General features: G+C 68.1%; 111 protein-coding genes, 2 tRNA genes and 1 pseudogene (2 of these 114 running past the window's edge). 57 read left to right on the forward strand and 57 right to left on the reverse strand.

The features are described from left to right. Positions 1–908, reverse strand: the 5' portion of a protein-coding gene (locus tag ACTIEW_RS03510; protein WP_439476524.1) for an IS1595 family transposase. 4 nt of this gene lie to the left of the window's left edge; the window shows 908 of its 912 coding nt (coding positions 1–908); it begins with the start codon at positions 906–908; its stop codon lies off the left edge, out of view. Positions 909–1,014: 106 nt separating this feature from the next. Between ACTIEW_RS03510 and ACTIEW_RS03515 the strand changes: the two genes are divergently transcribed. Next, positions 1,015–1,245 carry a DUF6471 domain-containing protein gene (locus ACTIEW_RS03515; protein WP_439476525.1) on the forward strand — a complete coding sequence of 77 codons (231 nt, stop codon included), beginning with the start codon at positions 1,015–1,017 and terminating at the stop codon, positions 1,243–1,245. 69 nt (positions 1,246–1,314) lie between these two features. Here ACTIEW_RS03515 and ACTIEW_RS03520 read toward each other — a convergent pair. Next, a tRNA-Pro gene (locus ACTIEW_RS03520) sits at positions 1,315–1,411 on the reverse strand. A 122-nt stretch (positions 1,412–1,533) separates the two neighbouring features. Further along, positions 1,534–2,100, reverse strand: coding sequence for a hypothetical protein (locus ACTIEW_RS03525; protein WP_439476526.1), 567 nt, complete (start codon positions 2,098–2,100; stop codon positions 1,534–1,536). Between the two features lie 160 nt (positions 2,101–2,260). On the opposite strand from ACTIEW_RS03525, the pseudogene ACTIEW_RS03530 reads away from it, so the two are divergent. From ACTIEW_RS03530 to ACTIEW_RS03540, 3 genes and pseudogenes are all read left to right on the forward strand, one after another. Beyond that, positions 2,261–2,941: pseudogene (locus ACTIEW_RS03530) on the forward strand (ATP-binding protein); the annotation flags it as partial. A gap of 77 nt (positions 2,942–3,018) precedes the next feature. Further along, a complete protein-coding gene (locus tag ACTIEW_RS03535) occupies positions 3,019–4,542 on the forward strand; it encodes a response regulator (RefSeq protein ID WP_439476527.1) in 1,524 nt (507 codons plus the stop codon). A 32-nt stretch (positions 4,543–4,574) separates the two neighbouring features. Further along, positions 4,575–5,933 (forward strand): AmpG family muropeptide MFS transporter, encoded by a 1,359-nt coding sequence (locus ACTIEW_RS03540; RefSeq protein WP_439476528.1) that lies wholly within the window; start codon positions 4,575–4,577, stop codon positions 5,931–5,933. Positions 5,934–5,937: 4 nt separating this feature from the next. Here the strand turns inward: ACTIEW_RS03540 and ACTIEW_RS03545 are convergent, their stop codons facing one another. Both ACTIEW_RS03545 and dapF read right to left on the reverse strand, forming a co-directional pair. Then, positions 5,938–8,217, reverse strand: a complete 2,280-nt coding sequence (locus ACTIEW_RS03545) for an NADP-dependent malic enzyme (protein ID WP_439476529.1) — start codon at positions 8,215–8,217, stop codon at positions 5,938–5,940. A 48-nt stretch (positions 8,218–8,265) separates the two neighbouring features. Further along, entirely contained in the window at positions 8,266–9,114 is an 849-nt protein-coding gene (dapF, locus tag ACTIEW_RS03550) for a diaminopimelate epimerase (RefSeq protein ID WP_439476530.1), read from the reverse strand. Positions 9,115–9,174: 60 nt separating this feature from the next. Here dapF and ACTIEW_RS03555 point away from each other — a divergent pair, with 60 nt between their 5' ends. The 4 genes from ACTIEW_RS03555 to ACTIEW_RS03570 all read left to right on the forward strand — a co-directional run bounded on the left by ACTIEW_RS03555 (position 9,175) and on the right by ACTIEW_RS03570 (position 14,748). Next, positions 9,175–9,825 carry an ion channel gene (locus ACTIEW_RS03555; protein ID WP_439476531.1) on the forward strand — a complete coding sequence of 217 codons (651 nt, stop codon included), beginning with the start codon at positions 9,175–9,177 and terminating at the stop codon, positions 9,823–9,825. A 2-nt stretch (positions 9,826–9,827) separates the two neighbouring features. Then, entirely contained in the window at positions 9,828–9,992 is a 165-nt protein-coding gene (locus ACTIEW_RS03560; protein ID WP_439476532.1) for a hypothetical protein, read from the forward strand. A gap of 163 nt (positions 9,993–10,155) precedes the next feature. After that, complete coding sequence (locus ACTIEW_RS03565) at positions 10,156–12,333, forward strand: prolyl oligopeptidase family serine peptidase (protein WP_439476533.1); 2,178 nt, start codon at positions 10,156–10,158, stop codon at positions 12,331–12,333. 144 nt (positions 12,334–12,477) lie between these two features. Then, entirely contained in the window at positions 12,478–14,748 is a 2,271-nt protein-coding gene (locus ACTIEW_RS03570) for a prolyl oligopeptidase family serine peptidase (protein WP_439476534.1), read from the forward strand. Between the two features lie 36 nt (positions 14,749–14,784). Here the strand turns inward: ACTIEW_RS03570 and ACTIEW_RS03575 are convergent, their stop codons facing one another. From ACTIEW_RS03575 to ftsY, 3 genes are all read right to left on the reverse strand, one after another. Continuing rightward, positions 14,785–15,423, reverse strand: a complete 639-nt coding sequence (locus ACTIEW_RS03575; RefSeq protein WP_439476535.1) for a MarR family winged helix-turn-helix transcriptional regulator — start codon at positions 15,421–15,423, stop codon at positions 14,785–14,787. An 80-nt stretch (positions 15,424–15,503) separates the two neighbouring features. After that, a complete protein-coding gene (locus ACTIEW_RS03580; protein ID WP_439476536.1) occupies positions 15,504–16,193 on the reverse strand; it encodes an inner membrane-spanning protein YciB in 690 nt (229 codons plus the stop codon). A gap of 3 nt (positions 16,194–16,196) precedes the next feature. Next, the gene (gene ftsY, locus ACTIEW_RS03585; RefSeq protein WP_439476537.1) at positions 16,197–17,129 is read right to left on the reverse strand and encodes a signal recognition particle-docking protein FtsY; all 933 of its coding nucleotides are present in this window, start codon (positions 17,127–17,129) and stop codon (positions 16,197–16,199) included. A gap of 185 nt (positions 17,130–17,314) precedes the next feature. On the opposite strand from ftsY, the gene ACTIEW_RS03590 reads away from it, so the two are divergent. After that, positions 17,315–19,357, forward strand: coding sequence for an NAD(+) synthase (locus ACTIEW_RS03590; RefSeq protein ID WP_439476538.1), 2,043 nt, complete (start codon positions 17,315–17,317; stop codon positions 19,355–19,357). Positions 19,358–19,361: 4 nt separating this feature from the next. On the opposite strand, the gene ACTIEW_RS03595 is transcribed toward ACTIEW_RS03590, so the two are convergent. Continuing rightward, positions 19,362–20,237 (reverse strand): alpha/beta fold hydrolase, encoded by an 876-nt coding sequence (locus ACTIEW_RS03595; protein ID WP_439476539.1) that lies wholly within the window; start codon positions 20,235–20,237, stop codon positions 19,362–19,364. Between the two features lie 86 nt (positions 20,238–20,323). Further along, positions 20,324–20,836, reverse strand: a complete 513-nt coding sequence (locus ACTIEW_RS03600) for a D-glycero-alpha-D-manno-heptose-1,7-bisphosphate 7-phosphatase (RefSeq protein WP_439476540.1) — start codon at positions 20,834–20,836, stop codon at positions 20,324–20,326. Between the two features lie 157 nt (positions 20,837–20,993). Here ACTIEW_RS03600 and ACTIEW_RS03605 point away from each other — a divergent pair, with 157 nt between their 5' ends. Both ACTIEW_RS03605 and ACTIEW_RS03610 read left to right on the forward strand, forming a co-directional pair. Further along, on the forward strand, positions 20,994–22,157 hold the full coding sequence (locus tag ACTIEW_RS03605) for a DegT/DnrJ/EryC1/StrS family aminotransferase (RefSeq protein ID WP_439476541.1): 1,164 nt from the start codon (positions 20,994–20,996) through the stop codon (positions 22,155–22,157). Positions 22,158–22,161: 4 nt separating this feature from the next. Then, a complete protein-coding gene (locus ACTIEW_RS03610) occupies positions 22,162–23,097 on the forward strand; it encodes a Gfo/Idh/MocA family protein (protein WP_439476542.1) in 936 nt (311 codons plus the stop codon). Here ACTIEW_RS03610 and ACTIEW_RS03615 read toward each other — a convergent pair. Then, a complete protein-coding gene (locus ACTIEW_RS03615; RefSeq protein ID WP_439476543.1) occupies positions 23,094–23,576 on the reverse strand; it encodes a MaoC family dehydratase in 483 nt (160 codons plus the stop codon). The genes ACTIEW_RS03610 and ACTIEW_RS03615 overlap by 4 nt on opposite strands. A gap of 5 nt (positions 23,577–23,581) precedes the next feature. Further along, complete coding sequence (locus tag ACTIEW_RS03620; protein ID WP_439476544.1) at positions 23,582–24,565, reverse strand: threonine ammonia-lyase; 984 nt, start codon at positions 24,563–24,565, stop codon at positions 23,582–23,584. 44 nt (positions 24,566–24,609) lie between these two features. Here ACTIEW_RS03620 and glpK point away from each other — a divergent pair, with 44 nt between their 5' ends. After that, positions 24,610–26,115 carry a glycerol kinase GlpK gene (gene glpK / locus ACTIEW_RS03625; protein WP_439476545.1) on the forward strand — a complete coding sequence of 502 codons (1,506 nt, stop codon included), beginning with the start codon at positions 24,610–24,612 and terminating at the stop codon, positions 26,113–26,115. Beyond that, on the forward strand, positions 26,112–27,188 hold the full coding sequence (locus ACTIEW_RS03630; RefSeq protein ID WP_439476546.1) for a phosphotransferase family protein: 1,077 nt from the start codon (positions 26,112–26,114) through the stop codon (positions 27,186–27,188). The genes glpK and ACTIEW_RS03630 overlap by 4 nt, the downstream gene beginning before the upstream one ends. Positions 27,189–27,354: 166 nt before the next feature. On the opposite strand, the gene ACTIEW_RS03635 is transcribed toward ACTIEW_RS03630, so the two are convergent. From ACTIEW_RS03635 to ccmC, 6 genes are all read right to left on the reverse strand, one after another. After that, positions 27,355–29,094, reverse strand: a complete 1,740-nt coding sequence (locus ACTIEW_RS03635; protein WP_439476547.1) for a CHAT domain-containing protein — start codon at positions 29,092–29,094, stop codon at positions 27,355–27,357. An 11-nt stretch (positions 29,095–29,105) separates the two neighbouring features. Further along, positions 29,106–29,762, reverse strand: a complete 657-nt coding sequence (locus ACTIEW_RS03640; RefSeq protein WP_439476548.1) for a hypothetical protein — start codon at positions 29,760–29,762, stop codon at positions 29,106–29,108. 109 nt (positions 29,763–29,871) lie between these two features. Beyond that, the gene (locus tag ACTIEW_RS03645; protein WP_439476549.1) at positions 29,872–30,666 is read right to left on the reverse strand and encodes a DUF1223 domain-containing protein; all 795 of its coding nucleotides are present in this window, start codon (positions 30,664–30,666) and stop codon (positions 29,872–29,874) included. 292 nt (positions 30,667–30,958) lie between these two features. After that, complete coding sequence (locus ACTIEW_RS03650; RefSeq protein ID WP_439476550.1) at positions 30,959–31,537, reverse strand: DsbE family thiol:disulfide interchange protein; 579 nt, start codon at positions 31,535–31,537, stop codon at positions 30,959–30,961. Further along, positions 31,534–31,695 carry a heme exporter protein CcmD gene (gene ccmD, locus ACTIEW_RS03655; RefSeq protein WP_439476551.1) on the reverse strand — a complete coding sequence of 54 codons (162 nt, stop codon included), beginning with the start codon at positions 31,693–31,695 and terminating at the stop codon, positions 31,534–31,536. The genes ACTIEW_RS03650 and ccmD overlap by 4 nt, the downstream gene beginning before the upstream one ends. After that, complete coding sequence (gene ccmC / locus ACTIEW_RS03660) at positions 31,692–32,414, reverse strand: heme ABC transporter permease CcmC (protein ID WP_439476552.1); 723 nt, start codon at positions 32,412–32,414, stop codon at positions 31,692–31,694. Before ccmC ends, ccmD begins: the two co-directional genes overlap by 4 nt. Before the next feature lie 115 nt (positions 32,415–32,529). Between ccmC and ACTIEW_RS03665 the strand changes: the two genes are divergently transcribed. Beyond that, positions 32,530–32,754, forward strand: coding sequence for an alkylphosphonate utilization protein (locus ACTIEW_RS03665; protein ID WP_439476553.1), 225 nt, complete (start codon positions 32,530–32,532; stop codon positions 32,752–32,754). A gap of 3 nt (positions 32,755–32,757) precedes the next feature. On the opposite strand, the gene ccmB is transcribed toward ACTIEW_RS03665, so the two are convergent. After that, complete coding sequence (gene ccmB, locus ACTIEW_RS03670; protein WP_439476554.1) at positions 32,758–33,423, reverse strand: heme exporter protein CcmB; 666 nt, start codon at positions 33,421–33,423, stop codon at positions 32,758–32,760. Next, positions 33,420–34,058: a heme ABC exporter ATP-binding protein CcmA gene (gene ccmA, locus ACTIEW_RS03675; RefSeq protein ID WP_439476555.1), complete on the reverse strand. Its 639-nt coding sequence runs from the start codon at positions 34,056–34,058 to the stop codon at positions 33,420–33,422. Before ccmA ends, ccmB begins: the two co-directional genes overlap by 4 nt. Positions 34,059–34,220: 162 nt before the next feature. Between ccmA and acnA the strand changes: the two genes are divergently transcribed. Further along, positions 34,221–36,926, forward strand: a complete 2,706-nt coding sequence (acnA, locus tag ACTIEW_RS03680) for an aconitate hydratase AcnA (RefSeq protein ID WP_439476556.1) — start codon at positions 34,221–34,223, stop codon at positions 36,924–36,926. A 203-nt stretch (positions 36,927–37,129) separates the two neighbouring features. Here the strand turns inward: acnA and ACTIEW_RS03685 are convergent, their stop codons facing one another. Both ACTIEW_RS03685 and ACTIEW_RS03690 read right to left on the reverse strand, forming a co-directional pair. After that, a complete protein-coding gene (locus ACTIEW_RS03685) occupies positions 37,130–38,923 on the reverse strand; it encodes a pentapeptide repeat-containing protein (RefSeq protein ID WP_439476557.1) in 1,794 nt (597 codons plus the stop codon). 384 nt (positions 38,924–39,307) lie between these two features. Continuing rightward, positions 39,308–40,189, reverse strand: coding sequence for an isoaspartyl peptidase/L-asparaginase family protein (locus ACTIEW_RS03690; protein ID WP_439476701.1), 882 nt, complete (start codon positions 40,187–40,189; stop codon positions 39,308–39,310). Positions 40,190–40,296: 107 nt separating this feature from the next. On the opposite strand from ACTIEW_RS03690, the gene ACTIEW_RS03695 reads away from it, so the two are divergent. From ACTIEW_RS03695 to ACTIEW_RS03705, 3 genes are read left to right on the forward strand one after another with little or no spacing between them, the layout of a single operon-like run. Next, positions 40,297–41,085, forward strand: coding sequence for a 2OG-Fe(II) oxygenase (locus tag ACTIEW_RS03695; protein WP_439476558.1), 789 nt, complete (start codon positions 40,297–40,299; stop codon positions 41,083–41,085). Then, a complete protein-coding gene (locus tag ACTIEW_RS03700; protein ID WP_439476559.1) occupies positions 41,085–42,086 on the forward strand; it encodes an NADPH:quinone oxidoreductase family protein in 1,002 nt (333 codons plus the stop codon). Before ACTIEW_RS03695 ends, ACTIEW_RS03700 begins: the two co-directional genes overlap by 1 nt. Next, complete coding sequence (locus tag ACTIEW_RS03705; protein WP_439476560.1) at positions 42,083–42,811, forward strand: 2OG-Fe(II) oxygenase; 729 nt, start codon at positions 42,083–42,085, stop codon at positions 42,809–42,811. The genes ACTIEW_RS03700 and ACTIEW_RS03705 overlap by 4 nt, the downstream gene beginning before the upstream one ends. On the opposite strand, the gene ACTIEW_RS03710 is transcribed toward ACTIEW_RS03705, so the two are convergent. After that, positions 42,812–43,210, reverse strand: a complete 399-nt coding sequence (locus tag ACTIEW_RS03710) for a YkvA family protein (RefSeq protein WP_439476561.1) — start codon at positions 43,208–43,210, stop codon at positions 42,812–42,814. Between the two features lie 57 nt (positions 43,211–43,267). Here ACTIEW_RS03710 and ACTIEW_RS03715 point away from each other — a divergent pair, with 57 nt between their 5' ends. After that, positions 43,268–44,050: an SDR family oxidoreductase gene (locus ACTIEW_RS03715; protein WP_439476562.1), complete on the forward strand. Its 783-nt coding sequence runs from the start codon at positions 43,268–43,270 to the stop codon at positions 44,048–44,050. A 119-nt stretch (positions 44,051–44,169) separates the two neighbouring features. Then, a tRNA-Gly gene (locus ACTIEW_RS03720) sits at positions 44,170–44,244 on the forward strand. Between the two features lie 339 nt (positions 44,245–44,583). Here ACTIEW_RS03720 and ACTIEW_RS03725 read toward each other — a convergent pair. Beyond that, positions 44,584–46,014 (reverse strand): UdgX family uracil-DNA binding protein, encoded by a 1,431-nt coding sequence (locus ACTIEW_RS03725; RefSeq protein ID WP_439476563.1) that lies wholly within the window; start codon positions 46,012–46,014, stop codon positions 44,584–44,586. Next, positions 46,015–47,256 (reverse strand): putative DNA modification/repair radical SAM protein, encoded by a 1,242-nt coding sequence (locus ACTIEW_RS03730; RefSeq protein ID WP_439476564.1) that lies wholly within the window; start codon positions 47,254–47,256, stop codon positions 46,015–46,017. A 6-nt stretch (positions 47,257–47,262) separates the two neighbouring features. Here ACTIEW_RS03730 and ACTIEW_RS03735 point away from each other — a divergent pair, with 6 nt between their 5' ends. From ACTIEW_RS03735 to lpdA, 4 genes are all read left to right on the forward strand, one after another. Continuing rightward, positions 47,263–47,472 carry a hypothetical protein gene (locus tag ACTIEW_RS03735; RefSeq protein WP_439476565.1) on the forward strand — a complete coding sequence of 70 codons (210 nt, stop codon included), beginning with the start codon at positions 47,263–47,265 and terminating at the stop codon, positions 47,470–47,472. A gap of 258 nt (positions 47,473–47,730) precedes the next feature. Then, positions 47,731–49,515, forward strand: coding sequence for an ATP-binding protein (locus tag ACTIEW_RS03740; protein WP_439476566.1), 1,785 nt, complete (start codon positions 47,731–47,733; stop codon positions 49,513–49,515). A 65-nt stretch (positions 49,516–49,580) separates the two neighbouring features. Beyond that, entirely contained in the window at positions 49,581–50,072 is a 492-nt protein-coding gene (locus ACTIEW_RS03745) for a hypothetical protein (RefSeq protein WP_439476567.1), read from the forward strand. A 117-nt stretch (positions 50,073–50,189) separates the two neighbouring features. Then, on the forward strand, positions 50,190–51,605 hold the full coding sequence (lpdA, locus tag ACTIEW_RS03750; protein ID WP_439476568.1) for a dihydrolipoyl dehydrogenase: 1,416 nt from the start codon (positions 50,190–50,192) through the stop codon (positions 51,603–51,605). On the opposite strand, the gene ACTIEW_RS03755 is transcribed toward lpdA, so the two are convergent. The 4 genes from ACTIEW_RS03755 to fsa all read right to left on the reverse strand — a co-directional run bounded on the left by ACTIEW_RS03755 (position 51,602) and on the right by fsa (position 54,978). Beyond that, entirely contained in the window at positions 51,602–52,609 is a 1,008-nt protein-coding gene (locus ACTIEW_RS03755) for an aspartyl protease family protein (RefSeq protein ID WP_439476569.1), read from the reverse strand. The two genes, lpdA and ACTIEW_RS03755, sit on opposite strands and share 4 nt — an antisense overlap. A gap of 75 nt (positions 52,610–52,684) precedes the next feature. Beyond that, positions 52,685–53,614, reverse strand: coding sequence for a tyrosine recombinase XerC (locus tag ACTIEW_RS03760; protein WP_439476570.1), 930 nt, complete (start codon positions 53,612–53,614; stop codon positions 52,685–52,687). Continuing rightward, the gene (locus tag ACTIEW_RS03765) at positions 53,596–54,303 is read right to left on the reverse strand and encodes a DUF484 family protein (RefSeq protein WP_439476571.1); all 708 of its coding nucleotides are present in this window, start codon (positions 54,301–54,303) and stop codon (positions 53,596–53,598) included. The genes ACTIEW_RS03760 and ACTIEW_RS03765 overlap by 19 nt, the downstream gene beginning before the upstream one ends. A gap of 21 nt (positions 54,304–54,324) precedes the next feature. Continuing rightward, positions 54,325–54,978: a fructose-6-phosphate aldolase gene (fsa, locus tag ACTIEW_RS03770; RefSeq protein ID WP_439476572.1), complete on the reverse strand. Its 654-nt coding sequence runs from the start codon at positions 54,976–54,978 to the stop codon at positions 54,325–54,327. Between the two features lie 246 nt (positions 54,979–55,224). Here fsa and ACTIEW_RS03775 point away from each other — a divergent pair, with 246 nt between their 5' ends. Further along, positions 55,225–57,387, forward strand: a complete 2,163-nt coding sequence (locus ACTIEW_RS03775; RefSeq protein ID WP_439476573.1) for a primosomal protein N' — start codon at positions 55,225–55,227, stop codon at positions 57,385–57,387. A gap of 138 nt (positions 57,388–57,525) precedes the next feature. Here ACTIEW_RS03775 and ACTIEW_RS03780 read toward each other — a convergent pair whose 3' ends face one another. Both ACTIEW_RS03780 and ACTIEW_RS03785 read right to left on the reverse strand, forming a co-directional pair. Further along, positions 57,526–58,329 carry a glutaminyl-peptide cyclotransferase gene (locus ACTIEW_RS03780; RefSeq protein WP_439476574.1) on the reverse strand — a complete coding sequence of 268 codons (804 nt, stop codon included), beginning with the start codon at positions 58,327–58,329 and terminating at the stop codon, positions 57,526–57,528. Between the two features lie 2 nt (positions 58,330–58,331). Beyond that, entirely contained in the window at positions 58,332–59,138 is an 807-nt protein-coding gene (locus ACTIEW_RS03785) for a TerC family protein (RefSeq protein ID WP_439476575.1), read from the reverse strand. A 149-nt stretch (positions 59,139–59,287) separates the two neighbouring features. Here ACTIEW_RS03785 and ACTIEW_RS03790 point away from each other — a divergent pair, with 149 nt between their 5' ends. The 9 genes from ACTIEW_RS03790 (at position 59,288) to ACTIEW_RS03830 (ending at position 66,887) form a co-directional block, all read left to right on the forward strand. Next, the gene (locus ACTIEW_RS03790; protein WP_439476576.1) at positions 59,288–60,232 is read left to right on the forward strand and encodes a DUF808 domain-containing protein; all 945 of its coding nucleotides are present in this window, start codon (positions 59,288–59,290) and stop codon (positions 60,230–60,232) included. A gap of 202 nt (positions 60,233–60,434) precedes the next feature. Further along, positions 60,435–60,989 carry a F0F1 ATP synthase subunit delta gene (locus ACTIEW_RS03795; RefSeq protein WP_439476577.1) on the forward strand — a complete coding sequence of 185 codons (555 nt, stop codon included), beginning with the start codon at positions 60,435–60,437 and terminating at the stop codon, positions 60,987–60,989. A gap of 59 nt (positions 60,990–61,048) precedes the next feature. Continuing rightward, the gene (gene atpA / locus ACTIEW_RS03800) at positions 61,049–62,584 is read left to right on the forward strand and encodes a F0F1 ATP synthase subunit alpha (protein ID WP_439476578.1); all 1,536 of its coding nucleotides are present in this window, start codon (positions 61,049–61,051) and stop codon (positions 62,582–62,584) included. A gap of 32 nt (positions 62,585–62,616) precedes the next feature. Next, complete coding sequence (locus tag ACTIEW_RS03805) at positions 62,617–63,495, forward strand: F0F1 ATP synthase subunit gamma (protein WP_439476579.1); 879 nt, start codon at positions 62,617–62,619, stop codon at positions 63,493–63,495. A 41-nt stretch (positions 63,496–63,536) separates the two neighbouring features. Then, entirely contained in the window at positions 63,537–65,090 is a 1,554-nt protein-coding gene (gene atpD / locus ACTIEW_RS03810; RefSeq protein WP_439476580.1) for a F0F1 ATP synthase subunit beta, read from the forward strand. A gap of 3 nt (positions 65,091–65,093) precedes the next feature. Then, positions 65,094–65,363 carry an ATP synthase F1 subunit epsilon gene (locus ACTIEW_RS03815; RefSeq protein WP_439476581.1) on the forward strand — a complete coding sequence of 90 codons (270 nt, stop codon included), beginning with the start codon at positions 65,094–65,096 and terminating at the stop codon, positions 65,361–65,363. 8 nt (positions 65,364–65,371) lie between these two features. Next, positions 65,372–66,352 carry a metallophosphoesterase gene (locus ACTIEW_RS03820; protein ID WP_439476582.1) on the forward strand — a complete coding sequence of 327 codons (981 nt, stop codon included), beginning with the start codon at positions 65,372–65,374 and terminating at the stop codon, positions 66,350–66,352. An 8-nt stretch (positions 66,353–66,360) separates the two neighbouring features. Beyond that, positions 66,361–66,615 (forward strand): CBU_0592 family membrane protein, encoded by a 255-nt coding sequence (locus ACTIEW_RS03825; protein WP_439476583.1) that lies wholly within the window; start codon positions 66,361–66,363, stop codon positions 66,613–66,615. Positions 66,616–66,641: 26 nt separating this feature from the next. Then, positions 66,642–66,887 carry a DUF1272 domain-containing protein gene (locus tag ACTIEW_RS03830; RefSeq protein ID WP_439476584.1) on the forward strand — a complete coding sequence of 82 codons (246 nt, stop codon included), beginning with the start codon at positions 66,642–66,644 and terminating at the stop codon, positions 66,885–66,887. Here the strand turns inward: ACTIEW_RS03830 and ACTIEW_RS03835 are convergent. From ACTIEW_RS03835 to ald, 10 genes are all read right to left on the reverse strand, one after another. Continuing rightward, a complete protein-coding gene (locus tag ACTIEW_RS03835) occupies positions 66,884–67,357 on the reverse strand; it encodes an RNA pyrophosphohydrolase (protein WP_439476585.1) in 474 nt (157 codons plus the stop codon). The genes ACTIEW_RS03830 and ACTIEW_RS03835 overlap by 4 nt on opposite strands. Positions 67,358–67,493: 136 nt before the next feature. Beyond that, entirely contained in the window at positions 67,494–68,696 is a 1,203-nt protein-coding gene (locus ACTIEW_RS03840; protein WP_439476586.1) for a divergent polysaccharide deacetylase family protein, read from the reverse strand. A gap of 106 nt (positions 68,697–68,802) precedes the next feature. Beyond that, positions 68,803–70,173, reverse strand: a complete 1,371-nt coding sequence (locus ACTIEW_RS03845) for a S41 family peptidase (protein WP_439476587.1) — start codon at positions 70,171–70,173, stop codon at positions 68,803–68,805. Between the two features lie 191 nt (positions 70,174–70,364). After that, positions 70,365–71,444, reverse strand: coding sequence for a murein hydrolase activator EnvC family protein (locus ACTIEW_RS03850; protein ID WP_439476588.1), 1,080 nt, complete (start codon positions 71,442–71,444; stop codon positions 70,365–70,367). Beyond that, positions 71,444–71,908 (reverse strand): 23S rRNA (pseudouridine(1915)-N(3))-methyltransferase RlmH, encoded by a 465-nt coding sequence (rlmH, locus tag ACTIEW_RS03855; protein ID WP_439476589.1) that lies wholly within the window; start codon positions 71,906–71,908, stop codon positions 71,444–71,446. Before rlmH ends, ACTIEW_RS03850 begins: the two co-directional genes overlap by 1 nt. A gap of 26 nt (positions 71,909–71,934) precedes the next feature. Then, positions 71,935–72,339, reverse strand: coding sequence for a ribosome silencing factor (gene rsfS / locus ACTIEW_RS03860; RefSeq protein ID WP_439476590.1), 405 nt, complete (start codon positions 72,337–72,339; stop codon positions 71,935–71,937). Positions 72,340–72,436: 97 nt separating this feature from the next. Continuing rightward, complete coding sequence (locus tag ACTIEW_RS03865; protein WP_439476591.1) at positions 72,437–73,114, reverse strand: nicotinate-nucleotide adenylyltransferase; 678 nt, start codon at positions 73,112–73,114, stop codon at positions 72,437–72,439. Positions 73,115–73,171: 57 nt separating this feature from the next. Next, positions 73,172–74,230, reverse strand: a complete 1,059-nt coding sequence (gene obgE, locus ACTIEW_RS03870) for a GTPase ObgE (protein ID WP_439476592.1) — start codon at positions 74,228–74,230, stop codon at positions 73,172–73,174. 98 nt (positions 74,231–74,328) lie between these two features. After that, a complete protein-coding gene (locus ACTIEW_RS03875; RefSeq protein ID WP_439476593.1) occupies positions 74,329–74,544 on the reverse strand; it encodes a hypothetical protein in 216 nt (71 codons plus the stop codon). Between the two features lie 74 nt (positions 74,545–74,618). Continuing rightward, the gene (gene ald / locus ACTIEW_RS03880) at positions 74,619–75,737 is read right to left on the reverse strand and encodes an alanine dehydrogenase (RefSeq protein ID WP_439476594.1); all 1,119 of its coding nucleotides are present in this window, start codon (positions 75,735–75,737) and stop codon (positions 74,619–74,621) included. A gap of 99 nt (positions 75,738–75,836) precedes the next feature. On the opposite strand from ald, the gene ACTIEW_RS03885 reads away from it, so the two are divergent. Further along, the gene (locus ACTIEW_RS03885; RefSeq protein WP_439476595.1) at positions 75,837–76,355 is read left to right on the forward strand and encodes an Lrp/AsnC family transcriptional regulator; all 519 of its coding nucleotides are present in this window, start codon (positions 75,837–75,839) and stop codon (positions 76,353–76,355) included. Between the two features lie 31 nt (positions 76,356–76,386). Then, positions 76,387–76,794 carry a hypothetical protein gene (locus ACTIEW_RS03890; protein ID WP_439476596.1) on the forward strand — a complete coding sequence of 136 codons (408 nt, stop codon included), beginning with the start codon at positions 76,387–76,389 and terminating at the stop codon, positions 76,792–76,794. Between the two features lie 2 nt (positions 76,795–76,796). Here the strand turns inward: ACTIEW_RS03890 and ACTIEW_RS03895 are convergent, their stop codons facing one another. From ACTIEW_RS03895 to nepR, 6 genes are all read right to left on the reverse strand, one after another. Beyond that, positions 76,797–77,009, reverse strand: coding sequence for a hypothetical protein (locus ACTIEW_RS03895; RefSeq protein ID WP_439476597.1), 213 nt, complete (start codon positions 77,007–77,009; stop codon positions 76,797–76,799). Between the two features lie 19 nt (positions 77,010–77,028). After that, entirely contained in the window at positions 77,029–78,681 is a 1,653-nt protein-coding gene (locus tag ACTIEW_RS03900) for an MFS transporter (RefSeq protein WP_439476598.1), read from the reverse strand. A 259-nt stretch (positions 78,682–78,940) separates the two neighbouring features. Next, positions 78,941–79,078, reverse strand: a complete 138-nt coding sequence (locus ACTIEW_RS03905) for an entericidin A/B family lipoprotein (RefSeq protein WP_305305035.1) — start codon at positions 79,076–79,078, stop codon at positions 78,941–78,943. 41 nt (positions 79,079–79,119) lie between these two features. Beyond that, positions 79,120–80,904: a sensor histidine kinase PhyK gene (gene phyK, locus ACTIEW_RS03910; protein ID WP_439476599.1), complete on the reverse strand. Its 1,785-nt coding sequence runs from the start codon at positions 80,902–80,904 to the stop codon at positions 79,120–79,122. 4 nt (positions 80,905–80,908) lie between these two features. Then, entirely contained in the window at positions 80,909–81,520 is a 612-nt protein-coding gene (locus ACTIEW_RS03915; RefSeq protein WP_439476600.1) for a sigma-70 family RNA polymerase sigma factor, read from the reverse strand. Beyond that, positions 81,517–81,714, reverse strand: coding sequence for an anti-sigma T factor NepR (gene nepR / locus ACTIEW_RS03920; RefSeq protein ID WP_439476601.1), 198 nt, complete (start codon positions 81,712–81,714; stop codon positions 81,517–81,519). The genes ACTIEW_RS03915 and nepR overlap by 4 nt, the downstream gene beginning before the upstream one ends. A 188-nt stretch (positions 81,715–81,902) precedes the next feature. Here nepR and phyR point away from each other — a divergent pair, with 188 nt between their 5' ends. Next, complete coding sequence (gene phyR / locus ACTIEW_RS03925; RefSeq protein ID WP_439476602.1) at positions 81,903–82,700, forward strand: anti-anti sigma factor/receiver protein PhyR; 798 nt, start codon at positions 81,903–81,905, stop codon at positions 82,698–82,700. Between the two features lie 60 nt (positions 82,701–82,760). Here phyR and ACTIEW_RS03930 read toward each other — a convergent pair whose 3' ends face one another. Further along, positions 82,761–83,036: a hypothetical protein gene (locus tag ACTIEW_RS03930; protein ID WP_439476603.1), complete on the reverse strand. Its 276-nt coding sequence runs from the start codon at positions 83,034–83,036 to the stop codon at positions 82,761–82,763. Between the two features lie 326 nt (positions 83,037–83,362). Here ACTIEW_RS03930 and ACTIEW_RS03935 point away from each other — a divergent pair, with 326 nt between their 5' ends. Continuing rightward, positions 83,363–84,385 (forward strand): NADP-dependent oxidoreductase, encoded by a 1,023-nt coding sequence (locus tag ACTIEW_RS03935; RefSeq protein WP_439476604.1) that lies wholly within the window; start codon positions 83,363–83,365, stop codon positions 84,383–84,385. 13 nt (positions 84,386–84,398) lie between these two features. Continuing rightward, positions 84,399–84,806, forward strand: a complete 408-nt coding sequence (locus tag ACTIEW_RS03940; RefSeq protein ID WP_439476605.1) for an acyl dehydratase — start codon at positions 84,399–84,401, stop codon at positions 84,804–84,806. A gap of 89 nt (positions 84,807–84,895) precedes the next feature. On the opposite strand, the gene ACTIEW_RS03945 is transcribed toward ACTIEW_RS03940, so the two are convergent. Together ACTIEW_RS03945 and ACTIEW_RS03950 are read right to left on the reverse strand one after the other, a co-directional pair. Then, positions 84,896–85,693 (reverse strand): SapC family protein, encoded by a 798-nt coding sequence (locus ACTIEW_RS03945; protein WP_439476606.1) that lies wholly within the window; start codon positions 85,691–85,693, stop codon positions 84,896–84,898. An 87-nt stretch (positions 85,694–85,780) separates the two neighbouring features. Further along, positions 85,781–87,814, reverse strand: coding sequence for a TonB-dependent receptor domain-containing protein (locus ACTIEW_RS03950; protein ID WP_439476607.1), 2,034 nt, complete (start codon positions 87,812–87,814; stop codon positions 85,781–85,783). Between the two features lie 104 nt (positions 87,815–87,918). Between ACTIEW_RS03950 and ACTIEW_RS03955 the strand changes: the two genes are divergently transcribed. The 4 genes from ACTIEW_RS03955 (at position 87,919) to ACTIEW_RS03970 (ending at position 91,900) form a co-directional block, all read left to right on the forward strand. After that, positions 87,919–88,401: a Fur family transcriptional regulator gene (locus ACTIEW_RS03955; RefSeq protein WP_439476608.1), complete on the forward strand. Its 483-nt coding sequence runs from the start codon at positions 87,919–87,921 to the stop codon at positions 88,399–88,401. A gap of 53 nt (positions 88,402–88,454) precedes the next feature. Then, entirely contained in the window at positions 88,455–89,369 is a 915-nt protein-coding gene (locus ACTIEW_RS03960) for an alpha/beta fold hydrolase (protein WP_439476609.1), read from the forward strand. 83 nt (positions 89,370–89,452) lie between these two features. After that, a complete protein-coding gene (locus tag ACTIEW_RS03965) occupies positions 89,453–90,955 on the forward strand; it encodes a CoA-acylating methylmalonate-semialdehyde dehydrogenase (RefSeq protein ID WP_439476610.1) in 1,503 nt (500 codons plus the stop codon). 87 nt (positions 90,956–91,042) lie between these two features. After that, complete coding sequence (locus ACTIEW_RS03970) at positions 91,043–91,900, forward strand: hypothetical protein (protein WP_439476611.1); 858 nt, start codon at positions 91,043–91,045, stop codon at positions 91,898–91,900. 139 nt (positions 91,901–92,039) lie between these two features. Here ACTIEW_RS03970 and ACTIEW_RS03975 read toward each other — a convergent pair whose 3' ends face one another. After that, complete coding sequence (locus ACTIEW_RS03975) at positions 92,040–93,209, reverse strand: aminotransferase class V-fold PLP-dependent enzyme (protein ID WP_439476612.1); 1,170 nt, start codon at positions 93,207–93,209, stop codon at positions 92,040–92,042. 8 nt (positions 93,210–93,217) lie between these two features. Beyond that, on the reverse strand, positions 93,218–96,112 hold the full coding sequence (gene secA / locus ACTIEW_RS03980; protein ID WP_439476613.1) for a preprotein translocase subunit SecA: 2,895 nt from the start codon (positions 96,110–96,112) through the stop codon (positions 93,218–93,220). A 242-nt stretch (positions 96,113–96,354) separates the two neighbouring features. Here secA and ACTIEW_RS03985 point away from each other — a divergent pair, with 242 nt between their 5' ends. From ACTIEW_RS03985 to ACTIEW_RS04010, 6 genes are read left to right on the forward strand one after another with little or no spacing between them, the layout of a single operon-like run. Next, the gene (locus tag ACTIEW_RS03985) at positions 96,355–97,323 is read left to right on the forward strand and encodes a peptidylprolyl isomerase (protein WP_439476614.1); all 969 of its coding nucleotides are present in this window, start codon (positions 96,355–96,357) and stop codon (positions 97,321–97,323) included. After that, positions 97,320–98,696 carry a bifunctional glutamate N-acetyltransferase/amino-acid acetyltransferase ArgJ gene (gene argJ / locus ACTIEW_RS03990; RefSeq protein WP_439476615.1) on the forward strand — a complete coding sequence of 459 codons (1,377 nt, stop codon included), beginning with the start codon at positions 97,320–97,322 and terminating at the stop codon, positions 98,694–98,696. The genes ACTIEW_RS03985 and argJ overlap by 4 nt, the downstream gene beginning before the upstream one ends. A 19-nt stretch (positions 98,697–98,715) precedes the next feature. Then, the gene (locus ACTIEW_RS03995) at positions 98,716–98,949 is read left to right on the forward strand and encodes a hypothetical protein (RefSeq protein WP_439476616.1); all 234 of its coding nucleotides are present in this window, start codon (positions 98,716–98,718) and stop codon (positions 98,947–98,949) included. Further along, complete coding sequence (locus ACTIEW_RS04000; protein ID WP_439476617.1) at positions 98,946–99,218, forward strand: type II toxin-antitoxin system RelE/ParE family toxin; 273 nt, start codon at positions 98,946–98,948, stop codon at positions 99,216–99,218. The genes ACTIEW_RS03995 and ACTIEW_RS04000 overlap by 4 nt, the downstream gene beginning before the upstream one ends. Then, positions 99,218–99,625 carry a (deoxy)nucleoside triphosphate pyrophosphohydrolase gene (locus tag ACTIEW_RS04005; protein ID WP_439476618.1) on the forward strand — a complete coding sequence of 136 codons (408 nt, stop codon included), beginning with the start codon at positions 99,218–99,220 and terminating at the stop codon, positions 99,623–99,625. The genes ACTIEW_RS04000 and ACTIEW_RS04005 overlap by 1 nt, the downstream gene beginning before the upstream one ends. Positions 99,626–99,645: 20 nt before the next feature. Further along, positions 99,646–99,828 (forward strand): Flp family type IVb pilin, encoded by a 183-nt coding sequence (locus tag ACTIEW_RS04010; protein WP_439476619.1) that lies wholly within the window; start codon positions 99,646–99,648, stop codon positions 99,826–99,828. Positions 99,829–99,830: 2 nt separating this feature from the next. On the opposite strand, the gene ACTIEW_RS04015 is transcribed toward ACTIEW_RS04010, so the two are convergent. After that, a complete protein-coding gene (locus tag ACTIEW_RS04015) occupies positions 99,831–100,715 on the reverse strand; it encodes a methyltransferase domain-containing protein (protein WP_439476620.1) in 885 nt (294 codons plus the stop codon). Between ACTIEW_RS04015 and ACTIEW_RS04020 the strand changes: the two genes are divergently transcribed. From ACTIEW_RS04020 to ACTIEW_RS04045, 6 genes are all read left to right on the forward strand, one after another. Further along, a complete protein-coding gene (locus ACTIEW_RS04020; protein WP_439476621.1) occupies positions 100,714–101,520 on the forward strand; it encodes a ComF family protein in 807 nt (268 codons plus the stop codon). The two genes, ACTIEW_RS04015 and ACTIEW_RS04020, sit on opposite strands and share 2 nt — an antisense overlap. A gap of 25 nt (positions 101,521–101,545) precedes the next feature. Beyond that, the gene (gene grxC, locus ACTIEW_RS04025) at positions 101,546–101,806 is read left to right on the forward strand and encodes a glutaredoxin 3 (RefSeq protein WP_439476622.1); all 261 of its coding nucleotides are present in this window, start codon (positions 101,546–101,548) and stop codon (positions 101,804–101,806) included. Then, positions 101,803–102,639 (forward strand): carbon-nitrogen hydrolase family protein, encoded by an 837-nt coding sequence (locus ACTIEW_RS04030; protein ID WP_439476623.1) that lies wholly within the window; start codon positions 101,803–101,805, stop codon positions 102,637–102,639. Before grxC ends, ACTIEW_RS04030 begins: the two co-directional genes overlap by 4 nt. Beyond that, positions 102,636–103,067, forward strand: coding sequence for a DUF1178 family protein (locus ACTIEW_RS04035; RefSeq protein WP_439476624.1), 432 nt, complete (start codon positions 102,636–102,638; stop codon positions 103,065–103,067). The genes ACTIEW_RS04030 and ACTIEW_RS04035 overlap by 4 nt, the downstream gene beginning before the upstream one ends. Before the next feature lie 104 nt (positions 103,068–103,171). Continuing rightward, a complete protein-coding gene (locus ACTIEW_RS04040; RefSeq protein ID WP_439476625.1) occupies positions 103,172–103,627 on the forward strand; it encodes a DUF6265 family protein in 456 nt (151 codons plus the stop codon). After that, positions 103,582–104,121 (forward strand): GNAT family N-acetyltransferase, encoded by a 540-nt coding sequence (locus ACTIEW_RS04045; protein WP_439476626.1) that lies wholly within the window; start codon positions 103,582–103,584, stop codon positions 104,119–104,121. The genes ACTIEW_RS04040 and ACTIEW_RS04045 overlap by 46 nt, the downstream gene beginning before the upstream one ends. Here ACTIEW_RS04045 and ACTIEW_RS04050 read toward each other — a convergent pair. The 4 genes from ACTIEW_RS04050 to ACTIEW_RS04065 form a co-directional block, all read right to left on the reverse strand. After that, on the reverse strand, positions 104,118–104,339 hold the full coding sequence (locus tag ACTIEW_RS04050) for a hypothetical protein (protein ID WP_439476627.1): 222 nt from the start codon (positions 104,337–104,339) through the stop codon (positions 104,118–104,120). The genes ACTIEW_RS04045 and ACTIEW_RS04050 overlap by 4 nt on opposite strands. Before the next feature lie 108 nt (positions 104,340–104,447). Continuing rightward, complete coding sequence (gene ubiG / locus ACTIEW_RS04055) at positions 104,448–105,197, reverse strand: bifunctional 2-polyprenyl-6-hydroxyphenol methylase/3-demethylubiquinol 3-O-methyltransferase UbiG (RefSeq protein ID WP_439476628.1); 750 nt, start codon at positions 105,195–105,197, stop codon at positions 104,448–104,450. A gap of 12 nt (positions 105,198–105,209) precedes the next feature. After that, positions 105,210–105,581, reverse strand: a complete 372-nt coding sequence (locus ACTIEW_RS04060; protein ID WP_439476629.1) for a type II toxin-antitoxin system VapC family toxin — start codon at positions 105,579–105,581, stop codon at positions 105,210–105,212. Continuing rightward, positions 105,574–106,263, reverse strand: coding sequence for a hypothetical protein (locus ACTIEW_RS04065; protein WP_439476630.1), 690 nt, complete (start codon positions 106,261–106,263; stop codon positions 105,574–105,576). The genes ACTIEW_RS04060 and ACTIEW_RS04065 overlap by 8 nt, the downstream gene beginning before the upstream one ends. A 108-nt stretch (positions 106,264–106,371) precedes the next feature. Here ACTIEW_RS04065 and ACTIEW_RS04070 point away from each other — a divergent pair, with 108 nt between their 5' ends. Next, a complete protein-coding gene (locus tag ACTIEW_RS04070; RefSeq protein ID WP_439476631.1) occupies positions 106,372–107,646 on the forward strand; it encodes an aspartate kinase in 1,275 nt (424 codons plus the stop codon). Positions 107,647–107,756: 110 nt separating this feature from the next. Continuing rightward, a protein-coding gene (gene ptsP / locus ACTIEW_RS04075) for a phosphoenolpyruvate--protein phosphotransferase (RefSeq protein WP_439476632.1) crosses the window boundary here: on the forward strand, positions 107,757–108,954 show its 5' portion. 1,007 nt of this gene lie beyond the right edge of the window; only the first 1,198 of its 2,205 coding nucleotides appear in the window; it begins with the start codon at positions 107,757–107,759; its stop codon lies off the right edge, out of view.

Genomic DNA, 108,954 nt, shown 5'->3' on the forward strand with positions numbered 1-108,954 from the left:
GCCGCTCGCTGCCAGTAACCCTTCCACTGGCGCGACACCGGAGCGGCCATCGCAGCGCCGACGACTTGGGCAAACTGGCCACCGTTGGAGACGCGGCGGTTGTCTTCGCGCCAGGCCATCTCTGACGCATAGGCGGCCAGATACTTGCCCGCGATGTGGTGGTGCGTGCCGACCTCAGCCCGGCGCAGGCGGGAGAAGAAGGACTCGACCTGATTGGTGCAGGCGCCGTCCTGCGAATAGGCCTCGCTGTGGTTGATGCGCTTCGTCGCGAATCGGGCGTGAAGGGCATCCCAGTGCGAGGCTTCGTCGGCGTGGACGGTCGCGCTGGCTGCTACCATTGGCGCGACCAGGGAGACGCCCTGAGCCTCGGTCCGCGTGATACCCGTAACTGTGCGGCCTTCGCGTTCCCGCATGGCGATGACGACCTGACGCTTACCGGACTGGTTCTCAGACAGCCGGCGATCGACGCGGTCGGCTTTCTTGTTCTCAGGCTTCACATAGCCGCCGAAATAGGCGCCATCGACCTCAACCACGCCGTCCAGTTTTTCGGCCGACCGCGACAGGGCGATAGCCTCGCGCAGCTTGTGGGCCATCACGAAGGCCGTCTTGTACTGGACGTCCAGATCGCGGCTCAGTTGGAGGGCGCTGTAGCCCTTCGCACCGTTCACGAAGATGGCGATGGCGGCGAGAATGTCGCGGATCGGCAGCTTGCGGCTGGCGAAGATGGTGCCCGAGGTGACGCTGAACTGGGCGAGACAACCCTTGCACTTGAAGATCTGGCGAGTGGCGATCTCGTAGGCTTCAACGCAGCCGCACTTGCTGCAAACCGGCTCGCCCTCGGTCGAGGCCCAACGGACGGCCTTGAACGTCTCGCGCGCGGCGGCTGAGAGGAGAAAGTGCTGAGACATCATCATATCCGGTGTGTTAGTCACTGGATATGATGACATAACGTCATCGTTGTCAACGATATTTACATCGCTTATGATGATTTTCGTCATCTAATGCGAGGAACATATGGAAACCGACTGGCAGGCCCGCACCAAGGGGCTCCTCAAAGGGGAGCTCAAGCGGCGCAATATTGGCTACCGGGAACTTGCAGAGCGCCTGACCGCGATGGGGATACCGGAGAGCGAACGGAACCTGGCGAACAAGATCAGCCGGGGCGGCTTCACCGCCACCTTTCTCATTCAATGTCTGGTCGCCTGCGGAGCTCAATCGCTCCGGCTGGACGACCTAACTAATTGAAATCGACTCACAAAACCGAAGGCGCAGCCAAAATTGACTGCGCCTTCAATCCGTTATAAGCTGCCGTCGTGCAGTAGGCCGGGCTCGAACCGACACGGGGATTGCTTTTGCGGGCGGCCCCACCGGATTCCAAACCCGGCGCGTCTACCTTTTTCGCCACTACTGCCACAGGTGGGAGGACCGGTTTCCCGGCCCTCCCGGTTACGCACGATTGCCCCCCTACGGGGTCTGCACACTGCGCCGGGTCTGATTCACCCAACGCAGTCTGGAAGTTGGGTTATGGCGGTCTCACTGCGCCTCACCTCCTTTCAAAGGACCGAGAAGTTCGGCGAGGTCGGCTGGTAAGGCCGGGCTCGCCGTTTCCTTTTGGGGCTCACCCATCAGGAACCAATTGTACTTACCTTCGCGCCGGTACAGATCATCCTCGAAGTGCCGAAGCTGGTTGCCTATCGACTTGCGCGCGATCTCCGGGTGTAGAGCCACGACCCGCTCTTCGATCTCCGTAATCGACAGGCCCGGTTGCTGGCGCAGGACTTCTGCCACCGCTGCCCTTACGAGGCCGCGTGGCGCCCGCGTCGCTTTCCGCCGCGCATCCGGCGTCACTGGGACTTTGTCCGGCCAGAGGCCAGATGTCCCCGTGTCCAAGTCGAGCGAAGCCCTAGGGGTGACGGTCGTGGCCATCTGGACCGCGCCAGCCTTGATAGAAACTGGGGCGTTCGCGGCCTGTAGAATGTGATCCCGCATGGCGAGGCCGCCCTCACGGAAGCCAGCCTCATAGGCGTCACGGATCAACGCTTCCAGGCCGTCAGAAAGAGAGCGGGTGCGTCCGTACAGGGCGGTGAGGGCGTCGGTCATAAGTGATTCCGGGGAGGGCACCCGATAACCATTACCACAATCACTTCCCCGAACAACCCCCGGAAAGCCCTTACGCCGAACAAGGTGGAACAAAAGGGGATGTTCTGCCTCTGTTCCCCTTAACGAATCACATAGTGCTGTTTGGTGTGTTTGCTACCTAATACCGGAGTACAGCGCGCAGGCCCTGGATTCCCTGCGCGCGCCGCTTGAAACCGGCGAGATCGTGGTGGCCCGGGCCAACGCCCATGTCCGCTATCCGGCCCGGTTCCAGCTGATCGCCGCCATGAATCCATGCCGTTGCGGGATCGGGGGCGGCGGCAAGGGGGCTTGCGGCAAGGCCCCGCGCTGCCAGCGCGACTACCAGAACCGCATCTCGGGTCCGATGTTCGACCGCATCGACCTGACCGTGGAGACGCCGCCGGTCACCCCCGCCGACATGGCCCTGCCGCCGCCCGCCGAGGGCACCGCCGAGGCCTCAGCCCGGGTGCTGGCCGCCCGTGCGATGCAGGAGGATCGGCTGCGCGCCGCCGGCATAGACCCGGACACGGCCCGCGACCAGGCCGTCAACGCCCGCGCCTCGGGTGAGACCCTGGACCGGTTCGCGACGCCCGATGACGCCGGGCGGGCCTTGTTGATGCGAGCCGGGCAGGCCGGCGGCCTGACCGCGCGGGGGTGGACGCGGACGCTGCGGCTGGCCCGCACCATCGCCGATCTGGACGGCTGCGACGGTGTCCTGCGCCGCCACATCGCCGAAGCGCTGGTCTATCGTCGCTCGACCGTCGGGGCCCAGGGCGATTTCGACAGGCAGGCCGACGTGAGACCCGGGACGCGCGCCTTCTGAGTCCAGCCCGCCTTAACCGGGCTGATTGAACCGGTCTTAAGGGATTGCCCGGCAGGATGCCGATCGAGGAGATAGGCATGGCGCGGCGGGCGAAGTCAGGTGCGGAGACGGTGGTTCCGGAACAGCAGTTCCTGCGCCTGATGAGCCACGAGATGCGCACGCCGCTCAACGGCGTCATCGGCATGCTGGGCCTGTTGTCACGCACCCGGCTGGATGGAGCGCAGCGCGCCTATGCCGAAGCGGCCCGGTCGTCGGCCGAGCACCTGCTGGGTCTGGTCAACGACCTGCTCGACTATGCCCGGCTGGAAGCCGGAAAGCTGGAATTCGACCATGCTCCGGTCGACCTGGAGGCGCTGGTGCGCGGGGTCGCCGAACTGCTTAGCCCGCGGGCGCACGAGAAGGGGCTGGAGATCGCATGGTCCGTCGCGCCCCAGGCCGTCGACGTCATGGGCGACGAGGGCCGGCTGCGGCAGGTGCTGTTCAACCTGGCGGGCAATGCCGTCAAATTCACCGAGACCGGCGGCGTCCGCATCGCCGTCGAGCAGACCGGGGGCTCGATCAAATCGCCCCGGCTCGCCTTCATCATCGATGACACAGGCCCCGGCGTTCCGGCCGAGGCGCGCGCGCGGATCTTCGAGGAATTCGGCCATGTCGACGCCTCGGACGCCAGCCGCTTCGGCGGCGCGGGTCTGGGGCTGGCGGTGGTCTCCAGACTGGCCGCCGCCATGCAGGGCTCCGTGTCGGTGGCTGACCGGCCCGACGGTCCCGGCGCGCGCTTCCGGTTTGAAGCCACCTTCGAAGCGGCGACCGACGCAGCCGAGCGTGGCGCCCCCCTGGCCGGTCACGCCGTCGCCGTGGTCAGCCCCGATCCTTTCGTCCGGACGGCGGCAGTCGCCCAGATCGAGGCCTCGGGCGGGACGGTGCGCGCTGACGCCGGGATCGTGCTGATTGACCACGCGGCGCGTGAGCCGGGGCTCGGCCTGGTCCGGCGGCCCGCGGGGGGCCGCGCTATCGTTCTGCTGAAACCTGCCGAGCGCGACCTGATCGCCCGCTATCGCGGGGCCGGCTTCCACGGCTATCTGATCAAGCCCCTGCGCCGCGGCTCCCTGGCCGAGCGGGTTCTGGCGGCGTCGGGCTTGGGCCCCGCCCACCAGCCCGGCCTTCCGCCTCCGCCGCTGCCCGAGGACGACCGGGTCGCGCCGACGCGCTTCTCGGGCACGCGGGTGCTGCTGGTCGAGGACAATCCTGTCGGCGCCCTTCTGGCCGCGACCCTGCTGCGTCGCGAAGGCTGCGCCGTCGAGACCGCCGCCAGCGGCCATGAGGCGGTCGACGCCATGAAGCGCGCCCGCTACGATCTGGTCTTCATGGATATGCGGATGCCGGGCATGGACGGCCCCAGCGCGGCGCGCGCCATCCGCGCTCGCGGCGACCGCACGCCGATCGTCGCCCTGACCGCCAACGCCTTCGCCGAGGACCGCAAGGCCTGTCTCGAAGCCGGCATGAACGATCATCTGGTCAAGCCGTTGGAACTGGAATCCCTGCGCGCCTCACTCGCCCGCTGGACGAACCGCACGGACCGCGCCAAGGTCGCCGCCGGATAGGGACGCGGGGGCGTCGCTCGAGGGCCGCGCCAATGACTGACAGCTCCACAGACGCCGCGCCGCGCAAGGCGAGCACGAAGGACGTCTTCAAGGCGTTGGGTCGGGGCCGCGTCCTGATCACCTTGTTGCTGGGCTTCGGCTCCGGCCTGCCGTTCCTGCTCACCGGCGCGACCCTCAGCCTCTGGCTTGCGGAGGGCGATGTTGCGCTGTCCGCCATTGGCTTCATCTCCTGGGTCGGCCTGGCCTATTCCTTCAAGTTCCTCTGGGCGCCCGTTGTCGACCGGTTCGACGTTCCGATTCTCGGCCGGTTCGGGCGGCGGCGCGGCTGGATGCTGTTGTCCCAGATACTGGTCGGCGCCGCGCTGATCACGATGGCCATGGTCGGCCCGGAAGGCGGGCTGACCGCCTTGGGCTCGGCCGCACTTGTGACGGCCTTCGCCTCGGCGACACAGGACATCGTCGTCGACGCCTGGCGGATCGAGACTGCCGAGAATGAGGAGGACCTGAGCCTGCTCACGTCGGCCTACCAGCTGGGTTACCGGTTCGCGATGCTCGCCGGCAACGCGCTGATCCTCTTCTTCGCGACCTGGTTCGGCTGGAACGGAGCCTACGGCATCTGGGGCGCGGCCATGTCGATCGCGATCATCGCCACCCTGTTCGCGAAGGAGCCGCTGGATCGTTCGGCCATCGCGAAAGCCACCGGCGGAGCGGCGCCATGGACACTCCGCGGCATGTTCGACGCGGTCGTGGGTCCGTTCATCAACTTCCTGACCACCCACAAGACCGCCGCCCTGCTGATGCTGGCGGCGATCAGCCTTTACCGGCTACCGGACTTCGTCATGGGACCTATGGTCGGACCGTTCTACCTCGAACTCGGTCTGACCAAGGAGGCCATCGGCGCCATGCGGCTGAGTGCTGGTCTGGCAGGTTCGATCACCGGAATCGCCGCCGGTGGCCTTTTCGCCCTCCGGTTCGGCTTCGGCCGAACCCTTTTGCTCGGCGCGCTGATCGGTCCGATGTCGAACCTGGGCTACACCCTGATGGCGCTGGCCGGTCTCTCGACCCCGATGTTCGCCGGCGTCCTGTTCGTTGAGAACTTCAGCGAGGGCTTGGCCGGGGCCGCGCTCGTCGCCTACATGTCCAGCCTTACCGGCATCGGCTACACCGCCACCCAGTACGCCCTGCTCAGCTCCTTCTACGCCCTGCTCGGCAAATTCCTGAAGGGCTTCTCGGGCGTCGCCGTCGAAGGCTTGCAGCAGGGACACGAGTTGATGGTCGCCTACGCCCTGTTCTTCGCGGGGACGGCGGCGGTCGGGATTCCCGCCGTCATCCTGTGCTGGCTGCTGGATCGCCGGAACCGCAAGCTGAAGGCGGAGCTGGGGGCGACCTGACCGCCTAGCTCTCCACCGCCGCTCCTTCGTCATAGGCGGCAAACGTGGCGGCGGTGATGATCTCGGAGACCGAGGCGCCGAGGCTGACGATCTGGACGGACTTCTCCAGCCCGACCAGCAGCGGTCCGATCACCGTCGCCCCGCCCAGCGACTGGACCAGACGGGTCGAGATCGCGGCCGAATGGATGGCCGGCATGACCAGCACATTGGCATGGCCCGACAGGCGCATGAACGGATAGGCGGCCCGTGCTTCGGGATCGAGCGCCAGTTCCGGCGGCATCTCGCCCTCATATTCGAAATCGACGCCGCGTTGGTCGAGGATGCGGATGGCCTCGCGCACCTTCTCGCCCCGGTCTCCGGGCGGATTGCCGAAAGTCGAATAGCTGAGGAAGGCGACGCGCGGGGTCTTGCCCAGCTTCTTGACCGTCTCGGCCGCCTGGATGGCGATCTCGGCCAGTTCCTCGGCGTTGGGAAGTTCGTGGATCGAGGTGTCGGCGACGAACAGGGTGCGCCCCTTGGCCAGCAGGATCGACAGGCCGATCATCCGGTTCTTGACGTCGAGGACGCGCCGGACTTCCTTCAGCACCATGTTGAAATTGCGCGTCACGCCCGTGACCATGCAGTCGGCCTGGCCGCGGGCGACCATGGCGGCGCCGAAATAGTTGCGGTCCTGGTTGATCATCCGCTGTACGTCGCGGCGCAGATAGCCGCGGCGCTGCAGCCGGGCGTAGAGCCAGTCGGTGTAGTCGACATTGTGCTCGCTGACACGGGCGTTGACGATCTCCATGCCCATGGCGTCGAAATCGAGTCCGGCCTCGGCGGCGTTCTGACGGATCAGATCCTCGCGGCCCAGCAGGATCGGCGTGCCCAGTTCCGCCTGTTTGAAGCCCCAGGCGGCGCGGATGACGGCGGTCTCCTCGCCCTCGGCGAACACCACCCGCTTGTTAGGGGCGGCGCGCACGGCGCCTGAGATGTTCTGCATCAGGGCGGCGGAGGGATCGAGCCGCGAGCGCAGTTCGGTCCGGTAGGCGTCCATGTCCTCGATCGGCTTGCGGGCGACGCCGGTGTCCATCGCCGCCTGGGCGACGAAGGGGGGGATGTACCAGATCAGGCGCGGGTCGAACGGCGACGGGATGATGTAGTCGGGACCGAAGCGCAGCTTGCGACCGCGATAGGCCATGGCGACCTCGTCCGGCACGTCCTCGCGGGCCAGGGCGGCCAGGGCCTGGGCGCAGGCCACCTTCATCTCGTGATTGACCTGCCGGGCGCGGACGTCCAGCGCGCCGCGGAAAATGTAGGGGAAGCCCAGGACGTTGTTGACCTGGTTGACATAGTCGGACCGGCCCGTGGCCATAATGGCGTCCGACCGCACCGAGGCCACGTCCTCGGGCGTGATCTCCGGGTCCGGATTGGCCATGGCGAAGATGATCGGATTGGGGGCCATGGAGGCCACCATTTCCTTGGTGATCGCACCCTTGGCCGACAGACCCAGGACGACATCGGCTCCGACCATGGCCTCGGCCAGGGTGCGGTGCGGGGTGTCGGTGGCGTGGGCGGCCTTCCACTGGTCGACGTTGTCGCGGCCCTTGTAGACGACGCCGTCGCGGTCGACGATGACGGTGTTCTCGGCGCGGACGCCGACGGCCTTCATCAGGCCGATCGACGACAGGCCCGCCGCGCCGGCGCCGGCCAGCACGACCTTGATGTTCTCCAGTCGCTTACCGGTGATGTGGCAGGCGTTGATCAGGCCGGCGGTCGAGATGATGGCGGTGCCGTGCTGGTCGTCGTGGAAGACGGGGATGTCCAGCAGGTCCTGCAGCTCGCTCTCGATGACGAAACACTCGGGGGATTTGATGTCCTCCAGATTGATGCCGCCCCAGGTGTCGCCGATGTTCTTGACGACGGTGATGAACTCGTCCGGGTCGGTGGTCTTGACCTCGACGTCGAAGCTGTCGACGTCGGCGAAGCGTTTGAACAGGACAGCCTTGCCCTCCATCACCGGCTTGGACGCCATGTGACCGAGGTTGCCGAGGCCGAGGATGGCCGTGCCGTTCGAGATGACGGCGACCAGATTGCCCTTGGACGTATAGTCGTAGGCCTTGTCCGCGTCGGCGGCGATGGCCAGTACCGGAATGGCGACGCCGGGCGAATAGGCCAGCGACAGGTCGCGCTGGGTCGCCATCGGCTTGGTCGGCGCCATGGAGATCTTGCCCGGGGTCGGGCTGCGATGAAACTCGAGCGCGTCTTCGTCGGAGAAGGTCTGTTTGTCGGTGAGATCGGCCATGCCCGTTCCTAAGCCGCAGGACGGGCCGGGACAACCGTTGACGCAGTGTCAGAGCGCCAGCGTCCCCGTCCGTTCGACCTCGATTGGCCCGGTCATGAAGACGTGGTCCGTCGCCTCGTCCCATTCGATCCGCAGTTCGCCGCCATCCACTTCGATGGTCGCCGCCCGTCCGGTCAGGCCCCTGCGGGCGGCGGCGACGAGGGCGGCGCAGGCTCCGGTGCCGCAGGCCCTAGTCAGGCCGGCGCCGCGCTCCCAGACCCGCAGGCGGATACGGTCGGGCGCGATGACATGGGCGAAGCCGACGTTGACGCCCTCCGGAAAGCGCGGGTGATGTTCGATCAGCGATCCCGTGCCGCGCACGAAGCCGTCGTTCGGCGCATGGTCCATGAAGAAGACGACGTGCGGATTGCCCATCGATACCGCGCCGGGCGTGTGCAGCACCGGGTCGTCGATGGGGCCGACCTGAAGCTCGATGCCGCGGGTGTCCATCGCCTCGTCGAGCGGGATCTCGGCCCAGTCCAGCCGGGGGGCGCCCATATCAACGGTGATCTGCCCGTCGGCCGCGCGCCGGGCCGTCGTCGGGCCGCCGAGCGTGTCGATCCGGACATGATCCTTGCCGGTCGATTGCAGCAGCATCCAGCCGACGCAGCGCAGGGCGTTGCCGCAGGTCTCGACCACGCCCCCGTCGGCGTTCCAGACCCGCATGAAGGCGTCGGCGCGGTCGGAGGGTTCGAGGGCGATCAGCTGATCGCAGCCCTCACCCGTCGTGCGGTCAGCGATGGCGCGCGCCTGATCCGCCGTCGGCGAGAACGGCGTCTCCAGCGCATTGACGACGACGAAGTCGTTGCCGGCGCCGTTCATCTTGACGAAGGCCACAGGCTTGGGGGAACGGGTCATGCAGGCCCCATATAGCGTTTGCCGGTTCCTTGCGCGAGCCAGCCGCGTTATCGCTGGGTGATGAGCCGCACGAAGTCCGCGCCCCCGCCCGAGCCTGTCGACCAGAAAAACGACGGCCTGCGCCTGCGCGCCAGATTGCGGGCGCTCTACCACGGCTCATCGCCGGTGGCGGTGCGTTTCCGGCTGGCGGTTCTGGCCATCGACCTGATCATCGTCGGCTTCTTCGTCGCCGCGCCCCTGCTGCGGGGTGAGGGGTTGATCTTCTACATCATCGACTATGTCATCGCCGCCGTGCTGTTCGCCGATCTCGCGGCGCGGGCTTCGGCTCATTCCAACATTCGCGACTGGTTGAAGAAGCCCATCGTCTGGATGGACCTGTTCATCCTGGCGACGCTGCTTTTCCCGTTCTTCTTCAATCTGGGCTTCCTGCGCGTGCTGCGCCTCTGGACCCTGATCCATTCGGACTTTTTCTGGCGCACCGTGGGCCGGCGCTATGATGACACCCGGGTGGAGGACAGCGCCAAGGCGCTCGTGTCCCTGATCACCTTCGTCTTTGTGGCCACGGGTTTCGTCTACACCAGCTTTATGGGCCGCCATGACGGCATCACCGGCTATGTCGACGCCTTGTATTTCACCGTCACCAGCCTGACCACGACCGGCTATGGCGACATCATCCTGCCGGGGACTGGGGGCGGATCGTCTCCATCCTGATCATGCTGGGCGGGGTGACCCTGTTCGTGCGGCTGGGGCAGACCCTGCTGAGGCCGCACAAGGTGCGCTTTCCCTGTGACCGTTGCGGCCTTCAGGTGCACGACCCGGACGCTGTGCATTGCAAGGCCTGCGGCAACATCCTGTGCATTCCGGACGACGGGGGGTGAAACGGTGGGCCACGCCTCCGCCTCTGCAAGATGACAAAGCCGTAACCTCGGGCCGCCCGTCTTGCCGCAACCCGACCCGCCGCTAAGGTGCCGCCCGACCAACCGTCGGGGACTCTTCAGGGACCCCTATCGCGCTTCGCGCTACTTGAAGGGCCTAACGCACATGATCCGCACCGCCGCGCTCGCCGCGCTTCTCGCTTCCACCGCCCTTTCGAGCGCCGCCATGGCCCAGACTGCTCCGTCCGCCCCAGCGACCGCGGAAGCCTCCGGCGGCTTCGCGACCTCGGACGCAACCGATCCCTGGATCTGGCTGGAAGAGGTCGAGGGCGAGCGCGCCATGGCTTGGGTCAATGCGCACAATGAGCACTCGCTGGGCGTGCTGCGCGGCGATCCGCGCTTCGAAGGCCTGCACCAGCAGGCGCTGGAGATCGTCCAGTCCCGGGACCGCATTCCCTCGCCGGGCTTCAACCACGACGGCACGATCGACAACTTCTGGCAGGACGCGGAGCATGTGCGCGGCATCTGGCGCACCACGACCCTGGACAGCTACCGCACCGAGGCGCCGGAATGGGAGACCATTCTGGACTTCGACGCCCTGGCCGCGGCCGAAGGCAAGAACTGGGTCTACAAGGGCGCGACCTGCCTGCCGCCGGACGAGACCCGCTGCCTCGTCTCCCTGTCGGATGGCGGCAAGGACGCCGTGACCATTCGCGAATTCGACCGGACGACCCGAACTTTCGTCGAAGGCGGTTTCGTTCTGGAGGAATCCAAGGGCGGGGCGACCTGGGTGGATGAGAACACCCTGCTGATCTCGCGCGACTTCGGCCCCGGCACCCTGACCAGCTCGGGCTATCCGATGATCGTCAAGGTGCTGATGCGCGGCCAGACCATCGATCAGGCGCGCACCGTCTTCACCGGCCAGCCGACCGACGTCTCGGTCTCGGGCTACACCCTGCGCGACGCCGACGGCGTGGTGCAGGCGACCCTGATCAACCGCGGCGTCAGCTTCTATGAGGGCGAGACCCACCGGCTGAATCCCGACGGCACGACGACGAAGCTGGAGCTGCCGGCCAAGTCCAACATCAATGCGCTCGTCCGTGGACAGATGGTCTTCACCACGGATCAGGACTGGACCGCCCCCTCGGGACAGGCGTTCCGCACCGGCGACGTCATCGCCTATGAACTCGCGGCCTGGCTGGCAGACCCGACCGTGCGGGCCCGGCTGGTTATCCGCCCCGGCCCGCGCGAGGCCATCGAGGGCATTTCCAACACCCGCAACAAGCTGGTCGTTGCCCTGTACGAGAACGTGCGCGGCTCGGTCTATGTCTATGAGCCCAACCCCTCGGGCGAATGGGCGCGCAGCCGTCTCGACCTGCCGCAGAATGTCTCGGTCGGCGTCGGCTCGGCCAGCGAGCAGGACGACCGCGTCTTCGTCAGCGTCACCGGCTATCTGAACCCGTCCAGCCTGTTCCTCGCCGACGCGGCGACTGGCGCCGCCGACCTGACCAAATCCCTGCCGGCCAAGTTCAACGCCGAGGGTATGACGGTCGATCAGTTCGAGGCCCGCAGCGCCGACGGGACGATGATCCCGTATTTCGTCGTCCATCGCGGCGACATGGCCATGGACGGGTCGAACGCCACCCTGCTGTACGGCTACGGCGGCTTCCAGTCGTCGCTGCTGCCCGGCTATTCGGCCACGGTCGGCAAGCTGTGGCTCGAGCGCGGCGGGGTCTATGTCATCGCCAACACGCGCGGCGGCGGCGAGTTCGGCCCCAACTGGCACCAGGCGGCCCTGCAGGCCAACCGTCAGCGGGCGCATGAGGACTATCAGGCCGTGGCGCTCGACCTGATCGCCCGCGGGGTCACCAGCCAGCCGAAGCTCGGCATCATGGGCGGTTCGCAGGGCGGGCTGTTCATGGGGGCGATGCTGACCCAGCGGCCGGACCTGATCAACGCCGCCGTCATCCAGGTGCCCCTGTTCGACATGCTGCGCTTCCACCGCCTGCTGGCCGGGGCCAGCTGGATGGCCGAATACGGCAATCCGGACATCCCGGAGGAACGCGCCTGGGTCCAGGCCTATTCGCCCTATCAGAACCTGCGCGCCAACCAGCCCTATCCCGAGGTCTTCATCCACACCTCGACCAAGGACGACCGCGTCCACCCCGGCCACGCCCGCAAGGCGGCGGCGCGGCTGGAGGAGCTGGGCTATCCGGTGCTGTTCTACGAGAACACCGACGGCGGCCACGCGGCGGGGGCCAACCTGCGCGAGACCGCCCGGCGGCTGGCGCTGGAGTACACCTATCTGACCCGGCGGCTGATGGATGCGCCGACGGCGGAGTAGGATTCACATTCCTCCCCCACCGGGGGAGGGGGACCGCGAAGCGGTGGAGGGGCCTTTCCACCGCGCTCGGTCCAACACCCCTCCACCATCCTTCGGATGGTCCCCCTCCCCCGTTGGGGGAGGAACTGACGAGCGGAGTTTGAAATGAACCGACTGATCCTGTCCGCCGCGATCCCGGCGCTGTTGCTCGCGGCCTGCGCGAGCGGCCCGGGCCAGATGCAGGTCCCGGCCCTGAACGCCGCCGATGTCCCGCGCGTCATGCAGACGCCCCCGCCGCACTTTCCCGCCGACCTGACCCCCGCAGGCGTCCGCGCCGCCGACGACCATCTGGTGCTGGAAGAGGTCAACGGGACCGAGGCCATCGCCTTCGTGGCCGAATCCAACCGCCGCGCCCTCGCCTCCCTGGAGGGCGACCGCCGCTACGAGACCTTCCGACAGCAGACCGAGGCCATCCTGACCGCCACCGACCGCATCCCCTCGCCCAGCTTCCTCGGCGACGGCATCGGAAACTTCTGGCAGGACGCGGCCAATCCCAAGGGTGTGTGGCGGCGCACGACGCTGGAATCCTACCGCTCGGCGAATACGCGATGGGAGACGATGCTCGACATCGACGCCCTGTCCCGCGCCGAGGGCAGGGACTGGGTCTGGAAGGGCGCGGACTGTCTCGCCCCCGATGAGACCCGCTGCCTGATCTCCCTGTCCGACGGCGGCAAGGACGCGGTGGTGGTGCGTGAGTTCGATACGTCGACCGGCCTGTGGGTCGAGGACGGGTTCATCCTGCCCGAGGGCAAGCACCGCCTCGAATGGCTGGAGCGCGACACCCTGCTGGTGGCGACCGATTTCGGTCCGGGGACGCTGACCGAGAGCGGCTACCCCTTCATCGTCAAATCGCTGACGCGCGGCCAGACGCTCGCCCAGGCGACCGAGGTCTATCGCGGCGACATCGGCGACGGGGGGTATGGGGTTAGCCCGAGCGTATTGCGAGATGACTCCGGCGCTATCGCGGCGGTGTTGATCCATCGCCCGCTGGACACCTTCCGGGGTGAAACCTGGCTGTTGGATGGCGGCCGCCCGATGAAGCTGGACCTGCCGGAACGGGTCAACGTGCACGGCGCCATGCGCGACGGGACGATCACCGACCTGATTTTCACGATCGACGAGTCGTGGAGGCGCCACCAAGCGGGCGAGCTTCTTCGGTATCAGGTCGGGGAGCTCCGTCTGGCGGATGGGCCCCGCGAGTTGGGCCAGGTCGTGATCTCGAACGCGTCGAAGACCATCTTTCGACCCACGGACCGGCAGTCGGTCGCCTCGGTCGCGGTATTCGACGACCGCGTCGCCCTCGCGATCAACGACAACGTGCGCGGCCGGCTGTCGATCTTCGCGGACCGGGGGGAATGGGGCTGGGCCGAGCGGCAGGTCGACGTCCCGGACAACAGCGCCGTCGCTCTGGGCGACCGCTCGCGGAGCCGGGGCGCGCTGTTCGTCTCGTCGCAGAACTTCCTGACGCCCACGGCCCTGGGCCTGCTGGACGTCGACTTCGAGGTCGATCGCCGGCAACCGGATGTGGCACCGTCGCCCAATGCGATCGTGCAGGTCCGCTCCGCCCCCGCAAAATTCGACGCCTCCACCCACGTCACCGAACAGTTCGAGGCCCGGTCCTCGGACGGGACCATGATCCCCTATTTCGTTACCCGTCCGCGCGACCTGGTCATGGACGGCTCGGCGCCGACCATCCTGTTCGGCTACGGCGGTTTCCAGGTCAGTTTCCCGCCCGCCTACAAGCCCGAGATGGGCAAGCTGTGGCTCGAGAACGGCGGCGTCTTCGTCCAGGCCAATATCCGCGGCGGCGGCGAGTTCGGGCCGCAGTGGCACCAGAGCGTGCTGAACGAGAACCGCCAGCTGGCCTTCGACGATTTCGCGGCCGTGGCCGCTGACCTGCACCGACGTGGCATCAGTTCGCCGCGCCGCACCGGCATCTATGGCCGTTCCAACGGCGGGGTGCTGACGTCGGTGACGATGACCCAGCATCCGGAGCTGATCCATGCGGCGGTGATCGAGAGCCCTCTGATCGACATGCTGCGCTATCATGAGCTCCCCGCCGGGGCCTCGTGGATCGGCGAGTACGGCGACCCGCGCATTCCGGAAGAGGCCGCCTGGATCGCGCGCTATTCCGCCTATCAGCAGCTTCGTCCGGGTGCGGATTATCCGCGCGCCTACATCACCACCAACACCCGCGACGACCGCGTCCATCCGGGCCATGCGCGCAAATTCGCCGCCCGCCTGACCGACATGGGCTATGACCACCTCTATTATGAAGAGACGTCAGGCGGTCATTCCAACGACGCCGACCCGGTCGCCAACGCCCGTCGCTGGGCCCGGCACTACGTCTACCTGGCCCAGCAGTTGATGGATTGAGCCTTGTGCCTCCCTCTCCCGCCGGGAGAGGGAGGGTTACGCCGGCTCGGCCACCTTGGCCTTCTTCGCTTTCACGACCTTGGCGGGCTTCTCGGCCTTGACCGGTTTGACCGGCTTCTCGGCCTTCACCTTGGCCGGCCTGGCCGCCTTCTTCGCCAGCTTCTTCGCCTCCCGGGCGGCCTTCTTGGCGGCCCGGGCCTCGGCCTTGGCCTTGTCGGGGGCTGCATCGGCCTCGCCGGCCAGTTCGGACAACAGGCCAAGGAAGCCGTCGCGCTTTCCCTTGGGGAGCAGGGCCAGAATGCGTTTGTCGGCGGCCTCGACCTTCGGACGGGCGACGTCCAGCGCGGCCTGACCGGGACCGGACAGGCTGACGGCCTTGGCGCGGGCGTCGATGGCCGACTTCTCCCGATCCAGCAGTCCCTTGGTCGTCATACGCGAAACCAGGTCTGCGAGAGTCGAGCGGTCGATGCCAGTGGCCCTGACGAGGTCGGTTTGTGTGAGGCCCGACTTCTGCGACACGGCCTCCAGAACCGCGAACTGGCGCTGGGTCAGGCCGTCGGGGCCGGTTTCCTCGGAATAGATGTCGAGCGCCAACTGCAGCACACGGTGCATCAGGTGGCTGGGCGAGCCGCCCAGTCCTCCGCTGCGCTTCGACTTGTTCCCGGACTTGACCATGAACCGTATCCCTTCGGCCTCGATGAGGCAGACCTAGCAGTCGCACTTAACGGTTTGACGACGGATGATCCGCCGGCGGTTCATGGCGCGGTGTCCGGCTCCGCGGGAGCCATCGGATCGACCGGCGTATCGGTGGAGGTCAGGTTGCGCATGATCAGCGGGATTTGCGACAGGCCGAAGGCTGAGGAAGCGATCCACAGCACGCCGCGGAAGCTGACCCAGACATCGGCCGGATCGACGTCGCCACGGCCGATCCGGGCAGCGGCCCAGCTGACCAGGGCCTCGCTGCGGACCAGTTCGTTGACGATCGCGACCGCCAGAAAATAGACGCCGTAGCGGAGCGTCAGCGTGCGCCACGCCCGGTCGTTGATCGGAATCACCGTGCCCAGCAGGGCCTTCAGCGGTTGTTTGTTGAGCAGGACGCCGCCGATCAGGGCGACCGCCAGCGACAAGTTGAGCGCCGTCACCTTGACCTTCACCCACAGGCCGTCGCCGGTCAGCAGGGTCAGCAGGCCGAAGACCAGGGCGAAGCCCCCGACCAGCAACGGCATCAGGGCCAGACGCTTCTCGACGATCAGGCCGACGGCGACGCCCACGGCGGACCCGGCGACGAGGAACCAGGTCGCCTGGACCAGGGCCTCGTCGCCGCTCATGCCGCGCAGGCGCATCACCAGAAAGGCGAGACCGAAGGCCAGCAGGCCGCCGAAATCCACGACCTGCCGCAGGCGGGAGTCCGTCTTCACTGTGGAGGGGGTCGCGGCGTCACTCATGCATCAGTCCTCAAGCCCCACCAGCGATCTTGAAAAGGCTCGGGCGTCGAAGGGTTGCAGATCGTCTATGCCTTCGCCGACGCCGATCAGCTTGATCGGGGCGTCCGAGGCCTGGGCGACGGGCACCAGAACCCCGCCGCGCGCCGTGCCGTCCAGCTTGGTCATGACCAGTCCGGAGACATAGGCCGTGCGGCCGAAAATCTGTTCCTGGGCCAGGGCGTTGCGCCCCACGGTGGCGTCCAGCACCAGCAGGGTCTCGTGCGGAGCCTCGGGGTTGATCTTTTTCAGGACCCGGACGATCTTCAACAGTTCATCCATCAGGGCCGTCTTGTTCTGCAGCCGTCCGGCGGTGTCGATCAGGACCACGTCGTAGCCTTCGGCCTTCGCCTTCGTATAGGCGTCGAAGGCCAGGCCGGCGGGATCGGCGCCGTCGCGGCGGCTTTCGAACGAGGCCCCGGCGCGCTCGGCCCAGATCTTCAGCTGTTCGCGAGCGGCGGCGCGGAAAGTGTCACAGGCGACGATCATCACCTTGGCGCCCTGTCCGGTCAGGTCGGCGGCGATCTTGCCCAGGGTCGTGGTCTTGCCTGAACCGTTGACCCCGACAAACAGGGTGACGAACGGTCGCGGCCCGTTCAGGGGCTCATAGGCTGCCTGACGCGGGATCAGTTCGGCGGCCACAGCCTCGGCCAGCGCCTCCTTCACCTCGCGCTCCGACACCTTGCCGAAGCGCAGTTCGCGGAAGCGTTCGACGATCCGGTCGGTCGCGGCGGGGCCGAGATCGCTCTCCAGCAGATGCTCTTCCAGTTGTTCCAGCGCGGACTCGGACAGCGGCTCCTTCACGAAGGTGGCCACGACCTGTTCGGTCATTTGTTTCGAGGAGCGGCTCAGCCCCTCGCTGAGCCGCGAGAACCAGCCCTTTTTCGGCGTGTCGTTCATCGGTTGGCTTTAGCGGGCTGTTGAGGATGCAACCACAAAATACTCCGCTCATCCCGGCGAAAGCCGGGACCCAGTTCTTTGGAGGCGCGGTTTGAGCCTATATGAGCATAACAGTGATCCAAACCGCCGGCGTCACGCTGGAAAGCACTGGGTCCCGGCTTTCGCCGGGATAAGCGGAAAGATTGATGGCTGATATCCACCCGTTCGATTCGCCCCGCACCCACGGCTTCGTCCGCGTGGCCGCCGCGACCCCGGTGGTCCACACCGCCGACCCCGCCGCCAATTCCGAGGAGCACATCGCCCTGATCCGGCAGGCGGGCGCGCGGGGCGTGGACCTGATCGTCTTTCCGGAACTCGGCCTCAGCGGCTACGCCATCGACGACTTGCTGATGCAGGAGGCGCTTCTGGCCGAGGTGGAGCGGCAGATCGCGGTCCTGGCCGACGCCGCCGACGCCGCGGGCGTCGTCGCCGTCATCGGGGCGCCGATCCGCAACGGCGACGCCCTCTACAACTGCGCCGTGGTGCTGGGCTCGGGGGCCGTGCTTGGCGTCGTGCCAAAGACCTACCTGCCCAACTACCGCGAATATTATGAGAAACGCTGGTTCGCCGCGGCCGCCAGCCGGTCGGAGGACACGGTGGTCCTCAATGGCGAGACGGTCGATTTCGCGCCCGGCTTGGTGTTCGAAGCGGTCGACCGGCCCGGCTTCGTCTTCGCCGCCGAGATCTGCGAGGACTTCTGGGCTCCGCAACCGCCCTCAACGCGGGCGGCCCTTGCCGGGGCCCGCATCCTGCTGAACCTGTCGGCCTCCAACATCGTCATCGGCAAGGCCGATGAGCGCGCCCTGCTGTGCGCCAGCCAGTCAGTGCGGACCCTGTCGGCCTATGTCTTCACCGCCTCGGGCTGGGGCGAGAGCACCACCGACCTGGCCTGGGACGGGCAGGCGACGATCCATGAGCTGGGCGCGAGACTGGCCGAGGGCGAGCGGTTCTCGATGGAGAGCCATCTGACCATCGCCGACATCGACGTCGAGCGCATCGGCCAGGACCGGCTGCGCAATGGCACCTTCGCCGACTGCGCCCGCATCGAGGGCGAGCCCGCGACGGTCGTGCCGTTCGAGACATCGGGAAGCGACGGGCCGGGCGACCTGATCCGCCCGCTGGACCGCTTCCCCTTCGTTCCGGACGACGCGGCGCGGCTCGACCAGGACTGCTACGAGGCCTTCAACATCCAGGTTCAGGGGCTGATGCGCCGGATGAGGGCGACCAACGGCGAGCGCATCGTCATCGGCGTCTCGGGCGGGCTGGATTCGACCCAGGCCCTTCTGGTCGCCTGCCGCGCCTTCGACCGGCTGGGCCTGCCGCGGACGGGAATCCTCGGCTACACCCTGCCCGGCTTCGCCACCTCGGAGGGCACGAAGTCGAACGCCTGGGCCCTGATGAAGGCGCTGGGCGTGACCGGGGCCGAGATCGACATCCGGCCGACCGCGACGACCATGCTGGAGGCCATCGGCCACCCGTTCGCCAAGGGCGAGCCGGTCCACGACATCACCTTCGAGAATGTGCAGGCGGGCCTGCGCACCGACTATCTGTTCCGGCTTGCCAACCAGAACGGCGCCTTCGTGCTCGGCACCGGCGACCTGTCCGAACTGGCGCTGGGCTGGGCCACCTATGGCGTCGGCGACCATATGAGCCACTACAACGTCAACGGCGGGGTGGCGAAGACGCTGATCCGGCACCTGATCCGTTGGGTGGCGACGAAGGAATACACGGGCGAGGCCGCCGCCGTGCTGCACGCCGTACTCGACACCGAAATCTCACCGGAACTGGTGCCTGCGGGCGCCGACGGCAAACTGCAGTCGACCGAGGCGACGGTGGGTCCCTATGCGCTGAACGATTTCTTCCTGTTCTACATCACCCGCTTCGGCCTGAAGCCCTCGAAGGTGGCCTATCTGGCGCACCAGGCGTGGAAGGATGCAGCGACGGGCCACTGGCCGACCGCCACGCCGGACGACGAGAAGGTCGAATACGATCTGGCGACGGTCAAACACTGGCTGCGGAAATTCCTGTTCCGCTTCTTCCAGACCAGCCAGTTCAAGCGGTCGGCCCTGCCGAACGGGCCGAAGGTGGTCACCGGCGGGTCGCTGTCGCCCCGCGGCGACTGGCGGGCGCCCTCGGACGCCACCGCGCGGGTCTGGCTGGATGAATTAGACGCCAACGTCCCGGACTGACGCCTCAGGGCAACTCGCTCAGGAACGGGAAGATCGCCGCCTTGGCCTCGGGCTCGTCCAGCATGGGTGCGTGACCGACGCCGGGAACCTCGACGAAATCCATCTTCGGCGCGCGTTTGCGCATCCTGGCCGCGATCTCGGGGCTCAGCAGGTCCGAGGTCCCGCCGCGCACCAGCAGGGTTGGCCGACCCTTGGCCAGTCGGGTGAAGAATGGCCATAGATTGGGGACCAGGGCCTTGGACCCCGCCGCCCGGATCGGGGCCATGATGTCGGGGTCATAGTCCGGCACCGGCGTGCCCTCGGTCCCGATGCGGAAGGTCCGGCGGGCGAAGGCGTCCCAGTCGGCGTCGGAATAGTTCGGCAGGGCGACCTCGTTGAGCTTGCGCACATGGGCCGCTGCATCGGCCCAATTGCTGATCTCCACAGGTTGTCCGGCATAGGCGGCGATACGGGCGAGGCCCACGGGCGATACCTGCGGCCCGACATCGTTGATGATGGCGGCGGCGATGACCTTCGACCTGATGGCGGCCAGCGCCATGGTGATCAGTCCGCCCATGGAGGTGCCGAGGAAGACCGCGCGCTCGATGCCGAGGTCGCGCATCAGGGCCAGGACGTCCTGGACATAGGTGACGGGCTGATAGGTCATCGGGTCCGGCGCCCGGTCGGACTGGCCGCGCCCGCGAATGTCCAGCGCCAGCACCCGCCGTCCGCTCTGGGCGATCAGCGGGGCGATGGCGTCGAAATCCGCCGAGTTGCGCGTCAGGCCATGGATGGCGATGACCGGCAGTTTCGCCGTCCCGGACGCCGCGGCATAGTCGCGGGCGAACAGGCTCAGCCCGTCGGAACTGGACCAGCGGCGCTCGGCGAAGATCTGGGTCATGGATGGCTCCGGAGGCTGACGTCTCAGCTTATTTCATGAGTGAAGGAATTCCCACCCGACGCGAACTGACAGTCGCAATCAGGCCTTCAGTGACCCAACAGTTCCCGGACGAATTCCAGCAGGTCCCCGCCCTCGAAGCGGAAGCCCGGCACTCCGGCGCGACGGGCGGCCTCCATGTCCGACGGCTGGTCGCCGATCATGAAACTCTTCGCCGGATCGATATTGTGATCGGCGATGGCCCGCAGGATCATGCCGGGGTTGGGCTTCCGGTCCGGATGGTCGGGATGGATATAGGCTTCGACCCGACCTTCACTGTGGAAGGGACAGGCGTATAGCGCGCCGATCACCGCCCCTTTGGCCGCCAGTTTGCGGACGATCAGGGTGTTGAACGCCTTCATCTGGTCTTCGCTGAACAGGCCGCGGGCGACGCCCGACTGGTTGGTGACGATGACGCAGAGGAAGCCGAGCTGGTTCAGCCGCCGCACGGCCTCGGGCGCGCCGGGCACGAAGCGGAGTTGCTCTTCCAGATGGGGATAGCCCGTATCCTCGATCAGTACGCCGTCGCGATCGAGGAAGACGGCGGGTACGCCAGAATTCATGATTTCCGGGCATACGGCGCCGTACACGGTCGTTGCAACCCGTCACGCGAAGTGACGGGTCCGGATTTGGCGTTAGGGCGACCGATTTGGTAGGAGGCCGCAACCACACGGCGCTGAACGCCCGCCGCCTCGCCGCGCGCCCGGAGATCGTCCCGACATGAGCATTGCCTTCATCGACCTGCAGGCCCAGCGCCTTCGCCTGAACGGCAAGATCGAGACCGCCGTACAGGCGGCCGTCGTCGGCGGCGCCTGGGTCATGGGTCCGCAGGTGCGCCAGTTCGAGGCCGACCTCGCCGCCTTCGGACACGCGAAACACGCGCTGGGCTGCGCCAACGGCACCGACGCCCTGGCCCTGCCGCTGATGGCGTGGAGCATCGGCCGGGGCGACGCGGTCTTCGTGCCCAGTTTCACCTTCGCCGCCACCGCCGAGATCGTGCCGTGGTTCGACGCCGAGCCGGTCTTCGTCGACGTCGACGCGACGACCTACAATATGGACCCCGGCCATCTGGAGGCCGCCATCGAGGCGACGATCAAGGAAGGCCGGCTGAAGCCGCGCGTGGTCATCGCCGTCGACCTGTTCGGCCAGCCCGCCGACTATCCGGCCATCAAGGCGATCTGCGACAAATACGGCCTGAAGCTGATCGCCGATTCGGCCCAGGGCTTCGGCTGCACCATCAACGGCGACCACCCGTTGAAATGGGCCGACATCACCACCACCAGCTTCTTCCCGGCCAAGCCACTGGGCTGCTACGGCGACGGCGGGGCGGTGCTGACCAATGACGAGGATCTGGCCCAGCTGATCGATTCCCTCCGCGTGCACGGCAAGGCGGTGGCGCGCGATCTCGAAGGCAAGACCTTCGATCACGACCCCAAATATCTGAACATGCGTATTGGCCTCAACAGCCGTCTGGACACCATCCAGGCCGCCGTCCTGATCGAGAAGCTGAAGGTGTTCGGCGAAGAGATCGAATGGCGCAACCGCATCGCCGCCCGTTACAATGAGGGCCTGCGCCCCCACGTCGCCGCTGTGCCGGATGTGCCCGCCGGCAACGTCTCCAACTGGGCCCAGTACACGATCGAGCATGAGGACCGGGACGGTCTGATCGCCCACTTGAAAGCGCAGGGCGTGCCCACGGCGGTCTACTATCCGATCCCGCTGCACCTGCAGCCGGCCTACGACCTGTATCCGCGAGGGCCGCAGGGCCTGCCGGTGACCGAGCGGCTGATGCGGCGGGTGGTCAGTCTTCCGATGTACGCCGATCTCAACGAGGCGACGCAGGATACGATTATCGCGGCGGTCGCCAGCTTCCGCCAGGATTGACGCCATGACCCAACATCTCCCCGAACTGAAGGTCGGCGTCGCCGGCGTGGGCGTCATGGGCCGCAACCACGCCCGCGTCCTGTCCACGATCCGCGACTTCGACCTCATCGCCGTCTTTGATCCCGACGCCGCGACGGCCGAGGGCGTCGCCGGCCTGTATGACGCCACGGCCTTCACCACCGCCGCCGACTTCGTCGCCGCCGGCCTCGACGCCGCGGTGGTCGCCACGCCGAACCGGCACCACGCCGAACTCGGCGTCGCCCTGCTCGAGGCCGGGATCCACGTCCTGGTCGAAAAGCCGATCGCCGCCACCGTCGCCGACGCCCGACGGATGATCGACGCCGCCAGTGCCAATGACCGCGTGCTGATGGTTGGTCAGGTCGAGCGCTTCAATCCGGCGGTGGAAGCGGTCAAGCGCGCCATCGACGGCGATGAGGTCATTTCGATCCAGATTACCCGCGTCGGCCCCTTCCCCCCGCGCATGGGCGAGGTCGGGGTGGTCATCGACCTGGCGGTGCACGACATCGATATTATCCGTCACCTGACGGATTCCGAGATCGTGGAGGTCCAGCCGCAGTTGGCCCGCACCCGCGCTGAGCGCGAGGACACGGCCCTGCTCCAGTTCCGGCTGGAGAACGGCACCATCGCCCACATCACCACCAACTGGGTCACGCCTTACAAGGTCCGCACCCTGCAGGTCGCCACGCGCAACAAATTCGTGGTCGCCGATCTGATCACCCGTCAGGTCACGGAGTATTTCGGCCAGCAGGCCGACGGCTCCTACCAGACCCGCGCCGTCAACAGCTGGCCGGCCGAGCCGCTGAAGAAGGAGCTGGAGGCGTTTGCGCATGCCATCCGTACGGGCGAGCCGCCGGCGGTGACAGGGGAGGATGGGCTGCGGAACCTCGAGGTGGCGCTCCGGTGCCTGGGGGAGGGCTAGCCGCCAACCACCTGCATCCCCAGCCATTCCGCGATCAAAGCCGGCTTCTCCGCCCCGTCGATCTCGACCGTGACCTGGTGTTTGAGCAGCCAGCGGCTGCCACCCTTGTCCTCGGCGGACAGCAGCTTGAACCGGCCCCGGACGTTCGAGCCCGCCGGCACCGGGGCGAGGAAGCGCAGTTTGTCGAAGCCGTAGTTGACCCCCATCACCACCCCTTCCAGCGGCGGGACGGCGTCATAGGTCATGGCCGAGAGCAGGCTGAGGGTCAGGAAACCGTGGGCGATGGTTCCGCCAAACGGGGTCCGCGCCGCCGCCACGGGGTCGATGTGGATGAACTGGCGGTCCTCAGTGATCTCGGCGAAGGCATCGATCCGGGCCTGGTCGACGGTGATCCAGCGGCTGACGCCGATTTCCTGGCCGATCAGGCTGGGCAGGTCGGCGACGGGCGTCGGCGTTCCCTTGCGTTCGGTACGGCTCATGGGCGTCAGGCTCCGGGCTGGAATCGATCTTCGATGATGGCGGAATACAGGGACGGATCGACATTGCCGCCCGACAGGATGACGGCGGTGGTCAGGCCCGCCGTCTCGACCTTGCCGGTCAGCACAGCCGCCAGCGACACGGCCCCACCGGGCTCGACCACAAGTTTCAGCACCTTGAAGGCATAGGCCACCGCCGCCGCCACTTCGGCGTCCGAGACGGTCACAACGCCGGCCAGCCGCTGGTTGATCGGGAAGGTCAGCTCGCCGGGCCGGTCGGTCATCAGGGCGTCGCAGATCGAGGGCCGCTCAACCGGCGCATGGGTCAGCCGTTCGCCCGCCGCCAGCGACAGCAGGGTGTCGTTATAGGCCTCGGGCTCGACCCCGATCACCCGCGTCTCGTGCGACAGGGCCTCCATGGTCAGATTGATCCCCGCGATCAGCCCGCCGCCCGAGGCCCCGCACAACAGCAGGTCCAGCGGCGCATCGGCCTGCTCCATGATCTCCAGCCCGATCGTGCCCTGACCCTCGATGACGAAGGGATCGTCGAACGGGCGCACCAGCACCGACCCTTTCGACGCCGCGATTTCCTCGCCGATGGCCTCGCGGCTCTCGGTATAGCGGTCGTACATCCGCACCTCGCCGCCGAAAGCTATGACGCCCTCGACCTTCACCTTGGGACTGTCGGCAGGCATGACGATGATCGCCTCGACACCGAGGATCTGCGCTGCCGCGGCAACGGCCTGGGCGTGGTTGCCGGACGAATAGGCCACGACCCCGCGCGCCTTCTCCGCGTCCGTCAGCCGGCTGATGCGGTTCCACGCCCCGCGGAATTTGAAGGCCCCGGCGCGCTGCAGGTTTTCGGCCTTCAGCAGGATACGGCCCCCGAGCCGCGCATTCAGCGCCGGGCTCTCGATCAGGGGGGTGCGGACGGCATGGCCGGCGATCTGGCGGGCGGCGTCGCGGACGCCCTGGAATGAAGCGGTGTGCATGCGCCCACTTAACCGCACGCGCGGGCTCTGCGTAAGATGCGTTTATGAAGAGCCTGATCCTCGCCATCGACCAGGGCACCACTTCGACCCGGGCCATCGCCTTCGAAGCTGCGCCCGAAGGCGGACTTCAACCCGTGGCCGTCAGCCAGATCGAGCTTGGGCAGCATTTCCCGCACCCGGGCTGGGTCGAGCATGACGCCACCGAGATCTGGACCGCCACCCTGCAGACCTGCCGCGAGGCAGTCCGCAAGGCCGGCGGCGTCGGCCGGTTCGCCGCCATCGGCATCACCAACCAGCGGGAGACCTCCGTCCTGTGGGACGCCGCGACCGGCGAGCCGCTGCATCGCGCCATCGTCTGGCAGGACCGGCGTACCGCCGCCGCCACCGGCAAGCTGGCCGCCGCCGGCCATGAGCCGATGGTGCAGGCGGCGACCGGTCTGATCCTGGACCCCTATTTCTCCGCCTCGAAATTCGCCTGGCTGCTCGACGCCGTCCCCGGCGCGCGGGCTCGGGCTGAGGCCGGCGAGGTCAGGCTGGGCACGATCGAATGCTGGCTGATCTGGAAACTGACCGGCGGCGCGAGCCACGTCACCGACGTCACCAACGCCAGCCGTACCTCGCTGATGGACCTGTCGACGCGCGCATGGCGGTCCGATCTCGCTGAACTGTTCAACGTTCCCATGGCGGCCCTGCCGGAAATCCGCGACTGCGCCGACCATCTCGGCGACTGCGACCCCTCCCTGTTCGGCGCGGCCCTGCCGATCCACGGCGCGGCCGGGGACCAACAGGCGGCGCTGGTCGGGCACGGGGCCCTCAAGGCCGGGGACGCCAAGATCACCTACGGCACCGGCGCCTTCCTCGTCGCCAATGTCGGGAGCGAACCCGTCGGCTCGACCAGCCGGCTGCTGGGCACGCTCGGCTATGCCGCCGGCGGGGAGGTGGCGTACGCGCTCGAAGGCTCCATCTTCTCCGCCGGCTCGGCCATCCAGTGGCTGCGCGACGGGCTCAAGGTCATCACCGAATCGCGCCAGTCCGAGGCGATGGCCCAGGGTCTGAAGGACAACGGCGGCGTCTATCTGGTGCCCGGCTTCACCGGCCTTGGGGCGCCGTGGTGGGAGCCGGAGGCGCGCGGGACGATCGTCGGCCTGACCCGTGACAGCGGGCCGGCCCAGATGGTGCGGGCGGCGCTGGAATCGCTGGCGTATCAGACACGCGACCTGCTTGACGCGCTGGCAGGGGACGGCGCGCCGCCGCTCAAGGTGCTCAGGGTCGACGGCGGGGTCACCGCCAACGCCTTCGCCATGCAGTTCGTCGCCGACATCTGCGACGTCGTGGTCGAACGCCCGGCGTTTCAGGAGATGACGGCGCTGGGCGCGGCCAAGCTGGCGGCCCTGGGCGTCGGCCTGATCAGCGATCTGGAGGATCATCCCGTCGAGGCGCCGGCGCGCTGGACCCCGCGCATGGCCGGGGAAGAACGCGCCCGGCTGCTGAAGGGCTGGCGCGGCGCGGTGCGCGCGGCCATCATCGCCGCCCACCCGGAAGATGCATGACCCAGCTCATCACCGACGACGCCCAGGCGACCTTCTCCGGCACGCGGGAAGTGGATCCTCGCTATGCGCTGGACGAGGCCGCGCTGGACCGCTGGCTGGCGGCGAACGTCGAAGGTTATGCGGGCCCCCTGACTGTGCGCCAGTTCAAGGGCGGCCAGTCGAACCCGACCTATGAGCTGGTCACCCCCGGCCACGCCTATGTCCTGCGCCGCAAGCCGCCCGGGACCCTGCTGCCGAGCGCCCATGCCGTCGACCGTGAGTTCACCGTCATTACGGCCCTGCACAGACAGGGCTATCCGGTCGCCCGGCCTTATGCCCTGTGTACGGACGACGGAGTCCTCGGCTCGATGTTCTACGTCATGGACAAGGTCGAGGGCCGGGTGCTGTGGGACCTGAAACTGCCGGGCATGGCGCCGGCCCAGCGTCGCGCCATCTATGAATCCCAGGTCGATACCCTGGCGGCCCTGCACGCCTTCGACCCCGCCGCCATAGGACTGTCCGACTACGGACGGCCGGGCAATTATTTCGAGCGGCAGGTTGGGCGCTGGACCAAACAGTATCGCGCCTCCGAGATTGATCGGATTCCAGCCATGGATCGTCTGATCGAATTCCTGCCCGCCACCCTTCCGCCAGACGGGCCGACGCGGATCGTCCACGGCGACTTCCGCCTCGACAATCTGATCCTCTCGCCGGACGGACCACAGGTTCGCGCGGTGCTGGACTGGGAGCTGTCGACCCTCGGCGATCCGATGGCGGACTTTTCCTATCTTCTGATCGCCTGGGTCATTCCGGCGACGGCGCGCAACGGTCTGGCCGGGGCCGATATCGAGGCGCTGGGCATTCCCTCGGTAGCCGAGACGGTCGAGCACTACGCCCGGCTGACAGGAGCCACGCCGGCCAATCTCGACTGGCTGTTCGCCTACAATCTGTTCCGTCTCGCGGCCATCTGCCAAGGCATCGCCGGGCGCGTCCGCGACGGAACGGCGGCCTCGAGCCACGCCCGCACCATGGCGGCCCAGGTGCCGATGCTGGCGGCCGGGGCTCTGAGCTTCGCAGAGAAGGCCGGCGCCTGATCCAGGGGACGGAAAAATACAGTGCGAAGCGTCCGCTCCGTCCGCTCCGTCCGCTCCGTCCACGGCGTCCACTGCGTCCGCTTCGATATCACCCGACATCCGGCGATCATGGCCCGCCGCTGCGTCAGTAATGGTCGCAACCGGACCGTTCAGGGCTGATTTTGTCCTAGCCGGGTTCGCCGACGAGGGTGAAGGCGGCCCAATAGGCAGGGTGGGCCCAGCGGCGTTCGGCGCGGACGGCGCGGATGCCGGCCTGCAGCGCCCGGGCGCGGACGCCCGGATCGCCGGCGCGCCGGCCATCGAGGTCGGCGAAGGCCGAGGTGATCAGGGTCGTCGTCGCGACGTCCGACACCTCCCAGTGCGACACCATCACCGACCGGGCCCCGGCGTAGAAGAAGGCCCTCGCCAGCCCGGAAAGGCCCTCGCCGCCGGGCCGCCCGTCGGACGCCGCAGTATTGCAGGCCGACAGCACCACGAACTCGGCGTCCAGCCGCAGCTGGGCCGCCTCGGAGGCGCTCAGATAGCCGTCGTCGGCATCTGTGGCCTGATCGGGCGGGGTCATGACCAGTCCGGGTTCGGCGGCGGCGGAGCCGGCCATCAGGCCATGGGTCGAGAAGACCACGAACCGCGCCCGCGACAGGGCGTCGGCGTCGAGGGCGCGCACCGCGTGTTCGGTCGCCTCCGGACCGATCCGGACAAGGGCGTCCGGATAGCGGGTCTTCAGCGTCTCCAGCTCCAGCTTCGAACCGGGCAGGGAGGGCAGGGCCCGCAGCTTGCGGACATCGGCCAGCCGTCCTTCGCCCATGACATCGTCCGCCGCAGGGGAACCACGCGTGGCGTTCACAGGTTCGCCCGTCAGCAGCGGCGCGCCGAAGGCGGCGAGGTGCAGGCGGGCGCCGGTGGTTTCAGCCCGCCGCGCCACAGCTCCACGCGGCTGCGGACAACCCGCGCTGCGCTGCCCCGGATCAGCGACCAGATGGCACCGCAATGCTTCCAGACTGGATACCGACGGCAGGGTGGCGAGGGCGTAGCGGTCGATCAGCCAGGACGTCGCGGCCAGGGCCTCGGGCGCGGCGTCGGAGCCTGTGGGGGCTCCGGTCGTCAACACCGACAGCGGCAGGGAGGTCAGGGCGCCGGTGACGACCGAAATGAGCGTCGTCTTGCCCTCGAAGGCCGCTTCGACGGGCTGGACGAGCTCCGTATACAGACGATGCGCCGTGGCGCGGTCGAACGGCCTCGCCTGCGGTCCGGCGAACAGGATCGGATCGACGTCCGGACCGCCGCGCACGGCGCCGGCGCTGGTCAGGGAGGCCCGCAGCCGGTTCACCGCGGCGGTCATCGCCGCATCGCCCAGATCCTCCGCCCGGGTCCATTCGACCCGCTCCCGCGATATGCCCCAGACATAAGTCGCCTCGGGATTGACCAGCACCAGCAGCAGACCCTCGTCCGGGCCGAGCAGGGCCTGGGTTTCGGCGACCGACAGGGCGCGCGGGCTGGTCAGTTCCGAATAGGCGGGGAAGCGGGCGTCAATGTCAGCGTCCACGGCCCGCAGCCTTTCGACCGTCGCCTCCCAGGCCGCGCGGGTCCGGGCTCGGTCGGCAAGGGCCGCGGCGTCTTCCGAGGCGTAGAGCCGCTCCAGCTCGCGCTCCAGCCGGTCGCGGCGCTCGATCAGGTCCTCGCGCTCCTCCGCCAGCCGGCCGAGGGCGTCGTCGCCCTGGGCGAAACGGGCAGAGACCCGCGCCAGGGCGTCGGCGGCGTCGGAAGCGATGGCCCACTGCGCCGCCTCATAGGCTTCGGCGCGCAGGGCGGCGGGCGATTCCTGACGTGCGGGAGCCGGGCCGGCGGCGAAGACGGCGACGATCGCGGCGACGGAAGCCAGCTGCCTTGCCGCCCGGGCTGCGATCATCCGTTCGGGCCTCAGTTGCTCAGCACCTGGACCTTGGTCCAGACGTCGCCGCGGTTGACGATATCAACCTGCATCTGGCCGCCGGCGCGCGGAGAGACCGTGCAGACCGGATAGTGGTCGCCGAAGCCGTCGCGACAGACCACGGCGCCGCGGGCGTCGCGCACGACCAGATCGATATTCGTGTCGCCGTCGCCGATGGCGGCGACCCGCAGGACCTCCCCGCCGCGCGCCTCGACGTCGAAGGCCCAGCGCTCGCGGGCCTGGAGAGATTTCACCGTCAGCACCGGTCCGGCGCCGAACATCGACGACCGGACGCCCCGGGTCAGCGGATCGCGTAGGCGGTCGATGGCGTCTACCACCCCGGGATTGTCGCCGGCCATGGCCGCGGCCTCGTCCAGCAGGCTTGCGGCGGTCAGGAAGGGAGTCTCGCCCTCGGTCTGCCGCACTGGCACTTCGGCCAGCAGGCGAGCCGCCATGATCAGGGCGCCCGCGTCGCTGCGATCACGGCCCCAGGCGGCCAGTTCAGCGGCGGTCAGGACCTGGGTCACGCCGCGCGCGGCCGGCGTCAGCACAATGTCTTCCTGCCCGGCGGTCGCCACGGCTCCGGCGCCGAAAAGGAGGCCGATCGCGAGGCTCGCGCCGATCCATGTCCGTCCGCCGATACGCATCACCGTTCCCGCTCGCTGTCCGGCCCACGGACTGCGGGCCGATCATGCACTGTCCGGGCCTTTGGGAGAACAGGGATACTGACGGAAGCTGACAGGGGTGGCCGACGGGTCAGCGCGGGGCCAGGACGGCGCCGTTCAGGATGCGCCGGTCGTCCTTCGCCTGGACCAGAATCGCCACGGCCTGACCTGGTTCGCGGGCGCGGGGCAGGGCGTAGAGGGCGGGTCGTCCGGTCCACTCGCCCAGAGTCCGCACCGAGCGCACGACGTTCATGTGCCGCACTGTGCGCCCGCGATTGTCGCCCCGGGCGATCACGACCTCCTGCGGGCCGGGCGTGAAGGTCACGGCCACCACCTCGGCGCCCCCGACCGGAACGCGGCCGGAGCCGACGCCGACGCGGTCGCCGCCGGCGCGGAACTCGATCTCGGGCGGAAACACACGGCGCGCGGCCTCTTCATCAATGGCGCTCTGCAGGGCCGGCGCCTGGGCGCCCACGACCTGACGGCGGCCGTCAATCACGACCTGGGGCGTCGCCACGTCGCGCAGTCTCAGGGGCTTGCGATAGGCGCGCTGACGCTGGGCGAATTCAGGCCGGGCGAAGGTGTCTTCCCAGCCCAGATAGTCCCAGTAGTCGACGGCGTAGGTCAGGGCGATGACGCCGGGCTCGGCCGCGACGGACTCGAAACGGGCGTTGGCCTCGGGACAGCCGGCGCAGCCCTGGGCGGTGAACAGCTCAATGACCACAGGCTCAGGCGGCGGGGTTTCGCGCGCGGCGCGGGCCGACGACGGCTGGGCCACAGACCCCGCCGCGACAAGGGCGGCCGCCAGGGCCGCCGCAGGGATGATCCAGCCCCTCGCTCGCATGGCGGAGAGGTTAATCACGGCAGGCGAAAACGCGCCGCTCATTTTCGCGTGAAGGCCGAACGCTGCGGGGGATGATCAGACGCGGATGTCCAACAGGGCCCCGGGGCGCGCCGGCCGCTCTTCCTGGATTGTCGGCGCGGACGGGGGCTCGGCAGAGCGTGAGGTCGGTTCAGCTCCGCCCGTCTGCACCGCATCCAGCGCCGCCTTGAAGAAATCCGAGCGTGCGACCCGCACAGGGGCCTGCCCGGCGGGCTGCGGTGGAAACAGGACGGACGGGAGATTGGGTCGAATCGCGCTCATGCCGACAGGGTTAATGAAAACCGTCGGAAAGGGGTTAACGCCCCGGTTCGCGCGATGTCGCTGTCGGCAGGGGCCGGACCGGAGCCTGGATGGCCGCGACCAGCCGTTCGACCTCGGCCGCGTCGATCAGGGGGCCGGACGACTTCGCCACCACCACGCCCATGGCGTTGACCGCAAACGTCTCGGGAGCGCCGGTGATGCCGAGATCGAGGCCCGCACGCCCCTCCCGATCGACCAGCACCATGGAATAGGGATCGCCCAGTTCGTCGAGGAAGGCGCGGGTGGCGACAGGGTCGTCCTTCCAGGCCACCCCGACCACAGCCACGCCGCGGGCCTTGAGCGCCATCAGATTGGGGTGCTCGGCCCGGCACGGCGCGCACCAGCTGGCGAAGACATTGACCAGCATCGGCTTGCCGACGCCCGCGGTCTTGAGGTCGAGATGACCGGGACCGGGCTGGTCGCCCGTCAGCATGGGCAGGACGGTCTCGGGGATGGGCTGGCCGACGATGGCGTCGGGCTTGATCGCCGGATCGCGCTTCAGCGACCAGCCGATGAACAGCGCCGACAGCGCCACAAGGACGATGAGCGGGACGACGGACAGCCACCGGCTCATTTTGGGGTTTCGTCTTCCAGCTGTTTGAGCTCCGCCGACCAGCGGCGGGCCGCGATCATGGCGCGGGCGGCGAGCGCGGCCAGGACGGCGGCGCTCAGCGCCCAGGCGGGCCAGACGAAGGCGGCGTAGCGGCCCATGTCGAGGTCGAACATGCTCATGCCTCCAGAGCCTTGCGGGCGCGGATCGACAGCACCCGGCGGCGCACGATCTCGGTGCGGATCGACGTCAGCCAGATGGCCAGGAACAGGGCGCCATAGGCGGCCATCATCATCAGCAGGGGCGTCAGATAGACCGCCGACATCGACGGGCCGTCCGCCCGCAGCAGCGACGCCGGCTGGTGCAGGGTGTTCCACCAGTCGACCGAGAATTTGACGATCGGCAGGTTGATCAGGCCGACGAGGCCCAGCACGGCCGCGGCGCGGGCGGCCTTGACCTCGTCGTCGATCGAGGCCCGCAGCGCCATATAGCCGAGATAGAACAGGAACAGGATCAGCACCGACATCAGCCGCGCGTCCCCCCAGGCCCACCAGGCCCCCCACATGGGCTTGCCCCACAGGCTGCCGGTGACCAGGGCCAGGGCGGTGAAGGCCGCGCCGGGCAGGGCGGCGGCGCGGGCGGCGGCGTCCGCCAGCGGATGGCGGAACACCAGGGCGAAGAAGCTGGACACGCCCAGCGCCCCATAGGCCATCAGCCCGAGACTGGCCGCCGGCACATGGACGAACATGATCCGCACCGTGTCGCCCTGCTGATAATCCTCGGGCGCGGTGAAGCTGAACCAGGTCGCTACCGCCAGCAGAACGGCGGCCAGACCCCACAGCACCGGGGTCAGCGGGCGGGTGAAGCGCAGAAAGCGGTCTGGGTTGGCGAGGCCGAACATCGTCGACTCCTTAGCGGGCCGGGGCGGCGCGCGCCATATGGGGACATCACGGGGTGGCCCCGCGACGCAGGCGCCGTGCTATGGCAACGACAAATCCGACCCGAAAGACCCCGCCATGACCGATGACGTGACCAAGGACTCCAACGGCAACATCCTCGCCGACGGCGACAGCGTGACCCTGATCAAGGACCTCAAGGTCAAGGGTTCGGGCGGAGTGACGCTGAAGCGCGGAACGCTGGTCAAGAACATCCGGCTGACCGGCGACTCCGATGAGATCGAGGCCAATGTCGACAAGGTGCGCGGCCTCGTGCTGCGCACGGAATTCGTCAAGAAGGCCTGATCGTCAGCCCTGCGCATTCCGGACCGCCGCGGCCCCTGCGAACGGCGTGACCACCGCCGCGAACAGCACCCAGGCGGCGAGGAAGGCAAGCGCCGGCGTCGGGTCGAGGCCGTTGACGGCCCGCTCCAGCGCGCCCGCACCGAACACCACCGGTGGAATGAACAGCGGCAGGACCACGACGGCGATCAGCAGGCCGCCGCGTTTGGATCCCAGCGCCAGCGCCGCACCGAGCGCGCCGGTCAGGGCGAACCCCAGCGATCCGACCAGGGCTGACAGCACGACCAGCGGCGCTTGCGACGGCGGGAGGCCGAGCGTGATCGCGGCGATCGGCGCGGTCAGGGCCAGCGGGACGCCGACCGCCAGCCACTGGGCCTTGGCCTTGGCGAGAACGACCAGTTCCAGCGGGATCGGACCCAGGGCGATCAGGTCCAGCGCCCCGTCCTCGAGATCGCGCTCGAACAGCCGCTCCAGCGACAGGATCGACGACAGGGCGAGGGCCAGCCATGCGATCCCGCCCGCAACCGGCCTGAGGCCCGCCGGATCGCCACCCGCCGCCAGCGGAATGAGGACCGTCAGGCACAGGAAGAAGCCGCAGGCCAGCAACGGTCCGCCGCCGCCGGACCAGGCCAGCGCCAGCTCGCGCCGGAACAGGATCAGCAGCCCTTTCATCGCCCGGCCCCGATGTCGAGCGCGCGCGCCGCGACGGGCAGCGGGTCGTGGACGGCGGCGAGGATGGCGCCGCCCTTGTCGAGGTGCGCCTGCATCAGCAGGCCGAGGGCGGCCCGCCAGCGCGCATCGAGCGGGGCGAAGGGTTCGTCCAGCAGCCACAGCGGACGGGGCGCGGCGACCAGCCGGGCGAAGGCGAGGCGGCGGCGCTGTCCGGCCGAGAGCTGGCGCACCTCGAGGTCCAGCAGGGGCTCCAGCGCCAGCACATCGGCGGCGGCGGCGATCCCGTCGTCATTCGCTCCGGCCCAGCGGGCCTGGAAGTCCAGCTCCTCGCGCGCCCGGCGACCGCCTTTCAATCCGTCCAGATGGCCGAGCCAGTGGATATGATTGGCCCGGGCCGCAGCCGGTTCGACATCGACGAAGACGACCGCCCCGGCGTCCGGACGGATGAAGCCGGCGAGGGCGCGCAGCAGCGAGGTCTTGCCCGCTCCGTTCGCCCCGGTCAGGGCCACGGCCTCGCCCGGGGCGATGTCGAACGACAGGTCGCGGAACAGCACCCGCTCGCCGCGTGAAACCGTCAGGGCTGAAACGGAAATCATCCGCGACCCCCCCAGTTGCGAACCCCTCTCAATGCCCATGCTCCCGACGTGGATACATGGACGGGACCCGGAACCATCGCTATATCCAGCCCCGCCGCAGCAGGCGTTCGCCGCGCGCGTCGGGGACCTGTGCGCCCCGCCGTCGACCGCGCGATCGTGCAACCGGATTGTCGGGCGGCGTGAACCAGAGGAAGCCTCTCCATGCCGTCAGTCGACAGCCTCAAGACCCGCCGGGACATCACCGTCGGGCGCAAGAAATACGCCTATTACAGCCTTCCGGCCGCTGAGGAAGCGGGCCTGACCGGCATTTCGCGCCTGCCGCGCTCGATGAAGGTGCTGCTCGAGAACCTGCTGCGCAATGAGGACGGCGTTTCCGTTAGCGAAGCCGACCTCAAGGCCGTGGCCGCCTGGATCGACAACAAGGGCTCGGTCGAGCACGAGATCGCCTTCCGTCCGGCCCGGGTGCTGATGCAGGACTTCACCGGCGTGCCCGCCGTCGTCGACCTGGCCGCCATGCGCGACGCCATGTCGGCCCTCGGCGCCGACCCGACGAAGATCAACCCGTTGAACCCGGTCGACCTGGTCATCGACCACTCGGTCATGGTCGACCATTTCGGCACGCCCGGCGCCTTCAACCAGAACGTCGAGCGCGAATATGAGCGCAACATCGAGCGCTACAAATTCCTGCGCTGGGGCTCGTCGGCCTTCAACAATTTCCGCGTCGTGCCTCCCGGCACCGGCATCTGCCACCAGGTCAATCTCGAGAGCCTGGCCCAGACCGTATGGACCGTGGCCGAGGGCAAGGCGACCGTGGCCTATCCCGACACCGTGGTCGGCACTGACAGCCACACCACCATGATCAACGGCCTCGCCGTGCTGGGCTGGGGCGTCGGCGGCATCGAGGCAGAGGCGGCCATGCTGGGCCAGCCGATCCCCATGCTGATCCCGGAAGTCGTCGGCTTCCGCCTCATCGGCGCCCTGCCGGAAGGCGCGACCGCCACGGATCTGGTGCTGACCGTCACCCAGATGTTGCGCAAGAGGGGCGTGGTCGGGAAATTCGTCGAGTTCTTCGGCCCCGGCGTCATCAGCCTGACCATCGAGGATCAGGCCACCATCGCCAACATGGCCCCGGAATACGGCGCCACCTGCGGTTTCTTCCCCGTTTCGGCGGCGACCATCGGCTATCTGACCGCCACCGGCCGCGACAAGGCCCGCGTCGCCCTCGTGGAAGCCTACGCCAAGGCGCAAGGCCTGTGGATCGACGAGACCTCGGAAGATCCGGTGTTCAGCGACGTGCTGGAGCTGGACATGGGCACGGTCGTGCCGTCGCTGGCCGGTCCCAAGCGCCCGCAGGACAAGGTCGAGCTGACCGTCGCCGCCCCGGCCTTCGAGACCGCCCTGACCGAGGTGTTCAGCCGCGCCACCGACGCTCCGCGCGTCAAGGTCGACGGTGAGAAATTCGATCTCGGCGACGGCGATGTGGTCATCGCCGCCATCACCTCCTGCACCAACACCTCCAACCCGTCGGTGCTGATCGCCGCCGGTCTGGTGGCGCGCAAGGCCCACAAGCTGGGGATGAAGGTCAAGCCGTGGGTCAAGACCTCGCTGGCCCCCGGCTCGCAGGTGGTCACCGACTATCTGACCGCCGCCGGCCTGCAGGCCGACCTCGACGCCCTGGGCTTCAACCTGGTCGGCTACGGCTGCACCACCTGCATCGGCAACTCGGGCCCGCTGTCGGACAGCATCTCCAAGGCCATCAACGAGAACGAACTGGTCGCCACCTCGGTGCTGTCGGGCAACCGCAATTTCGAGGGCCGGGTGAACCCCGACGTCCAGGCCAACTACCTGGCCTCGCCGCCGCTGGTCGTCGCCTACGCCCTGGCCGGCTCGATGCGGATCGACATCTCGAAGGATCCGATCGGCAAGGACAAGAAGGGCAAGGACGTCTTCCTGAAGGACGTCTGGCCGACCTCGAAAGAGATCGCCGACATCCAGAAGAAATGCGTCACCCCGGCCATGTTCGCCAAACGCTATGCCGACGTCTTCAAGGGCGACAAGCACTGGCAGGGCATCAAGGTCGAGGGCGGCCAGACCTACGCCTGGGACGAGAGCTCCACCTACGTCGCCAACCCGCCCTATTTCGAGGGCTTGTCGATGGAGCCGGCGCCAATCACCGACATCGTTGAGGCCCGGGTGCTGGCCATCTTCGGCGACTCGATCACCACCGACCACATCAGCCCGGCCGGCTCGATCAAGAAGACCTCGCCCGCCGGCGCCTGGCTGACCAACCGCGGCGTGGATGCGCTGGACTTCAACAGCTACGGCGCCCGTCGCGGCCACCACGAAGTCATGATGCGCGGCACCTTCGCCAACATCCGCATCCGCAACAAGATCACCCCGGACATCGAGGGCGGGGTGACCAAACATTTCCCGTCGCAGGACACGATGTCGATCTATGACGCGGCCATGCGCTACCAGTCGGAAGGCCGGCCGCTGGTCGTGTTCGCGGGCAAGGAATACGGCACCGGCTCGTCGCGCGACTGGGCCGCCAAGGGCACCCGCCTGCTGGGCGTCCGCGCGGTTCTGGCCGAGAGCTACGAGCGCATTCACCGCTCCAACCTGGTCGGGATGGGCGTGGTGCCGCTGCAGTTCAAGGCCGAGGGCTGGACCCGTCTGGGTCTGACCGGCGAGGAGATCGTCACCATCCGCGGCCTGTCGGACGTCAATGTCGGCAAGCTGCGTCCGCGTCAGGACCTGTGGGTCGAGCTGTTCCGTCCGTCGGACGGCAAGATGGCCCGCTTCCCGGTCCGCTGCCGCATCGATAACCAGACCGAGCTGGACTACTTCAAGGCCGGCGGGGTCATGCCGTATGTGCTGCGCAATCTGGCGCGCGGTGCGGCGGAGTAGGCTTCAGCCCGGACGAAACGTCGAGGGCCGGCGGAGCGATCCGCCGGCCCTTTTTCTTTGATGCGGGCTCCCGTGCCAACAGCGGGCCCTCCCGGAGGCAGCTGTGGGTGGAAACTGAACGTTTGGGCCGGGTGTCGGCTACGGCCTCTCGCTGTCGTTGCGTCTCGTGAAAACAAGTTTGCGTTGAACTGACAGCATGTTTCCTACCCGATCTGGAAGCGCCGTCGAACGCCCACGGCGAGCAGGAAGATCAGCACCCCGGAAGCCAATGACTGCAGCGTGGTCACGCCCCGCAAACCCCAGGCCACGCTCGCGCTGACATTCATCAAGGCGACAGGCCACCAGTCCCTGACCGCTGGATCGCTCGTGGTCGCGGCCAGAACGGCGAACGGCTTGAAAACGACACTGAGCGCGAAACTCTGCCCTTCCCAGAAACCCTGATCACCGGCCACCCCATAATGGGCCGCCCATGCCCAGTAACCCAAACCACTGGCGAAGGTGAGTACGCCCAGGGACAGGATCGGTCCCCACAGACCAGAGCCGTAGTTGGACGTTCGGCCGTAGAGCCAACCAAAAAACTTTTCGATCCCAGACACGCCAGAACGGTTGTGCCGGGCCCGTAGCTGAAACCTGTAGTAACGCTGCTCGCGCACTTCGTCGCGCGCCGCGCCCATGGCCACCTTCAGCGTTCGACAGCCACTTTCCAGTTCGACGAGGCGTCTTCTTTCGGCATTCTTACGGAACTGGTTCCGTTCTCTACAACCAAACTTCTCCTTGCGCGCCGCCCTGCCTTTCTTCTCCCTGACCAGCTCTGCCCACGCGGCGTCTTCGGCTCCCCCAAGCAGCTCGGGGAAGATCTTGTCGGCCGCCTTGTCAAGGCCGTCGGTCAGAAGCAGACCCTTCTCGAACTGCGCGCCGCCAAATGCAGCGGCTAGCAGCCCGCCTCTCCCTTCGCCGCCGGCCCCCGAAAAATCAGCCAGAGCCGCGAAGCGGGCGCCCAGGAAGGCCCCAGCGAATTGGCGTTGCGGATTGGCGATAGTGGCCGCGAAGCTGACGGGGCCAAGGAACACCGCGCTGTGGAAGTGTGCGTCGCCTGTGAAGGTCGCGCTTGCGAAGAATGCGCCGCCTGTGAAGGTCGCCCTTGCGAAGTATGCGCCGCCTGTGAAGGTCGCGCTTGCGAAGTTTGCGACGTCTGTGAAGGTCGCGCTGTAGAAGTATGCGTCGCCTGTGAAGGTCGCGCTGTAGAAGTATGCGCCGCCTGTGAAGGTCGCGCTGTAGAAGTATGCGCCGCCTATGAAGGTCGCGCCGTAGAAGCGTGCGTCGCCTGTGAAGGTCGCGCTTGCGAAGAATGCGACGCCTGTGAAGGTCGCGCTTGCGAAGAATGCGTCGCCTGTGAAGGTCGCGCTTTCGAAGTTTGCGACGTCTGTGAAGGTCGCGCTTTCGAAGTCTGCGCCGGGCCCGAATCTTGAGTGCTCGAACTCGGCCTGCCCAAACCAGGTGTGTCGGCAGGACAGATGTAGCGGACTCGCACTACCATCAGGGTGGTTCGGGGAGGGCCCAAGCACCGCGCCATCCAGCCGGGCTCGGCCGTCTGGCCCCGAAAACTTATACCCATCGAGATTGCGGAACCCGGACGTCTCGACTCCCGCCGCGACCCGGGTGGCGACCAGAGCGGCCAACCCAGCAAAGTCGGGGTGGTCCGGGTTCGCCTTCGAACTGGTAGCCGACCCCGTTCGGCCACGCGGCGGCAAATGGGCTAGGTGCCAGGTCCGGCCGTCGAAGTCGATCAGTTGGCCGGCGTCCCGCATCGCCGCATCATCACGGCTGACCCCGGTAGCCGGATCGCGCCGCCAGTAGTCCTGTAGAGTCTTCTCACCATGCAGGCCGCCGGTCGGGATGATGTGTCTCGACAGGCCGTCCCAGCTGAAGTCGGCACTGAACCATTCGGCCCACCGGCGCGCCTCGCGGTCAGCGGCGCTGTCAGTTTCCTTGACCATTCGCCCCCCCCACGGGGCCGGCCTGCGTCGCCGCGCCGTTCGCCGGGCGCAGACAGAGCGGACAGCCCGGACCGTCGCAAGAGCATAACTCTCCCGGTGGACTCGGTACATCATTTCGCCGCCCGCGCGAATTTCCGTCAGGCGGAAGATGGACACGAACCGCGGTCCTGAGGGGCGTAGTCGCCAAGGTCAAGACCGCCTCTACCCCCGTGTATCGATCTGGTAGCCGTGGCCGGGTAGGGTCCGACTAGGGTCGAAAGCGGCGCCAGGCTTGGGACCTGAAAGCGGATGTTCAACGACCTCGAACCTTGTCATCCCGGACGCCGCGAAGGGGCGATCCGGGATGACAAGGTTCACCTCATCGATCAGCCGTAAGGCGCGAGCCTAGCGCCTGAACACCTCGACCCCGATCTCGCCGTCGGGGGTCAGCCAGGCCCGCTTCATGCCCTGGCTGTTGAAGGGGGCGGCGATGTTACCATTCCGATCGAGGGCGATCAGCCCGCCGTCGCCGCCCATGTCGCCGATCTCGTCGATGACGGCGCGGCCGGCCTCGGCGAGAGTCTGGCCCGCTGCGACTCGCCAGCTGACCTGCACGCAGGCGGCGACGCGGATGAAATATTCGCCCTGACCAGTGCCCGAGACGGCCACGCGGCCATCGGCCCAGCTGCCTGCGCCGGGGATGGGGGTGTCGCCGACCCGGCCCGGCATCTTGCCGAACACGCCGGCGGTCGAAGTCGCGGCGGCCAGCCGTCCGGCGCGGTCCAGCACGCAACAGCCGACCGTGCCGTGGGCCAGGGCGCCGGGCGGATGGTTGTCCTCACCCTGCCCGGCCCGGGTGAACCAGGCCTCTTCGTCGCCGATGCGTTCCAGCCCCTGGTCGAGGGCGAACAGGGCCGCGCCCTCGCCGGCCAGCATGACGTGCGGGGTGCGGTCCATCACCGCCCGGGCCGCCACGACGGGGTTGCGGAAGCCCTGCAGGGCGGCGACGGCCCCGGCCTTGCGCGTTGCGCCGTCCATCAGGCTGGCGTCCAGCTCATAGGCCCCCGCCAGATTCGGGGAGGCCCCGCGGCCGGCGACATAGAGGCCGGAATCCTCCAGCAGCACCGTCGTCTCGACGGCGACGTCCAGGGCGCTCGCCCCGGCGTCCAGCCGCGCCTTCATGGCCGCGACGACCTCGCCCATATGCGCGATCTCGAGGGTGTAGTCGCGCTCGCGCCGGGCGCCGGCGCCGCCGTGGAGGATGAGGGCGGGTCTGCCGGTCATCAGGGCCTCTTTTATCTCGGGTCGAGGGTCGCTAGCGTCACGTGACGACGGCGGCGCTTTCGCCCGTCATGCGCGCCAAGGGATGATCCGTGCAAGCTTCAGGGCCCTTCGTGGTTTCGAATTCCGCCCGCATCGAGATTGATCCGGGCCTGAAGCCATCGTCCATGATCGCCGCCTTCAAACAATTCGGCCGCATCCACATCCCCGGCTTCCTCAAGCCTGAATCGGCCGGGATGCTGCACCGGGCCCTCGCGACGGAAAAACTGTGGCTGTGCTCGACCATGGGCGGGGGCCAGACCATCGACGTTCCCGTCGAACAGCTGGAGGCCTTCCCGCCCGATCAGGCGATGCGCTTCGTGCAACTGGCCCATGCCGAGGCGCGCGACGGCTTCCACTATATGTTCGACAACATCCGGATCAGCGACCTGGCCGAGCAGCGGCAGCCGCTGGCCGCCGAACTGGCGGCCGCCTACGCGTTCCTGAACAGTCCGGCGTTTCTCGATTTCGTACGCGCCCTGACCGGCGACCCGCGTCCCAATTTCGTCGACGCCCAGGCGACCCGCTACGAACGCGGACACTATCTGACACAGCATGACGACTCGGCCGAGGGCAAGGGACGGCTGTACGCCTATGTCCTGAACCTGACGCCGCATTGGCGGAGCGACTGGGGCGGTCTGCTGAACTTCATCGACGCCGACGGTCACGTAGCCGAGGCCTACAGCCCGGCCTGGAACGCCCTGAACCTGTTCCGCGTGCCCCAGGCCCACGCTGTGTCCTGCGTCGCCCCCTTCGCCGGGGCGCCACGGCTGTCGATCACCGGCTGGGTGCGCCAGATCGACCTCAGCCTCCTCCCCGGCCGGAGCCCCGCCTCCGGCAAGACCCAAGGAACACCCCCCTGATGCGCGCTGTCCTGTCCAAGGCCCCCGGCGGTCCCGAAACCCTCGTCGTCGAGGAGGTGCTGGACCCCCGGCCGATGAAGGGCGAGGTGGTGATCGAGGTGCGGGCCGTAGGCGTCAACTTCCCCGACACCCTGATCATCGAGGACAAGTACCAGTTCAAGCCGACGCGCCCCTTCTCGCCCGGCGGCGAGGTGGCGGGCGTGGTCGAGGCCGTTGGCGAGGGGGTGACCAACGTCCGTAAGGGCGACCGGGTCATCGCCGTGCCCGGCTGGGGCGGGATGGTCGAACGGCTGGCGGTCCCGGCCGCCTCGGTGATGAAGATCCCCGACGCCATGGATTTCGAGACGGCCGCTGCGCTCGTGATGACCTACGGCACGTCATATTACGCGCTGAAGGATCGGGCGCAGTTGAAGGCCGGCGAGAGTCTGCTGGTGCTGGGGGCCGCGGGTGGCGTCGGCGTGGCGGCGGTCGAGCTGGGCAAGGTCATGGGCGCCCATGTCATCGCCGCGGCCTCGACCAACGACAAGGTCCAGTTCGCCCTCGACGCCGGCGCCGACAACGGCCTGATCTATCCCTCCGGCAGGATGGACAAGGCGGCGCAGAAGGAGCTGTCGGGCGAGCTGAAACTGGCCTCGGGCCGCGACGGACCGGACGTGGTCTATGACGCCGTCGGCGGCGACTATTGCGAGCCGGCCTTGCGGGCCATGGACTGGAACGGCCGCTATCTGGTGGTCGGCTTTCCGGGCGGGATTCCGGCCCTGCCGCTGAACCTGACCCTGCTCAAGTCGGTGTCGGTGATCGGGGTGTTCTGGGGCGCGGCCGTCATGCGCGACCCTGCCGCCCACGCGGCCAACATGGCCGACCTGCTCAAGATGTGGAGCGAGGGCAGGATCCGCCCGCGCGTCAGCCGCACCTATCCGCTGGAACGCGCCCATGAGGCCATCAAGGCCCTCGGCGACCGTTCGGTGATGGGCAAGGTCGTGGTCACGGTCGAATCGTGACCCTGCGCCTGTCGCCCTCGCTGGACGCGGCGGCGCTGCACCAGGCGTTTGGGGCGCGGCGGCGGCTGCACATCCCCGGCGTCCTCGATCCCGACAGCGCCGGGGCGGTCGTCGCGGCCATGGAGGCCTTCGACGGCTGGAAGGTCAGCGTTTCCGCCGGGGGTGAGTTCTTCGAGCTGCCCCTCAGCGGCCGCGTCGCCGACGAGCCCGGCAAACAGGGCTGGATCGACCAGGCCCGCGTCGACGGGGCCGAGCCGCGCATGCAGTACATCTTCGACACCCGCCGGCTGGACATGGAGCCGGAGGAGGCGCCGCGTGACGCCGTCAGCGAGGTGCCTGGTTTCCTCAACGGGCCGGATTTCATCGCCTTCGTCCGGACTGTGACCGGCGATGCCCGCATCGACTTCGCCGACGCCCAGGCCACCCGTTACCGGCCCGGCCATGTCCTGACCGGCCATGACGACACGGCGGCCGGCAAGAACCGGCTCTACGCCTATGTGCTCAACCTGACGCGCGACTGGCGCCCCGACTGGGGCGGGGTGCTGGCCTTCGAGGCGGCGGACGGGCATATCGAGGAAGGCTTTGCACCCGCCTTCAACGCCCTCAACATATTCGCCGTGCCGATGCGCCATGCGGTGACCCAGGTGGCCAGCTTCGCGCCCCGGGACCGGTTGTCGATCACCGGCTGGCTGCGCTCGCACCAGGCGATCGGCCCGCAAGACTGATCAAACGTCGCGCAACCGTTCCAGCGCAGCGTCGGCCTGATCCTTGTGCCGGCGCTTGATATTGGCGCCCAGGGTGGCGATCAGGGCCGCGATCACCGCCGCGTCGTCGGTGAAGCCGATGCCGGCGAAAATGTCGGGAATGGCGTCGAACGGCAGGACGAAATAGGCGAGCGCACCCAGCATGATCCCCTTGGCCGCCGTCGGCGTCTCCGGGTCGCGGGCCGCATACCAGACACTGATCACCTGCCGGGCGAAGGGAATGCGGGCCGCCGTGCGCCGGATCTTGGGCCAGAACCCCTTCTGCACCCGCACCTCATTGACCTGCTGTATGGAGGGGACGAGGGCGCGGGACGGGTCCAGCGCGTCTTCAGGCGTGATCGGTTTGGCATTCGTGGTCATGGCGGCTAAATCTCCGCGACTGATCTCTGGTTCAAAATCAACATAGGGGCTCCGGCCATGAAACTCGACGGGTCGATTGCGGCGGTGGTGACGGGCGGAGCCTCCGGCTTGGGCGAAGGCACGGCGCGAGCCATCGCCGCCACGGGCGCCAGGGTCGCCCTGTTCGACATGAACGCCGAACGCGGAGAGGTCATCGCCGAACAGCTGGGCGGCGTTTTCTGCCACGTGGACGTGACGGACGACGCCTCGGTCGCCGCCGGTTTCGAGAAGGCCCGCGCCGCCCATGGCCAGGAGCGCCTCACGGTCAACTGCGCCGGCATCGCCACCGGCCAGAAGACGGTCAGCCGCAAGAAGGACACGGGCGAGATCCGCGCCCATGACATGGCCCAGTTCGAACGCACCGTGCGGGTCAATCTGTTCGGCAGCTTCCGCGTCCTGAGCCAGTCGGCGGCCGGCATGGCGGCGCTGGAGCCCCTGGCCGACGGCGAACGCGGCCTGATCGTCAACACAGCCTCCGTGGCGGCCCAGGACGGCCAGATCGGCCAGGCGGCCTATGCCGCGTCCAAGGGCGGCGTCTACGCCATGACCCTGCCGGTCGCCCGCGACCTCGCCCAGGAAGGCATCCGCTGCAACACCATCCTGCCCGGTATCATGTGGACGCCGATGATGGCCGGGATGGACCAGAAGATTCAGGACGCCCTCGCCGCCGCCATTCCCTTCCCCAGCCGCCTGGGCACGCCTGCGGACTATGCCTCGCTGGTTCTGGAGCTGGCCCGCAACGTCTACATCAACGGCGAATGCATCCGTCTGGACGGCGCCATCAGGTTGGCGCCCCGCTGACGCGGGTAGGGCGCTAACGCTCGCGACGCGGTCGCTCGCTGCTTGAGCGCAAGGAAAAGTGCGGTGGGGGCTTGCGAGGGATCGGGCCTTCCCGCTATACGCCCGCCTCCGACTGAAGTGCGGGCGTAGCTCAGTGGTAGAGCACAACCTTGCCAAGGTTGGGGTCGAGAGTTCGAATCTCTTCGCCCGCTCCAGTCGTGCAGGACGACCCAACTCGTTGGACTCCGTCCTGGAAAAGTGGACTCCCAGCCCGCGATCGCGGGCTGGGACCAGTTTGACAAGGGACTTCCAGCCACCGCCCCGCATGGGCTCTGCGCCAAGAGCACTCATTGGGGTCACCACCCACGCGGCGACGACAACACCTTCGACATCAAGCGCCATCTGATCAGCAGACCCGCTCTTCGCCGCTTCCGCACCGATGCGAGTCTGTCTGGGCCACTGTGGTTGCCTGATTTCGGCCGGGCAGGCCCTTCTCGACTTGGCGCGGTTAACCTGACGACACCCGCCCAGCCGCGATTTCGGGCGCTGTAGATTCAGAGCAAAGCCCGGACGCGCTTCAGGTCTTCGACGAAGCGGCGGCGTTCCGCGCGTCGGGTCGCCTCGTCCGGCAGCCGGAGCAGGTAGGACGGATGCACGGTCGCCAGGACCTGGGAGCCGTCGGGTTGTGGAAGCGGCTCACCGCGCTCCGTCATCACGGCAATCTTCCGGTTCAGCACGCCCAGCGCTGCGGTCGCGCCGAGGGTCACGATAACCTTCGGCTTGACCAGCCGCCGCTCCGCATCCAGCCACCAGCGGCAGGCGCTGATCTCGCTGACGAGCGGCGTCTTGTGGATGCGCCGTTTTCCCCGCGGCTCATGTTTGAAATGCTTCACTGCATTGGTCACAAAGGCGTCGTCCCGGTCGATGCCCGCCTCTGCCAGCGCCTCGTCCAGCACCTGACCCGCCGGACCGACGAAGGGTCGGCCAGCCAGATCCTCCTGATCACCCGGCTGCTCGCCGACGATCATCAGTCGCGCCTGCTTCGCCCCGGCGCCGCAAACACCTTGGGTCGCGTCGCGCCATAGCGGGCATCGGCGGCAGGTTTGAACCGCCTGTCCGAGCTCGTCCAGCGTAGAGGGGATGAAGCCTTCATCGAAGGCATGGTCGCGGTTCATGCGCGACAACGTCTTTGCCAGCCGGAGATTGGGTTCGGTGGCCGGCGCCCCGACCATGGTCTCGGTCCGGGCCGACGCCTGCGCTGTCAGCTCCCGGATCAGGGCCGCCTCTGGGAGGTTCTTCCAGTACCGTTTGGGCATTTCGCCCTGCATCGCCTTCAGCTTGAGCCGGGCCGGGTTGAACGTCGACGCGTAGTAGGTCTTCCAGAAATCCTCGACCTCGTCTTCCGATGGCGCCATGTCGCGGGTCGCGGGCGGCCCGAAGGCCAGCGCATCACCGTCCCAGACCGCCGAACCGTCCGGCGTCAGGATGGCCCAGCGCATGGTCGGGAAACGACGCGCGAAGAACGGCGCCGTCCGCTCGAGCACCCGATGTGCGGGTTCGAACCAGGCCGCCCAGCGTTCGCCATCGGCCGCCTCGATCCGCCGGAAGCGCACGAAGGCCTTCATCTTGTGGCTGGCGCGGCTAACATTCTTGGCCCGCTCGATCGCGTCGGCCACGTCGACGTCGGTGACGACCCGGATCAAGTCAGGTTCGGCCTTCATCCGCCACAGCAATCGGTACAGCAGATCAAACCTGTCCGCCGACCGATGCAGGATCACAGACTGCGCGAGATCGACGAAGGCGCGGGACGTATGAAAGGACGCGTCCGGCCTGGGCGCGGGAAGGCCGTCGTCGAACAGGCCCGCTACGCTTCGCCCGACCCGGAAGACGGCCTCTTCCGGGGGGACGCCGGCCTGCCGCAGAGCCCGGGCCGCCGCCCGCCAGCCGTCGAAATCCGTTTCGCCGGTCAGGGTCGCGAGGCGCATTCAGAACAGGCTCAGCTGGACCGGCCGCACGGCCGGCGTCAACCGCACGCGCAGGTCGGCGGCGTCGGTCAGCCCCCCCGGTGTCCAGTCCAGGGCGGTGATGAACGGCCGCACCTTGTGGATGCCCCGGCAAAGACGACCGATGTCCTCCAGTCGCAAGGTTCGCCAGCGCCGAACCTGCAGGATGCGGTCGACCGACTTGACCCCCAGCCCCGGCACCCGCAGCAGCATTTCCCGCGCGGCCGTGTTCACATCGACCGGAAACTGCGCCCGGCTGTTGAGCGCCCAGGCCAGTTTGGGATCGATGGCGAGGTCCAGCATGCCGTCGTTGGCGGCGTCGCCGATCTCGGCCGGTGAAAAGCCATAGAACCGCATCAGCCAGTCCGCCTGGTACAGCCGGTGCTCCCGCATCAGCGGCGGTTTCGACAGCGGCAGGGCGCTGGACGAATCGGGTATCGGACTGAAGGCCGAATAGTAGACCCTGCGCAGGCCATATCCGGCGTAGAGCGAGGCGCTCCGGTCGACGATCTCTGTATCGGACGCGCCGTCCGCGCCTATGATCAACTGGGTGCTCTGGCCGGCCGGCGCAAACCTCGGCGGTTTCACCCGGTCCTTCTTCGCTGGACGCGCCGCCTCCACCTTGAGGCGCACCCGAGCCATCGCATACTTGATGACGCCCACATCCTTCTGCGGCGCCAGCCGTTTCAGCGCTTCGTCGCGCGGCAGTTCGATGTTGGCCGACAATCGATCGGCGTAGAGGCCTGCCTCCTCGATCAGTAGCGGATCGGCTTCCGGGATCAACTTCAGGTGAATGTAGCCTCGGAAGTCGTGGTCGATTCGAAGCGTCTTCGCGACGAGAACCAACTGTTCCATGGTGTAGTCGCCTGAGCGGATAATGCCCGAGGAAAGGAACAGGCCTTCGATATAGTTGCGCTTGTAGAAATTCAGTGTCAGTTCGACGACCTCATCGACACTGAAGCGAGCTCGCCTCACATTCGAGGACGCCCGGTTGATGCAATAGACGCAATCGTAAATGCAGAAATTGGTCAGCAATATCTTCAGCAAGGACACGCACCGGCCATCCGGCGTGTAGGCGTGGCAGATGCCCAAGCCCTCGGTCGAGCCGACGCCCTTGCCACCGATCGAGTCCCGCTTTGATGTCCCGGAAGATGCGCAGGAGGCGTCGTATTTGGCGGCATCCGCGAGGACGGCGAGCTTGCTGCGCAGATCGAGGACGGTCATCAGTTCATGTTATGTTCCAACGCGTCGCCCGTGTCGAGCGGGGCCGGCAGAAATAGCGGTTTCGCCCCCTACGGCGCCGATCTGGAGGTGTTCCTGGAAAAGCGCATCTTCTCCAACACCGTCATCCGCCTGACTGGCTCCAACCTGCTCGACAGTTCGAGGGATGAGGTGTTCGACAAGTTTGACGACCAGGCGGCCAGAACGCCCGGACTATGACGAGTACGAGCTGGAAACCGAGTCCGCGTGGCCGGTCTATCAACGGGTCATGCGCGTCGCCTTCTGATCCGACGGACCGCAATCCACGGCCGGCCCCGTTGTCATGGGTCCTGTCCCGATCCGGCACCGTGGCGCTGGACGGCGCGCCCCGGCCCGGCTAGGTCGCCTTCGGGGCGAAAGCGGACCGGTTCGGTTCGCCGTTTGCAAGGTGTCTCCCGGACGGGCGCGCGTGGCGCCAGAACGGGACAGTCGGGTCGCATGTTTCTCGAAGGCCAGGTCAACTGGATGTGGGTGCTGGGGGCGGTCGCCGCCGTGGGCTGGATCGTGGGCCTCGTCGCCCTGTGGTTCGCCTTTCGCAACAGCACGCGACACGTCAGCGCCTCGGATCAGCTCGATCTGGTCCAGCGCGTCGCCGACGATTCCCAAAAACGCCTCTTTGAAACCCTGAACGCCATTCCCGTGGCTCTGGTCGAGACCGACCGGCAGGGCAAATTCGTGTTCGCCAACCGCGCCGCCCACCAGCTGCTGGGCCGCAAGGACGCCGAGCTGATCGGCCTGCGCTTCCATTCCGCCACCTGGGGCATCACCTTCCCGGACGGCCGGCCCGTGCCGCCGGACCTGCTGCCGAGCGCTCGCGCCCTGCGCGGCCAGACGGTCCGGGGCTTCCAGCATCTGCTGGCCAACCCCGCCTCGCGCCGCAAGATGCTGGTCTCGGTCACGGCCATGCCGATCGAGAACGAGCTGGGCCAGATCACCGGCTCGACCGCCGCCATCGTCGAGACCGAAGGCCTGCAGACCCCCGAAGTCATCATGCCGGAACCCGTCCCGGCCCCCTCCGACGACCTGACGCGCCGTGTCTTCGACGCCGCCTCCAGCGCCCTGATCGTGGTCGGAGCCGACGGCCAGGTGCGAGAGGCCAACCGCACCGCCCTGCTGGTGCTGGGCCGCCCCGAGGCGGACGGCGACTTCGCCGACCTGTTCCTGGCCGAGGACGAGCGCGTCGAGGGCCGTCAGGCTCTACGCGCCGCCCTGTCCGCCCCCGCCGGCGATGCCGAAGCCTTCGTCTCGCGCCGCGGCGGCGAGGACGACATCCGCTGGTCCATGCTGCCGCTGTCCGATGCCGATGGTCGCGTCGACGCGTTGCTGCTGGCCGGAGAGCGCGCTGAGCCGGCCCCGCACTCCGAACCGGACGTCGTGGAGGCCGATGTGCCCGAGGTTGTCCCGGACGAATCGCTCGCCCTGCGCGAGGCTGCTGATGAAGCCCGACGCCAGGCCGAGGAAGCCCTCGCCGCCGCCGCCGCCGCCCGTGAGGAGGCGCAGTCCGCCTGGGCCGCCGCGCGCAAGGCCGGCGAGGACGCCGAGGCCGAGCTGGCCGGAGGTCGTCGTATGGAGAACGTCGGCCGTCTGACCGGTGGGCTGGCTCATGATTTCAACGCCCTGCTGGGGGTTATGACCGGCGCTCTCGACATGATGCTGCGCCAGGCCGACGACCCCGCCCGGGTGCGCCGCATCGGCCAGGCCGCCCTGGCCGCCGGCCAGAGGGGCGAACTTTTGACCCGCCGCCTGACCGCCTTCTCGCAGGGTGATGACGAGCCGGTGCTGCGCGTCCTCGACGCCGGCGTGCTGCTACGCGGCATGGAAACCCGGCTGCGAGCCCTGGGCGGACCGGGCGTCGACCTGATGATCGAGGGACCGTCCGGGGACGCCCCCGTGCGGCTCGACCCGGTCGCCTTCGAGGGCGCGGTCCGCGGCCTCACCCAGAACGCCATCGACGCCGTCGCCGGCCGGGGATCGGTCGCGGTGCGGCTGGAGACCCTGCTGGAGGGCGGGGCGCGGCTGAGCGTGCGGGACAGCGGTCCGGGCATGGATCGTGACCTGGCCGCCCGCGCGGTTGAACCCTTCTTCACCACCCGCGAGGGGGCGGCGGGCCTCGGCCTGTCGCAGGCCTATGCCTTCGCCCGTCAGTCCGGCGGCGTCCTGTCCATCGACAGCAAGCCCGGTGAAGGCGCCGAGGTCTCGATCACCCTTCCCAACGTGGCCTGAGCCGCCGCCTTTCACCGTTCGCCGGCCCGGCGTATGATAGTGAACGCGGGGGCGGGAGGTTCTTTGTGAAACTGTTGCGATTCATCGTGGTGCTCGCGGTCATCGGCTACGCCGGCTGGCTGGCCTGGCCGTTCATCTCTCCCTTCCTCGAAGGCGCCGGGCCCGACGTGGCCGCATCGCGCATGGGCGCTGAAGCCGAATCCGGGGGCGAACTGTTCGGCTTCCTGCCGGCCTGGACCCTGTGGGCCGGTGCGGTCGTCCTGTATCTGATCGCCGCGCTGATGCTCGGATCCGGAAATCCGAAGGCCGCCGTGGCCTATTTCCTCGGTTTCATCGCCGACGCCGTGCTCCGGCTGGCGCTCGACCAGCAGGGCGGAGGCGACATCGCCGCCCGCTCCGGCGGCCCCACCAGCATGGCGGCGCCCGAGGCGGTCAGCATCCTGCCGGTCGATCCGGTCTGGCTTGTGCTGGGCGCGGTCTTTCTTCTGGGCGTGCTGGTGGTCGTGGCGAGCCGCCGGATGCGGCGCAAGCGTGAAGCGGGCCAGCTGAATTTCTGAATCCCGACTGACGGGCCGTCCCGGCGCACCCTATATGCGGCGCGGCGGTTGACCCTTGCGGGCGGGCCGTTAGGTTCCGCGCGCCTTTCCGTCCCCACGACAGACCCGAGAGATTCCATGGCTGAAGCCGTCGTTCCCAGCGCCTCGTATGACGTCGTCATCATCGGCGGCGGTCCGGGCGGGTACAATGCGGCCATCCGGGCGGGACAGCTGGGCCTGACCGCCGCCTGCATCGAGATGCGCCAAACCCTCGGCGGGACCTGCCTGAACGTCGGCTGCATGCCCTCCAAGGCCCTGCTGCACGCATCGGAACTGTACGAGATGGCGGGCAAGGAGTTCGCCGGCCTCGGCATCGAGGTGACGCCGAAGCTTAATCTGGCGCAGATGATGGCCCAGAAGGCCGAGAGCGTGACGGCCCTGACCAAGGGCATCGAATTCCTGTTCAAGAAGAACAAGGTCGACTGGGTCCGCGGCCGTGGCCGCATCGCCGGCCCGGGCCGGGTGGAGGTAACCGTCGCCGACGGCTCGGTGAGCACCCTCGCCGCGAAGAATATCGTCATCGCCACCGGCTCCGAGCCCACCCCCCTGCCGGGCGTGGCCTTTGAGGACGGCAAGGTGGTGGACTCCACCGGCGCCCTTTCGCTGCCGACCGTGCCGAAACACCTGATCGTCGTCGGCGCCGGCATCATCGGTCTGGAGCTGGGCTCGGTCTGGCGCCGGCTGGGCGCCCAGGTGACGGTGGTGGAATATCTGGACCGCATCACCCCTGGCATGGACGCCGATCTGGCCAAGGCCTTCCAGCGCAGCCTGACCAAACAGGGCATGGCCTTCAAACTGGGGTCGAAGGTCACGGCGGCGAAATCGTCAAAGGACGGCGTCGAACTGACCGTCGAGCCGGCCGCAGGCGGCGCCGCCGAGACGCTGAAGGGCGATGTGGTTCTGGTCGCCATCGGCCGGCGTCCCTACACCGAAGGCCTGGGTCTGGAGACGGTGGGCGTCACGCCCGACAAGCGCGGCTTCGTCGACCACGACCATTTCCGGGTGGCGGACGGCGTCTGGGTCATCGGCGACGTCACCCACGGCCCGATGCTGGCGCACAAGGCCGAGGAGGACTCGGTCGCGGTGATCGAACTGATCGCGGGCAAGGCCGGTCATGTCGACTACAATCTGGTGCCCAGCGTGGTCTATACGGCGCCTGAGGTCGCCTGGGTCGGCAAGACCGAGGACCAGCTGAAAGAGGCCGGCGTGGCCTACAAGGTCGGGAAATTCCCGTTCAGCGCCAACAGCCGCGCAAAGATCAATCACGAGACCGACGGCTTCGTGAAGGTGCTGGCCGACGCCGCGACCGACCGCATCCTCGGCGTCCATATTCTGGGGCCCCAGGCGGGGGAGATGATCGGTGAAGCCTGCGTGGCCATGGCCTTCGGCGGATCGTCTGAAGACATCGCCCGCATCTGCCACCCCCACCCGACCCGGTCGGAAGCCGTCAAACAGGCGGCCATGGGCGTCGAGGGCTGGACCATGCAGGCCTAACTTCCCGGAATCTCCAGCGCCCGCGTCGACTGACGGCGCAATCCGGCGAACGTCACCGTGTCATTGGGGAAGTCCAGGGTGACCTCGCGGAACCGGCCCAGCAGGTCGGCGCCGATCAGCAGGGCCGGCCGTTCGCTCAGGCCCAGGGTCTGGAAACAGTGCAGGTCGGCGAACAACATGGGGGTGGGGCCCAGCCGGGCCGCTCCCAGCCTCAGGTCATCGACGCGCGCCAGATCGGCGCTCAGGCTCTGGCCTGTGACGCCATAGATGGGCACCGCTCGGGACAGCCTGCCGCCGTCCCGCCGCCGCGCCGCGATCGCCCGCCGTAGCGCCAGATTGCCGATGGAATACTGGGCTCCGCTGTCGATGAAGGCGACCGTAGGCTGACCATCAACGGTCACCTGGGTCAGCATCATCTGGCCGAAACGGCCGGTCACCGCCCGCAGACCTTCTCGACGAATGCGCGAACCGGTCTGCATGTCTCCGCCCATGACGATGGCCACGCCGCGCATGGTGAGGCTGGCCGCACGCCGGATGACGTCGAAGCGAAGCTTGAACCGCCCCAGCACGTCCAGACCGATGAGGCCGTCCGCGCCCAGCTGGTCGCGCTCAAACACCGGACAGGTCAGGTTTCGGAAGCCGAGGCCGCTGAGCTGCAACCGACTTACGGCGACGCTGCGGGTGACCCGGGCTTCAGTGATGCCGTGCACCAGCACCGGCTGAAGCGGTGGCAACGCCAACTGGTCCGCGAGACTGTCGGCTATGGAAGTGGCGCCCGCGCCGGTGTCGATCACGAAGGTGAAAGGCCCGCGGTTGTTGATGAAGACCGCTGCCCCGACCCGGGTGAACAGATTGGTCAGCAGCTGAATCGGCTGCGCTTCGACTTCGGGTTCCGCGTCTTGCGGCGTGTCCTGGGCCGCGGCGGGCCAGCCGGCGCCCACGCCTACGGCCGCGGTCAGGCCAGCGATCAGACCGCGACGGTCAAGGCCCTGAAAATCACTCACGCTCAGCGCCGCCTCCCCAGCGGTTTTGAAGCGTCACTGTACCTCGTTCAGAAAACCTGACCAGCCCGTGGTTGATCAGCCGCGCGGGTGGGCGGCGGAATAGGCTTCCAGCAGGCGCTGAGCGTCGACGGCAGTGTATTTCTGGGTCGTCGACAGGCTGGCGTGGCCCAGTAGTTCCTGGATCGAGCGCAGGTCTGCCCCGGCCCCCAGCAGGTGGGTGGCGAAGCTGTGGCGCAGGGCATGGGGCGTGGCCGAGGCGGGCAGACCCAGCCGTCCCCGCAGCCGCTGGACCATGGCCTGGACGTGGCGGGGCGTCAGCGGCCCGCCGCGCCGGGCGCGGAACAGGGCGTCGGCTGGCGCGAGGGAGAAGGGCTGCACGGCCACATAGCCGTCCACCGCCTCGCGCACCGCGGGCAGGACGGGGGCCAGTCGCGTCTTGCCGCCCTTGCCGGTGATGCGCAGGGTCTCGGGCAGGGGAGCGTCGGACCGGGTCAGGGACAGCCCCTCCGATACCCGCAGGCCACAGCCGTAGAGCAGGGTCAGGACCGCCCGGTCCCGCGCGGCCTCCCATGCCTCGGCGTCCGGATCGGCGCCGGTTTCCTGCAGCAGGCCGCGCGCCTGATCCTCGCTGACGGGGCGGGGCAGGGACGGCTTGATCCGGGGTCCCCGCACCAGCGCCAGCTGCGGCGCCGGCGTGGCGCAGCGCCGGTCCAGAAAGCCGTGGAAGGCGCGGATGGCCGACAGCGTCTGGCTGATCGACCGCGCCGCCAGCGGATGGTCGCCGCCCCGCCGTTCGGCCAGATGGGCGCGCACCTCGGCGGCGGTCACCGTCCCGAGGTCGGCCAACCGCTGCGACCCACCCCGGTGCCGTTCCAGAAAGGCGAGGTACAGTCGGCCGATGCGGCCATAGGCTTCCAGCGTGTTCGGAGCCAGCCGCCGTTCGTGGGCGAGATGCTCAAGCCAGGCGGCGAGGGCGTCGCCAGCGGTCAGTTGAGAATCGGCCATCGCTCGGCTGTCCGTTCCACCACCCGGGCGATGAAGGCCACCAGTTCGCAGCCCATGGTGGGGGTGAAGCCGTCCTCCTCGGGCGAGCCGAAGGCGCAGACGGCGTGGCGGGCGGGCGTCTCCGCGCCGGGGAACTGCGGCGCCATCCGGATCAGGGCGACGGACTTCACCTCGGCCTCGTTCGCGCCGAACAGGTTCAGCCCGTCGATATTGGGGCCCAGCCAGGTCAGGCCGTGCTCGCCCAGCAGGGAGTCGACGCCGCCGGCCTCCAGCACACGCCATCCGAAGGGCACACCGCCGGGCTTCTCCAGCGCAATGGCGGCCCCGGCCAGGCCGAACCGCCCTTGCGCCACCGCATCGAGACGACGCGCCAGATCGGACGGATTGCGCGCCTCCATCAGGTCGAGGGCCGCGACATGCGTCTGGGTCTGGGCGGCGAAATTGGCCCGGGCGATGGATTCGATGCGTTTGCGGGCGTCGGCCTCGCGCTCGGCGGCCTCTTCCAGCTTCGTCAGGGCGGCCCGGCCGAACTCCACGACGTTGCGGCCGTGCGGCTTGAGCCCGATCTCCTCCAGCAGGGAGCGGTCGTCCGCCAACGTCTGGGGATTGGCCTGCAGCCAGGCGCGAATCTCCGGCCAGTGGGGTTCGGCCGGCGGCAGCTTCGGGGAGGGGTCAGGCTTGCCGCTCAAAGACCTCTCCTCGAGGTGTCTCTACAAAATCGACTGGCCCGTCTTGCCCCAGTCCGCCAGGAAGGCATCAAGCCCCTTGTCGGTTAACGGGTGCTTGACCAGGGCCTTGAAAACGTCGGCCGGAATGGTGGCGGCGTCGGCGCCGGCCACGGCGGCGGCGCTGACATGGGCCGGATTACGCAGGCTGGCGGCCAGAATCTGCGTGTCGAAGCCATGCACGTCATAGAGCACCCGGATTTCCTCCAGCAGGCCGATGCCGTCGGCGCCGTGGTCTTCCAGCCGGCCCACGAAGGGCGAGATGAAGGTGGCGCCGGCCTTGGCGGCCAGCATCGCCTGGGCGGCCGAGAAGCACAGGGTGACGTTGGTCCTGATCCCCTTGTCGGCGAAGGCGCGGGCGGCGCGCAGGCCGTCCCAGGTCAGGGGCAGTTTGACGACCACATTGGGAGCGATGGCGGCGAGCTTGTCGCCTTCCTTGACCATGGTCTCGAAATCGGTCGCCACGGCCTCGGCGGAGATGGGGCCCTCGACGAGGGCGCAAATCTCGGCGATGACCTCGGCGATGTTGCGACCGGATTTGGCGATCAGCGAGGGATTGGTGGTGACGCCGTCCACCATGCCGGTGGGGACCATGTCCCTGATGACGGCGACGTCGGCTGTGTCGAGGAAGAGTTTCATGGGGACGGGGTTTAGCGGGGAGAGGCGCGGAAGGCGAGATGTCTCCTCGCGTGAGGCGAAGCACTCCGACCGAAGCCCTCCCCCTCGAGGGGGGAGGGTTGGGTGGGGGTGGACGCACCAACCCGCCCGGTTCGCACGGATGGCGTCAGCCTCCTTTCGACCGCGTCTCCCGCGCAAGATCTGGATACAGCCTGCCTCCACCCCCATCCCCGGCCCTTCCCCCCTCGAGGGGGAAGGGAGATTTCCATGAAGGTCGCCAGCGTCCTCATTCCCCTGCCTGTGTCCGAAGCCTTTGACTATGAGGTCCCTGAAGGCATGAAGGTGGCGCGCGGCGATCAGGTCGCCGTGCCGCTGGGGCCGCGGCTGATCCGGGGCGTGGTCTCCGAGGCGCGCGAGACGACCGGCTCGAACCGGCGGCTGAAGGCCATCGACCATGTGCTGGACGATCCGCGCCTGCCCCAACGCACCGTCGATTTCGTCGAATGGGCCGCGCGCTGGACGCTGAGCGCGCCGGGCGAAATGGCGGCGGCGGCGCTGAAGGGGTTGCGCGCGCCCCGTCCCCGGCCCGAGCGGCGCGTCCGGCGGGTCGGCGAACGGCTTCCCGCCCGGCCCACGGCGCCGCGCACCGCGGTGCTCGAGGCGCTCGGTCAGCGCTCCATGCCCGGTCCCGACCTGGCGCGGGCGGCGGGGGTGTCGTCGGGCGTGGTCAAGGGGCTGGTCGACGAGGGGGTGCTGGAAGTCATCGAGATCGAGGCGGTCGCCGCCTTCGACGCGCCGGACCCAGACCATGCCCCGGCCGCGCTCAATCCCGACCAGGCGGCGGCGGCGGCGGCCATGGCGGGGGCGACGGCGGCGGGTGGCTTCGCCCCATTCCTGCTCGACGGCGTCACCGGCTCGGGCAAGACCGAGGCCTATCTGGAGGCGGCGGCGCGGACGTTGAGAGCCGATCCGGCGGCGCAGATCCTGATCCTGCTGCCCGAGATCGCCCTGACCCAGGACCTGATCGCGCGCATCACCGCCCGCTTCGGCGCCGCCCCGGCCGAATGGCACTCCGGCGTCGCCCCGCCGCGCCGGCGACAGGTCTGGGAGGCGGTCGTCGCCGGCCGCTGCAAGATCGTGGTCGGCGCCCGCTCGGCCCTGTTCCTGCCCTTCGTCAATCTCAGGCTGGTGGTCGTGGATGAGGAGCACGACGGCTCGTTCAAACAGGACGAGGGACTGGTTTATCATGGCCGCGACCTCGCCGTGGCCCGGGCGCGGATCGAGGGAGCGACGGTGGTCCTGGCTTCAGCGACGCCCTCGCTGGAGACGCTGTGGAACGCCCATCAGGGCCGTTACGGCTGGCTCAAGCTGGCGGCGCGGCATGGGACCGCCCTGCTGCCGGACGTCACCCTGCTGGACCTGCGCGCCTGCCCGCCCGACCCCCAGACCTGGCTCTCCCAGCCGTTACGCGAGGCGATCGGCGAGACTCTGCTGCGCGGCGAACAGACCCTGCTGTTCCTGAACCGGCGCGGCTATGCGCCCGTCGTCCTGTGCCGGGCCTGCGGCCACCGGCTGACGGCGCCCGACACCGACAGCTGGCTGGTCGAGCATCGCTACACCGGGCGGCTGATCTGCCACCTGACCGGCTTCACCATGGCGCGGCCGAAACACTGTCCGTCCTGCGGCGCGGTCGACAGCCTTGTCTCGGTCGGCCCCGGCGTCGAACGGGTCGAGGAGGAGGTGCGCCAGCTGTTCCCCGAGGCGCGCACGGCGGTGTTCAGCTCCGACACCGCGCCTGACGCCCGATCCGCCCGCGCCCTGATCCAGCGGATGACGGACGGCGAGATCGACATCCTCGTCGCCACCCAGGCGGCGGCCAAGGGACACAACTTTCCCCTGCTGACCCTCGTCGGCGTGGTCGACGCCGACCTCGGCCTGCGCGGCGGCGACCTGCGCGCGGCGGAGCGCACCTTCCAGCTGCTGACCCAGGCTGCCGGCCGGGCGGGCCGCGCCGACCGGCCGGGCCGCGCCATCCTGCAGACCTGGACCCCCGAACATCCTGTGCTGAAGGCGCTGGCGGCCGGCGACCGGGACGCCTTCGTCGCCGCCGAACTGGCCGAACGCGAGGCGGCCTTCCTGCCGCCTTATGGCCGGCTGGCGGCGATCATCCTGTCCAGCGAAAATGCGGTCGCGGTGGAGAAATTGGCGCGCGAATTGGCTGGTTCGATTCCCAACGCCGGGCGCCTCGAAGTCTATGGCCCCGCCGACGCGCCGCTGGCCCTGGTGCGCGGCCGCCGCCGCAAACGTCTGCTGGTCCGCGCCGACCGCGACGTCGACCTCCAGGGCTTCCTGCGGGCCTGGCTGGCGCGGGTGAAGGTCCCGGGATCGGTGCGTCTGACGGTGGACGTGGACCCGTACAGCTTTTTGTAGGCGCTAACGCTCGCGACGCGGTCGCTCGCTGCTTGAGCGCCGGGCTGCGCGAAGCGCCAGGCCGCGTCGGGTCGGGAGGTCCCGAAGGGCCGACGACCGCGGCCCGACAAAAGAGAGCGTTCGCGCCGCGAAGCGGCGCTAACGCGGCCCCGTCAGCCGGATCTCGAACAGCTTGGGCCAGTTCTTGCCCGTCACGAACAGGCGGCGGCCCACCGGGTCCCATGCGATGCCGTTCAGGACGGCGTCTGTCGGGTCCAGTCCGCTGCGGTCCGGCATCAGCTCGGTCAGGTCTATGACGCCGGTGATCGCGCCCGTGATCGGGTTGATACGGACGATATAATCCGTCTGCCACAGGTTGGCGAAGACCTCGCCCTCGACCCACTCCAGCTCGTTGATCCGGCTGACCGGACGGCCTTGAAGCGTGACGGGGACTTGCCCCGTCTCCGCCAGCGTGGCGGGGTCGAGGAAACGCAGCGCCGCCGTACCGTCCGACAGGATCAGGCGCGTGGTGTCATTGGTCAGGCCCCAACCCTCGCCGGCATAGGCGAATTCGCCCTCGGGCTCGAGCGTCACGGGGTTCCAGATGAAGCCCTTGCCGCCCTTCCACGTCAGGGTCAGCACACGGTCGCCGACAGCGGTCAGCCCCTCGCCGAAATAGTCCTCGTCCAGGTCGCGCTGCTGAAGCACGACGCCATCCTCCAGCCGGACACGGCGCACCGTCGATGGATAGCGGCCGGTGCTTTCGAGCAGCTCGCCGTCGCGGAACACCAGTCCCTGGGTGAAGGCCGTCGGGTCATGCGGATAGACGCGCACGATCTCGAAGCCATAGACCGGGACCGGAGTCTGCCCGGGGGCCGATGTGGGAACGGGCGGGGCCGCCGTCTGCGCCGCCGCCGGCAGGGGCGTGAGCAGCGCAGCGAGGAGAAGGACGGCTGCCCGCACGGTTACACCCCCGGCTCGGCCGTCTCGGCCTTGTTCAGCGCCGCCTGCCGGGCCGCGAGGGCGGCCTGCTTCCTCTCCGAGGCCTTGCGGCTCCACATGTTCAACACCTCGACCCCGGCCGAGAAGGCCATGGCGGCGTAGATATAGCCCTTGGGCACATGGGCGCCGAAGCCCTCGGCGATCAGCACCATGCCGATCATCAGCAGGAAGCCGAGCGCCAGCATGACGACGGTCGGGTTTTCGTTGATGAAATTCGCCAGCGGATCGGCCGCCAGCAGCATGACGGTGACGGCGACCAGCACGGCCACGACCATGATCGGCAGATGATCTGTCATGCCGACCGCGGTCAGGATGGAGTCGATCGAGAACACCAGGTCCAGCAGGATGATCTGGAAAATGGCCGAGCCGACATTCGAAATGACCAGGTCGGCCTTGTCCTTCTCCAGCATGTCATCGCTCTTCGAGGGGTCCACGCTGTGGTGGATCTCCTTGGTCGCCTTCCAGAGCAGGAACAGGCCGCCCGCGATCAGGATCATGTCCTTCCACGAAAACGCGTTGTCCATGACGGTGAAGACCGGCGCGGTCAGGCTGACGATCCAGGCGATCATCGACAGCAGCGCCAGCCGCATGACCAGGGCCAGTGAAATGCCGATGCGGCGGACTCGCTGCCGATGCTCAGGCGGAAGCTTGTTCGACAGGATCGAGATGAAGATCAGGTTGTCGATCCCCAGCACCACCTCCATCACGATCAGGGTGACGAGCGCGGCCCAGGCGGCGGGATCGGATAGCAGTGCGGCGATTTCGGTCATGGTGCTGAGATATGCCAGCCGGGGAGGCCGCGCCAGAATTTTTCGCCGCAGCAGGGCGCGTCAGGGCGCCACGCTTGATCGGCCCTCTGGACCCGGCGCGCGGGCTCGCCTAGCCAAGGGCGAGCTGCATTCGTTTTGTCAGGTGAAGCGTGCCCTCAGGTCTTGCCGCCCTTCTCGACGACGTCGCCGCGATCGCCAAAATGGCGGCGGCCTCGGTCGACGACGTTTCCGCCGCCGCCGGCCGCGCCAGCGTAAAGGCAGCCGGCGTGGTGGTCGACGACGCCGCGGTGACGCCGGGTTATGCAATGGGCTTTTCGCCCCGGCGCGAGCTGCCCATCATCGGCAAGATCGCCATCGGTTCGCTGAAGAACAAATTCCTGATCCTCTTGCCCGGGGCCCTGCTGATCAGCGCCTTCGCGCCCTGGGCGTTGACGCCGCTGCTGATGGCCGGCGGCGCCTATCTCTGTTTCGAGGCGTCCGAGAAGATATGGGAGAAGCTGGCGGGTCACGGAGGTGGCGAAACCCCGACAGACGAGTTGGCCCTGTCGTCCCGCGAACAGGAAAAGAAGATGGTTGGTTCGGCGATCCGCACCGACCTGATCCTCTCGGCCGAGATCACCGCCATCGCCCTGGCTGACCTGGCCGAACGCCCACTGGCGACCCAGGCGGCGGCCCTCGCCCTGGTCGGCCTGTTGATCACCGCGGCGGTCTATGGCGCCGTGGCGCTGATCGTGAAGATGGACGACATCGGACTGCATCTGGCTGAGCGCCCCTCGGCTCCGGAGCGCGCGTTGGGCCGAGGCCTGGTTCACGCCATGCCGATGGTGCTGACCGGGCTCGCCATCATCGGCACCCTGGCCATGCTGTGGGTCGGCGGAGGGATTCTGGTCCACGGCCTGCACGAGTACCATCTCAATGTCGTGCCCGGCCTGATCGACAGTCTGGGACACGCCGCCGGGCGTGTCCCGCTCATTGGTCCCGTGACGGAATGGTTGGCGACGGCCACCGCCTCGGCGGTCGTCGGCCTCGTGACGGGCGGGGTCATTGTGGCGATCATGCAGCTTTTCCCGCGCGGCAAGCGCGCCGCCCACTAACCGGGTGCGGCAATCCGGCGGCCTGTGACCCCCGGTCTCGGTTGCGGTCGGGGGGTTACGATGCTATCAGGCGCCCGGCTGAGCCGGAGGGCGCGTTGCGAGACGCGTCCCCCAAGTGCTTTCTCAAAGCATTTCAGACCTTTGACTGGCGCGGACACGCCGCCGGTCTCCAACCCGAACGCCAACCGCGCGGACATGACAAGTGGCTGACGACTACAGGACGACGGAAGTCGGCGAGCGCTACGCACAGGCGCTGTTCGACCTCGCTGACGAGACGGGCGTTCTCGACGCCGTGCGCGCCGATCTAAAGTCGCTGCGCGCCGCGTGGAACGACAGCGCCGACCTGCGCCGGCTGGCCACCTCGCCGGTCATGGCGGCGGAAGATCAGCAGAAGGGTCTGGTCGCCATAGCCGATGCGGCGAAGTTCAACGGCGTGACCCGCAACTTCCTCGGCCTGCTGGGCCAGAACGGCCGCTCGGGCGACCTGCCGGCGGTGATGGCGGGCTTCGACCTGCTGTATGCGAAGAAGACGGGCGTGGTCGCCGCCGAGGTGGTCTCGGCCCAGGCCCTCAGCGCCGCGCAGATGAAATCCATCCAGTCCGCCCTGCGCGCCTCGCTGGGCAAGGACCCGGAAATGACCGCCCGCGTCGATCCGTCGATCCTGGGCGGCCTCAAGGTCAAGGTGGGGTCGAAACTGTTCGACGCCTCGCTGAAGACCAAGCTCGACCAGATGAAGTTCGCCCTCAAACGGGCCTGACCCCAACACTCGCGGTCCCGACGGGGTCGCGCTGACAAGACGATAACAGAGAGCCTGTCATGGACATCCGCGCCGCCGAAATCTCGGCCATCCTCAAGTCGCAGATCGCCAATTTCGGCGTTGAAGCCGACGTGTCCGACGTCGGCCAGGTGCTGTCGGTCGGCGACGGCATCGCCCGCATTCACGGTCTGGACAACGTCCAGGCCGGCGAGATGATCGAGTTCCCGAAAGCCGGCGTGAAGGGCATGGCCCTGAACCTCGAGCGCGACAACGTCGGCGCCGTGATCTTCGGCCAGGACAACCAGATCGCCGAGGGCGACGAGGTCCGCCGTCTGGGCGAGATCGTGGACGTGCCGGTCGGCAAGGGCCTGCTGGGCCGCGTGGTCAACCCGCTGGGCGAGCCGATCGACGGCAAGGGCCCGATCCAGTTCACCGAGCGCCGCCGCGTCGACGTCAAGGCGCCGGGCATCATCCCGCGCAAGTCGGTGCACGAGCCGATGCAGACCGGCCTGAAGGCCATCGACACCCTGATCCCGATCGGCCGCGGCCAGCGCGAGCTGATCATCGGCGACCGTCAGGTCGGCAAGACCGCCGTCGCCATCGACACCATCCTGAACCAGAAGTCGATCAACGTCGAAGGCGCGGCCGAGAGCGACAAGCTGTACTGCATCTATGTCGCCATCGGCCAGAAGCGCTCGACCGTGGCCCAGATCGTCAAGACGCTCGAGGAGCGCGGCGCCCTGGACTATACCATCGTCGTCGCCGCCACGGCGTCGGAGCCGGCCCCGCTGCAGTTCCTGGCCCCGTTCTCGGGCACGGCCATGGGCGAGTTCTTCCGCGACAACGGCATGCACGCCCTGATCGTCTATGACGATCTGTCGAAGCAGGCCGTGGCCTACCGCCAGATGTCCCTGCTGCTGCGCCGTCCGCCGGGCCGCGAAGCCTATCCGGGCGACGTCTTCTATCTGCACAGCCGCCTGCTGGAGCGTTCGGCCAAGTTGAACGCCGACTACGGCTCGGGCTCGATGACCGCCCTGCCGCTGATCGAAACCCAGGCCAACGACGTCTCGGCGTACATTCCCACGAACGTCATCTCCATCACCGACGGCCAGATCTTCCTCGAGTCCGACCTGTTCTACCAGGGCATCCGCCCGGCCGTGAACGTCGGCATCTCGGTGTCGCGGGTGGGCTCCTCGGCCCAGACCAAGGCGATGAAGAAGGTCGCCGGCTCGATCAAGGGCGAACTGGCCCAGTATCGGGAAATGGCCGCCTTCGCGAAATTCGGTTCGGACCTCGACGCCTCGACCCAGAAGTTGCTGGCCCGCGGCGCCCGCCTGACCGAGCTGCTGAAGCAGCCGCAGTACAGCCCGCTGACCATGGAAGAGCAGGTCGTCTCGGTCTACGCCGGCACGCGCGGTTACCTCGATGGCATCGCGGTGGGCGACATCGGCCGCTTCGAGACCGAGCTGCTGGCGCGCATCAAGTCGTCGAACGCCGGCCTGCTGGACGGCATCCGCGCCAAGAAGGACCTCACCGCCGAGCTCGAAGCCGAGCTCAAGTCGGTGCTGGACGCCTTCCTCAAGACCTTCGCCTGAGCCCGGACCGGATAGCGAGAAAGTAACGCCGGATGGCCAGCCTCAAGGAAATGCGCAATCGGATCGGAAGCGTGAAGTCCACGCAGAAGATCACGAAGGCCCTGAACATGGTCGCCGCGGCCAAGCTGAAGCGCGCCCAGGATCAAGCCGAAAGCGCCCGTCCCTATGCGAAGAAGATGGCGGCCGTGATCGCCAATCTGGCGGCGGGCGTGTCGGGCGACGGCGCGCCGAAGTTGCTGGCCGGCACCGGGTCTGACCACAAGCACCTGATCGTCGTCGCCACCGGCGACAAGGGTCTGGCGGGCGGTTTCAACACCAACGTCATCCGGGCCGCGCGCGAGCGGATCAACGGCCTGATCACCGACGGCAAGGACGTCCGCATCATCGCCGTGGGCCGCAAGTCCCGCGACGGCCTGTCCCGCCTTTATGGCTCCCGGCTGGTGAAGACGTTCGAGATGAGCGACCACAAGGTCATCGGCCTGCCGGCGGCGGAGCCGATCGCGGCCCTGATCGCCGAGGAGTTCGAGGCTGGCCACGCCGACGTCGTGACCCTGTTCTACAGCCGCTTCCAGTCGGTCATCGCCCAGGTGCCGACGCCAAAACAGCTGATCCCGGCGGTCGTCGACGGCGACGCTCCGCCGATCGACCTGAACGGCGCGACCTACGAATACGAGCCCTCGGAAGAGGAGATCCTCGAGACGCTCCTGCCGCGCAACATCACCACCCAGGTTCTGGCCGCCCTGTACGAGAACCAGGCCAGCTTCTTCGGGGCCCAGATGGGCGCCATGGACAACGCCACCCGCAATGCGGGCGACCTGATCAACAGCCTGACCCTGCAGTACAACCGCAAGCGCCAAGCCCAGATCACCACCGAACTGATCGAGATCATCGCCGGCGCCGAAGCCCTCTGATCCGACCCCTGCAGACACGACCTTCCGAACGGAACGAACCGATGACCGACACCACCGCCAAGAAACCCGCCGCCAGGAAACCGGCCGCTGCCAAATCTCCTGGGGCCGCCGCCGCAACCGGCAACGTCGCCTATACGGCCGGCACCGGCGTGGGCCGGATCGCCCAGGTCATCGGCGCCGTCGTCGATGTCGAGTTCACCGGCCAGCTGCCGGCGATCCTGAACGCCCTGGAGACGCAGAACGTCGACCAGAAGACCGGCAAGCCGTTCACCCTGGTTCTGGAAGTCGCCCAGCACCTCGGCGAGAACATGGTCCGCACCATCGCCATGGACACTTCGGAAGGCCTGACGCGCGGCCAGCCGGTGACCGACACCGGCACCTCTATCCTGGCTCCGGTCGGACCGGGCACGCTCGGGCGCATCATGAACGTCGTCGGCGCGCCGATCGACGAGCAGGGCCCGATCAAGACCACCATGTACCGTCCGATCCACCGCGAGGCGCCTTCGTTTGAAGAGCAGTCGACGTCGTCGGAAATCCTCGTCACCGGGATCAAGGTCATCGACCTGATGTGCCCCTACACCAAGGGCGGCAAGGTCGGCCTGTTCGGCGGCGCCGGCGTCGGCAAGACCGTGACCATGCAGGAGCTGATCAACAACATCGCCAAGGCCTACGGCGGTTATTCGGTTCTGGCCGGCGTGGGCGAGCGCACCCGCGAGGGCAACGACCTGTATCACGAGATGATCGAGTCCAACGTCAATGTGGACCCGGCCAAGAACGGCGGCTCGACCGAGGGCTCCAAATGCGCCCTCGTCTACGGCCAGATGAACGAGCCTCCCGGCGCCCGCGCCCGCGTCGCCCTGACCGGCCTGGCCCAGGCCGAATATTTCCGCGACGAGGAGGGCAAGGACGTCCTGCTGTTCGTCGACAACATCTTCCGCTTCACCCAGGCCGGTTCGGAAGTGTCCGCCCTGCTGGGCCGCATCCCGTCCGCCGTGGGCTATCAGCCGACCCTGGCCACCGAGATGGGTAACCTGCAGGAGCGGATCACCTCGACCAAGAAGGGCTCGATCACCTCGGTCCAGGCCATCTACGTCCCCGCCGACGACCTGACCGACCCGGCTCCCGCCGCCTCCTTCGCCCACCTTGACGCGACCACGGTTCTGAACCGCGACATCGCCGCCCAGGCCATCTTCCCGGCCGTGGATCCGCTCGACTCGACCTCGCGGATCATGGACCCGCTGGTCATCGGCGAGGAACACTACCGCGTCGCCCGGTCGGTCCAGGAAGTGCTGCAGCAGTACAAGTCGCTGAAGGACATCATCGCTATCCTGGGCATGGACGAGCTGTCGGAAGACGACAAGCTGATCGTCTCGCGCGCCCGCAAGATCAGCCGCTTTCTGTCGCAGCCCTTCTTTGTGGCCGAGCAGTTCACCAACTCGCCCGGCAAATTCGTCTCGCTGGAAGACACGATCCGCTCGTTCAAGGGGATCGTCGCCGGCGAATACGACCACCTGCCGGAAGCGGCCTTCTACATGGTCGGCGCCATCGAGGAAGCCGTCGAGAAGGCCGAGAAGCTCGCCGCCGAGGCGGCCTGATTCATGGCCGGTAAACTCAGCTTCTCGCTGGTGTCGCCTGAACGCGAGGTCTTCAACGGCCTCGTCGACCAGGTCGATGCGCCGGGCGTCGAGGGCGATTTCGGCGTTCTGGCCGACCACGCCCCCTTCATGACCGCGCTGCGCGAAGGCGTGGTCACCGTCATCAACGGCGGCTCGCGGCGCCAGTTCGAGGTCCACGGCGGCTTCGCCGACGTGACGCCAGCCGGCCTGACCATCCTGGCGGAACAGGCTTCGGAAGTGACGGCGGCCTGAGACTGATCATGGCCGGACCGGACGCCGTTCTGGTCATGGCTTGGGTCGGGGCGTTCCTCGGCCCCTTCATCTGCGCCTTGTTGATCCGGCGGCTGCTTCGCGGTCGCCGGATTATTTTTGCCTGGAGTCTCGCGGCGGTCGCCGCAGTCGGCTGGATTCTGGGCGTCTGGGCATTCTTCGTCGAGCCCGCGACCCTGACCGTGCGCCGCGTCACCGTCGAGAGCGCGAAGTGGCGCGGGCCGCCCCTCCGGATCGGGATCATCTCCGACACCCATGTCGCGGCGCCTCACACCGACGTCGCCCGGATCGAGCGGGTGGTCGCGCGGATGAACGCCGAGCGGCCCGACATCGTCATGCTGTTGGGCGATTATGCCGGCGGTCATGAACCGGCGGCCGTTCGGGCAACGCCGGAACGGTCGGAGATCCTGCGGGGCGTGGAAGCGTTCGGGGCGCTCGAAGCGCCTCTGGGCGTGCACGGCGTCCTCGGCAATCACGATTCCTGGTTTGATGACGTAGCCGTATCGACCGCACTCACCCGGGCGAACGTCCGCGTGCTTGAGAACCGTGCGGAACGGATCGCTCGTCCGGGCGGCGCCTTCTGGGTCGCCGGGCTGGCGGATATGCATTCGCCGCGCCAGTCGCCGACGGTGTCCGGTACACTGAGCGACGTGAGCGACGCCGCCTCCGTGATCGTTCTGACCCACTGGCCCGACCCGTTTGTCGATGTGCCCGACCGGGTCGCGCTCACCCTGGCCGGCCACACCCATTGCGGACAGGTGAACCTGCCGTTTCTCGGCCGGTTGGTGCATGCCTCCAGGATGTCGGAGCGATGGGCTTGTGGCCTATACGGCGAGGGCGGGCGCAAGCTCTTCGTCACGGGCGGCGTCGGCGTGTCGATCCTCCCCGTGCGGTTCCGCGCGCCGCCGGAGATCGTCATCCTGACGCTGCGTGCCGCCCCCGCTGTGGCAGCGAGGACCGCGCCGCGCTAAGGACGGACATGACCCTGCCTGACCTTTTCGGCGTCGTCGGCGTCCTGTGCATTCTGATCGCCTATGCCGGGGCCACGGCGAAGAAGCTGGACCCGGCGCGGGCTCCCGCCCTGCTGCTCAATCTGACCGGCGCCCTGCTGATCCTCGTGTCGCTGTATTTCGACTTCAATCTGTCGGCGGTGCTGATGGAAGCCGCCTGGGCGCTGGTGGCGGTCTATGGGCTGGTCCAGCTGACACTTGGCCGCAATCGCGCGCCGGACTAGCTTGTATCCCTGACCGGGAGACTTCCATGCTCGAACTCCGCCCGAACTGCGAATGCTGCGACCGAGACCTGCCCTTCGACAGCGCGGAGGCCCGCATCTGCACCTTTGAATGCACCTTCTGCGGCGATTGCGTGGACGGTGTCCTGAAGGGCGTCTGCCCCAACTGCGGCGGCGGGTTCAGCGCGAGACCGGTCCGGCCGGCGCACCTCCTGGCGAAATATCCCGCTTCGACGAAGCGGGTGCTCAAACCGCAGGGCTGCGCGGCGGCCTAGACGACCAGTGGGGCGAAGACGGCCACGACCTGTTCATAGGACGCCCGTTTGAAGGGCACGATCAGGTCGGGGGCGTCGCTGAGCGGGCTCCAGCGCCAGGCGTCGAACTCGATTTCGCCGTGGGCCTCCAGGTCGATCTCGGACTCCGCACCGGTGAAGCGGAAGGCGAACCACTGCTGCTTCTGACCGACCCAGCCGCGGGCCTGTTTCGACCCGCCGTAGTCGGCGGGGAAATCATAGGCGACCCATTCTTCCGTGCGGGCGATCAGCTCGGCCGAGGTCACGCCGGTTTCCTCGAACAGCTCCCGGCGGGCGGCGGCCTCCAGATCCTCGCCGTCGTCGACCCCACCCTGCGGAAACTGCCAATTGTGGGGGCCTTCGGTCCCCACCCGGCGCCCGTACCAGACGCGGCCGTCCTGATGGAACAGCACGACGCCGACGTTGGGGCGATAGCGGGAGAGGTCGGTCATGGGAGGAGTGATTAGTGATTAGTGATTAGTGATTAGTGGTTGCAGCTTCACTGGCGGCGGAAGGGCGGCGCAGTCCGCGCCACCACTCGGCTGGTTACCAGCCACCAATCACTAACCACCAATCACTCGCCCGGCGCTACCGTCCCGGCCGCTGCGTCATCGCCGAGGCCGGGGCCAGTTGCAGGCCACGGGCGTCCATGTCGGCGGTCCAGCGGGCTACGGCCTCGACCGTGACCGGATAGCTGAAGCCCGTACCCAGGGCCTGGCCGCGGCCCTTGGCGAGGGCCTCCAGCGCATTCAGCTGGGCGACGATCGCGGTGGGGTTCTGTTCCTCGTCGATGATGCGGTTGGCGCTGGCCCGGGCCCAGGCGCCGGGCCGGCGGCTCATCGAACCGTCGTCGAGGAAGGCCACCCCGCGCTGGCGCAGGACGGTCAAGAAGGCGGACATGCCGGTGTCCGAGTTCGCGAACCGGTCGCCCATATAGTTGGTGACGCCGAAATAGCCGGTGGCCCGTCCCAGCAGCCAGTTCATCCGCGCCTGGATGTCGGCCGGCTGCCCCGAGGCCAGCAGGGTATGCGGGCCGGGGTCGTTGTCGGGATAGCCGGTGGGCTCCATCGGCATTTCCAGCATGACCTCGTGGCCCTGGGCGCGGGCCAGGTCGATCCAGCCCTGCAGGCCCTCGGCATAGGGGACGAAGCTGAGGGTAACCTCAGGCGGCAGCCGCTCGATCGCGGCGCGCGTGGTCACGGCGTTCAGGCCCAGGCCGCCGACGATGATGGCCACCCGGGGGCGGCCGTTTGAGCGGAACGGGCGGGCATAGGCCTGGGCCGGTACGCGCCCGTCTGTGGCGATAGTCGGCAGGGGGCCGTTGGGTCCCGGCTGGCTCAGCCCGGCGATCGGGGCGGCGGGCAGGGGGCTGGCGGCGACGCGCGGGGCGGTCACGGGCGTGCCGTTGCCGGACACAGTGGCCCCGTTGGGCAGGGTGATGACAGCCTCGCCGCCCAGGGCGGGATCGATGGCGTCGCCGCCGTCGCCGGACAGGTCCTGCCACGAGCCATAGGCGCCGACCGAGAAGGCCTCCAGACCGGTCGGCGTCGGAGCGGCCGCGACGACCTCACGCTTCAACGCGGCGCGGGCCGAGGGCGCGCCGGCGCGCGGGTCGCCCAGCACGGTGATGAACAGGGCCGCGGCGCCCAGCAGCAGCAGGCCGGCGCCGGCGACGGCGACCGGCGGCTTCTTCAGGATGCGGCCGACGGGCGCGAAGTTTTCGCGCAACGACCGGCGCACCGGGGGCGCTCCGGCGGTGGTGGCGAGGACAGACTGGCGCTTGGCGAACATGGGCAGGACTGGACGCTCGAACGGGGGTCCGCGAAGCGGACTCCTTCAGGGCTCACAGTGGCGGGCGTCGGTTAAGAAAGCCTAACGCGCCGTTAGCCATCCAGCGTCAGTTTTCCGGCGCAGGCTCCGGCTCGGCGGCGGCGAGGGCTGTGCCCGGCGCGGTCACCACAATGCCCTCCGGCGCGGCGGCCAGCTGGGCCAGGTTCCCGCTGGCGCGCAGCACGTCGAAGGCCCGCTCCAGCTGATAGTCCTTGTCCTCGGGCCAGTCCTCGCCCGGGGCTTCGTGCGGGGTGTGCGGTCCCTTGCGCTCGGCCCCGATCGAGGCGTCCAGCGCCGTGGCGTAGGCGGCCTCGGAATAGATGAAGTTCGACCGCGACACGATCCGCGCCTCGGCCAGCGATCGGGACACTTCCAGATCGGGCTCAATGCCGATCTTCTGGATCGAGGCGCCCGACGGCGTGAAATAGCGCGCCGTGGTGATCGACAGCGCCCCGTCGGCGCCGTTGCGCAGAGGGATGACGGTCTGGACCGAACCCTTGCCGAAGCTGGTCAGGCCGACGATCGTCGCCCGCTGGTGATCCTTCAGCGCGCCGGCCACGATTTCCGAGGCCGAGGCCGAGCCGTAGTTGATCAGCACCACCAGCGGCAGGCCGCCGGCCAGGTCGCCGGGCCGGGCGCCGTAGCGCTGGATCTGGTCGGCCTTGCGCCCGCGCTGGCTGACGATCTCGCCGCGTTCGAGGAAGGCGTCCGACACGGCGATGGCCGCATCCAGAAGACCGCCGCCATTGTTGCGCAGATCCAGCACATAGCCCTTGACGCCGGGGTGCTCAGCCTTGAGCCGCGCGATGGTCTCGCCCAGTTCACGGCCCGTGTTTTCATTGAAGGTCGAGACGCGCAGATAGGCGAAGTCGCCCTCGATGCGGCCGGTGACGGATTCGATCTTGATGACCTCGCGCGTCAGGGTGACCTCGCGCGGTTCCTCGCCGTCGCGAAGGAAGGTGACCCGGACCGAGGTGCCGACGGCCCCGCGCAGCTTTTCGGAGACCTGGTTGACGGTGAGGCCCGCGGCGCTCTGGCCCTCGATGGAGGAGATAACATCCCCGGCGTTGACGCCGGCGCGGGCGGCGGGTCCGCCGTCCATCGGCGAGATCACCTTCACCAGCCCGCCCTCTGCCTGGATGGTCAGCCCTACGCCCGAATAGGCTCCCGAAGTCCGCTCCTGAAGGTCGTCAAAACCGGCCGGCGGCAGATAGTTGGAGTGGGGGTCCAGCGCCCCCATCATGCCCTGCAGCGCCGCCTCGATCAGCTTCTTGTCGTCGACCGGCACGACATAGGCCTGCTCGACGATGCCCAGCACGTCCCCGAACAGGGCCAGCATCCGGAACGCCTCGTTACGCGGCGTCTGGCCCGTGGCGGACGCGGCGCCGAGCCCCACCAGGGTCACGGCGGCGGCGCCAACCAGCAACAATTTACGCATCGGGTCTCTTTCAGCGAACGGGGAGGCGGATCTTGGTCAGGGCAGTTACGGACCGACCGGCGACGAAATCGTGGCCGATCAGCGATTCCCGGATAAAATCAGCGTCATCGGCGGATGGGAAGCGGTTTCGCCGGGAAGGAAGGTCCTGGGGAATCGGGACCCCCTGGCCCCCATCCCCTAGAACCTAACCCCTACCTGAGCCACGGCGCCGGATCGATCGGGCGTTCATCGCGGCGCAGCTCGAACGCCGGCTCGCCGTCCGCGCCGGTCCGGCCCAGGGTCTGGCCGTCCGCAACCCGGTCGCCCGCCTCGACCGAGAGCTCGTCCAGTCCGGAGATCACCGCCCGCCAGCCGGGGCCGAGGTCGAGGATGACCAGCTGCCCCCAGCCGCTCAACGGCCCGGCGAAGGCCACTCGCCCGGCGGCCGGGGCGCGGACCTCCGCCCGGTCGGCGCGCCAGCTCCAGCCGCTTGATCCCTGACCGAAGCGGCGCGACGGCGCGCCCTGGACCGGCGCGGTCAGCCGGCTACGCCCCGCAGGCAGGCGCGCCGCGGCCGGCTCGGTCTCGGTCCCGGCGGGCGGAACTTCCGCGCCCAGCGATCTCAGCCGCGCCTCCAGCACCCGGGTGGCCCGTTCGGCGCCCTCGGCCTCGGCCCTCAGCACCGCCTGAAGCGCGGTCTTGCGGGCCGTCAGGGCTTCGATCTCGGCCCGCCGGTCGCCCCGTTCGCTCTCGGTAGTGAACAGCTGTTCGCTGTTCAGCGCGCTGAGCCGGCGCACGCGCACGACCTCGGCCTGACGGTCGGCCAGTCCCTGGGCCCGGGCCTGCAATTCGGGAGCCATGGCCCGCATCAGTATGGCGGCCCGCACCGTGTCCACCGCCTTGTCGGCGGGGACCAGCAGCGGCGGCGGCGGCCGGCGGCTCATCATCTGCAGGGCGGACAGCAGCCGCCCCTGCCGGCCTCGCGCCCGCGACAACTGCGCCACCAGCGCCGCCTCACGCGCGCTCAGCTCGCGTAACCGCGCCCGCTGGCCGGCGATCACGGCGTCATCCTGTCCGACCGCGGCGCGCAGGTCGGTCAGCTGCCGTTCCAGTCCGGCGATCTCGCGGGCGGCTCCGGCGGCTTCTTCCCGCAGGCGACGGGCGCGGGCGCGCTCGTCACGGAACTCGGCCTGCAGCCGTTTGACCTCACCGGCGGGGGGCGACTGGCGCGCGATCGCCGCCACGGGCAGGGCGATCAGGCTCAGACACAGGATCAGGAGCGGGGCGCGCATCAATCGCGATGATAAGGTGATCCGGCCAGAATGGTCACGGCGCGATACAGCTGCTCCGCCAGCATCGCCCGCGCCAGCGCATGCGGCCAGGTCTGGGGCCCGAAGGCGAGGGTCGAGTCCGCCGTCGCGCGCACGCTCTCGTCCAGCCCGTCGGCCCCGCCGATGGCGAACACCAATCGCCGTTCGCCGCGGTCACGCAGCATGGCGATGTGTTCGGCGAGGGCCCGGCTGGAGAAGGTCTTGCCGCGCTCGTCGCAGGCGATCAGGTGCGCGCCCTCGGCGGCCTTCAGGATGAGCTCGGCCTCGGACGTCTTGCCGGCCTTGCGCGGCTCCAGATCGACCAGCTCAAGCGGGCCGAGGCCCAGCGCCCGCCCGGCCAGCGTCGCGCGCTCGGCATAGTCAGCCGCCAGCACGGCCTCGGGTCCCCGCCCCGGCTTGCCGATGGCGATGACGGCCAGCTTCATGGGTTCAGGACTTGGGGTTCAGGAAATCAGGCGCGGGCGTCGACGCGGTGGCCGCTCTCGACCGACCAGATCTTCTCGATGTTGTAGAAGGCGCGCACTTCCGGGCGGAACAGGTGGACGATGACGTCCCCCGCATCCAGCAGCACCCAGTCGCAGTGCGGCAGGCCCGAAACCTTGACCTTGCCGAGACCGCTTTCCTTCAGCGTGCGCTGCAGGTGATCGGCCAGGGCGCCGACGTGACGGTGCGACCGCCCGGAGGCGATGATCATGGTGTCGGCCATCGGGCTTTTGCCCCTCAGGTCGATGAGGACGATGTCCTGGGCCTTGTCGTCGTCGAGACGCGACAAAATGGCCGTTTCCAGAGCGGTGGAGCCGACGGGAAGGGGAGCCTGCGGACCGTCTTCGGAGCGGATGGGTTCGAATTCGTCCATCTCGTGCGCCGTGTTGGAGACGGCGTCGTCTTGCGCATCGTGCGCGGGCGAGGGGGTCAGCGGAGGGCTCCGGGGAGATTACTAAAGCGGCAGTCTATCACAAATGCGCGGCGGCGTCACGCACGGCCCGCAGCGCCGTTGAGGAGCGGGGGTTAAGCGGCGCCGTCAGATACGTCCACGCCGGGGCCTCGAGGTCGGCCAGCAGTCGCGCTCGGGCCGTCGGAACCCGCGCCGCGGCGAAACGGGCGGCGGCCGGCGCGGTGCGGCTGTGGTGCAGCGATCCCGGCCGGGCGATCACCGCCATGGGCATCATCCGCATGATGTCGGTCCAGCCGCGCCATTTGTGAAAACTGGCCAGATTGTCCGATCCCATCAACCAGACGAAGCGTACGCCGGGGTGGCGCGCGGTCAAGGCGCGCAGGGTGTCGACGGTCCATTGGGTGCCGGCGCGGGTCTCGAAGTCCGACACCACCATGGACCGCCCCGCCGCCGCCATCGCCGCCGCGGCTCGCGCTGACGCCATCCGTTCGGCCAGCGGCGCACTGTCGCGGGCGTCCTTCAACGGATTCTGCGGCGACACCAGCCAGACGACGCGATCCAGCCCCAGCCGTCGCATCGCCGTCTCGGCCACATGGGCGTGACCGTCGTGGGCAGGGTTGAAGGACCCCCCGAACAGCCCGACCGCCATGCCAGGCCGCACGTCCAGCCCGTCGCGCAGGGCGCCGGGTCGAGGCCCCTGGGCTTTCGGCGCGGGACCGGCGTGGAAGAAGGGCAAAACGGTCTCGCGGGGGCTTATGCTCAGCAAGGAGCTAACACGCCGCGCGCGGCGCGGCTACGGTGCCCAGCCGCCCGGTGTTTCCATGACCGTCTCGTCTTCCTCGGCCGGGGCGATCTCGCCGCGGTCCTTGCGCACCTCGGTCCAGGCCGCGCGCAGCAGTTCGGTCACGCCCTCGCCCGAGACGCCCGACACCAGCATGGGCCGGCGGCCGGCGGCGGCCTGCAGTTCGGCGGCTTTCTCCTCGCGCGCCTCGGGGGTCAGGGCGTCGATCTTGTTCAGCGCCAGCACCTCGGCCTTGTCGGCCAGCCCGGCGCCATAGGCCTCCAGCTCGTGGCGGATGGTGTGGTAGGCGCCGGCGACATCGTCCTGGGTCCCGTCGATCAGATGGATCAGACAGCCCGACCGCTCGACGTGGCCAAGGAAGCGGGTGCCGAGGCCGGCCCCTTCCGAGGCGCCCTCGATCAGGCCGGGGATGTCAGCGATCACGAACCGCTCGGTCTCCGACAGATCGACCACGCCCAGATTGGGCACCAGGGTGGTGAACGGATAGTCGGCGATCTTGGGCCGCGCGGCCGACGCCGCCGCGAGGAAGGTCGACTTGCCGGCGTTGGGGAGGCCAGCCAGGCCGACGTCAGCGATCAGTTTCAGCCGCAGCCAGATCCAGCGCTCCTGGCCCTCCTGGCCCGGGTTGGCGTAGGCGGGCGCCTGGTTCGACGGCCCCTTGAAATGGACATTGCCCCAGCCACCATTGCCGCCCTTGAGCAGCATCTCGGTCTTGCCGACATGGTCCATGTCCAGCAGCACCGTCTCCTTGTCGTCGTCCAGCACCTGGGTGCCGACCGGGACCTTCAGGATGATGTCCTCGCCCTTGGCGCCGTGCATTTGCCGGCCCATGCCGTGGATGCCGGTCTGGGCCTTGAAATGCTGCTGGTAACGGAAGTCGATCAGGGTGTTGAGGCCGTCGGCCGCCGTGATCCAGACGTTGCCGCCATGGCCGCCGTCGCCGCCGTCCGGTCCGCCGTTCGGGATAAACTTTTCGCGCCGGAACGACACGCAGCCCGCCCCGCCGTTGCCGGAGCGAATGTAGATCTTGGCCTGGTCGAGAAACTTCATTGCGGCATTTCTAAGAGGGGCGCTATCGCTCGCGACGCGGTCGCTCGCTGCTTGAGCGCGGCTTATGGCGCAAGAGAGCGGCGATTTACAGACAGTGGCTAATGGAATGCCGGAACCAGCCAGCCGACCCGCATCCGTGCTTCCGCCTCGGCGGTATCCGCGGAGTCGTAGAGGCCGAGGTCGAGCGCGCCGCTCCAGCCGCCTTCACCATGCCATTCGCGACGATAGGTATAGGCGCCATCCGCCCGACGCACGATCATCACCCGCTCGTCGCCGGTCTCGTTGGTGAGGGTCCTGAGAATGGTCTCTGCCATGAGATCGACCGTGGCCGGATGAGCCGCCTGTGAAAAGGGCGAGGGCCCGACCCTCGCCCTTCCAGTCTTTGGCTTTAACCCTTGGCCCACACTCCGAACGGATCGCTCCACGGCAGGCCTAGCGCTTCGGCCACCGCCGGATAGGTGATCTCGCCCTTCAGCACGTTCAGGCCGCGCGCCAGGTGCGGGTTCTGCTTCAGCGCCTCCAGACCCTTGTCCGCCAGCGCCAGGCCGAAGGGGAGGGTCGCGTTGTTGAGGGCTTCCGAGGAGGTGCGCGGCGCGGCGCCCGGCATGTTGGCCACGCAATAGTGGACCACGCCGTCGATGACATAGGTGGGGTCTTCGTGGGTGGTGGCGTGGCTGGTCTCGAAACAGCCGCCCTGGTCGATGGCGACGTCGACCAGCACCGAGCCGGGCTTCATCTGCTTCAGGTGCTCGCGCTTGATCAGCTTGGGGGCCTCGGCCCCCGGGACCAGCACGGCGCCGATGATGACGTCGGCCTTGACCATTTCCTCCTCGACCGCGCCGATCGAGGAATAGCGGGTGATGACGCGGCCGTTGGTGACTTCGTCGATATAGGCCATGCGCGGGATGGAGCGTTCCAGCACCACCACCTCGGCGCCCAGGCCCATGGCCATGCGCGCTGCGTTCAGGCCGACGACGCCGCCGCCCAGCACCAGCACGCGCGCCGGGGCCACGCCCGGCACGCCGCAGAACAGCAGGCCCATGCCGCCGTTGTGCTTCAGCAGGGTCTCGGCGGCCGAGAAGACGGCGATGCGGCCGGCGACTTCCGACATCGGCGCCAGCAGCGGCAGGCCCTTGCGGTCGTCGGTGACGGTCTCATAGGCGATGGCGGCGCATTTCGAGGCGATCAGGCCCCTGGTCTGTTCGGGATCGGGCGCCAGGTGCAGATAGGTGAACAGGATCTGGTCCTCGCGGAGCATTTCCCACTCGACCTTCTGCGGCTCCTTCACCTTCACGATCATGTCGTTGTCGGCGAAGATGGTTTTCGCGTCGGCGACGATCTTGGCCCCCGCCTTCTTGTAGTCGGCGTCGGTGAAGCCCGCGCCGAGCCCGGCGCCGGTCTCGATGGAGACCATATGGCCGTGGGCCACATATTCGCGCACCGCCGTCGGCGTCAGGCCGATGCGGTGTTCGTTCTTCTTGATTTCCCTGGGGACGCCGACGCGCATGACCGTTTCCTTCTGATCAGGACGGGCCGATCTGCGCGGCTCCGTTTCGGGCGGCAATCTAGCGGCGGTTTCACCGCAGGTTCCTGTTCTTTTCATCGGATGATCGAGGTAAAGTCGCAGAACCTGCGAAGGAGTCCGTCTTTGAAGACCGTTTCTGCTGTCGCCCTCGATGACACCGACCGCAAGATGATCCGCGCGCTGCAGGGCGACGGCCGGATGACCAATGCCGACCTCGCCCGGACGGTGAACCTGTCCGAGAGCGCCTGCCTGCGCCGCCTGCGCGCGCTGGAGGCCGCGGAGGTGATCAGCCGCTACGCCGCCATCATCAACGAACGCGCCGTCGGCCTGCCCATCAGCGTCTTCGTGACCGTCACCCTGTCGTCCCAGGCCGAGGCCTCGCTGACCGCTTTCGAGACCGCCATCGCCACCGTGCCCGAGGTGGTGGAATGCTATCTGATGACCGGCGGCTCGGACTATCTGCTGCGGCTGGTGGTGCGTGACGTCGATGATCTGGAGCGGGTCCATTCCCGCGAACTGACCCGCATCCCCGGCGTCACCCGGGTCTCGTCCAGCGTGGCCATGCGCACCGTGGTCAAGCGTGGAGCCCTGCCGGTTTGACACAACCATTCGTTGCGTGGATATTGATCTGATGGGCTTCTCCGAAAAACCCGCCGTCTGGACCGATCGCGAGCCCACGCTCGATGAGGAGATCAGTGCGCTTGGCGATGAGGACATCTTCGACATGGCCAATCTGGTTGAGGATCAGACGGGCATCGCCGGAATCGTCTTCATCTCGACGGTCATGGGGGCTCACGGACCTCGGGTGAAATATTTTTTGAAGACCGGGGCCGGGCAACCGAGCTTCTCGGTCGCGGTCGCGTCGGAGCCGCGGGTTGTCGCCAGCAGCCTGCCGGACCGGGACCTCGCACGCATGGCGCCGCCCGTACTCGAATGGGTTCGTCTGAATCATGAGGCCTTGGCGCGGTACTGGTGGGAAGGAAAATTCTGGACCGATCATGAGGCCACCGCTTTCAAGGCAGGCTTGAAGAAGGTCTGACCTCAGCCTCGCTGACCGCGCACCATGCTGACCACAGCGACCACCAGCCAGGTCGCGCCGATGATCAGGAGCAGGTCGGCGACCGGCCGGGCCAGGCCGTACAGCTGGTAGTCCTGCCACCGACCGACGGCGAACTCCGCCAGCCAACCGGCCGCCATGCCGACGGTCAGCAGCGAGAGTGGCCAGACGAGCGGCTTGAACCGGGTCCGCTTCATCGCAGTTCCCGGCTCCCCGCTAAATCGCGTCCAGGTCCCGGCCCTTCGTCTCCGGCAACCAGATCAGCGCCACGACGGCGGCGATCGCCGTGAAGACCACCGAATACCAGAGGCCGAAATAGATGTTCCCGGACCAGGCCACGAGGGCGAAGCTGGCGGCGGGCAACAAGCCGCCGACCCAGCCGGTGCCGATATTGTAGGGCAGGCTCATCGCCGTATAGCGCACCCGGGTCGGGAACAGCTCGACCAGCGCCGCCGCCTGAGGGCCGTACAGGGCGGTGGCCGCGACCATGAAGATCATCAATATGCCGAATACCAGGGGCATGTTGATCCGCGCCGGGTCGGCCTTCGCGGGATAGCCCGCTTCGACCAGCGCCGCCTTGATCCGGGTCTCGACTCCGGTGCGCGCGGCCTTCAGGGCGACGACGTCCATGCCGGCCCCCTCGACCGATGCGAGCTCGATTCCGCCGACCCGGACCATGGCGACCGAGCCCGGCTCGGCCTCGGCGTTGCCGTAGGACACGCCGGCGTTGGACAGCACGCTCTTGGCGATGTCGCAGGAACTGGAGAAGGCGGCCTTGCCGATCGGATCGAACTGCAGGGCGCAGGTGGCGGGGTCGGCGACCACCGTCACGGGGGCGGAAACCTGCGCCTCCGCCAGCGCCGGATTGGCGGCCTTTGTCAGGGCGTGGAAGCCGGGGAAGAAGGCGACCAGGGCCAGGATCATGCCGAACAGCATCACCGGCTTGCGCCCCACCCGGTCCGACAGCCAGCCGAAGAAAACGTACAGGGCCGCCGAGGCCACCGTCACCATCAGCACCATCTGGTCGACGGTGTTGACGTCGATCTTCAGCACCCGCTCCATGAAGAAACGGGTGTAGAAATAGCCGCAGTACCAGACCGCCCCCTGGGCGATCATGATGCCGAACAGGGCGATCAGCACGAACCGGCCGTTGCCCCACTGGAAGAAGGCCTCCTTGTACGGCGCGCGCCGCTCGCCGCCCTCGGCCTCCATGCGCTGATAGGCCGGGCTCTCGTTCAGCTTCAGACGGATCCACAGCGAAACCCCCAGCAGCAGGGCCGACAACAGGAAGGGGATGCGCCAGCCCCATTCGTCGAAGGCCTCGACGCCGACGATCTGGCGGGTGATCAGGATCACCGACAGGGCGCCGATCAGGCCGAAGGCGGCGGTGGTCTGAATCCATCCGGTCAGCAGGCCGCGCTTCTTCGGCGGCGAATGTTCGGCGACATAGATGGCGGCGCCGCCGTATTCCCCGCCGAGGGCGAAGCCCTGCAGCACCCGCATGATCAGCAGCAGAATGGGCGCGGCGAGGCCGATCTGGCCGTAGTCGGGCAACAGGCCGATCGCCACGGTCGCCACGCCCATCAGGGTGATGGTGACGAGGAAGGTGGTCTTGCGGCCCGTCCGGTCGCCGAACCAGCCGAACACCAGCGCCCCCAACGGCCGGACGATGAAGCCGAGACCGAATGTCAGCAGGGCCAGGATGTAGGCGACCGTCTCGCCGGCGTCGGCGAAGAAATGCCGCGCGATGACGGTGGCCAGGGAGCCGAAGACGAAGAAATCATACCATTCGAACGCGGTGCCCGCGGCTGACGCCACCACCACCGTTCTCAGGCTCGGGTCCGCCCTGGTCTCAACCGCATCCGTCATCGATCGCCTCCCCGCGTCGTCATGGCGTCTCTGCGGACGCCCGCGCCGCGATGCTAGACGGCGTCGCCGGTCCCGCAAATAGGTGAACCGCGGCGGGGCGGGGGCGGGCTTGGCGCCGACCGCCCGTGAGCAAGAGGGGGCTCCGGAACTACGAAGGCCCGCCAGCGGGGGGATGCCGGCGGGCCTTCTTCAACCGAACCGCGGGTCGGGGGGAATCGCGGTCGGGATCTGCGACGCCGGCGATTGGCCGACGATTGAGTTAGCAGGTCTTGCCGTCAGCGCATCGGGCGACTGCGGTCCCGGCGGCCGAGACATCCTCGCCTGCTCCCGCGACGGTATTGCAAGCGGCGGTGGTCAAAGCAGCGGCGGCGGCGAAAAGAACGAACAGCTTGCGCATGGGGTGTACTCCTTGAAGCCGGGCAGGTGGCGTCTGCCCTATCAACGTCGTGGCCCGGCCCGGGTTCCCAGGTCGGATGGGTCCGTAGGCACGACCGCCTCGGGCGTGGCGAAGGTCATGCGGGCGATCATGCCGCCGCCCTCGGCCGGGACCATTTCGACCGATCCCCGAAGTTGTTTGGCGAAGGCGCCCATCAGGGTGCGCCCCACGCCCGCGCGGAAGGTCTTGCTGACACCCGGCCCGTCGTCCTGGACCTCCAGCACGCTGGTGTCGCCGTGCACGAAGAACCGGACCTTCAGGTCGCCGCCGCGTCCGACGAAGGCGTGTTTCTGGGCGTTGGTCACGGCCTCCACCAGCCACAGCGCGAGTGGCGCCAGCTTGTCAGGGTCGACCACCAGCGAGTCAGCCTCGACCGAGGAGGTGACCAGGTGGCCGCGTCCCGTCTCGCTGGCGACCAGTTGTCCGACCAGTTCGGTCAGGAAGACGCGGGCGTCGGCATAGCGCAGGTCGTCGCTCTGGTAGAGGGTGCGGTAGATCAGGGCGAGGGCCGAGATGCGCTGGCGGGTGTCGCCGACCGCCGCCTTGGACGCCGGATCCGTCAGGGCCCGCTGCTGCATCGACAGCAGCGACGAAATGATCTGCAGGTTGTTCTTCACCCGGTGATGGATCTCGCGCATCAGCGCGTCCTTTTCCTCCAGCGAGGCTTTCAGGGCGGAGTCGCGGGTGACGATGGACTCGGCCAATTCGTCGAGCGTTCGCGCCAGAATCCGGATTTCGACCGGGGCGTTCATGGCCTGGACCGGACGCACCGAGAACCGGCCCTTCGCATAGATGGAAGCCACCCGCTCCAGATAGTTCAGCCAGCGCACCACGACCCGCTCGCTGACCCACATCACCGCTGTGAACGCCAGAAGCCAGGCCAGAAGCGGCATCAACAGGGCGCCGACCGGGTTCAGCCGCGCCCACGATAGCAGCCCCGGCGCGGGGGCCGAGAGCAGGGCGTAGACGTCGCGCCCGGCCAGGGCGGCCCCCGCGTAGACCCGATGGCGGCCGTCGGCGTCGTCAGCCTCGAAGATCCCCGAGGCGCCCGTGCGCGCGCGCTGGACCCAGCCGGTCAGCGACTCGCCGCGTGTCAGGGTGAAGGCGTCGATGTCGGTCGCGGTCAGCAGCCGCCCGTCCGCATCGGTCAGGGCTGCCTGCGAGCCCTCGGGCAGGGATGGGTCGTCCATGTCAGGCTGGAGGCTGGACAGGGGAAGCAAGGCGACCATGGCGCCGTCGAACCGGCCCATCGGGCGTTCCAGCCGGATGGCGACGATCAGCCCAGACGGCTGGCCGGCGACGGCCGGCGCGCGCGCCAGAACGGTGCCCTCGCCCGCGCGAAGACGTTCGAACCAGGGGCTGGACCGGCCCTGGGTCAGCCAGGTCGGGGGCGTCGCGACGAGGCTGTCGGAGGCGCAGGCCGTAGCGCCGGTCGCCGTCAACCGCACAAGCCCGTCCAGCCCTTCGAGACGGGAGACCAGATCGCTCAGCCGCGGTTGGCAAAACATCTCAAGGGCTTCGGGCCTCAAGGCCAGAAGCAATATGCCGGTGCTGTCCAGCCGCGCCTTCGCGTTGGCGGCGCTCCGTTCGGCGGCCAATTGCAGATCGGAGCGGCGTTCGGCGTCCTGGGCCCGGAACGCCGACTGGGCCTGAAATCCGCCGAGTATCAGGAGGGGCAGGAGGGCGATGGCCAGCCAGAGACCCAGCCGGAAGCGAATGCCCTGGAATTTCGCAGGGCCCAGGCCCCGTCCTACTCCCCTGGCGATCGCACGGCCGAATCGGACCACAGCGTCAGCCTTGCCTGACGCTGCTCAGACGGTCCGCGGCCGCGAGTATGGAGCGCATGGCGTCGCCGGCGGCGCGGCCGTCGCGGGCGTAGCCGCCCTTTTCAAGCGTGGCCTGCAGGGCCTTGCGGGCCCGTGAGACCCGGCTCTTCACCGTGCCCACCGCGCACTGGCAGATTTCAGCGGCCTCTTCGTAGGCGAAGCCACCGGCGCCCACCAGGATTAGCGCCTCGCGCTGCTCTTCCGGCAGGGTGGCCAGAGCCAGGCGCAGTTCGTCCAGCGCCACGGGCGATTCCGGATCGTCCACCGCTACCAGCGTGCGCTCGGCAGCCTCCTGGTCCAGTTGCGTCTGGCGCCACGAACGGCGCTTTTCGGAATAGAATTGGTTGCGCAGGATCATGAAGGTCCAGGCCTTCATGTTCGTGCCCATCTGATAGCTGGCGCGGGCATCCCACGCCTTCATCATGGCGTCCTGGGCGAGATCGTCGGCCGCGGTCGGATCGCCGGTCAGGGTGCGGGCGAAGGCCCGCAGATGAGGGATCAGGACAACCAGTTCCCGTTTGAAGCCTTCGTCGTCGGCCGAGGGCGGCTTGGGCGGCGGACTGGAGGCGCCGCTCATTCGCCGCTCGCTCCCGACGAGCGCTCATCGGCCCGGCGCAGAATGTCAAGAAACTCGTCGGGAACCGGCTCGTTCACGACCTCATCGAACATATGCCGAAGCTTCACCCCGATCGCCTGTTGGCGCAGTCGCGCTTCCTCCAGACTTGCGCCGCTCTTGGGAGGCTTGCCGGGGGGATTGGAATTGTCTGTCATTGAAAAAACGGCCGCCACCCTGACGATAGTTGTTGCGAGTGCAGAAACGCCACCCCGCAGGCCCGGTTCCTGTGGAAGGGCCGATTAATGCTCAAGCTTGTGCACCGAAGCGGAACCGTGGCCTATTTGATACGTTGAGGGGTGCTGCGGTCCATGTTGGAACTGCTTCTGTCGGGGATTTTTTATACATGAGTCTGCTGGCCCGCCTTGCGCCGCATCTGCCGTACGTCCGTCGTTATGCGCGCGCGCTGACCGGAGACCAAACCACGGGCGACAACTACGTCCGCGTCGCGCTGGAGGCCCTCGCCGCCGGTGAACGCCAGCTGCCTGCTGAAATGACGCCCCGCGTGGCGCTCTATCACGTCTTTCATGCCATCTGGACCACCACCGGGGCGCAACTTGAGGACAAGAGCGGCATCGAGGGACGCGACGACGACGCCTCGCGCCGGCTGATGCGGATCGCTCCCCGCTCGCGCCAGGCCTTTCTGCTGACCGCGCTCGAAGGTTTCACCCCTTCCGAAGCCGCCCAGATCCTCGACGCCGACGCCCATGACGTCGAACGCCTGATCTCGGAAGCCCAGACCGATATCGACGCCGAGCTGGCCACGGATGTGCTGATCATCGAGGACGAGGCCATCATCTCGGCGGACATCGAAAGCCTGGTCAAGGAGCTGGGACACCGCGTCACCGGCACCGCCACCACCCATGACGAGGCCGTCGATGCTGTCGCCCGTCATCGCCCGGGTCTGGTCCTGGCCGACATCCAGCTGGCCGACGGCTCGTCGGGCATCGACGCGGTCAAGGACATCCTCAAGCGGATCGACGTGCCGGTCATCTTCATCACCGCCTTCCCCGAGCGGCTGCTGACCGGCGAACGGCCCGAGCCGACCTTCCTGATCACCAAGCCGTTCCAGCCGGAAACGGTGAAGGCGGCGATCAGCCAGGCATTGTTCTTCCATCCGTCGCGTCAGAAGGCGGCGGCGTAAACAACTCCCCGGACAAAGGAAAAGCCCCGGTCGCAGGACCGGGGCTTTTTCGTCTCCGGCCTACTGCGGCGCAGGCGTGGGCGCCGGCGCAGCTCCTGTGTCGTCGAAGGCCTGTACATCGACGGCCTGGGCGCCCGTGTTGGCGTTGGTCGCGGCGAAGCCGCCCTGGCTGACGAACCACATGCCCAGCAGCAGCACGGCGACGGCCGACAGCGACACCAGCAGCAGCAAGAGGATGCGCCGACCCTTGCCGCCTCCGCGAACATACCGGGCCTCGACAGGCCGGCCCTCGTGCACAGCGTCGGCGGCCTTGTCGTGCGGCGATTGATGAGTCATGGCGCAGCTCCGTGAGCAAGTTTCCGACCTCCTGAACGCGGGCCGAAGCGCCGCTGTTCCGGGGTCGCCCGACGCGCGAAAAAATATTCAGGGAGCCCGGAACCCGATGCGGGAGTCGCCGTTATTCTCTTGCGGAGGCGGCGACGCCCCCCGACTTGAGGCTGACGCAAGCCAGCCTGTCGCCTCCGCGCCTCATTCTCGATGATGCCACTTCCAGGCGGACCCTTTCGGGTCCGCCTTTTTCTTTACTCCGGCTGGACAGCGGGCCGCGCCTTGCAGACTATGCGGGTTCACAAAGAAAACCCGACAAAGATCCGGAGATGGCCATGGCTCGCGTGAATCGTCAGTGGGTGCTGCGCCAGCGGCCCAGGGGCTTGATCCAGCCGGGCAACCTGGAGCTGGTCGAGGCCCCGGTTCCCGCCCTGAACGAATCCCAGGTGCTGGTTCGCACCGTCTATCTGTCGCTGGACCCCACCAACCGTACCTGGATGAACGACGCCGAGGGCTATCTGCCGCCCGTGCCCATCGGCGGCGTGATGCGCGGCCTTACATTGGGCGTGGTCGAGGAAAGCCGGTCCAGCCGGTTCCGGGCCGGCGATGTGGTCACCCCCATGTCCGGCGGCTGGGCGGACTACGCCGTCGTCAATGAGATGGAGCTGCGACAGGTCCACCGCGCCCCCGGCATGCCGCTGACCGCCAACCTCAGCGTGCTCGGCATGACCGGGATGACCGCCTATTTCGGCGTCACCGACGTGCTCAAGGCCAAGGCCGGCGAGACCCTGGTGATCTCCGCCGCCGCAGGGGCCGTGGGGTCGATCGCAGGCCAGGTCGCCAGGACGCGGGGCTGCCGCGTCATCGGCATCGCGGGCGGCGCCGACAAATGCCGCTGGCTGACCGGGGAACTCGGCTTCGACGCCGCCGTCGACTACAAGAACGAGGACGTCGGCGAGGCGCTGGACCGGCTGGCGCCCGACGGGATCGATCTCAATTTCGAGAACGTGGGCGGCGACATCATGATCGCCGTCTTCAATCGGTTGAAGACGCACGGCCGCATGGCGGTCTGCGGCCTGATCTCGGCCTACAACGCGACGAAGATGCCGCCGTCGCCGAACTTCAGCCGGATCATCACCCACCGCCTCAACATCCAGGGCTTCCTGGTGCTCGACTACGCCCACCGGGCCCGCGAAATGGTCGCCGAGATGGGGCCGTGGCTGCAGAGCGGCGAGGTCAAGTGGAAGGTCCACGTCGACGACGGGCTGGAAGGCGCGCTGGATTCGCTGAACCGCTTGTTCACGGGCGACCACGACGGCAAGCTGCTGGTCCGGGTGTCGGAAGAGCCCGCGGGCTGATAGGACCGAACGGATGACCGAACCGCTGCACGTCCACTTTGAAGATCTGGGCGTGGGCGAGGTCGTGCCCCTCGGCGCCTGCATGGTCGACGCCGGCTCGCTGGATGTCTTCGTCGAGCGGTTTCTGCCGGGCTGGGACGCGTCCTATGGCGCGCCGGACGCCATGGTCTATGCCCTGTGGAGCAGGCTGTTCGCCGACAAGGCCTCGGGCTGGGCCCAGTCCAAGGTGCTGGCGGTCGACGGTCTGCGCTATATGCGCAACCCGCCAGCCGGCGAGCTGATGCGCGGTCGGATGACCGTTATGGGCAAGGACCCCGTCGGCGACGAGAAAGGCATCGTCATCGCCCAGCACGACCTGCTCGACGAGGCCGGCCGTCTGGTCTTCTCTTGTCTGACGCGGTCGCTGCTCGCCCGCCGCTGACGCGGCGGGAGGCAGTAGAGGACGGCGCTCGGGGGGTCTCACCTGCGAGACCGCCCTACTGCCTACTGCCTACTGCCTGTTGCCTGATCTTAGGCGTTACCCGCCGCCGGTTGCGCAGAGGCAGCGCGCTGGAAGGCCATGGCGATCAGACGATCCCAGCCCAGAAGCGACACCAGATGGGCGTAGATCTGGCCCAGGGCGCCGTTGTCGCGCAGTTCGGCCAGCTTCTCGGCCGGCAGGGCCTTCAACTTGTCTTCCGAGACGGCGAAATATTCCGCGATCTTCTGCGGCGCGGCCGAGGTGCCGTCCGGATTGCGCGGCGTGAACACTGCCTCGCGCGTGTCGAACAGGTCCAGATCGGTCAGCAGTTTGACAAAGGCGTCGGTGCGCTGACGCTCCAGCTCGAAATTGTTGCAGAACTCCATCGCCTGTTCGACGTAGGGCGACGGCTTGCCGTCGATGAACAGCGGGGTCGCGCCGCCGTCCTTGATGAACGGCGCCTCGCGGTCGACGCACAGGATCAGACGCTTCTGGACTTCGTCATTGGCGAAGACGAACGGATAGCGGCGCACATAGGCCGGGATATAGGCCTCGGGGCGGAACTCGCCGGCGTCGCTGACGAACAGGTTTTCACCGCCGCGCAGGGCCATGACGGCGACCGGCATCCTGGCGTCGCCGACGAAGATCACCGGATAGGACAGGGCGGCCGGGGCGAACTCGGTCACCGTCAGCGGCACGAGATTGGTCTTGGTCACGAAACCGTAGGGCTTTTCAACGGGATCGACGCCCAGAGCGCCGTGGGCCTCGACCGACAGGGGCTCGGGCTTGCCGTAGAACAGGACGTTGCCGGACAGGGCGGCATTGGCGGTGGCGGTGGTGTCGGTCATGGACGCGAAACGGGCTCTGCTGAGGAAGGAAGGCGCGTGTCTAGCGCAGACACGTCAGGGCGGCAAACCGGCTCGCCCTCGTGGGGTTCAGAACCGGTAGGTCGCCCCAACCCGCAGACTCCGTCCGGGCTGTGGCGCGATGTCCTTCTGGAAGCTGGCGTGTTCGCGCGCCTCCTCGTCGGTCAGGTTGGCGGCCTCGGCGAAGAGGATGACATTGCTATCGGCGAACGGACGCACGGCGCCCTTCAGATTGACGAGGGTGTAGCTGTCGGTCGGCCGTTCGAACGCGGCGGTGCGGTCCTGCTCGCCGACATGACGCACCTCAAGCCCGACGTCGAACAGGCGCGACGTCCAGTCCAGACCCCCCGTAACCGACCACGGCGGAATCCGCGCCACCGGCCCGAGGTCGGTCGAGGCGCGCACCTGATCGGCCGCGCCGGCCAGGCTCAGGCTCCGCTCGCCGGATTCCCAGAGCCGGTAGCTGGCTTCGGCCTCGAATCCGCGGAAGGTCGCATCGGTCTGGACATAGGCGAAGATCGGCAGTCCGGAATCGGCGTCTTCCAGCCCGGTCGGTCTCAGGTCGATGAAGCCGTCATAGTCCGCGTGATAGGCATGCAGATCGAACTCGAACGGCCCCGAGGCGAAATGCGCCGTCGCCTCGATCGAGGTCGCGACCTCACTGTCCAGATCGATATCGCCGACCTCGAAGGCGCCGGTGGCGACGTGCGCGCCCTCGGCGAACAGTTCGACTTCGCTGGGCGCGCGCTCGTTGCGCGCCACGCTCAGACCCAGGAACAGCGCCGCCGACGGCCGGAAGAAGGCCCCTGCCGAGGCCGAAACATTGGTGAAGTCGCGATCGCCCGCGAGGCTCTCCAGCGAACGGCCATCCAGCCGCAGACCGCCCTCGAAGCCGAGACCGCCACGGTCGAACCGCTGGACCGTGTACAGCCCCTGTTCGGCGATTTCGGTGCGCGGCACATAGGCCTCGTCGCCGACCGCGTCGAAGGTGCGGTCCAGCAGCTGCAGACCGAACACGCCCTGCCAGCCGTTCCGTTCGCGCTGGATCAGTTCGAACCGGCCCTCCTGGCCTTCCGAGAAGAACCTGGTGCCGACTTCGGCTCCTTCGAATTCGGTATGCGAATAGTCCGCCCAGCCCCCGGAAAGCCGGGCGGCGCTGATCGGCCCGGTATCGAAGGCCCATTCGCCGCGTACATCGACCCGCGTCTGCCCAAGGCCGATGGAGACGCCTTCCTCTTCGGCGTCGGGGTCCAGCGGATCCGGCTCATGGGCGTGTCCGGGTACGCCATAGGTGGTCTCGATCCGCTTGACCGAGGCTCCGAAGTAGCCCCGCGATCCGATCCAGCTGACGCCCGCGCCATACTGGTCCAGTTCGACGAAGGTGTTTCCGACCGTGCGCTCGTCGCCGGCCGCTTCTCCCTCCTCGTCCAGCAGGCGCTGCGATTCGGGGAAGACCGGAACGTCATAGTCCGAGGCGGACCGGGTGAAGGCGTCCGCCGTGAACACCAGCGGCCCTGCATTGGCCTTCAGCCGGCCGCCGAAGCTGGTTCCGTCGTCGACGGTTGAGGCCTGGGCACTGACGTGGCCGTCCAGCCCGCCCTCCGCCGGTTCGGTCGGAATCCGGTCGTCGATGATGTTGACCACGCCGCCTATGGCCGAGCCGCCAAAGGTCAGCGTCGAGGGACCGCGCACGATCTCGATGCGGCGCGCCTCCGCCGGGTCCACCGCCACCTGGTGGTCGGGCGAGACCGAGCTGGCGTCGATCATGCCCAGGCCGTTGGTCAGCACCTGCACCCGCGGTCCGGACAGGCCGCGGATCACCGGACGGCTGGCCCCGGGGGCGAAATTGGTGCTGCGCACGCCGGGCAGGCCGTTGACGAGATCGCCGAGGCTCGAGGCGGGCGCGACCGCCAGATCCTCTTCATCCAGCACCTCGACCGCCAGCAGGCTGGCCCGATCGGTGACCCCGAACGGCGTGCCGGTGACGATGACCTCGTCCAGTTCGGCCGACCGTGGCGCGCTCTGGGCGGCGGCGGCCCCCGCGAGGGCGGCCCAGCTTGCCGCGGTCAGAAGAGCGGCGCGGGACACAACGAAGAGACTCATGGGGACATCCGGACAAGAACGAAGAGATGGTGTTATGAGATAACATCACAATCCGTCAAGCGCCCGATGTTGCGGGACCGCGTCCGAGGGCCTAGCTCAGGGTCATGAGCGAAACCTGCGGCCACCATCATGCCGACGGTCCCCCGGGGGCTGCCGATGTCGCGCAGGCGATGCTGGCCGCCGATCGCCGCCTGACCGCCGAGGGCGAGCGGATGACGCCGCCACGCCTGCGCGTGCTGGAACTGCTGCTGGCCGCGGGCGAGCCGGTGAAGGCCTATGATCTGATCGCCCGTTTCGGCGAGGACGGCCAACCGGCCAAGCCGCCGACCGTCTATCGGGCCCTGGAGTTCCTCGAGCGGAAGGGTCTGGCCCACCGGATCGCCTCGATCAGCGCCTATGTCGCCTGTACCTCCGGTTCGATCGACCATGCCGCCGCCTTCCTGATCTGCGACTGCTGCGGCGCGACGGCCGAGGTCTCCGCGCCCGTGGCCGGCGATCTGGGCCGCGCCGCCGAGGCCGCCGGCTATGTCATCGCCCGCACCACCATCGAGGCCCACGGCCGCTGCCAGGCCTGTCGCACGGCCTGAGCCTTACGCAGGGTGAACTGGCGCGCGGACCCGCTGTCCCCTATCTCCGTCCCATGGATGCGATCCGGCTCTCCCCGCCCCGTCGCCTGAGCCTGCCGGTGTCGAACCGCTGGGGCGCGGGCCGGATGAGCGTGCTGGATTTCGGCGATCCGAACCGGCCCGTCGATATCGTCTTCGTCCACGCCAACGGCTTCAACGCCCTGACCTACCGCACCCTGCTGGCGCCCCTGTCAGGCAGCCTGCGCATCTGGGCGCCGGACCTCCGCGGCCATGGGGGCACGACCCTGCCGGCCGAGGGCGGCGGACGTCGGGACTGGCACGACCACCGCGACGACCTTGTCGCCCTGCTGGACGCGCTCGACGGACCGCCCGTCGTGCTGGCCGGCCATTCCATGGGCGGCACCTCGGCCCTTCTCGCAGCGGCTGAACGCCCCGGCCGCGTGGGCGGTCTGGTCCTGCTTGACCCGGTGATCTGGAGCCGCTGGGCCGTCGCGGCCTTCCAGCTGCCGCTGCTCGATCGGATCGCCTCGCGCATCCCCTTGGTCAGGAACGCCCTGCGCCGCCGCGCGGTCTTCGAAAGCCGGGAACAGGCCATGGCCGCCTATCTGGGCCGCGGCGCCTTTCGCGGCTGGCCCGAGATGATGCTGGCCGACTATATCGCCGATGGCCTGATCGAGACGCCGGAGGGCTTTACCCTGGCCTGCGAGCCGGCCTGGGAGGCCTCGAACTACGCCGCCCAGAGCCACGACCCCTGGCGCGCCCTGAAACGCCTCGACTGTCCGGTGACGGTGCTCAAGGCCGAAGGAGCCTCGCCCTGCCATCTGTCGGGATCGTCATCCTCGGGCTTGGCCCGAGGACCGCGCGGTCTGCCGCACGTCACGGTCGGGACCGTGCCGAACGGCACGCATTTCTTCCCCATGCTCCAGGCCGACATCGCCCGCGACGCCCTGTTCGACGCCGCCGTCTAGAGATGCTGGCGCAGGGGCGGGCCAGCGGCTAAACCGCTGCCCATCCGTACAGACTGTTTCGTTTTCCAGGACCGTTTCCGATCATGCGCGACATCAACCACTTCATCGACGGCGCCAGCTTCACGGGCGCCTCGGGCCGGTTCTCGGACGTCTTCAATCCCAACACCGGCGAGGTTCAGGCGCGGGTGCAGCTGGCCTCGGTCGCCGAGATGGACCGCGCGGTCCAGGCCGCCCAGAACGCCTTCGACGGCTGGTCCTCGACCAACCCCCAGCGCCGCGCGCGGGTGATGTTCGAGTTCAAACGCCTCGTCGAGGCCCATATGGACGAGCTGGCCGGCATGCTGTCGGCCGAGCATGGCAAGGTCATCGCCGACTCGAAAGGCGACATCCAGCGCGGTCTGGAAGTGATCGAGTTCGCCTGCGGCATCCCGCACGCCCTGAAGGGCGAATACACCTGGGGCGCGGGTCCCGGCATCGACGTCTATTCGATGCGCCAGCCGCTGGGCGTGGTCGCGGGCATCACCCCGTTCAACTTTCCGGCCATGATCCCGATGTGGATGTTCGGCGTCGCCATCGCCGTCGGCAACACCTTCATCCTCAAGCCCTCGGAGCGCGACCCGTCGGTGCCGGTGCGTCTGGCCGAACTGATGATGGAGGCGGGCGCTCCCGCCGGCGTGCTCAACGTCGTGCACGGCGACAAGGTCGCGGTCGACGCCATCCTGACCCATCCCCTGATCCACGCCGTCAGCTTCGTCGGCTCGTCCGACATCGCCAACTATGTCTACCAGACCGGCGCGACCCACGGAAAACGCGTCCAGGCCATGGGCGGCGCCAAGAACCACGGCATCGTCCTGCCCGACGCCGACATGGATCAGGTGATCAAGGACCTTTCCGGCGCCGCCTACGGCTCGGCCGGCGAACGCTGCATGGCCCTGCCGGTGGTCGTGCCGGTGGGCAAGAAGACCGCCGACGAACTGCGCGAGCGGATGGTCGCTGAAATCCCGACCATGCGGGTCGGCGTCTCGACCGACGCCGGCGCCCACTACGGCCCGGTCGTCACCGCCCAGCACAAGGCCCGCGTCGAGGGCTGGATCGAGAAGGGCGTGCAGGAGGGGGCCGAACTGGTCGTCGATGGTCGCGGCTTCAGCCTGCAAGGGCACGAGAAAGGCTATTTCATCGGCCCGTCGCTGTTCGACCACGTCACGCCCGAGATGGAATCCTACAAGGAAGAGATTTTCGGCCCCGTGCTGCAGATCGTCCGCGCCGCCAGCTTCGAGGAAGCGCTGCACCTGCCGTCGAGGCACCAGTACGGCAACGGCGTCGCCATCTTCACCCAGAACGGCCGCGCGGCCCGCGACTTCGCCGCGCGCGTCAACGTCGGCATGGTCGGGATCAACGTCCCGATCCCGGTGCCGGTCGCCTATCACACCTTCGGCGGCTGGAAGCGCTCGGCCTTCGGCGACACCAACCAGCACGGCATGGAGGGTGTGAAATTCTGGACCAAGGTCAAGACCGTCACCGCCCGCTGGCCCGACAGCCAGCTCGAACATGCGGACTCCAGCTTCGTCATCCCGACGATGGGGTGACGGGTTCGCCTCACAGGCGTGCGCGACAACCCAATTCGGTGCTAGGCGTTACCCTCTGCGAACCGTGAAGCTGGAGCGTCCCCCCGCATGCGTCGCTTTTTCATCTGGTCGGCCCTCGCGGCCGTCATCGGCCTGATCCTCGCCGGCGTCGCCTACTGGGCGTACTGGACCTACTATGCGCGGTTCCAGCCCGTGACGGTGACCCGCAACCAGGCCGAAATCCAGCGCCTGCTGGACGAGGCGTCATGGGTCTCGGCGGGCGGCGGCGGCGAGCCGCTCTACATCATCGGATATCGCGACTCCGCGGCCATGGCCCGGTACGAGCGCGAGGAAATTCCCAAGCTGCGCGCCGCGGGCGTCGAGGCCCGCATCATCCTGTTCGCCCGTCCGGACCGTGAGGGTCTGGCCCAGTCCACCGCCGCCGAGCGCGCCACCATCGCTGAACTGTGGCTGACCCGCGACTGGACCCTGTACCAGCGCTGGACCGCCACCCCGGTGCGCAACTGGACCGCCGCGGGCATCCCGGCCGCCGACGGCAATCTGGCGCGTGGGGCCGTGGTCGAGGCCGGGCGCTCGTTCGTCGCCCGCCTGACGACCGATCTCAAGGAGGCCGGTCTGCAATCGCGCTATCCGCTGGTCATCTGGCGCGACCGCGAGGGCTTCATGAAGGCCTGCGCCTGTTCCGACAGTCGCTCGTGGGTCTTCATCCGTGACGATCTGGACGCTCCCGACCGCCTCGACCCGCCGGTCGTCGCGCCGGGCGCTCCCGAGGGTCCGCAGGCCTTTCCCGGCGACGGCGGTCCCGAAAGCCTGCCCTATCCGACCCTGCCCCCGATCGCGCCGGCGCCCGGCGCCGCGCCGGGCGCGGCGCCAGCGCCCGCGACGCCGCCCGCCCCACGCAAGGCGCCGGAGCCCAAACAGGCGGAAGACTCGACCTTCTTCTGAGGGTTTTCCTCCATCCGCTCATCCCGGCGAATGCCGGGACCCAGATGGAACGACCCGCGTCCGTGGTCAGACTGCGCCCGCTGGTCCAATCGATGAGCAAGTGATCTGGGCCCGGCATTCGCCGGGGTGAGCGGAGAAATCAGAGCGCGCGCTTGCAGGCGGCGATCAGCCGTTCGACGTCGTCGGCGTCCTGATACAGGCCAAAGCCGAAGCGGATCACGTCGTCCCGCACATCGGTCACGACGCCCGCGTCCAGCAGCCGCGCCCGCCACGTCCCTGCGTCTTCGTGCCGGAAGGCCAGGAAGCGCGCCCGCCGGGCCTCGCCGGTCAGGGGATTGATCAGATCGGCCGACGCCAGCCGTCCGGCCTCGCCGCCCGCGACCGCCGTCTGGAACCGCGCCATCATGACATGGGCGCGGGCGCTGACGTCCGCCGTAGTCAGCCCCGCTTCATCGAGCATCCGCCGCACGGCGTTGAACCGGTACAGGGCAGAGACGTCGAACGTCGCGCCCCAGAAGCGGCCGCCGTCGCTGCGGTACCCCACCCCGCCCGGCGGCCCCGACAGTTCGCCGAATTCTGCGAACCAGCCCGTGACGACCGGCCGCGGGCAGTAGCCGTCCGGCGCATGCAGGAAGCAGACCCCTTCGCCCGCCATGGCGTATTTGTAGCCGCCGGCCAGATAGAAGATGCGGTCCGCCACGGCCGACAGGTCGGTCGGCATGGCCATGAAGCCGTGATAGCCGTCGATGACCACCCACGGCCCGGCCGGATCGGCCAGTTCCGCGAGATCGGCGATCCGGCTGAAGCTCTGACCGGTGCGGAAGAAGACCTCGCTGACCAGGATCAGATCAAAGCCTCCGCCTCTCGCGGCTCCAACGAACCGCTCGTCAAAGGTCTCGAACGGATGCAGCGGCACGCGGGTGATCACCGCCTCGCCCGCCTCTTCCCAGCGTTGGCCCTGACGCCGGAACGAGTGGAATTCCCCGTCGGTCGACAGGATGCGGACCGGCTTGCGCTCGAGGCCCGAGACGATCCGCAGCAGCAGGTCATGGGTATTGGGCGCGAACACCACCGTGTCGGGCGACGGCAGGTTCAGCTCGCGGGCGATATGCGCCTGCGCCTCCGGCACGACCTCGCCGAAGATCAGGTCCCATTTCCGGTCGGCGAACTGGTTGGCCTCAACCCAGGCCCGCACCTGACCATCGAAACTGGCGTCGGGCCACAGGTGATGGCTGTGCGCCGCGAAATGCAGCCGCTCCGGGTCCAGCGACAGGGCGCGGGAGAACAGGTCCTTGTGAGCCCCGCCCATCCCGCGACCTAGATCAAACTACCGTGGCAGTGTTTGAACTTGCGGCCCGAGCCGCAGGGGCAGTTCGAGTTGCGCGGCGTACGCTCCCAGCCGACGGGCAGGGTATCGACCGGCAGGCGGGCGCGGTCATCGCCCTGGACCATGCCTTCCGGGTTTTGGGCCGACGGATTGGTCATCTCGTTCTCGCCCGTGCCCGGGTTCAGGTGGATTTCCTGGAACTCCGGCATGTCCATCGCCGGAGGAGCCTCGAAGCGGAACTCGACCGTCATCAGCCAGCGGGTGACGTTGTGGCGCAGCTCGTACAGCAGCGTCTCGAACAGGTTGAAAGCCTCGGTCTTGTACTCGTTCAGCGGATCGCGCTGGCCATAGCCGCGCAGGCCGATGACGCCGCGCAGGTGGTCCAGATGAACCAGATGCTCGCGCCATTGCATGTCGATCATCTGCAGCAGGAACTGCTTCTCGAGGCCGCGCGTCTGTTCGGCGCCGATCTGCTCCAGACGCTCATCGGCGCGGGCGTCGGCGGCGGTGATGACCCGCTCCTCGATCTCCTCGTTGGACACGCCTTCCTCGGCGGCCCAGTCGTGCAGCGGCAGCTCCAGGCCGAGGGTCGACTTCACTTTCTCGTCCAGGCCGTCGATGTCCCACTGCTCGGCGTAGGCCTTGGGCGGCATATGTTTTTCGATCAGGTCGGAGATAACGTCGTTGCGGAATTCGCCGACCAGTTCGGACAGGTCCGTGGCGTCCATGAACTCCTGGCGCTGCTCGAACACGGCCTTGCGCTGGTCGTTCACGACGTCGTCGTATTTCAGCAGGTTCTTGCGGATGTCGTAGTTGCGGGTTTCGACCCGCTTCTGGGCGGTCTCGACGGCGCGGTTCAGCCACGGGTGGCTGATCGCCTCGCCCTCGGCCACGCCGAAGCTGCGCATGATGGCGTCCAGACGGTCGCCGGCGAAGATGCGCAGCAGGTCGTCCTCGCAGGACAGGAAGAATTTCGAAGTGCCCGGGTCGCCCTGACGGCCCGTGCGGCCGCGCAACTGGTTGTCGATGCGGCGGCTCTCGTGGCGTTCGGTGCCCAGAACGAACAGGCCGCCGGCCGCCAGCGACTTCTGCTTCTGGACCGCGATGTCGGCCTTCAGACGGGCCTCTTCCTCGGCCTCCATCTCGGGCGTGATCTCCTGCGCCAGATTGCGCAGGTCCTGACGCCATTTCTGGAGACGCATTTCCAGGTTGCCGCCCAGCTGGATGTCGGTGCCGCGGCCGGCCATGTTGGTGGCGATGGTCACCACGCCGGGCAGGCCGGCGTCGGCGACGATATAGGCTTCCTGTTCGTGCTGGCGGGCGTTCAGCACGCTGTGCGGAATGCCCTTGCCGGTTCGGACCTCGATGTCGAAATCCTCATCCTTCAGCGCCTGATAGGCCTTCTTGGCCTCGCGCCGGGCCTTCTCGTCCTCGCTGGTCACCTGTTCCAGCAGATGGGCGTGCTGCGGCTTCAGCGTCTTCAGCGTGACCTCGTACTCATAGGTCTTGAGCAGTTCGGACAGGGTTTCCGACTTCTCGATCGACACCGTGCCGACCAGGATGGGTTGGCCCTTGACGTGGCATTCGGCGATCAGGCCGGCGATGGCCTGGTTCTTCTCGACCGAAGTGCGGAAGATCTCGTCGTCGTGGTCGATGCGCTTGACCGGCCGGTTGGTCGGCACCTCGAGGACGTCCATCTTGTAGATGTCGAGGAATTCCTGGGCCTCGGTGGCGGCCGTGCCGGTCATGCCGGACAGCTTCTCGTACAGGCGGAAATAGTTCTGGATGGTGACCGAGGCCAGGGTCTGGTTCTCGGGCTGGATCTTGACGCCTTCCTTGGCCTCGATGGCCTGGTGCAGGCCTTCGGACAGACGGCGTCCCGTCATCATCCGGCCCGTAAACTCATCGATCAGCATGACCTCGCCGGCCTTGATGATGTAGTCCTTGTCCTTTTGATACAGGGTGTTGGCGCGCAGGGCCTGGTTGATGTGGTGCACCAGGGTGATGTTGGCCGCGTCGTACAGGCCGGTGGTGTCGGGCGCGAACAGCTCGCGCTGCTCCATGATCTCCTCGATCCTCTCGGAGCCCTCCTCGGTGAGCAGCGCCTGACGCTGCTTCTCGTCCAGATCGAACATCGTCGTGTCTAGGATCAGTTCCTTGATGATCCCGTCCACGATCAGATACAGGTCCGACCGGTCCTCCGTGGGGCCCGAGATGATCAGCGGCGTGCGCGCCTCGTCCACCAGAATGGAGTCGACCTCGTCGACGATGGCGAAATGGTGCGGGCGCTGCACCATCTCGCGCCGGTCATAGACCAGGTTGTCGCGCAGATAGTCGAAGCCGAACTCGTTGTTGGTGCCGTAGGTGATATCGGCGGCATAGGCCGCCTGACGCTGTCCCGAGGACAGGCCGTTGACGATGACGCCCACTTCCATGCCCAGGAAGCGATAGACCCGGCCCATCCATTCGGCGTCGCGGCGGGCCAGATAGTCGTTGACCGTGATGACGTGCACGCCCTTGCCCAGCAGGGCGTTGAGGTACACCGGCGCCACAGCGACCAGGGTCTTGCCCTCGCCCGTACGCATCTCGGCGATGCCGCCGTCGTGCAGGATCATGCCGCCGGCCAGTTGGACGTCATACTGGCGCTGGCCCAGCACCCGCTTGGACGCTTCGCGCGCCACGGCGAAGGCCTCGTTCAGCACTTTGTCCAGGGTCTCGCCGCCCTCGATCCGGTCGCGGAAGGCGTCGGTCATCATGCGCAGCTCGTCATCCGACAGGGCGGCGAATTTGTCCTCCAGCGCATTGATCTTCTGAACCCGGCTCATGAAGTCCTTGACCTTGCGGTCGTTGGAGGAGCCGAAAATCTTCTTGGCGATGCCGAGCATGGATTATCCGAAGGCGGGCGAGCGACAGGGGCTCTGGTACTGAAAGGTCCCGAAGGAGCGGCGACGACTGCGCGGGGGGGAAGGGTCCGGGCGACGGCGACCCGGTGCGCCTGTCACAGGCGCGCGCGAGGGCCGCGCGATCGTTCGAAAACCCCTCGACTTGGGCGCAGGCGGGACTTAAGCACCGGCCTTATCCCTGTCAACGCGAGGGGCTTTGCCGCCCCGTGACGGAGCGCGCCCAAATGCGGCCTTTCAGCCCCTTCGTCCCCGTCCTTCTTGCGGCGTTTCTGGCCCTTGCGGCCTGCGGTCCGGGCGGGGGTTCCGACCGCGCGCCCCAGCCCGGCGACCGGTCCGTGGCCGAGGTTCAGGGCCAGACTATCTGGGCCTCCGACGTCAAGCGCGAGGCTGTGGCTCAGGGTCTGGTCGGCGAAGGCGAACCGCTGGACGTAACCTCCGACCTGTTCCGCCGGGTGCTGGACGAAGTCATCGACCAGAAGCTGCTGGCCCGCGAGGCCGAACGCCGCGGCCTCGACAACTCCGCCCTCGCCCAGCGCCGGCTCGAGGCGACCCGCGAGCGTATTCTCGGCGACATGCTGGTCGAGACCGTGGTCAATGGCTCCATCTCCGACCGTGCGGTGGAGACCATCTACCAGGAGCAGGTCCGTCTGGCGCAGACCTCCGAGGAAATCCGTGTCCGCCTGATCCTGTCCCGGACCCGGCCTGAAGCCGACGCCGTGATCGGCATTCTGGCGCAAGGGGCGGCCTTTGAGGCGGTGGCCGCCGAAAGTTCGATCGACGACGCGACCCGCTATTCGGGCGGCGATCTCGGCTACCGGACCATCGACGTCATGCCCGAAGCCTACAAGAACGCCCTGCGCGACCGGCCCGCGGGCTCGACCGTCGGTCCGTTCCAGACCGAGGGCGGCTGGGCCGTGCTGCGGGTCGAGGACCGCCGCCGCGAGACCCCGCCGACGCTGGAACAGGCCCGGCCGCAGATCGTGCGCTATCTGACCTATGAAGGCGTGCGGCAGCTCCTCGAGGAGTTGCGCGGCAAGGCCGAGGTCGAATTGCTTCTGCCCGGCGATACGCCCCGCTCACAGGAGCCGGCCTCGGCGCCGCGCCCGCCCGCCTCCTCGGCCGGAACCCCCGCCGCCCCCACCACGCCCCCGCCCGCCATCGCCGCGGCCCCCGCGCCCAAGAAAGGGTCATGAGCCGCCCGCCCGGGGCCGGTCGCGCCTCGACCGGCCAGAAGATCGAACAGGCCATTGAAAAAGCCTTCGACCCGCTGACCGCCGCCCTGAAGCGGGCCGCCACCCCGCCGCCGAAGGTCGCGCCGGGCAAGCCGGGGCTCGAAATTTCGCCGCTGGCTGTGCCCTTCCCGACCATCCCGCCGATCGGCGGGGTCGAGATCGCCACCGCAGGAGCCGGCTTCTACAAGCACGAGCGCGACGATCTGGTGGTGTTCAGCTTCGCGCGCGGCACGACCTGCGCCGGGGTCTTCACCCGGCACAAGATCGGTTCGGCGCCGGTCGACTGGTGCAAACGCCATCTGGATGCGTCCGACGGCGGCCAGGACGTGCGGGCGCTGGTGGTCAACGCCGGCTGCGCCAACGCTTTCACGGGCAAGGCGGGAGCGGACGCCGCCCGTCGCACGGCCTCCGAGGTGGCCAAACGCTTCGGCTGCCGCCAGCGCGACGTCATGCTGGCCTCCACCGGCGTGATCGGCGTGGTGCTGGACGACCGCAAGATCGTGGCCCGGATGTCCGAAATCGAGGCCGGACTGGATGCAGATGGCTGGGCCCGCGCCGGTCAGGCCATCATGACCACCGACACCTTCCCCAAGGGATCGTACGCCGAATGCGAGATCGAGGGCCGCAAGGTCCGCATCGCGGGCATCGCCAAGGGGTCGGGCATGATCGCCCCCGACATGGCCACCATGCTGGCCTTCATCGTCACCGACGCCGCCATCGCCCCGCCGGTGCTGCGCGCCCTGCTGGGCCTGCACGTCCGCACCACCTTCAACAGCGTGACCGTGGACGGTGACACCTCGACCAATGACACCTGCCTGCTGTTCGCCACGGGGACCTCCGGCGCGCCGCGCATCGCCCGTGTCGGCGACCGCCGGCTGAAGTCGTTCTCGGCGGCGCTGGACAAGGTCATGCTCGACCTCGCCCATCAGCTGGTCCGGGATGGCGAGGGAGCGACCAAATTCGTCAAGGTTACCGTGGACGGGGCCGCCTCGCCGGCCTCGGCCCGCAAACTGGCCAAGTCGATCGCCGACAGCCCCCTGGTCAAGACCGCCCTGGCCGGCGAGGACGCCAACTGGGGCCGGGTCGTCATGGCTGTCGGCAAGACCGAGGAGCCTGTCGACCGCGACAGCCTCGCCATCCGCTTCGGCCCCCACGTCGCCGCCGTCGACGGCGCGCCGGCCCCGAACTACGACGAGGCGAAGATGAGCGCCTATATGAAGAACGCCGAGATCGACATCACCGTCGACGTCGGCTCCGGCCGCGCCTCGGCCACCGTCTGGACCTGCGACCTGACCAAGCGGTACGTGGAGATCAACGGCGATTACCGGAGCTGATTGTGGTAGATTGCGGGGTATGAGCGCCAAACCGAAAACCGCTGATCTTTACGCTGCCGAAGCCGACCCCTTCATCGGGCAGGCGTTGTGGGACGACCTCGAAAGCGAAAACCCCTCCGCGGAAGCCGTCGCCTGGGCGCGCCGGCAACACGATATTGCGATGGCCGATCCGCGCGCCCCACTGACTTCCGAGCAGCTCCGGGCCAGTCTTCTTGCCAGACATGAGGCCCGATTGAAGCGGGATCAGGATTGAGCCGACGTCTCGTCTATCTGCCGTCGGCGGAGGTCAATCTGGCGGCGATCTATGATTTCATCGCCGCGGATGCACCGCGTGCGGCGTTCGACTTCACTGAGGACATTCGACGGCGCTGCGAGCCTCTGGCCGACTTCCCCCGGATGGGACGGCCGCTTGACGACGTGCTTCACCGGATCAGCTTTGATCGTCGCGTCTCTGTCTACTACGCCTTTGATGATCGGATGGTCTGGATTTCCGCCATCCGCTACCTGGGTCAGCGCCACTGATGACCGACCTCCCCACCGTCCTCGTCGTCGCCGTGGCCCTGATCGACGCCGACGGCCGGGTGCTGATCGCCCAGCGGCCCGAAGGCAAGAAACTGGCCGGACTGTGGGAGTTTCCGGGCGGCAAGGTTGAGCCCGGCGAGCGTCCGGAAGCCGCCCTGATCCGCGAATTGCACGAGGAACTCGGGATAGACGTGACCGAGGCCTGCCTGGCCCCGTTCGTTTTCGCCAGCCACGCTTACGATTCGTTTCACCTGTTGATGCCATTGTACCTCTGCCGACGCTGGTCGGGGGTGGTGCAGAACCGCGAGCACGCGGCGCTGAAATGGGTCCGGCCGAACCAGCTTTCGGACTTTCCCATGCCTCCGGCCGATGAACCCCTGGTCGCCTGGTTGCGCGACCTGCTCTAGCCGCCGCAAGGAGGGGCCCGATGCTGAAACGCTTCCTCTCCAGCCTCCGGCGCGACCAAAGCGGCGCCACGGCCATCGAATACGGCCTGATCCTGTCGCTGATGTTCCTCGTCATCCTCGGCGCACTGAACGCCTTCGGGGCGACGGGCAGCGGCATCTTCAACGGCGCCATGGACATGCTCCGCAGCGCGATGGGCGGCTAGGCTCAGCCCTCGCCCGTCTGCTCCCTGACACCCAGCGCATCGGCCAGCCGCATCTTCGCCGAGCCGCGCGGTAAAGGCTTCTGCTGGCTTTCGTGCGGGGCCCAGCCGGCCAGATGGACGATCTCGAAGGTCGCGGGGATGCGGCCGTCGGCGTCAGCGTACCGTTCCGCATAGAGTTGCGCCGTCCGACCGAGGATGCCGCGCGTCAACGGCCGCACGGCCCCCGCCAGCACATTGGTCTCGCCCATGGCGCGCAGGTCGTGGATCAGGGCGAACAGGTCAGGATAGCGCACCGTCACCCGGTCGACGTCAGCCACCGGCAGGGCGAAACCGGCCCGCTGCAAAAGGGCTGCGCCGTCGAAACCGTCGGCGAACGGCGAAACCCGCGCCTGGGCCCCGCCGCGCGCCTCCAGCTCGGCCTCGGTCAGGACCGCCCGCAGCTCCTTCAGCGTCCCGGCCCCCAGCAGGGTGCCGAGGAACAGCCCGTCCGGCTTCAGCGCCCACCGGATCTGGCTCAGGGCGCCCGGCAGGTCATTGGCCCAGTGCAGGCTCATCAGAGAGACGATCAGGTCCTGCGACCCGCTCGCCAGGTCAGGCGGCGCCGCGCCCGGTCCCGCCCGCGCGGTCCGGTCGCCCACGACCTTCACCGGCCCGACACGTTCTACCGCCGGGCTGGCGACCAGGGCTGCGGCGAAGGCCCCGGGATGCGCCGACAGATCGGCCGCCTCGGGCCAGGTCCGCATCAACGCCTCCAGACTGCCGACCGCATTCTCCGCCGCCCGCGCATGCAGGAAGGCGGCGTGGGCCAGCGTCATTTCGCTGCGTTCAAGCCTTGCCGTACGGCGTTGAACGTCGAAGATGCGGGGAGGATCGGAGGAGGGGCTCATGCGGCTTCAGGATGGGGTCTGGCGCGACCGATTGAAAGCGGCTGTTCCCCGGATTGCGCTCGGCGCCCGGGCGCTGGGTCGGGGCGTCGCCGACCTGCTGCTGCCGTCGCTGGCCCACGACAGTCCCGAGGCCGCCGCCTCTCCGGGCCTGACCGCCGGGGCCTGGAGCCGGGTGACCTTCCTCGAGGATCCGGTCTGCGACGGCTGCGGCGCCGGTTTCGAGATGGACGGCGGGGCCTTTGCCTCGCCTCGCTGCGCCGCCTGCCTGGCCCAGCCTTACGCCTTCGCCCGGGCCCGGGCGGCCTGCGTCTACGACGAGGCCTCGCGCGGCCTGATCCTGAAGTTCAAGCACGGCGACCACCAGCCTTTCGCGCCCCTGTTCGCCCGCTGGGTCGCCCGCTCGGCCGCCCCTCTGCTGGACGAAGCCGACGCCGTCGTTCCCGTGCCCTTGCATCGGTTCCGCCTGCTGTCGCGGCGTTTCAACCAGGCTGCCGAGATCGCCCGGCCGCTGGCCCGCGACGCCGGCCTCGATTATCTGCCCGACGCCCTGGTTCGTACGACCCACACGACCACCCAGGGCGGCAAGTCCGCGCGCGGCCGCCGCCTCAACGTCAGGAAGGCCTTCGCCGTCAGCGAGGCGGGGCGCCGCCAGATCAGGGGCCGCCGCATCCTTCTGGTCGACGACGTGTTGACCACGGGCGCCACCGCCGAGGCCTGCGCCCGCGCGCTGATCGAGGCCGGCGCCCGCGCCGTGGACCTGGCCGTCGTGGCCCGGGTGCGCACGGCGCGGGAATTGCCTGTATAGGCGGATCAGTATTCAGGAGACCCCGTTGGCCGACGTCGTCATCTACACCAAGCCCGGTTGCGGCTACTGCCACGCCGCCCGCGACCTGCTCGATCGCAAGGGCGCCGACTATGAGGACATCGTCGCCTCCCATGACCCGGCGAAGAAGCAGCAAATGATACAAAGGTCGGGCGGCCGCATGACCTTCCCGCAGATATTCATCGGCGGAAAACACATCGGCGGCGCCGACGAACTGCACGCGCTTGACCGGCGGGGCGAGCTGGACGCATTGCTCGAGGCTGGATGACCACACTTCCGATCGCCCTGATCCAGACCCGCACGCCGGCCAGTCCGGCGGCGGCCTTCGCCCATGTCGAGCCACTGATCCGCGAGGCGGCGGCGGGCGGGGCGAAACTGATCCTGACGCCCGAGGCGACCAATTTCCTGACCCAGGACCGCGCCGCCCGCGCCGCCGTCCTGACCACCCAGGACCGCGACGAGGTTGTCGGCAATCTGCGCGCGCTCGCCCAGGAGCTGGGCGTCTGGCTGCTGATCGGTTCGGCCATCGTCAAATCGGGGCATGAAGGCGACGACCGCGCCGCCAACCGCTCCCTGCTGATCGACGACGCGGGCGCGGTGGTCGCGACCTATGACAAGCTGCACGTCTACGATGTCGATCTTCCGACGGGCGAGCGCTGGCGCGAAAGCGCCGCCATCCGCCCCGGCGACGGAGCCGTCGTGGCCGACACGCCCTGGGGCCGGCTCGGCCTGACCATCTGCTACGACATCCGCTTCCCGCATCTGTACCGCGCGCTGGCCAAGGCCGGCGCCGGGATGATCTCCGTCCCCGCCGCCTTCACCGTCCCGACCGGCGAGGCCCATTGGGAGACCCTGTTGCGCGCCCGGGCCATCGAGACCGGCTGCTACATCCTCGCCCCCGCCCAGGCCGGTCTGCATGAGGACGGCCGCCGCACCTGGGGCCGGTCGACCGTGGTGGGACCCTGGGGCGAGGTGGTCGCCAAGCTCGACCACGACGAACCGGGCGTTCTGTTCGCCATGCTGGATTTCGACGCCGTCACTCGCGCCCGCAACGCCGTGCCGCAGTTGACCCACGACCGCACTTTCGCGGAGCCGGCATGATCCGCTATGCCCTCCAGTGCGATGACGGCCATGGCTTTGAGGCCTGGTTTGGCGACTCGGCCGCCTATGACGATCAGGCGGCGCGGGGGCTGGTCGAATGCCCCCATTGCGGCTCGCGCGACGTCTCCAAACAGATCATGGCCCCGGCCGTGGCGGGAACCCGCAAGACCGCCCTCTCGGCCGATCCCGCGAGGATGCGGACCCTGATGATGCAGGCCGCCCGCGAGGTCCGATCGCACGTCGAGCAGAATTTCGACTATGTCGGCGACGCCTTCGCCCGCGAGGCCCGCGACATCCACGAAGGTCGCACCGAGAAGCGCGAAATCTACGGCGAGGCGACCCCCGCCGAGGTGAAGAAGCTCAAGGACGACGGCGTCCCCTGCGCCGCCCTGCCGCCGCTCCCGCCCGATCCCGCCAAGGCCCACTGACCGGTGGGGGAGGGGGAACGCTATCAGGCGCTTGAGCCAGCCGGGACTCTCTGCTCTTTCGTCGCCACGATCTGGACCGCCGCCGAACCCGGGGGGACTCTTCCATGCTGATCGCCGCCCTCGCCGCCGCCCTGATCCAGACCGCGCCCGCCGCCACGCCGGACCTGTCATGGATCGCCGGCTACTGGCTCTACTGCTCCAACGGCCGCGAGGTCTCCGAGACCTGGAGCGACCCGCGCGCCGGCTTGATGGCTGGCCATTCTCTGACGGTGGCGAGGGGCCGCGTCTCGTTCGAACTGGCGCACATCGGTCCGACGCCGCAGGGCTACGCCTATGTCGCCCAGCCCGGTGGGGCGCCGCCCACGGCCTTCGTCGTGGCCGAGAGCGGCTCGACGCGGGTGGTCTTCGCCAATGCCGAAAACGACTTTCCCACCCGCGTGATCTATGAACGCGACGGCGACGCCCTCAAGGCCCGGATCGAGGGCGAGATCAACGGGCAGGCCCGGAGCATGGAATGGAATTTCACAGCGGCCCCGCTGAACAGCCGCTGCCCGGCCTGAACTGGCGGGCGATGACGGCGGCGGATCTGGACACCGTCACCGCCATGGCCGCTGTCGGCTTCCCCGACCATTTCGAGGGTCGCGACTGCTTCGAAAACCGGCTGCTCCTGAACCCGTCCGGCTGTTTCGTCCTGGCCGGCGAGGATGCCGAGCCGCAGGGCTATCTGGTCGCCTATCCGTGGACGGCCAACGCCGCCCCGGCGCTCAATACCCTGATCGGGTCGGTCCCGGACGAGGCGGCGGTGATGTACCTGCACGACCTCGCCCTCGACCCCGCGGTGCGCGGCGGCGGCTGGTCCCGTCCGATTGTCGAGCGGCTGGCGCAGGACGCCCGCGCCGCCGGCTGGCCGGCCCTGACGCTCGTGGCGGTCAACGACGCCGCGCCGTTCTGGCAACGGCACGGCTTCGAGGTGGTCAATCCACCGGGCATGGCGGGCAAACTTGCCGGCTACGGCCCGGACGCCCGCTACATGGTGCGGCGGCTGACCGACTAGCTGCGGGTCCAGCCTTTGCCGGCCATGCAGTGGCGGAAGGCTTCGCTGCGCGGACCCTCGCCGGTCGAGGCGCGGCACTCGGCGCGGGCGCCATCGAATGGCTGGGCGTTCTCACCGTGCCAGCCGAAATCATCGTCATTGTCTGCGTCGATCACGGTGACGCAGGCCGAGGTCATGAGGGCGGCGGACAGGGCGGAGAGGATGAGCAGGCGTTTCATTGGGGGCTCCGGATGCTGGAAGCTGAAGGGGAAGCCCCTCATCTCACCATCAAGCTTGGCTGTCCCGTTACTTCGAGGTCAGGTCGATGAACCCCCGATGAACCGCCTTCAGTCCCGCGTCGCGATCATCATATAGTTGATCCCCGCGTCGTCGCTCTCGCTCCAGCGATCCGTGAACGGATCATAGACCAGTCCGTACGGCCCGCTCACCGCCACCGGCTCCTCGCTCAACATCGCCCGAATCTCGTCCGGTTTGAGGAACTGGCTCCAGTCATGGGTCCCCGCCGGCACCCAGCGCAGGATGTATTCCGCTGCGACCTTGCCGAGGGCCAGCGATTTCAGCGTCCGGTTCAGGGTGGCGACAATCATCATCCCGCCGGGCTTCACCAGCCGCGAACAGGCGCGGATGAAGGCCTCCGGATCGGCGACGTGTTCGATCACCTCCAGCGTCAGCACCACGTCGAACGGCCCGGCGCCCTCGGCCTCCAGCTGTTCGACGGTCGCGGCGCGATAGGCGATGTCGAGCCCCTGCTGCCCGGCATGCGCCCGCGCCGTGCCGATGTTCTCGGCGGAGGCGTCGACGGCGGTGACCGCGAACCCCAGCCGCCGCATCGGCTCGGCGATCAGCCCGCCGCCACAGCCGATGTCGAGCAGGGTCAGGCCGTCGAAGGCGCCGCGCGTCTTCACATCGCGTCCGAACCGCTCCGCCGCCCGGTCGCGCACGAAAGCCAGCCGGGCCGGGTTGAACCGGTGCAACGGCGCGAACGGCCCGTGGGCATCCCACCACTCCGCCGCCTGGGCCGAGAACCGGGCCACGTCGGCGGGATCGATCGAGGGGCCGTGGGCTGCGTCGGTCATGGACACGGGGTGTCAGCGAATGAGGCGGACGTCAACGCCGATGTCCAGCCGTGCCCATGGCCTGTCGCCGGTCAGGATCGGCAGCCCTTCACGCAATGCCAAGGCCAGGCAAGCCCGATCGCCCAACGACAGCCCTAGGCTGGCCGTCGCGGTCCACAGACGTCCGGCGCGATCAGCCAAGTCCGCGTCGTGATCCACGATACGGCAGCCGAGGTAGTAGACGCGCATGGGATCGTACCCCCCGCGTACAAGTCTGGTCACGACTTCGGTTAGGTTGACGCTGCTCAACAACGCTGAGGTCAGGAAAGGCGCCACGGCGTCACCGCCCGGCTCGTGCAGCAGGTAGGCGACGGCCGCCGAAGTATCGATGACATGCTCAGTCATCGAATTCGCGCATCGCCTCAAGGCGGCGTTCAGCGATCAATTCGTCTGTGGCGCTTTTCAGGCTGCCGCCGGTGCGGGCGGCAGCCGATGCATCGGCGATATCCATCAGAACTATGCTGCCGTCGAACTTTCGGGCGACGAAGGTCGCGCCGGCGGGCAGTTGCCATTCGGGGGGCAGCTGGATTCTACCCGTTCCATCTATGCTCAGGCGAGCGGGTAGGGGGATGCCGGCGTCGTATCGCGCGGCCGGCTCGGCCATACCCAGAACAGCAGCCGGCGCAGGTTGCCCCCGGCTGTTAACTTCACTCGCTCCGAGGGCGACCAAGACGTTCCGCACGAACTGGTATTTGATGCCGAGGTGGCTCGCGATAGCGGACCGGGAAAAGCCCATGGCCGCATATCGACGTATCTTGGCAGACTTGTTTGTTCCCAAGTCCGAAACATCGACCTGCGAGATGGCGCGGTCCGCCATTCTTGGAAGCGTGTCGTCTACGGAGGTTTCGCGAAATAACGGGGGCGCTTCTCCAGCAGCGCGCCTTGAGCGGGCCTCGTCGCCAACCAGCACTTGCCGAACCTGCTGGTAGCTTCGGTCCACCATCCGGGCGATTTCGGCGCGAGAGTGTCCCGCGGCGGCGAGGGCGCGTATGCGGTTCGTGATGGATGGTTGTTTGTTTTCCGTCATGAACAATAGTTACTCCATCACTCGGGACCGGTCAACCCGCCCGTTGTGATGCCCGCGCCGCCTCGCTAGAAGCCTGACATTCCCCGAAAGCAGGAGCCTCCGCCCACGATGACGCGGCCACCCACGACGCGACTGGTGATGAAGTTCGGCGGCACCTCGATGGGCGACCTCGAACGCATCCGCCGCGCCGCCCGCATCGTCGCGGCCGAGGCCGCCGCGGGCAAACAGGTCGCCGTCGTCGTCTCCGCCATGGCCGGCAAGACCAATGAACTGGTCGCCTGGACCGACGGCGCGGGGCGGCCGGGGCAGGGGATCGAACTGTCCGACGACGAATACGACATCGTCGTCGCCTCGGGAGAACAGGTCACCGCCGGCCTGCTGGCCCTGACGTTGCGCAACATGGGCCTGAACGCGCGTAGCTGGATGGGCTGGCAGATCCCCATCCTGACCGACGACGCCCACGGCCGCGCCCGGATCGAGGACGTGCCGGGAGAGGTGCTGGGCGCCGCCATGGACAAGGGCGAGATCGCTGTCGTCCCCGGCTTCCAGGGCGTCAGCCGCTCGGGCCGGATCACCACCCTCGGCCGGGGCGGCTCGGACACTTCCGCGGTGGCCGTGGCCGCGGCGCTGGAGTGCCCTTGCGACATCTACACCGACGTGGACGGCGTCTACACCACCGACCCCCGCATCGAATCGAAGGCCCGCCGGCTGGAGAAAATCTCCTATGAAGAGATGCTGGAGATGGCCTCGCTCGGGGCCAGGGTGTTGCAGACCCGCTCGGTCGAACTGGCCATGGCCAAGCGCGTGCCGCTGCGGGTGCTGTCCAGCTTCATCGAACCCGACGAAAACGGCGTCCTGCCCGCCAAGTCCGGCACACTGATCTGCGACGAGGAGGAAATCGTGGAAAAACGCATCGTATCCGGCGTGACCATGAGCCGTGACGAGGCCCGTATCACCCTGCTGGGCCTGTCCGACCGGGTCGAGGCCCCGGCCGACGTCTTCACCCGGCTGGCCGAGGCCAACGTCAATGTCGACATGATCGTGCAGAGCCAGGCGCGCAGCGAGGGCGCGGTCAACCTGACTTTCACCACGGGCCGCCGCGACGCGGCTCGGGCCGCCGAGCTGATGCGCGCGGCCCAGGCCCAGCTCGGTTTCGAGGAGCTGCGGGTCGACGAGGATGTGGCCAAGGTCTCGGTCGTCGGCGTCGGCATGCGCAGCCACGCAGGCGTCGCCCAGACCATGTTCCGGGCCCTCGCTGACAAGGGCGTGAAATTTCAGGCCATCTCGACATCCGAGATCAAGATCAGCGTATTGATCGACGCCGCCTATGCGGAACTGGCCGTTCGTGCGCTTCATGCGGCCTATGGATTGGAAGAAGTCTAGGAATTGAGCCGGACGGCGCCCATCTGCGGCGTCGTTCATCAGGAGGGGCCATGCCGGTTGGCGGATTGACGACGGGGCCACGGAACCTCCTTCGCCAGATTCGCGAAGCCATGGCCGGGGCGTCGCCGGCTCAGGACCGGCTCGACACGGTCGTTCGCATCATCGCCCAGTCGATGGTGGCCGAGGTCTGTTCGATCTATCTGCGCCGCGCCTCGGGCGAGCTTGAACTGTTCGCCACCCAGGGCCTGAAACCCGAAGCCGTCCACACCACCCGGCTGCGGCCCGGCGAGGGCCTCGTCGGCGAGGTTGCGCGCTCCGCCGCCCCGATCAGCCTCTCGGACGCCCCGTCCCACCCCAGCTTCGCCTACCGGCCGGAGACGGGCGAGGATCCATACCATGCCTTCCTCGGCGCCCCCCTGCTGCGTGGCGGCCGGGCCATCGGCGTGCTGGTCGTCCAGAATCGTTCCGAGCGGCGCTATGACGACGAGGAAGTCGAGGACATCCAGACCATCGCCATGGTCCTGGCCGAGACCGTGGCCTCGGGAGAACTGCTGGCCCAGGACGAGCTGCGCGACATCGAGGTCGCGCCTCACCGGCCCGAAAATCTCAAGGGCCAGCGCTTCGCCGAAGGCCTCGCCTATGGCCACGTCATCCTGCATGAGGCGCCCGTCGCGCCCGAGAACCTGCTGGCCGAGAACCAGCAGGTCGAGGAGATCCGTCTGCGAGAGGCCCTGATCGGGCTCAAGGCCAATATCGATTCCATCCTCGACGGTGGTCAGGGCAAGCTGGCGGGCCTGCCGTTCGAGGTGCTGGAAACCTACCGGATGTTCGCCGACGACCGGGGCTGGAACCGGTCGCTGGAAGAGGCGGTCCGCACCGGCCTGACCGCCGAGGCCGCTGTCGACCGCGTCCGCAACGAACACCGCGCCCGCTTTGCCCAGGCCCGCGACCCCTACATCAAGGAACGGCTGCACGATTTCGAGGACCTCGCGAACAGACTGTTGAGGGTTCTCGCAGGGGACAGGCCGGGCGAGCGCGACCTGCCTGACGACGCCATTCTGGTGGCCCGCAATCTCGGCCCGGCCGACCTGCTGGAATACCCCCGGCACAAGCTGAGAGGCCTGTTGCTGGAAGAGGGCTCGGCCGCCAGCCACGCCGCCATCGTCGCCCGCGCCCTGCAGATTCCCTGCGTCGGCCGCATCATGGGCCTGCGCGACCGCCTGTCCGAAGGCGATCTGGTCATCGTCGACGGCGAGACGGGCGAGACCTATCTGCGGCCCCGCCCCGACATGCTGGCCGCGGTTCAGT

Source organism: Brevundimonas sp., assembly GCF_051860745.1.
Lineage (GTDB): Bacteria > Pseudomonadota > Alphaproteobacteria > Caulobacterales > Caulobacteraceae > Brevundimonas.

Bases quoted from the DNA above. Each gene is read 5' to 3' on its own strand.
- ACTIEW_RS03575 (WP_439476535.1), bottom strand. From the start codon at position 15,423: ATGGTCAAGTCCGGGAACAAGTCGAAGCGCAGCGGAGGACTGGGCGGC.
- rlmH (WP_439476589.1), bottom strand. From the start codon at position 71,908: ATGAAGCTGGCCGTCATCGCCATCGGCAAGCCGGGGCGGGGACCCGAG.
- ACTIEW_RS03565 (WP_439476533.1), top strand. From the start codon at position 10,156: ATGATCCGCACCGCCGCGCTCGCCGCGCTTCTCGCTTCCACCGCCCTT.
- acnA (WP_439476556.1), top strand. From the start codon at position 34,221: ATGCCGTCAGTCGACAGCCTCAAGACCCGCCGGGACATCACCGTCGGG.
- ACTIEW_RS04005 (WP_439476618.1), top strand. From the start codon at position 99,218: ATGACCGACCTCCCCACCGTCCTCGTCGTCGCCGTGGCCCTGATCGAC.
- ACTIEW_RS03635 (WP_439476547.1), bottom strand. From the start codon at position 29,094: ATGATCGCAGCCCGGGCGGCAAGGCAGCTGGCTTCCGTCGCCGCGATC.
- ACTIEW_RS03760 (WP_439476570.1), bottom strand. From the start codon at position 53,614: ATGGCCGATTCTCAACTGACCGCTGGCGACGCCCTCGCCGCCTGGCTT.
- ACTIEW_RS04070 (WP_439476631.1), top strand. From the start codon at position 106,372: ATGACGCGGCCACCCACGACGCGACTGGTGATGAAGTTCGGCGGCACC.
- argJ (WP_439476615.1), top strand. From the start codon at position 97,320: ATGAGCCGCCCGCCCGGGGCCGGTCGCGCCTCGACCGGCCAGAAGATC.
- ubiG (WP_439476628.1), bottom strand. From the start codon at position 105,197: ATGACCGACGCAGCCCACGGCCCCTCGATCGATCCCGCCGACGTGGCC.
- ACTIEW_RS03740 (WP_439476566.1), top strand. From the start codon at position 47,731: ATGTTTCTCGAAGGCCAGGTCAACTGGATGTGGGTGCTGGGGGCGGTC.
- ACTIEW_RS03615 (WP_439476543.1), bottom strand. From the start codon at position 23,576: ATGAGCCGTACCGAACGCAAGGGAACGCCGACGCCCGTCGCCGACCTG.
- ACTIEW_RS03560 (WP_439476532.1), top strand. From the start codon at position 9,828: ATGCTGGGCGGGGTGACCCTGTTCGTGCGGCTGGGGCAGACCCTGCTG.
- ACTIEW_RS04065 (WP_439476630.1), bottom strand. From the start codon at position 106,263: ATGACGGAAAACAAACAACCATCCATCACGAACCGCATACGCGCCCTC.
- ACTIEW_RS03555 (WP_439476531.1), top strand. From the start codon at position 9,175: ATGAGCCGCACGAAGTCCGCGCCCCCGCCCGAGCCTGTCGACCAGAAA.
- phyR (WP_439476602.1), top strand. From the start codon at position 81,903: ATGAGTCTGCTGGCCCGCCTTGCGCCGCATCTGCCGTACGTCCGTCGT.
- ACTIEW_RS03950 (WP_439476607.1), bottom strand. From the start codon at position 87,814: ATGAGTCTCTTCGTTGTGTCCCGCGCCGCTCTTCTGACCGCGGCAAGC.
- fsa (WP_439476572.1), bottom strand. From the start codon at position 54,978: ATGAAACTCTTCCTCGACACAGCCGACGTCGCCGTCATCAGGGACATG.
- ACTIEW_RS03525 (WP_439476526.1), bottom strand. From the start codon at position 2,100: ATGACCGACGCCCTCACCGCCCTGTACGGACGCACCCGCTCTCTTTCT.
- ACTIEW_RS03570 (WP_439476534.1), top strand. From the start codon at position 12,478: ATGAACCGACTGATCCTGTCCGCCGCGATCCCGGCGCTGTTGCTCGCG.
- ACTIEW_RS03515 (WP_439476525.1), top strand. From the start codon at position 1,015: ATGGAAACCGACTGGCAGGCCCGCACCAAGGGGCTCCTCAAAGGGGAG.
- ACTIEW_RS03685 (WP_439476557.1), bottom strand. From the start codon at position 38,923: ATGGTCAAGGAAACTGACAGCGCCGCTGACCGCGAGGCGCGCCGGTGG.
- ACTIEW_RS03580 (WP_439476536.1), bottom strand. From the start codon at position 16,193: ATGAGTGACGCCGCGACCCCCTCCACAGTGAAGACGGACTCCCGCCTG.
- ACTIEW_RS03890 (WP_439476596.1), top strand. From the start codon at position 76,387: ATGGGCTTCTCCGAAAAACCCGCCGTCTGGACCGATCGCGAGCCCACG.
- ACTIEW_RS03650 (WP_439476550.1), bottom strand. From the start codon at position 31,537: ATGAGCCGGTGGCTGTCCGTCGTCCCGCTCATCGTCCTTGTGGCGCTG.
- ACTIEW_RS03630 (WP_439476546.1), top strand. From the start codon at position 26,112: ATGACCCAGCTCATCACCGACGACGCCCAGGCGACCTTCTCCGGCACG.
- lpdA (WP_439476568.1), top strand. From the start codon at position 50,190: ATGGCTGAAGCCGTCGTTCCCAGCGCCTCGTATGACGTCGTCATCATC.
- ACTIEW_RS03915 (WP_439476600.1), bottom strand. From the start codon at position 81,520: ATGAGCGGCGCCTCCAGTCCGCCGCCCAAGCCGCCCTCGGCCGACGAC.
- ftsY (WP_439476537.1), bottom strand. From the start codon at position 17,129: ATGAACGACACGCCGAAAAAGGGCTGGTTCTCGCGGCTCAGCGAGGGG.
- ACTIEW_RS03665 (WP_439476553.1), top strand. From the start codon at position 32,530: ATGACCGATGACGTGACCAAGGACTCCAACGGCAACATCCTCGCCGAC.
- ACTIEW_RS03805 (WP_439476579.1), top strand. From the start codon at position 62,617: ATGGCCAGCCTCAAGGAAATGCGCAATCGGATCGGAAGCGTGAAGTCC.
- ACTIEW_RS03850 (WP_439476588.1), bottom strand. From the start codon at position 71,444: ATGCGCGCCCCGCTCCTGATCCTGTGTCTGAGCCTGATCGCCCTGCCC.
- ACTIEW_RS03830 (WP_439476584.1), top strand. From the start codon at position 66,642: ATGCTCGAACTCCGCCCGAACTGCGAATGCTGCGACCGAGACCTGCCC.
- ccmB (WP_439476554.1), bottom strand. From the start codon at position 33,423: ATGAAAGGGCTGCTGATCCTGTTCCGGCGCGAGCTGGCGCTGGCCTGG.
- ACTIEW_RS04020 (WP_439476621.1), top strand. From the start codon at position 100,714: ATGCGGCTTCAGGATGGGGTCTGGCGCGACCGATTGAAAGCGGCTGTT.
- ACTIEW_RS03785 (WP_439476575.1), bottom strand. From the start codon at position 59,138: ATGACCGAAATCGCCGCACTGCTATCCGATCCCGCCGCCTGGGCCGCG.
- ACTIEW_RS03535 (WP_439476527.1), top strand. From the start codon at position 3,019: ATGGCGCGGCGGGCGAAGTCAGGTGCGGAGACGGTGGTTCCGGAACAG.
- rsfS (WP_439476590.1), bottom strand. From the start codon at position 72,339: ATGGACGAATTCGAACCCATCCGCTCCGAAGACGGTCCGCAGGCTCCC.
- ccmC (WP_439476552.1), bottom strand. From the start codon at position 32,414: ATGTTCGGCCTCGCCAACCCAGACCGCTTTCTGCGCTTCACCCGCCCG.
- ACTIEW_RS03545 (WP_439476529.1), bottom strand. From the start codon at position 8,217: ATGGCCGATCTCACCGACAAACAGACCTTCTCCGACGAAGACGCGCTC.
- ACTIEW_RS03700 (WP_439476559.1), top strand. From the start codon at position 41,085: ATGCGCGCTGTCCTGTCCAAGGCCCCCGGCGGTCCCGAAACCCTCGTC.
- ACTIEW_RS03900 (WP_439476598.1), bottom strand. From the start codon at position 78,681: ATGACGGATGCGGTTGAGACCAGGGCGGACCCGAGCCTGAGAACGGTG.
- ACTIEW_RS03610 (WP_439476542.1), top strand. From the start codon at position 22,162: ATGACCCAACATCTCCCCGAACTGAAGGTCGGCGTCGCCGGCGTGGGC.
- ACTIEW_RS03995 (WP_439476616.1), top strand. From the start codon at position 98,716: ATGAGCGCCAAACCGAAAACCGCTGATCTTTACGCTGCCGAAGCCGAC.
- ACTIEW_RS03815 (WP_439476581.1), top strand. From the start codon at position 65,094: ATGGCCGGTAAACTCAGCTTCTCGCTGGTGTCGCCTGAACGCGAGGTC.
- ACTIEW_RS03835 (WP_439476585.1), bottom strand. From the start codon at position 67,357: ATGACCGACCTCTCCCGCTATCGCCCCAACGTCGGCGTCGTGCTGTTC.
- ACTIEW_RS03895 (WP_439476597.1), bottom strand. From the start codon at position 77,009: ATGAAGCGGACCCGGTTCAAGCCGCTCGTCTGGCCACTCTCGCTGCTG.
- ccmD (WP_439476551.1), bottom strand. From the start codon at position 31,695: ATGAGCATGTTCGACCTCGACATGGGCCGCTACGCCGCCTTCGTCTGG.
- ACTIEW_RS03975 (WP_439476612.1), bottom strand. From the start codon at position 93,209: ATGGGCGGGGCTCACAAGGACCTGTTCTCCCGCGCCCTGTCGCTGGAC.
- ACTIEW_RS03845 (WP_439476587.1), bottom strand. From the start codon at position 70,173: ATGCGTAAATTGTTGCTGGTTGGCGCCGCCGCCGTGACCCTGGTGGGG.
- ACTIEW_RS03820 (WP_439476582.1), top strand. From the start codon at position 65,372: ATGGCCGGACCGGACGCCGTTCTGGTCATGGCTTGGGTCGGGGCGTTC.
- obgE (WP_439476592.1), bottom strand. From the start codon at position 74,230: ATGAAGTTTCTCGACCAGGCCAAGATCTACATTCGCTCCGGCAACGGC.
- ACTIEW_RS03940 (WP_439476605.1), top strand. From the start codon at position 84,399: ATGACCGAACCGCTGCACGTCCACTTTGAAGATCTGGGCGTGGGCGAG.
- ACTIEW_RS03710 (WP_439476561.1), bottom strand. From the start codon at position 43,210: ATGACCACGAATGCCAAACCGATCACGCCTGAAGACGCGCTGGACCCG.
- ACTIEW_RS03600 (WP_439476540.1), bottom strand. From the start codon at position 20,836: ATGAATTCTGGCGTACCCGCCGTCTTCCTCGATCGCGACGGCGTACTG.
- ACTIEW_RS03640 (WP_439476548.1), bottom strand. From the start codon at position 29,762: ATGCGTATCGGCGGACGGACATGGATCGGCGCGAGCCTCGCGATCGGC.
- ACTIEW_RS04035 (WP_439476624.1), top strand. From the start codon at position 102,636: ATGATCCGCTATGCCCTCCAGTGCGATGACGGCCATGGCTTTGAGGCC.
- ACTIEW_RS03930 (WP_439476603.1), bottom strand. From the start codon at position 83,036: ATGACTCATCAATCGCCGCACGACAAGGCCGCCGACGCTGTGCACGAG.
- ACTIEW_RS03905 (WP_305305035.1), bottom strand. From the start codon at position 79,078: ATGCGCAAGCTGTTCGTTCTTTTCGCCGCCGCCGCTGCTTTGACCACC.
- ACTIEW_RS03645 (WP_439476549.1), bottom strand. From the start codon at position 30,666: ATGAGCGGCGCGTTTTCGCCTGCCGTGATTAACCTCTCCGCCATGCGA.
- ACTIEW_RS03965 (WP_439476610.1), top strand. From the start codon at position 89,453: ATGCGCGACATCAACCACTTCATCGACGGCGCCAGCTTCACGGGCGCC.
- ACTIEW_RS03875 (WP_439476593.1), bottom strand. From the start codon at position 74,544: ATGGCAGAGACCATTCTCAGGACCCTCACCAACGAGACCGGCGACGAG.
- ACTIEW_RS03775 (WP_439476573.1), top strand. From the start codon at position 55,225: ATGAAGGTCGCCAGCGTCCTCATTCCCCTGCCTGTGTCCGAAGCCTTT.
- ACTIEW_RS03960 (WP_439476609.1), top strand. From the start codon at position 88,455: ATGGATGCGATCCGGCTCTCCCCGCCCCGTCGCCTGAGCCTGCCGGTG.
- secA (WP_439476613.1), bottom strand. From the start codon at position 96,112: ATGCTCGGCATCGCCAAGAAGATTTTCGGCTCCTCCAACGACCGCAAG.
- ACTIEW_RS03985 (WP_439476614.1), top strand. From the start codon at position 96,355: ATGCGGCCTTTCAGCCCCTTCGTCCCCGTCCTTCTTGCGGCGTTTCTG.
- atpA (WP_439476578.1), top strand. From the start codon at position 61,049: ATGGACATCCGCGCCGCCGAAATCTCGGCCATCCTCAAGTCGCAGATC.
- ACTIEW_RS03970 (WP_439476611.1), top strand. From the start codon at position 91,043: ATGCGTCGCTTTTTCATCTGGTCGGCCCTCGCGGCCGTCATCGGCCTG.
- ACTIEW_RS04015 (WP_439476620.1), bottom strand. From the start codon at position 100,715: ATGAGCCCCTCCTCCGATCCTCCCCGCATCTTCGACGTTCAACGCCGT.
- ACTIEW_RS03955 (WP_439476608.1), top strand. From the start codon at position 87,919: ATGAGCGAAACCTGCGGCCACCATCATGCCGACGGTCCCCCGGGGGCT.
- ccmA (WP_439476555.1), bottom strand. From the start codon at position 34,058: ATGGGCATTGAGAGGGGTTCGCAACTGGGGGGGTCGCGGATGATTTCC.
- ACTIEW_RS03945 (WP_439476606.1), bottom strand. From the start codon at position 85,693: ATGACCGACACCACCGCCACCGCCAATGCCGCCCTGTCCGGCAACGTC.
- ACTIEW_RS03825 (WP_439476583.1), top strand. From the start codon at position 66,361: ATGACCCTGCCTGACCTTTTCGGCGTCGTCGGCGTCCTGTGCATTCTG.
- nepR (WP_439476601.1), bottom strand. From the start codon at position 81,714: ATGACAGACAATTCCAATCCCCCCGGCAAGCCTCCCAAGAGCGGCGCA.
- ACTIEW_RS04030 (WP_439476623.1), top strand. From the start codon at position 101,803: ATGACCACACTTCCGATCGCCCTGATCCAGACCCGCACGCCGGCCAGT.
- ACTIEW_RS04060 (WP_439476629.1), bottom strand. From the start codon at position 105,581: ATGACTGAGCATGTCATCGATACTTCGGCGGCCGTCGCCTACCTGCTG.
- ACTIEW_RS03885 (WP_439476595.1), top strand. From the start codon at position 75,837: ATGATCGAGGTAAAGTCGCAGAACCTGCGAAGGAGTCCGTCTTTGAAG.
- ACTIEW_RS03840 (WP_439476586.1), bottom strand. From the start codon at position 68,696: ATGTTCGCCAAGCGCCAGTCTGTCCTCGCCACCACCGCCGGAGCGCCC.
- ACTIEW_RS04045 (WP_439476626.1), top strand. From the start codon at position 103,582: ATGGAATTTCACAGCGGCCCCGCTGAACAGCCGCTGCCCGGCCTGAAC.
- ACTIEW_RS04010 (WP_439476619.1), top strand. From the start codon at position 99,646: ATGCTGAAACGCTTCCTCTCCAGCCTCCGGCGCGACCAAAGCGGCGCC.
- dapF (WP_439476530.1), bottom strand. From the start codon at position 9,114: ATGACCCGTTCCCCCAAGCCTGTGGCCTTCGTCAAGATGAACGGCGCC.
- ACTIEW_RS03935 (WP_439476604.1), top strand. From the start codon at position 83,363: ATGGCTCGCGTGAATCGTCAGTGGGTGCTGCGCCAGCGGCCCAGGGGC.
- glpK (WP_439476545.1), top strand. From the start codon at position 24,610: ATGAAGAGCCTGATCCTCGCCATCGACCAGGGCACCACTTCGACCCGG.
- ACTIEW_RS03730 (WP_439476564.1), bottom strand. From the start codon at position 47,256: ATGACCGTCCTCGATCTGCGCAGCAAGCTCGCCGTCCTCGCGGATGCC.
- atpD (WP_439476580.1), top strand. From the start codon at position 63,537: ATGACCGACACCACCGCCAAGAAACCCGCCGCCAGGAAACCGGCCGCT.
- ald (WP_439476594.1), bottom strand. From the start codon at position 75,737: ATGCGCGTCGGCGTCCCCAGGGAAATCAAGAAGAACGAACACCGCATC.
- ACTIEW_RS03605 (WP_439476541.1), top strand. From the start codon at position 20,994: ATGAGCATTGCCTTCATCGACCTGCAGGCCCAGCGCCTTCGCCTGAAC.
- ACTIEW_RS03595 (WP_439476539.1), bottom strand. From the start codon at position 20,237: ATGACCCAGATCTTCGCCGAGCGCCGCTGGTCCAGTTCCGACGGGCTG.
- ACTIEW_RS03540 (WP_439476528.1), top strand. From the start codon at position 4,575: ATGACTGACAGCTCCACAGACGCCGCGCCGCGCAAGGCGAGCACGAAG.
- ACTIEW_RS03725 (WP_439476563.1), bottom strand. From the start codon at position 46,014: ATGCGCCTCGCGACCCTGACCGGCGAAACGGATTTCGACGGCTGGCGG.
- ACTIEW_RS03590 (WP_439476538.1), top strand. From the start codon at position 17,315: ATGGCTGATATCCACCCGTTCGATTCGCCCCGCACCCACGGCTTCGTC.
- ACTIEW_RS03620 (WP_439476544.1), bottom strand. From the start codon at position 24,565: ATGCACACCGCTTCATTCCAGGGCGTCCGCGACGCCGCCCGCCAGATC.
- ACTIEW_RS03735 (WP_439476565.1), top strand. From the start codon at position 47,263: ATGTTATGTTCCAACGCGTCGCCCGTGTCGAGCGGGGCCGGCAGAAAT.
- ACTIEW_RS03715 (WP_439476562.1), top strand. From the start codon at position 43,268: ATGAAACTCGACGGGTCGATTGCGGCGGTGGTGACGGGCGGAGCCTCC.
- ACTIEW_RS04050 (WP_439476627.1), bottom strand. From the start codon at position 104,339: ATGAAACGCCTGCTCATCCTCTCCGCCCTGTCCGCCGCCCTCATGACC.
- ACTIEW_RS04040 (WP_439476625.1), top strand. From the start codon at position 103,172: ATGCTGATCGCCGCCCTCGCCGCCGCCCTGATCCAGACCGCGCCCGCC.